The 114,324-nt window shown below is 63.9% G+C and carries 99 protein-coding genes and 1 pseudogene (2 of these 100 cut by a window edge); 37 read left to right on the forward strand and 63 right to left on the reverse strand.

Annotated elements, in window-relative coordinates; genetic code table 11:
- From AC0L3J_RS09280 to AC0L3J_RS09305, 6 genes are all read right to left on the reverse strand, one after another.
- Positions 1–221 carry the start of a spermidine synthase gene (locus tag AC0L3J_RS09280; protein ID WP_473346807.1) on the reverse strand. Its footprint begins 454 nt before the window's first position, so 221 of the gene's 675 nt are visible here — the first part of the coding sequence; its start codon is at positions 219–221; the stop codon falls past the left edge of the window.
- A 30-nt stretch (positions 222–251) separates the two neighbouring features.
- The gene (locus tag AC0L3J_RS09285; protein WP_456765316.1) at positions 252–3,485 is read right to left on the reverse strand and encodes a bifunctional cytochrome P450/NADPH--P450 reductase; all 3,234 of its coding nucleotides are present in this window, start codon (positions 3,483–3,485) and stop codon (positions 252–254) included.
- A gap of 130 nt (positions 3,486–3,615) precedes the next feature.
- Positions 3,616–4,611: an alpha/beta fold hydrolase gene (locus AC0L3J_RS09290; protein ID WP_456765317.1), complete on the reverse strand. Its 996-nt coding sequence runs from the start codon at positions 4,609–4,611 to the stop codon at positions 3,616–3,618.
- 10 nt (positions 4,612–4,621) lie between these two features.
- Positions 4,622–6,172 (reverse strand): WS/DGAT/MGAT family O-acyltransferase, encoded by a 1,551-nt coding sequence (locus tag AC0L3J_RS09295; protein ID WP_456765318.1) that lies wholly within the window; start codon positions 6,170–6,172, stop codon positions 4,622–4,624.
- Between the two features lie 46 nt (positions 6,173–6,218).
- Entirely contained in the window at positions 6,219–7,019 is an 801-nt protein-coding gene (locus AC0L3J_RS09300; protein ID WP_456765319.1) for an esterase/lipase family protein, read from the reverse strand.
- Positions 7,019–7,276 carry a DUF6489 family protein gene (locus AC0L3J_RS09305; protein ID WP_007593837.1) on the reverse strand — a complete coding sequence of 86 codons (258 nt, stop codon included), beginning with the start codon at positions 7,274–7,276 and terminating at the stop codon, positions 7,019–7,021. The genes AC0L3J_RS09300 and AC0L3J_RS09305 overlap by 1 nt, the downstream gene beginning before the upstream one ends.
- A gap of 305 nt (positions 7,277–7,581) precedes the next feature.
- On the opposite strand from AC0L3J_RS09305, the gene AC0L3J_RS09310 reads away from it, so the two are divergent.
- From AC0L3J_RS09310 to AC0L3J_RS09365, 12 genes are all read left to right on the forward strand, one after another.
- Entirely contained in the window at positions 7,582–9,180 is a 1,599-nt protein-coding gene (locus AC0L3J_RS09310; protein WP_456765320.1) for an ABC transporter substrate-binding protein, read from the forward strand.
- Positions 9,181–9,279: 99 nt separating this feature from the next.
- Positions 9,280–10,260, forward strand: coding sequence for an ABC transporter permease (locus AC0L3J_RS09315; protein WP_456765321.1), 981 nt, complete (start codon positions 9,280–9,282; stop codon positions 10,258–10,260).
- Positions 10,261–11,229 (forward strand): ABC transporter permease, encoded by a 969-nt coding sequence (locus tag AC0L3J_RS09320; protein ID WP_456765322.1) that lies wholly within the window; start codon positions 10,261–10,263, stop codon positions 11,227–11,229.
- 13 nt (positions 11,230–11,242) lie between these two features.
- Positions 11,243–12,229 carry an ABC transporter ATP-binding protein gene (locus AC0L3J_RS09325; RefSeq protein ID WP_456765323.1) on the forward strand — a complete coding sequence of 329 codons (987 nt, stop codon included), beginning with the start codon at positions 11,243–11,245 and terminating at the stop codon, positions 12,227–12,229.
- Complete coding sequence (locus tag AC0L3J_RS09330; protein WP_456765324.1) at positions 12,226–13,215, forward strand: ABC transporter ATP-binding protein; 990 nt, start codon at positions 12,226–12,228, stop codon at positions 13,213–13,215. Before AC0L3J_RS09325 ends, AC0L3J_RS09330 begins: the two co-directional genes overlap by 4 nt.
- An 81-nt stretch (positions 13,216–13,296) precedes the next feature.
- Positions 13,297–15,102, forward strand: coding sequence for a gamma-glutamyltransferase family protein (locus tag AC0L3J_RS09335; protein ID WP_456765325.1), 1,806 nt, complete (start codon positions 13,297–13,299; stop codon positions 15,100–15,102).
- 9 nt (positions 15,103–15,111) lie between these two features.
- Positions 15,112–15,822 (forward strand): DUF1028 domain-containing protein, encoded by a 711-nt coding sequence (locus AC0L3J_RS09340; RefSeq protein WP_456765326.1) that lies wholly within the window; start codon positions 15,112–15,114, stop codon positions 15,820–15,822.
- Positions 15,819–16,808 carry an ABC transporter ATP-binding protein gene (locus AC0L3J_RS09345; RefSeq protein WP_456765327.1) on the forward strand — a complete coding sequence of 330 codons (990 nt, stop codon included), beginning with the start codon at positions 15,819–15,821 and terminating at the stop codon, positions 16,806–16,808. Before AC0L3J_RS09340 ends, AC0L3J_RS09345 begins: the two co-directional genes overlap by 4 nt.
- A complete protein-coding gene (locus AC0L3J_RS09350; protein ID WP_473346809.1) occupies positions 16,808–17,908 on the forward strand; it encodes an ABC transporter ATP-binding protein in 1,101 nt (366 codons plus the stop codon). The genes AC0L3J_RS09345 and AC0L3J_RS09350 overlap by 1 nt, the downstream gene beginning before the upstream one ends.
- Before the next feature lie 23 nt (positions 17,909–17,931).
- On the forward strand, positions 17,932–19,455 hold the full coding sequence (locus AC0L3J_RS09355; RefSeq protein WP_456765329.1) for an ABC transporter substrate-binding protein: 1,524 nt from the start codon (positions 17,932–17,934) through the stop codon (positions 19,453–19,455).
- A gap of 31 nt (positions 19,456–19,486) precedes the next feature.
- Positions 19,487–20,428, forward strand: a complete 942-nt coding sequence (locus tag AC0L3J_RS09360; RefSeq protein ID WP_456765330.1) for an ABC transporter permease — start codon at positions 19,487–19,489, stop codon at positions 20,426–20,428.
- Positions 20,429–20,432: 4 nt separating this feature from the next.
- Positions 20,433–21,323: an ABC transporter permease gene (locus AC0L3J_RS09365; protein WP_456765331.1), complete on the forward strand. Its 891-nt coding sequence runs from the start codon at positions 20,433–20,435 to the stop codon at positions 21,321–21,323.
- On the opposite strand, the gene cnbZ is transcribed toward AC0L3J_RS09365, so the two are convergent.
- The 9 genes from cnbZ to AC0L3J_RS09410 form a co-directional block, all read right to left on the reverse strand.
- Positions 21,320–22,066 carry a 2-amino-5-chloromuconate deaminase CnbZ gene (cnbZ, locus tag AC0L3J_RS09370; protein ID WP_456765332.1) on the reverse strand — a complete coding sequence of 249 codons (747 nt, stop codon included), beginning with the start codon at positions 22,064–22,066 and terminating at the stop codon, positions 21,320–21,322. The two genes, AC0L3J_RS09365 and cnbZ, sit on opposite strands and share 4 nt — an antisense overlap.
- A 9-nt stretch (positions 22,067–22,075) precedes the next feature.
- Positions 22,076–23,326: an adenylate/guanylate cyclase domain-containing protein gene (locus AC0L3J_RS09375; protein ID WP_456765333.1), complete on the reverse strand. Its 1,251-nt coding sequence runs from the start codon at positions 23,324–23,326 to the stop codon at positions 22,076–22,078.
- Complete coding sequence (locus tag AC0L3J_RS09380) at positions 23,323–23,712, reverse strand: response regulator (RefSeq protein ID WP_007593876.1); 390 nt, start codon at positions 23,710–23,712, stop codon at positions 23,323–23,325. The genes AC0L3J_RS09375 and AC0L3J_RS09380 overlap by 4 nt, the downstream gene beginning before the upstream one ends.
- Positions 23,709–26,306 (reverse strand): ATP-binding protein, encoded by a 2,598-nt coding sequence (locus AC0L3J_RS09385; RefSeq protein ID WP_456765334.1) that lies wholly within the window; start codon positions 26,304–26,306, stop codon positions 23,709–23,711. The genes AC0L3J_RS09380 and AC0L3J_RS09385 overlap by 4 nt, the downstream gene beginning before the upstream one ends.
- A gap of 134 nt (positions 26,307–26,440) precedes the next feature.
- Positions 26,441–29,536: a MexW/MexI family multidrug efflux RND transporter permease subunit gene (locus AC0L3J_RS09390; RefSeq protein ID WP_456765335.1), complete on the reverse strand. Its 3,096-nt coding sequence runs from the start codon at positions 29,534–29,536 to the stop codon at positions 26,441–26,443.
- Between the two features lie 76 nt (positions 29,537–29,612).
- Positions 29,613–30,806: an efflux RND transporter periplasmic adaptor subunit gene (locus AC0L3J_RS09395; RefSeq protein WP_456765336.1), complete on the reverse strand. Its 1,194-nt coding sequence runs from the start codon at positions 30,804–30,806 to the stop codon at positions 29,613–29,615.
- Position 30,807: 1 nt separating this feature from the next.
- Positions 30,808–31,509, reverse strand: a complete 702-nt coding sequence (locus AC0L3J_RS09400) for a TetR/AcrR family transcriptional regulator (RefSeq protein WP_456765337.1) — start codon at positions 31,507–31,509, stop codon at positions 30,808–30,810.
- A gap of 122 nt (positions 31,510–31,631) precedes the next feature.
- Positions 31,632–32,222, reverse strand: coding sequence for a thiamine pyrophosphate-dependent enzyme (locus AC0L3J_RS09405; protein ID WP_456765338.1), 591 nt, complete (start codon positions 32,220–32,222; stop codon positions 31,632–31,634).
- Positions 32,219–32,761: a phosphonopyruvate decarboxylase gene (locus AC0L3J_RS09410; protein ID WP_473346812.1), complete on the reverse strand. Its 543-nt coding sequence runs from the start codon at positions 32,759–32,761 to the stop codon at positions 32,219–32,221. Before AC0L3J_RS09410 ends, AC0L3J_RS09405 begins: the two co-directional genes overlap by 4 nt.
- A gap of 107 nt (positions 32,762–32,868) precedes the next feature.
- Here AC0L3J_RS09410 and AC0L3J_RS09415 point away from each other — a divergent pair, with 107 nt between their 5' ends.
- Entirely contained in the window at positions 32,869–34,089 is a 1,221-nt protein-coding gene (locus AC0L3J_RS09415; RefSeq protein WP_456765339.1) for a cytochrome P450, read from the forward strand.
- Between the two features lie 137 nt (positions 34,090–34,226).
- On the opposite strand, the gene AC0L3J_RS09420 is transcribed toward AC0L3J_RS09415, so the two are convergent.
- From AC0L3J_RS09420 to AC0L3J_RS09460, 9 genes are all read right to left on the reverse strand, one after another.
- Entirely contained in the window at positions 34,227–35,090 is an 864-nt protein-coding gene (locus tag AC0L3J_RS09420; protein ID WP_456765340.1) for a sugar phosphate isomerase/epimerase family protein, read from the reverse strand.
- Positions 35,090–36,280 carry a dihydrodipicolinate synthase family protein gene (locus AC0L3J_RS09425; RefSeq protein ID WP_456765341.1) on the reverse strand — a complete coding sequence of 397 codons (1,191 nt, stop codon included), beginning with the start codon at positions 36,278–36,280 and terminating at the stop codon, positions 35,090–35,092. The genes AC0L3J_RS09420 and AC0L3J_RS09425 overlap by 1 nt, the downstream gene beginning before the upstream one ends.
- 135 nt (positions 36,281–36,415) lie before the next feature.
- A complete protein-coding gene (locus AC0L3J_RS09430; protein WP_473346813.1) occupies positions 36,416–37,567 on the reverse strand; it encodes a Gfo/Idh/MocA family protein in 1,152 nt (383 codons plus the stop codon).
- Positions 37,564–38,961 carry an enolase-like domain-containing protein gene (locus AC0L3J_RS09435; RefSeq protein ID WP_456765343.1) on the reverse strand — a complete coding sequence of 466 codons (1,398 nt, stop codon included), beginning with the start codon at positions 38,959–38,961 and terminating at the stop codon, positions 37,564–37,566. Before AC0L3J_RS09435 ends, AC0L3J_RS09430 begins: the two co-directional genes overlap by 4 nt.
- A 5-nt stretch (positions 38,962–38,966) precedes the next feature.
- Positions 38,967–39,797 (reverse strand): ABC transporter ATP-binding protein, encoded by an 831-nt coding sequence (locus AC0L3J_RS09440; RefSeq protein ID WP_247360165.1) that lies wholly within the window; start codon positions 39,795–39,797, stop codon positions 38,967–38,969.
- A 14-nt stretch (positions 39,798–39,811) separates the two neighbouring features.
- Entirely contained in the window at positions 39,812–40,804 is a 993-nt protein-coding gene (locus AC0L3J_RS09445; RefSeq protein ID WP_456765344.1) for an ABC transporter substrate-binding protein, read from the reverse strand.
- 62 nt (positions 40,805–40,866) lie between these two features.
- A complete protein-coding gene (locus tag AC0L3J_RS09450; RefSeq protein ID WP_456765345.1) occupies positions 40,867–41,676 on the reverse strand; it encodes an ABC transporter permease in 810 nt (269 codons plus the stop codon).
- Between the two features lie 335 nt (positions 41,677–42,011).
- Complete coding sequence (locus AC0L3J_RS09455) at positions 42,012–42,671, reverse strand: TetR family transcriptional regulator (RefSeq protein WP_456769676.1); 660 nt, start codon at positions 42,669–42,671, stop codon at positions 42,012–42,014.
- 204 nt (positions 42,672–42,875) lie between these two features.
- Positions 42,876–43,724, reverse strand: coding sequence for a VOC family protein (locus AC0L3J_RS09460; RefSeq protein WP_456765346.1), 849 nt, complete (start codon positions 43,722–43,724; stop codon positions 42,876–42,878).
- A 210-nt stretch (positions 43,725–43,934) separates the two neighbouring features.
- Here AC0L3J_RS09460 and AC0L3J_RS09465 point away from each other — a divergent pair, with 210 nt between their 5' ends.
- Together AC0L3J_RS09465 and AC0L3J_RS09470 are read left to right on the forward strand one after the other, a co-directional pair.
- Positions 43,935–44,828, forward strand: a complete 894-nt coding sequence (locus AC0L3J_RS09465; RefSeq protein WP_007593904.1) for a sugar kinase — start codon at positions 43,935–43,937, stop codon at positions 44,826–44,828.
- Positions 44,829–44,860: 32 nt separating this feature from the next.
- Positions 44,861–45,778 (forward strand): ribokinase, encoded by a 918-nt coding sequence (locus tag AC0L3J_RS09470; protein ID WP_456765347.1) that lies wholly within the window; start codon positions 44,861–44,863, stop codon positions 45,776–45,778.
- 148 nt (positions 45,779–45,926) lie between these two features.
- Here AC0L3J_RS09470 and AC0L3J_RS09475 read toward each other — a convergent pair whose 3' ends face one another.
- Positions 45,927–47,147, reverse strand: a complete 1,221-nt coding sequence (locus AC0L3J_RS09475; protein WP_456765348.1) for an NAD(P)/FAD-dependent oxidoreductase — start codon at positions 47,145–47,147, stop codon at positions 45,927–45,929.
- Between the two features lie 223 nt (positions 47,148–47,370).
- Between AC0L3J_RS09475 and AC0L3J_RS09480 the strand changes: the two genes are divergently transcribed.
- Positions 47,371–48,165, forward strand: coding sequence for an enoyl-CoA hydratase/isomerase family protein (locus AC0L3J_RS09480; protein ID WP_456765349.1), 795 nt, complete (start codon positions 47,371–47,373; stop codon positions 48,163–48,165).
- A 3-nt stretch (positions 48,166–48,168) separates the two neighbouring features.
- Here the strand turns inward: AC0L3J_RS09480 and AC0L3J_RS09485 are convergent, their stop codons facing one another.
- From AC0L3J_RS09485 to AC0L3J_RS09500, 4 genes are all read right to left on the reverse strand, one after another.
- Entirely contained in the window at positions 48,169–49,509 is a 1,341-nt protein-coding gene (locus AC0L3J_RS09485) for a TRAP transporter large permease (RefSeq protein ID WP_456765350.1), read from the reverse strand.
- A complete protein-coding gene (locus AC0L3J_RS09490) occupies positions 49,506–50,087 on the reverse strand; it encodes a TRAP transporter small permease (protein ID WP_456765351.1) in 582 nt (193 codons plus the stop codon). Before AC0L3J_RS09490 ends, AC0L3J_RS09485 begins: the two co-directional genes overlap by 4 nt.
- A 172-nt stretch (positions 50,088–50,259) precedes the next feature.
- Positions 50,260–51,255 carry a TRAP transporter substrate-binding protein gene (locus AC0L3J_RS09495; RefSeq protein WP_456765352.1) on the reverse strand — a complete coding sequence of 332 codons (996 nt, stop codon included), beginning with the start codon at positions 51,253–51,255 and terminating at the stop codon, positions 50,260–50,262.
- 62 nt (positions 51,256–51,317) lie between these two features.
- Positions 51,318–53,024, reverse strand: coding sequence for an IlvD/Edd family dehydratase (locus tag AC0L3J_RS09500; RefSeq protein ID WP_456769677.1), 1,707 nt, complete (start codon positions 53,022–53,024; stop codon positions 51,318–51,320).
- A 175-nt stretch (positions 53,025–53,199) separates the two neighbouring features.
- Between AC0L3J_RS09500 and AC0L3J_RS09505 the strand changes: the two genes are divergently transcribed.
- Both AC0L3J_RS09505 and AC0L3J_RS09510 read left to right on the forward strand, forming a co-directional pair.
- Positions 53,200–53,904, forward strand: a complete 705-nt coding sequence (locus AC0L3J_RS09505) for a GntR family transcriptional regulator (protein ID WP_456765353.1) — start codon at positions 53,200–53,202, stop codon at positions 53,902–53,904.
- A 196-nt stretch (positions 53,905–54,100) separates the two neighbouring features.
- The gene (locus AC0L3J_RS09510; protein ID WP_473346816.1) at positions 54,101–56,524 is read left to right on the forward strand and encodes a PAS domain-containing protein; all 2,424 of its coding nucleotides are present in this window, start codon (positions 54,101–54,103) and stop codon (positions 56,522–56,524) included.
- A gap of 132 nt (positions 56,525–56,656) precedes the next feature.
- Here AC0L3J_RS09510 and AC0L3J_RS09515 read toward each other — a convergent pair whose 3' ends face one another.
- Positions 56,657–57,070, reverse strand: coding sequence for a hypothetical protein (locus AC0L3J_RS09515; RefSeq protein WP_456765355.1), 414 nt, complete (start codon positions 57,068–57,070; stop codon positions 56,657–56,659).
- Between the two features lie 298 nt (positions 57,071–57,368).
- On the opposite strand from AC0L3J_RS09515, the gene AC0L3J_RS09520 reads away from it, so the two are divergent.
- Entirely contained in the window at positions 57,369–58,640 is a 1,272-nt protein-coding gene (locus tag AC0L3J_RS09520; protein WP_456765356.1) for an MFS transporter, read from the forward strand.
- A 197-nt stretch (positions 58,641–58,837) separates the two neighbouring features.
- On the opposite strand, the gene AC0L3J_RS09525 is transcribed toward AC0L3J_RS09520, so the two are convergent.
- The gene (locus tag AC0L3J_RS09525) at positions 58,838–59,662 is read right to left on the reverse strand and encodes an NAD-dependent epimerase/dehydratase family protein (protein ID WP_456765357.1); all 825 of its coding nucleotides are present in this window, start codon (positions 59,660–59,662) and stop codon (positions 58,838–58,840) included.
- 89 nt (positions 59,663–59,751) lie between these two features.
- Here AC0L3J_RS09525 and AC0L3J_RS09530 point away from each other — a divergent pair, with 89 nt between their 5' ends.
- Positions 59,752–60,720, forward strand: a complete 969-nt coding sequence (locus tag AC0L3J_RS09530; protein ID WP_456765358.1) for an SMP-30/gluconolactonase/LRE family protein — start codon at positions 59,752–59,754, stop codon at positions 60,718–60,720.
- Between the two features lie 157 nt (positions 60,721–60,877).
- Here the strand turns inward: AC0L3J_RS09530 and AC0L3J_RS09535 are convergent, their stop codons facing one another.
- Positions 60,878–62,308: an aldehyde dehydrogenase family protein gene (locus AC0L3J_RS09535; RefSeq protein WP_456765359.1), complete on the reverse strand. Its 1,431-nt coding sequence runs from the start codon at positions 62,306–62,308 to the stop codon at positions 60,878–60,880.
- Between the two features lie 205 nt (positions 62,309–62,513).
- Positions 62,514–64,877: a transketolase gene (locus tag AC0L3J_RS09540; protein WP_473346819.1), complete on the reverse strand. Its 2,364-nt coding sequence runs from the start codon at positions 64,875–64,877 to the stop codon at positions 62,514–62,516.
- Positions 64,878–65,010: 133 nt separating this feature from the next.
- Here AC0L3J_RS09540 and AC0L3J_RS09545 point away from each other — a divergent pair, with 133 nt between their 5' ends.
- Positions 65,011–65,472, forward strand: coding sequence for an Lrp/AsnC family transcriptional regulator (locus tag AC0L3J_RS09545; protein ID WP_456765360.1), 462 nt, complete (start codon positions 65,011–65,013; stop codon positions 65,470–65,472).
- Positions 65,473–65,476: 4 nt separating this feature from the next.
- On the opposite strand, the gene AC0L3J_RS09550 is transcribed toward AC0L3J_RS09545, so the two are convergent.
- The 11 genes from AC0L3J_RS09550 to AC0L3J_RS09600 all read right to left on the reverse strand — a co-directional run bounded on the left by AC0L3J_RS09550 (position 65,477) and on the right by AC0L3J_RS09600 (position 79,081).
- Entirely contained in the window at positions 65,477–66,556 is a 1,080-nt protein-coding gene (locus AC0L3J_RS09550; protein ID WP_456765361.1) for a zinc-binding dehydrogenase, read from the reverse strand.
- Between the two features lie 59 nt (positions 66,557–66,615).
- A complete protein-coding gene (locus AC0L3J_RS09555) occupies positions 66,616–67,557 on the reverse strand; it encodes a DMT family transporter (protein ID WP_456769678.1) in 942 nt (313 codons plus the stop codon).
- Between the two features lie 185 nt (positions 67,558–67,742).
- Positions 67,743–68,582, reverse strand: coding sequence for an aldo/keto reductase (locus tag AC0L3J_RS09560; RefSeq protein ID WP_473288951.1), 840 nt, complete (start codon positions 68,580–68,582; stop codon positions 67,743–67,745).
- Between the two features lie 45 nt (positions 68,583–68,627).
- Positions 68,628–69,530, reverse strand: coding sequence for an SMP-30/gluconolactonase/LRE family protein (locus tag AC0L3J_RS09565; RefSeq protein WP_456769679.1), 903 nt, complete (start codon positions 69,528–69,530; stop codon positions 68,628–68,630).
- 254 nt (positions 69,531–69,784) lie between these two features.
- Positions 69,785–72,490, reverse strand: coding sequence for a molybdopterin-dependent oxidoreductase (locus AC0L3J_RS09570; protein WP_473346821.1), 2,706 nt, complete (start codon positions 72,488–72,490; stop codon positions 69,785–69,787).
- Positions 72,491–72,505: 15 nt separating this feature from the next.
- Positions 72,506–73,723: an NAD(P)/FAD-dependent oxidoreductase gene (locus AC0L3J_RS09575; protein ID WP_456765363.1), complete on the reverse strand. Its 1,218-nt coding sequence runs from the start codon at positions 73,721–73,723 to the stop codon at positions 72,506–72,508.
- A gap of 10 nt (positions 73,724–73,733) precedes the next feature.
- Positions 73,734–74,162, reverse strand: a complete 429-nt coding sequence (locus AC0L3J_RS09580) for a globin family protein (protein WP_456765364.1) — start codon at positions 74,160–74,162, stop codon at positions 73,734–73,736.
- Between the two features lie 119 nt (positions 74,163–74,281).
- The gene (locus AC0L3J_RS09585; RefSeq protein WP_456765365.1) at positions 74,282–75,661 is read right to left on the reverse strand and encodes an MFS transporter; all 1,380 of its coding nucleotides are present in this window, start codon (positions 75,659–75,661) and stop codon (positions 74,282–74,284) included.
- Positions 75,662–75,998: 337 nt separating this feature from the next.
- Positions 75,999–76,793 (reverse strand): ABC transporter ATP-binding protein, encoded by a 795-nt coding sequence (locus tag AC0L3J_RS09590; protein ID WP_456765366.1) that lies wholly within the window; start codon positions 76,791–76,793, stop codon positions 75,999–76,001.
- 11 nt (positions 76,794–76,804) lie between these two features.
- Positions 76,805–77,701 carry a nitrate ABC transporter permease gene (ntrB, locus tag AC0L3J_RS09595; protein WP_456765367.1) on the reverse strand — a complete coding sequence of 299 codons (897 nt, stop codon included), beginning with the start codon at positions 77,699–77,701 and terminating at the stop codon, positions 76,805–76,807.
- A 60-nt stretch (positions 77,702–77,761) separates the two neighbouring features.
- Positions 77,762–79,081, reverse strand: a complete 1,320-nt coding sequence (locus tag AC0L3J_RS09600; protein ID WP_456765368.1) for a CmpA/NrtA family ABC transporter substrate-binding protein — start codon at positions 79,079–79,081, stop codon at positions 77,762–77,764.
- Between the two features lie 670 nt (positions 79,082–79,751).
- Between AC0L3J_RS09600 and AC0L3J_RS09605 the strand changes: the two genes are divergently transcribed.
- Both AC0L3J_RS09605 and AC0L3J_RS09610 read left to right on the forward strand, forming a co-directional pair.
- The gene (locus AC0L3J_RS09605; protein ID WP_456765369.1) at positions 79,752–80,591 is read left to right on the forward strand and encodes a formate/nitrite transporter family protein; all 840 of its coding nucleotides are present in this window, start codon (positions 79,752–79,754) and stop codon (positions 80,589–80,591) included.
- A 56-nt stretch (positions 80,592–80,647) separates the two neighbouring features.
- Positions 80,648–82,384, forward strand: coding sequence for a bifunctional protein-serine/threonine kinase/phosphatase (locus tag AC0L3J_RS09610; protein ID WP_456769680.1), 1,737 nt, complete (start codon positions 80,648–80,650; stop codon positions 82,382–82,384).
- Positions 82,385–82,407: 23 nt separating this feature from the next.
- Here the strand turns inward: AC0L3J_RS09610 and AC0L3J_RS09615 are convergent, their stop codons facing one another.
- Both AC0L3J_RS09615 and AC0L3J_RS09620 read right to left on the reverse strand, forming a co-directional pair.
- A complete protein-coding gene (locus AC0L3J_RS09615; RefSeq protein ID WP_456765370.1) occupies positions 82,408–83,082 on the reverse strand; it encodes an NAD(P)-dependent oxidoreductase in 675 nt (224 codons plus the stop codon).
- 42 nt (positions 83,083–83,124) lie between these two features.
- A complete protein-coding gene (locus AC0L3J_RS09620) occupies positions 83,125–83,994 on the reverse strand; it encodes an SDR family oxidoreductase (RefSeq protein ID WP_456765371.1) in 870 nt (289 codons plus the stop codon).
- Positions 83,995–84,096: 102 nt separating this feature from the next.
- On the opposite strand from AC0L3J_RS09620, the gene AC0L3J_RS09625 reads away from it, so the two are divergent.
- Positions 84,097–84,990 (forward strand): LysR family transcriptional regulator, encoded by an 894-nt coding sequence (locus tag AC0L3J_RS09625; protein WP_473346860.1) that lies wholly within the window; start codon positions 84,097–84,099, stop codon positions 84,988–84,990.
- Between the two features lie 31 nt (positions 84,991–85,021).
- Here the strand turns inward: AC0L3J_RS09625 and AC0L3J_RS09630 are convergent, their stop codons facing one another.
- Entirely contained in the window at positions 85,022–85,939 is a 918-nt protein-coding gene (locus tag AC0L3J_RS09630; protein ID WP_456765372.1) for an intradiol ring-cleavage dioxygenase, read from the reverse strand.
- Between the two features lie 171 nt (positions 85,940–86,110).
- On the opposite strand from AC0L3J_RS09630, the gene AC0L3J_RS09635 reads away from it, so the two are divergent.
- Positions 86,111–87,385 (forward strand): serine hydrolase domain-containing protein, encoded by a 1,275-nt coding sequence (locus tag AC0L3J_RS09635; protein ID WP_456765373.1) that lies wholly within the window; start codon positions 86,111–86,113, stop codon positions 87,383–87,385.
- 49 nt (positions 87,386–87,434) lie between these two features.
- Here the strand turns inward: AC0L3J_RS09635 and AC0L3J_RS09640 are convergent, their stop codons facing one another.
- From AC0L3J_RS09640 to AC0L3J_RS09655, 4 genes are all read right to left on the reverse strand, one after another.
- Positions 87,435–88,754, reverse strand: coding sequence for a TRAP transporter large permease (locus tag AC0L3J_RS09640; protein WP_473346825.1), 1,320 nt, complete (start codon positions 88,752–88,754; stop codon positions 87,435–87,437).
- Complete coding sequence (locus AC0L3J_RS09645; protein WP_456765374.1) at positions 88,751–89,266, reverse strand: TRAP transporter small permease; 516 nt, start codon at positions 89,264–89,266, stop codon at positions 88,751–88,753. Before AC0L3J_RS09645 ends, AC0L3J_RS09640 begins: the two co-directional genes overlap by 4 nt.
- 84 nt (positions 89,267–89,350) lie before the next feature.
- Complete coding sequence (locus tag AC0L3J_RS09650) at positions 89,351–90,349, reverse strand: TRAP transporter substrate-binding protein (RefSeq protein WP_456765375.1); 999 nt, start codon at positions 90,347–90,349, stop codon at positions 89,351–89,353.
- A 375-nt stretch (positions 90,350–90,724) separates the two neighbouring features.
- Entirely contained in the window at positions 90,725–90,958 is a 234-nt protein-coding gene (locus tag AC0L3J_RS09655) for a hypothetical protein (RefSeq protein WP_247360044.1), read from the reverse strand.
- Between the two features lie 138 nt (positions 90,959–91,096).
- Between AC0L3J_RS09655 and AC0L3J_RS09660 the strand changes: the two genes are divergently transcribed.
- The 3 genes and pseudogenes from AC0L3J_RS09660 (at position 91,097) to AC0L3J_RS09670 (ending at position 94,395) form a co-directional block, all read left to right on the forward strand.
- Positions 91,097–91,441, forward strand: a complete 345-nt coding sequence (locus AC0L3J_RS09660; protein ID WP_456765376.1) for a DUF1236 domain-containing protein — start codon at positions 91,097–91,099, stop codon at positions 91,439–91,441.
- A 347-nt stretch (positions 91,442–91,788) separates the two neighbouring features.
- Positions 91,789–93,246 carry a sensor histidine kinase gene (locus tag AC0L3J_RS09665; RefSeq protein ID WP_456769681.1) on the forward strand — a complete coding sequence of 486 codons (1,458 nt, stop codon included), beginning with the start codon at positions 91,789–91,791 and terminating at the stop codon, positions 93,244–93,246.
- A 13-nt stretch (positions 93,247–93,259) separates the two neighbouring features.
- Positions 93,260–94,395: pseudogene (locus AC0L3J_RS09670) on the forward strand (mandelate racemase/muconate lactonizing enzyme family protein).
- Here AC0L3J_RS09670 and AC0L3J_RS09675 read toward each other — a convergent pair.
- Entirely contained in the window at positions 94,392–95,123 is a 732-nt protein-coding gene (locus AC0L3J_RS09675) for a cytochrome c biogenesis CcdA family protein (RefSeq protein WP_456765378.1), read from the reverse strand. The pseudogene AC0L3J_RS09670 and the gene AC0L3J_RS09675 overlap by 4 nt on opposite strands.
- A 206-nt stretch (positions 95,124–95,329) precedes the next feature.
- Complete coding sequence (locus tag AC0L3J_RS09680; protein ID WP_007593979.1) at positions 95,330–95,596, reverse strand: hypothetical protein; 267 nt, start codon at positions 95,594–95,596, stop codon at positions 95,330–95,332.
- A 520-nt stretch (positions 95,597–96,116) separates the two neighbouring features.
- On the opposite strand from AC0L3J_RS09680, the gene AC0L3J_RS09685 reads away from it, so the two are divergent.
- The 5 genes from AC0L3J_RS09685 to AC0L3J_RS09705 all read left to right on the forward strand — a co-directional run bounded on the left by AC0L3J_RS09685 (position 96,117) and on the right by AC0L3J_RS09705 (position 100,648).
- The gene (locus tag AC0L3J_RS09685; RefSeq protein WP_456765379.1) at positions 96,117–97,163 is read left to right on the forward strand and encodes a LysR family transcriptional regulator; all 1,047 of its coding nucleotides are present in this window, start codon (positions 96,117–96,119) and stop codon (positions 97,161–97,163) included.
- Between the two features lie 29 nt (positions 97,164–97,192).
- A complete protein-coding gene (locus tag AC0L3J_RS09690) occupies positions 97,193–97,564 on the forward strand; it encodes a helix-turn-helix domain-containing protein (RefSeq protein WP_026233304.1) in 372 nt (123 codons plus the stop codon).
- Positions 97,565–97,936: 372 nt separating this feature from the next.
- Complete coding sequence (locus AC0L3J_RS09695; protein ID WP_473346827.1) at positions 97,937–99,286, forward strand: L,D-transpeptidase family protein; 1,350 nt, start codon at positions 97,937–97,939, stop codon at positions 99,284–99,286.
- Between the two features lie 111 nt (positions 99,287–99,397).
- On the forward strand, positions 99,398–100,219 hold the full coding sequence (locus AC0L3J_RS09700) for an enoyl-CoA hydratase (RefSeq protein WP_456765381.1): 822 nt from the start codon (positions 99,398–99,400) through the stop codon (positions 100,217–100,219).
- A 144-nt stretch (positions 100,220–100,363) separates the two neighbouring features.
- On the forward strand, positions 100,364–100,648 hold the full coding sequence (locus tag AC0L3J_RS09705; protein WP_456765382.1) for a hypothetical protein: 285 nt from the start codon (positions 100,364–100,366) through the stop codon (positions 100,646–100,648).
- 33 nt (positions 100,649–100,681) lie between these two features.
- Here AC0L3J_RS09705 and AC0L3J_RS09710 read toward each other — a convergent pair whose 3' ends face one another.
- The 3 genes from AC0L3J_RS09710 to AC0L3J_RS09720 form a co-directional block, all read right to left on the reverse strand.
- Positions 100,682–101,761: an isocitrate/isopropylmalate dehydrogenase family protein gene (locus AC0L3J_RS09710; protein ID WP_456765383.1), complete on the reverse strand. Its 1,080-nt coding sequence runs from the start codon at positions 101,759–101,761 to the stop codon at positions 100,682–100,684.
- A gap of 135 nt (positions 101,762–101,896) precedes the next feature.
- Positions 101,897–102,964, reverse strand: a complete 1,068-nt coding sequence (locus AC0L3J_RS09715; RefSeq protein ID WP_456765384.1) for an alcohol dehydrogenase — start codon at positions 102,962–102,964, stop codon at positions 101,897–101,899.
- Positions 102,965–103,123: 159 nt separating this feature from the next.
- Positions 103,124–104,320 carry a CaiB/BaiF CoA transferase family protein gene (locus AC0L3J_RS09720; RefSeq protein WP_473346829.1) on the reverse strand — a complete coding sequence of 399 codons (1,197 nt, stop codon included), beginning with the start codon at positions 104,318–104,320 and terminating at the stop codon, positions 103,124–103,126.
- Positions 104,321–104,516: 196 nt separating this feature from the next.
- Between AC0L3J_RS09720 and glgA the strand changes: the two genes are divergently transcribed.
- A complete protein-coding gene (glgA, locus tag AC0L3J_RS09725) occupies positions 104,517–105,932 on the forward strand; it encodes a glycogen synthase GlgA (protein ID WP_456765385.1) in 1,416 nt (471 codons plus the stop codon).
- Positions 105,933–106,059: 127 nt separating this feature from the next.
- Here glgA and AC0L3J_RS09730 read toward each other — a convergent pair whose 3' ends face one another.
- From AC0L3J_RS09730 to AC0L3J_RS09740, 3 genes are all read right to left on the reverse strand, one after another.
- A complete protein-coding gene (locus AC0L3J_RS09730; protein ID WP_456765386.1) occupies positions 106,060–107,010 on the reverse strand; it encodes an oxygenase MpaB family protein in 951 nt (316 codons plus the stop codon).
- Between the two features lie 94 nt (positions 107,011–107,104).
- Positions 107,105–108,250 (reverse strand): patatin-like phospholipase family protein, encoded by a 1,146-nt coding sequence (locus AC0L3J_RS09735; protein ID WP_456765387.1) that lies wholly within the window; start codon positions 108,248–108,250, stop codon positions 107,105–107,107.
- A 69-nt stretch (positions 108,251–108,319) separates the two neighbouring features.
- On the reverse strand, positions 108,320–109,135 hold the full coding sequence (locus AC0L3J_RS09740; protein WP_354163356.1) for a 3-hydroxybutyrate dehydrogenase: 816 nt from the start codon (positions 109,133–109,135) through the stop codon (positions 108,320–108,322).
- Positions 109,136–109,314: 179 nt separating this feature from the next.
- Here AC0L3J_RS09740 and AC0L3J_RS09745 point away from each other — a divergent pair, with 179 nt between their 5' ends.
- On the forward strand, positions 109,315–110,202 hold the full coding sequence (locus AC0L3J_RS09745; RefSeq protein WP_456765388.1) for a LysR family transcriptional regulator: 888 nt from the start codon (positions 109,315–109,317) through the stop codon (positions 110,200–110,202).
- A 24-nt stretch (positions 110,203–110,226) separates the two neighbouring features.
- Here the strand turns inward: AC0L3J_RS09745 and AC0L3J_RS09750 are convergent, their stop codons facing one another.
- Together AC0L3J_RS09750 and AC0L3J_RS09755 are read right to left on the reverse strand one after the other, a co-directional pair.
- Positions 110,227–110,943 (reverse strand): peroxiredoxin-like family protein, encoded by a 717-nt coding sequence (locus AC0L3J_RS09750; RefSeq protein ID WP_456765389.1) that lies wholly within the window; start codon positions 110,941–110,943, stop codon positions 110,227–110,229.
- A 78-nt stretch (positions 110,944–111,021) separates the two neighbouring features.
- The gene (locus AC0L3J_RS09755; RefSeq protein WP_456765390.1) at positions 111,022–111,306 is read right to left on the reverse strand and encodes a hypothetical protein; all 285 of its coding nucleotides are present in this window, start codon (positions 111,304–111,306) and stop codon (positions 111,022–111,024) included.
- 244 nt (positions 111,307–111,550) lie between these two features.
- On the opposite strand from AC0L3J_RS09755, the gene AC0L3J_RS09760 reads away from it, so the two are divergent.
- Together AC0L3J_RS09760 and AC0L3J_RS09765 are read left to right on the forward strand one after the other, a co-directional pair.
- Positions 111,551–112,033, forward strand: a complete 483-nt coding sequence (locus AC0L3J_RS09760) for a cupin domain-containing protein (RefSeq protein ID WP_456765391.1) — start codon at positions 111,551–111,553, stop codon at positions 112,031–112,033.
- A gap of 100 nt (positions 112,034–112,133) precedes the next feature.
- Entirely contained in the window at positions 112,134–113,336 is a 1,203-nt protein-coding gene (locus tag AC0L3J_RS09765; RefSeq protein ID WP_456765392.1) for an MFS transporter, read from the forward strand.
- Here AC0L3J_RS09765 and ccoS read toward each other — a convergent pair.
- Both ccoS and AC0L3J_RS09775 read right to left on the reverse strand, forming a co-directional pair.
- Positions 113,333–113,500, reverse strand: coding sequence for a cbb3-type cytochrome oxidase assembly protein CcoS (gene ccoS / locus AC0L3J_RS09770; RefSeq protein ID WP_007607689.1), 168 nt, complete (start codon positions 113,498–113,500; stop codon positions 113,333–113,335). The genes AC0L3J_RS09765 and ccoS overlap by 4 nt on opposite strands.
- Positions 113,500–114,324: the final stretch of a cation-translocating P-type ATPase gene (locus AC0L3J_RS09775; protein WP_456765393.1), read on the reverse strand. 1,368 nt of this gene lie beyond the right edge of the window; only the last 825 of its 2,193 coding nucleotides appear in the window; its start codon lies beyond the right edge, outside the window; the stop codon is at positions 113,500–113,502. The genes ccoS and AC0L3J_RS09775 overlap by 1 nt, the downstream gene beginning before the upstream one ends.

The following is a 114,324-nucleotide window of genomic DNA, read 5'->3' on the forward strand; positions in this document are numbered from 1 at the left end:
AAACCCATGCCAAGGCCGCCGATGAGGACGATAGGTTTTGCGACCGTCTCGATCTGCTTCGCCGCGAGCGTGGCGAGCGCGGCCTCCGAGCCCGACAGGCGGTTGTTCATCAGCTCGTTGGTGCCGAGCTTGATGGAAAACTCCTTGCCTCGCCGCATCAGGCGAAGCTCTTCATCGGAGCCGGGGATTTTGGCGGTATCGATCTTTTCCCAGGGAATCATGCGAGAGCTTTAGCACGATCGGCCGCTGGATTATCCACCTGCCCACACGTCCAGCACATACCGGTTCTTCGTGCCCATCTCCTCGATCCAGCGGGCAGCTGTGGCGGCATCGCTGCCGCTCTTCTCACGATGGATCGCGACCAGCGCCGCCTTCACGTCGGGCTCCATCTTGCTGCCGTCGCCACAGACATAGACGATCGCGCCCTGCTCGATCAGCGGCCAGACCTTGTCCTTCTGCGCGGCGAGGACGTGCTGCACATAGGTCTTCGGGCCCTCCGCGCGCGAGAACGCCGTGAACAGCTCGGTGATGCCGCTCGCCGCCAGCGCCTTCAGCTCGTCCGCGTAAAGAAAATCCTGATCGGGATGCCGGCAGCCGAAAAACAGCATGGCCGGGCCGAGCGCGGCGCCCTTCGCCTTGCGCGCAGCGCGCTCCTGGAGGAAGCCGCGGAACGGCGCCAGTCCCGTGCCCGGGCCGATCATGACGATCGGCACGGAGGGATCGTCCGGGAGCCGGAAGCCGGCCTTGGTCTCACGCACGGTGGCATGGATCACGTCGCCCGCGCGTCGATTGGCGAGATAGTTCGAGCAAATACCCTTGTAGGTGCCGCGGCCCGAGGCGGCCGGCCCTTCAACCACGCCGACCGTGACGCTGCAACGAACCGAGTCCACCGACGGCGAAGACGAGATCGAATAATAACGCGGCGCCAGCAGCGAGAGCATTTCCAGATAGACGTGGAACGGCAGTTCGCAGGCCGGATATTCGAGCAGCAGATCGAACACCGATTTCCGCCTGGCCAGAATTTCGCTGCGATAGCGCTCGAGCGGCTCGGGCTCCTCGCCAACGAAGGCCAGCAGCTTCGGCGTGGTCACCGGGCAGCGCGTGTGCTCGGCCATGATCTTGATCTGGTTCCGCGTCGCCACTTGCTGGAGCTCGACGAACTCGCTGAGCAGACGGCCGACCGACACGGCATCGCCGACCGGCAATTGCGCGCGGCGGCCTTCGGCGACCTGAAGCCTGATCTGGTCGGCCGGCAGGAAGCCGAAGCGACGGGCAACCGAATCCACCAGCGTCGGGTCGTTGCGCGGGACCACACTCAGATGGTCGCCGACGCGGTAATTGATGTTGGACGGCAGCTGCACCTCGATGTGGCGCGTCGAACGCTCCGACGGATTGGATCCGGCCTTATTCTGAAGCTCGTCATTGACCAGCACCTTCATCGCCACCGCGCCGCCCTGGGCGACGATGGTGTTGACGGCGGTCACCGCGACCGGCTCGATCGCGTAGAGCGGATCGTCCTCCGCGGTACGGGTGAAATTCCAGTCGATGCCGAATTCCTTGGTCGCGACCTGGGCGGCCGCCGGGAACCATTTCTGAAACTGGCCGTCGAGATCGCTGCGCGCATCGCCTTCGCCGCGCGGATAGACCGCGCGCGCACCATGCGCCGACAATTGCTCATCGATGAAGCGCGGCACCGACTGGTAGGTCGCGGCCCAGTCGCTATTGCCGCAGCCGAACACCGCGTAACGCACATTGGCAAACGCATCCTTCGGCAGCTCGTCGCCGAGCCATTTGACGAATTGCGTCGCGTTGTCCGGCGGCGCGCCGTTATAGGAGGCGCAGATGATCAGCACGCCACCCTCCCGCGGCAGCTTGCCGACGTAATCGTCGAGCGGCCCCAGATGCACGGCAAAGCCGTTGATCTCGGCAAGATCGGCCATCCGAGTCGCCAGCTCCTCGGCGGTGCCGAGATTGGAGCCGTAGAGCACCAGCATTGGCGTGTTGTGGCCGGGACGCGCGGTGGGCTGACGCGGGGCCTTCGGCGCCGACGACGCCGCCACAGGTCCGCCATAGGCACCGCGCTCGCGATCGGCGCGCGGACGGACCTTGATCTTGAAGCCTTCCGGCTTCATCGTCAGCGTTTCCTTCAGATGCATCTGGTAGCGCTCGTGGTCGATCAGCTTGAAGCGCTGGAGGATCATGCCGAGCGCGAGCGCAGCCTCGTGCATGGCGAAGCCGCGGCCGATGCAGGCGCGCTGGCCGTTGCCGAACGGCTTCCAGGCATTGATCGGCCGCTTGGCTTCCGCCTCCCGGCTGAAATTCTCCGGATCGAACGCGTCCGGGTTCGGACCCCAGACCGAGGGATCGCGATGCAGCGCGGTCACCAGGATGGTGGTGAACGTACCCTTCCTGAGCTTGTACTTGCCGGCGCCGATGGTCTCGTCGTTCAGCGGCGAGATGCCATAAGCCGGCGCCGGCGGCCATAGCCGCAGCGCCTCCTTCAGGATCTGTGTGATGTAGGTGAGCTGCGTGACCTGTTGATAGGTCGGCCGTACATTGACGTCGGGACCGAACACGCGGTCGACCTCGTCATAGGCCTTCTTGAGAATGTCGGGATGCTTGAGCAGCGCATAGAGCGTGCAGGACAACAGGCCGCTGGTGGTCTCGTGGCCTGCGATCAGGAACGTGTTGATCTGATAGCGGATGTTGACGTCGTCGAGCTGCTCGCCGGTCGAACGATCGACGCCCGTCATCATCGCCGCAAGCATATCCTTCTTGTCGTCGGTCGCCTCGCCTCCCTTGCGGCGCTCGGCAATGATCTCGTCGACCATCTTGTTCATGAAGTCGACGTCTTCAGCCATCGTCTTGCGCCGCTTCTGCATCCAGAGCTGCTCGAACGGCAGGCCGCGCGTCATCATGATGGTTTCGAGCGAGCGCACCAGCGACTCGACGAAAGGATGGTAGTCGCGCCGGTAGAACGAATTGAAGCGGTAGTCGAAGCCGCACAGGCCGATCGTATCCAGCGTCAGTGCCGTCATGTCGTGGACGACGTCGATCTCGTCGTCGGCGTTGAGCCGTTCCCATTTACCGACGAGCTGCTCGGCGATGTCGACCATGCTCGGGTGATAGGACTGCATGGCGCGGTTGCCGAAGGGCTGAAGCAGGATGTTGTGCGCCTTGCTCCAGTTCGGCTCCCTGGTGTCGGCCGTGAACAGGCCGTCGCCGCCGACTGCGCGCACCCGCCGCAATGCACCGCGCACCGTCTTGTCGAAACGCTTCTCGTCCGAGAGCTCGTCGACGAGATCGTGGCCGGAGACGACCACGATCGGCGAGCCCATCATGTCGAGCCAGAAGATCGGTCCCAGTTCCTTGGCAAGCCGGGTCAGATGCTGCACCGGCGCAGCCGAATCCAGTGACAGCATATTGCCGACCACCGGCTTGGTCGGCGGCTGCGGGATCGGGTCCAGACGGTTCTTGGATGACATCGAAATGTAGTCCCCCTGCTTCAACGTCGTGATTGCGAGCGAAGCGAAGCAATCCAGAAATATATCCTTGGAGCCACCCTGGATTGCTTCGCCGCTTCGCTCCTCGCAATGACGAGTTCGCAATGATCAGCTAGCCAAACCGCCTTCTACGCCATTCGATCAGCTTGGCGCTGACCTCCTCTGGCTTCTCCTGCTGCGTCCAATGGCCACTGTCCTTCACAAGATGTTTCTCCAGATCAGATATCAGCGTCTCCATGCCGTCGGCCGCAGACGGCGGCAGCACGGCATCGTTCTCGGCCATGATCATCAATGACGGCACGTGCACGTGATGGTCCAGGCCTTTCGCGCGCTCCCAATTGCGGGTGAAGTTGCGATACCAGTTGATGCCACCGGTGAAGCCGGTTTTCGTGAACGTATCAACGAACACCTTCTTCTCGTCGGCCGACAGGATCGGCGTGCGCGGATCGTGCTTTGCATCGTAGGCTGCGATCATCTGCGGGAATGCCAGATTGGTCTTCGACGAGGCGCCGACACCCGCGATCGGCGGCCCCTCCGGTTTCTCCGCCGGCCGCGCCAGCGGCTTGCGCATGAACGCGTCGAACGTCTGCTCGACGCGGCTGCCGAAGATCCTGTCCGGCTCACGCGCGGGATCCTGAAACTGGACGATGTACATCTGATCGCCGAAGCGCTGGCGGAACAGCGCGATCGGATCGATCGGCGCGCGGTCCCAATGCGGCGTGTTGACGCCGACCACACCGGCGACGCGCGAAGGATGCCGCAGCGGCATCTGCCAGACGACGAATCCGCCCCAGTCGTGGCCGACGAAGATCGCCTTGTCGATCCCGAGATGATCGAGCAGCCCGACCAGATCGCCGGTCAAATGCTCCATGTCATAATCCTCGACCGGCTCTGGCCGGTCGGTCGCGCCGTAGCCGCGCTGGTCTGGCGCAATCACCCGGATGCCGGCTTCGCTCAGCGCCTTGATCTGGTGGCGCCAGGAAAATGCGAGTTCGGGCCAGCCATGGCACAGCACCATCGGCGGCTTGTCTGTGACCGGGCCCGCCTCGTAATAGCCCATGCGGATTCCGTTCGTCTGCACGAACTTGAGCGGTGGCATTTCAATCATCGAAACATTCCTACTCAGCGGCGCCCTTGATGTCCGCGGCGGGCAAAGCATAGGCCGCCTCCAGCGCGGCGAATTCTTCCGGCAGCATGTCGCACATCACCTGCACGTGCGGAATGATGTTGGCGCCGACGATGAAGCCGAAATCGAGCTGGTCGCGATAGCTCTGCACGGTGATGTTGAGCGCCTGTCCGTGCGTCGAGATCGACACCGGAAAGATGTGCAACAGCTCCGCGCCCGCGGCGTAGAGCGTCTGCCGCGGCCCCGGCACGTTGGACACCGTGATGTTCGCAGCCGGCGGCAGCACATTCGACAAATCGGAGCGGCTGTAGAGCAACGCCATGATCTGCACGACGATCGGCGCGCCCAGCATCGAGATGTTGGAGATCTGCGGCATCAGTGCCCGCAGCGGATGCGACATCTCCTTGGACTTGGTCGATTGCGCGATAATGGCTTCCAGGCGTGCTTTGGGATCGTCGATGTTGGTCGCGATCGAACAGATCATGCCGAACACCTGGTTGTTGGCCTCGGTGTTGCCCTCCTCGCGAAGCGAGATCGGCACGGCAGCGGTCAGGGACTTCGCCGGCAGCGTTCCGTGTTGCTGGAGGTAGCGCCGGACCACGCCGGAGGCGAGCGCCAGCACGACGTCGTTGAGCTTGCCGCCGGCCTGCTTGGCCAGCGCCTTGGATCGCGACAGCGAGATCGAAACGCCGGCGAAACTGCGCTCGGACGAGATCGACTTGTTGAGCATGGTCGGCGGCGACACCATGCTGGCAAGGCTCTCGCGCGATTTTGGATCGGATATCTTGCCGAGCACGTCCGAGACGCTCTTGACCATGGTCGGGATGTTGCCGGCAAAGCGCACCGCACTCTCGATCTGGTACATCGCATTGTCGAACAGGATCGAACCGATGTCGCTCTTGCCGGTGCGCGGCAGTTGCAGGTTCTTCGCGGCCGCCGATGCATCGAGCGGCTGGGTGAAAAGCTGCTGGTAGGAATCGACCAGGTTCGCTGCGATGTCGCGCGGCTCCTGCCCGGGCTTCGCTCCCGCGGTCGGCGCATCGACCTTCCGCGGGATCGGCGAGATATCGTAGATCATGTTGGTCAGCGCCGCACCGGCGCCGCCGTCGATGGCGGCATGATGCATCTTCGAATAGAGCCCGACCTCATTGTCCTTCATGCCCTCGAACACGTAGAACTCCCAGAGCGGACGGGCGCGATTCAAGAGCTTGGCGTGCATCCAGCCCACGATACGTTCGAGCGTGGCGCGGTCGCGCGGCTGCGGCAGGCTGGCGCGGAAGATGTGACGGTCGATGTCGAACTGGTCGTCCTCGACCCAGGAGGGATGATCGATGTCGAGCGGCGCCTTCTCCAGCCGCGCTTTGAGGATCGGCGCGATGTGCAGGCGCGAGACGATCATCGCCTTGAAATCTTCGAAGAAGTCGCCCTTGTAGTCGTCCGGCAGGCGAAAGATCGCCATGCTCCCGACATGCATCGGCATTTCCGGCGTTTCCAGATAGAGAAACGACGCGTCCAGCGACGACAGTTTCTTACCGTCAGCCATAGTTCCCTCCCGAGTATTTGACGGGCGCCTTAGGCGGCGCTTCTCGTCAGGCCGATACTGCCTGTTCCGGCGGGGCATATGCAATGGCAAACGGCCCTGCCCTGTCAAATGGCCAGAACTCCCCCTCCGGTTGCGCAAGGCGGTCCGCCACGGCCCACAGCGCTGCGGGATTCACCCCAAGCCCGATATGGCTCGCCAGGTGCACCTCGATGTTCTCGGCGCGGTCGGAGGAACGCAGCAGGCAGGTTCGCCAATTCACGATGCCGTCCGCGCGCGAATAGATCGACGTCGCCGGCACCGGAAGATCGCCGGCGATCGCCTCACGCAGCTCGGCGAAATCCTCGACGCGCTCGCCGGACATCATCTCGTAGAGCCGCGTCGCATTGGTCGCTCGTATGTCATTGGCAAAAGGGCTGCCGAGCGTGATGACATTGCGGACCATATCGGGCGTCTGGAGCGCGAGATCGCGTGCATAGACACCGCCGAGGCTCCAGCCGACCAGGCTGATCTTGCGTCCGCTCGCAGCATGGATTTCGGCGAGACGGGCGCGCAATGAATCCCGCATCCGTCCGAACCCGCCGAAATTGCGGCCCATCCGCCAGGCATGTGCCTCATAGCCGAGCTCGCTGAGATAGCGCCGCATCGGCGCCATCGAGAGGTCGCTGGCGAGGAAACCAGGCAGCGCCAGCACCGGATGGCCGTCGCCTTTGGGCGCCCGCATCAGGACCGGCGACAGCAGCAGGCTGGCGTTGAGTTCGAGCAACCCACGGGCTTCGGCGAGCAGCAAAGCAAGGCCGGGCGGACGAAGCCGGCCTGGGGTCTGCGGCCCGTCCGGACTGGGCGGCATTATTTCTTCTTGTCGCCGCTGCGCGTGCCGCCCAGGCCGGCCATGGTGACGAACATGTCCTGAAACCGTTCGGCAAGCTTGGGATCGAAGGTAAACCAGCTCTGGATCAGCGACTCCGGCGAGACCTTGTCGATGTTGCTCAAGACCTGCTGCTGCAGCTTGTCCATCACCGCCGTCTGCATCGGTGCCAAATCGGGCAATCCGATGAACTGGCGGGCCTCGAGGGGGGTGCAGTCGATTTCGATATTAACCTTCATGTCCCCTCCAGATGAGATTCGAGCGCCCGGCCGCAGTATCGCCGCGAGACGGTGTGCAACGCAAGCGACCTGAGGCCAGTGGCGGCGCTCCCGCTTCGGCGATCGGCGCATATGGTCAATCAAAATTGCCCGCGCCCGCGCCCATCCACCCGTCAATGCCGGTCAGCATTGCTGCACAGCGGTGCAACTTGGCGCGTTCCTTGCTGGAATGGCGCTTGCACGGGTCGAGAACTCTGGGCAACATGGTTCGATCAGCCCCGCCGAACAATCAAAAATGACGGTGCGGGCGAGTGGAGAGGTCAAGAATGTCAGTCGGACGAAGTCTGTTTGCGGCGACGCTCGCCAGTATGCTTGCGTTGGCGGTTTCGCCGGCGTCGAGCCAGACGCTGCGCTATGCCAACCAGGGTGAACTCAAGTCGCTCGACCCGTACACGCTGAACGAGTCGACCACCAGTGCGCATCTCGGTCATGTCTATGAGGGCCTGGTTGCCCGCGGCAAGGACCTGAAGATCGTCCCGGCACTCGCCGAAAGCTGGGAGACGCCGGAGCCGACACGCTGGCGCTTTCACCTGCGCAAGGATGTCAAATTCCACAACGGTGACCCCTTCACCGCGGACGACGTGGTGTTCTCGGCCGAACGAGTGCGGGCGAAAGGTTCGAATTTCCAGAGCCGCGTTCCCGCCGATGCCAAGGTGGTCAAGATCGACGATTACACCGTCGATTTCATCCTGACCTCGCCCAATCCCATTCTGACGGCGCTGTGGGCGACCTGGTACATCATGGACAAGAAATGGGCAGAGGCGAACGATGCGGTGGCACCGACGCCCGCAGCCGCGACGACCCCGAGCTACGCCTCGCTCCATGAAAACGGCACCGGACCCTTCACCATCGAGAGCCATCAACCGGGCGTGAAGACCGTCTTCAAGGCCAATCCGAACTGGTGGCGTAAGCCGGAGCATAATCTGAAGGAGATCGTCTTCACGCCGATCGCCAACCCCGCCACGCGTGTTGCGGCGCTGTTGTCCGGCGAAGTCGACGTGATCGAGCCGGTTCCGGTCCAGGACATCGAGCGCGTGAAGGCTAGTCCGAACGCCACCGTGCTGACGGGACCTGAACTCCGCACCATCTTTGTCGGCATGGATCAGGCGCGTGACGAGCTCTTGTACTCCAACGTCAAGGGCAAGAATCCGTTCAAGGACGTCCGCGTCCGCGAAGCCGTCTACCGGGCAATCGACATCGACCTGATCAAGAATCGCGTCATGCGCGGACTGTCCACGCCGTCCGCATTGATGGTCGCACCAGAGATCTTTGCCGCGAAGGATTTCACCCGGCCGAAGCTCGATCCCGACGCCGCCAAGAAGCTTCTGGCTGACGCCGGCTATCCCGAGGGTTTCGAAGTCACGATGGACTGCCCCAACGATCGCTACGTCAATGACGCCGCGATCTGTCAGGCCGTCGTCGGCATGCTCGCCCGCATCGGCCTCAAAGTGGAGCTGCTGGCGCAACCCAAGGCCCAGTATTTCGCCAAGGTTCTGAAGCCCGGCGGCTACAAGACGTCGTTCTTCATGCTGGGCTGGACCCCCGACACGCTGGACTCCCATAACGTCCTGCACGACATCATGGGTTGCCGCGATGATCCCAAGGATCCCAACCGCGGCGAAGCCAATCTCGCTGGTTACTGCAACAAGCAATTCGACGAACTCGCGGACAAGGTTCTCCTGGAACTCGATACGGCCAAGCGCGATCTGCTGATCAAGCAGGCTTGGGAGATCTCGATGAAGGACTGGGCCTACGTGCCGCTGCATCAGCAGGCGCTGGCCTGGGGCGTGTCCAAGAAGGTCAAGCTGACCCAGCGCGCGGACAACCAGGTCCTGCTCTACTGGGCGACCAAGCAGGACGAGTAGGTGTCGACAAGTTGTGAAGTCCCGGAAGCCCTGGCTTCCGGGACTTGCTATTTCGGGCTAACGCAATGATGCGCTACTGAAGAAATGTGAAAGGAACAGATGCTCGCTTTCACACTGCGCCGGGCTATTCAGGCCATTGGTGTCATGATCGCCGTCGGGATCATCTCCTTTTCGATGTTTCGTTTCGCCGGCGATCCTGTGAACCAGATGGTCGGGATGGACACGTCCGGCGCCGAACGCGCCGCGATCCGCAAATCGCTCGGCCTCGACGATCCCGTGATCGTGCAGTTCGGCCGCTATATCGGCAATGCTGCGCAGTTCAAGTTCGGCGTCTCCTACCAGTTCCGTCTGCCTGTCGCCAATCTTCTGATGGAGCGGATGCCCGCGACCCTGGAGCTCGCGATCTGCGCCACCATCTTCGCGATGCTCTGTGGCATCCTGATGGGTGTCTATTCGGCGCTACGCCGCGATAGCTGGCTGACACACGCGTTCCAGGCGATCTCGCTGATCGGCATCTCGCTGCCGACCTTCCTGATCGGCATTCTCATGATCTACCTGTTCTCGGTGACGCTCGGCTGGCTGCCCTCGTTCGGGCGCGGCGACGTCGTGCATATCGGCTGGTGGACGACAGGTTTGCTGACGCTGTCCGGACTGAAGGCGCTGATCATGCCCTCGATCACGCTGGGCTTGTTCCAGATGACGCTGATCATGCGGCTGGTCCGCACCGAGATGCTCGAAGTCATGCGCACCGACTACATTCGCTTCGCCCGTGCCCGCGGCCTCACCACGCGCGCCATCCATTACGGTCATGCGCTGCGCAACACGCTGATCCCCGTCATCACGGTGGCCGGCCTGCAATTTGGCTCGGTAATTGCATTTGCGATCATCACCGAGACCGTGTTCCAGTGGCCCGGCATGGGGTTGCTGTTCGTGCAGGCCGTGCAGAATGTCGATATCCCGATCATGGCTGCCTATCTGATGATGGTGTCCCTGATCTTCGTCACCATCAATCTCGTGGTTGATATCCTCTACACCATCGTCGATCCGCGGCTGCGCTCGACGATCAGCCGGGCACATTGAATGAGCGAAGCCGTCGTCCCGCACAAGGTCGAAGAACGCGGCACGCGCGCCGACGCGCCGGGTTGGTTCAAACGCGCGCTCGACAGCGACCTGTTCTATTCATTTCGCCGCTCCAAGATCACCATGGTCGCAGCGGCGGTGACGCTGCTGTTCTTCCTGGTCGCGATCCTCGCCTCGGTGCTGTCGGTCCAGAATCCCTTCGACCCGGCACAGCTCCAGCTGATGAACTCGCGCATCTCGCCATTATGGACCTCCGACGGCCAGAGCCCGTTCCTGCTCGGCACCGACGAACAAGGTCGGGACGTGTTGTCCGCGATCCTTTACGGCATGCGCATCTCGCTTCTCGTCGGCGTGCTCGGCGTCGTCTTCTCCGGCGCGATCGGCATCCTGCTCGGGCTGACGGCCGGCTATTTCGGCGGTGCCGTCGACGGGCTGATCATGCGCATCGCCGACGTGCAGCTTTCATTCCCGGCGATCCTGATCGCGCTGCTGATCAACGGCATCGCCAAATCGGTCTTCGGCAACAAGCTCGACGAGATGAGCATGCTGGCTGTCCTGGTCTTCGCGATCGGGTTGAGCTTTTGGGTGCAATATGCCCGCACAGTACGCGGCTCCGTCATGGTCGAGAAGAACAAGGACTATGTCGCCGCCGCCCAGCTCATTGGCCTGCCCGCCCCGGTGATCATGTTGCGCCATGTGCTGCCGAACACGATGGGGCCGATTCTCGTCATCGCCACCATCAATCTCGCGCTCGCTATCATCACCGAGGCGACGCTGTCGTTCCTCGGCTCGGGGATGCCCGAGACCATGCCATCGCTGGGCACGCTGATCCGCATCGGCAATAACTATCTGTTCGCGGGCGAATGGTGGATCGTCGCCTTCCCTGGAATCGCACTCGCGGCGCTGATCCTGGCGATCAATCTGCTCGGCGACTGGCTGCGTGACGCGCTTAACCCGAAACTCCGATGAGTATGCAGCGTTCATGACCGAGCCCGTTCTCTCCGTTCGTAATCTTCAGGTCGAGTTCGCCTCCCGCCGGGGCACGTTGCGCGCGATCGATAATGTCTCCTTCGACATCGCCAAAGGCGAGGTGCTCGGTGTTGTCGGCGAGTCCGGCGCAGGCAAATCGGTCACCGGACTCGCGGTCATTGGCCTGATCGATTCCCCGGGCCGCATCTCGGGCGGCGAGATCCGCCTCTCCGGCCTGCGCATCGACAATCTGCCGCAAGAAGAGATGCGCCGCGTGCGGGGAAAACGCATCGGCATGATCTTCCAGGACCCCCTCACCTCGCTCAATCCGCTGTACAAGATCGGCGACCAGCTCATCGAGACGATCAGAACCCATCTGAACCTGTCCGAGACCGCCGCCCGCCGCCGAGCCATCGACCTGCTCGCCGAAGTCGGAATCCCGGCTCCGGAAAAGCGCATCGACGGCTATCCGCACGAATTCTCCGGCGGCATGCGCCAGCGCGTGGTGATTGCGCTCGCGATCTGCGCCGAACCGGAGCTGATCATCGCCGACGAGCCGACCACCGCGCTCGACGTCTCGGTGCAGGCGCAGATCATCTCGCTCATCAAGCGTCTCGGCCGCGACCACGGCACCGCGGTGATGCTGGTGACCCACGACATGGGCGTGATCGCCGAGACCTCCGACCGGGTCGCGGTGATGTATGCCGGCCGCGTCGCGGAGATCGGTCCGGTGCAGGATGTCGTGCAGAACGCGCTGCATCCTTACGCCAAGGGCCTGATGGGCGCGATCCCGACGCTCGCGGGCGACGACAAGCGTCTGGTGCAAATTCCCGGCTCGATGCCGCGATTGTCTGCGATTCCGCGCGGGTGCTCGTTCAATCCACGCTGCGCGTTGGCGTTCGATCGCTGCCGTGTCGAGCGACCGGAGCCACTGCCACGGGGCGCGCAATCGGTCGCCTGCCATCTCTATGACGGAGTGCCGGCGGAGAGCGCGGCATGAGCACTCCCTTCGTTCAGGCCACGAATCTGCGCCGCGTCTTCGACGTCTCGAAACCCTGGCTCAACCGCATGCTCGAAGGCGGGCAGCTCGAATATCTCAAGGCCGTCGACGGCGTCACCTTCGACATCAGGAAGGGCGAGACCTTTGCACTGGTCGGCGAATCCGGCTCGGGCAAGACCACGGTGGCGAGGATGATCGTCGGCTTGCTGCCGCCAAGCTCCGGCAACGTCCTGATCGACGGCATCTCGATGACCGATCCGCGGCAGGCCCAGGCGCGGCGGAAACTGCGCCGCCGCATCCAGATGATCTTTCAGGATCCCTATGCGAGCCTGAACCCACGCTTCCGGGTCGACGCCATCATCTCCGAGCCGATCCGCGCTTTCGACCTGATCGAGGGCGAGCGCGACATCCAGGCCCGCGTCGGAGAGCTTCTCACCCTGGTCGGCCTGCATCCCGACGACAGGTTGAAATTTCCGCACGAATTCTCGGGCGGCCAGCGTCAGCGAATCGCGATCGCTCGCGCGCTCGCCTCCGACGCGGAGTTCATCGTCTGCGACGAGCCAACCTCCGCGCTCGACGTCTCCGTGCAGGCGCAGATCCTGAACCTGATGCGCGACCTCCAGGACAAGTTCGGCCTGACCTACATGTTCATCAGCCACAACCTCGCCGTGGTCCGCCACATGGCGAGCCGCGTCGGCGTGATGTATCTCGGCCGCATCGTCGAGATCGCGGAAGGGCGCGAGCTGTTTGCCCGTCCGCGCATGCCCTACACCAAGATGCTGCTGGGGGCCGTGCCCGATCTTGCCATGAGCGGCCGCCAGCGCATTCCGGTGAAGGGCGAGATCCCGAACCCGATCAATCCGCCGTCCGGGTGCGCCTTTAATCCGCGTTGCCCGCTGGCGTTCGATCTCTGCCGCAGGGAAGCACCTGAATTGATCGACGGCGTCGCCTGCCATGCGGTCAACACCGCGCCGGTACCGGCGTGACGCGCGCGTGCCATGCAGCCTGCGCATTTGGCGGCGGCCTGGCCCTGTGATCAATTGCGCGCGCCGCAAATGAGGTAGTCCATGGCCAGCATCGTCAATCCCGATCCCTTCACGACACGCCCCGAGATCGAAGGCACCTTTGGGGTCGTCGCGACCACGCACTGGATCGCGACTGCTATCGGCATGGCCATCCTGGAAAAGGGCGGCAACGCCTTTGACGCCGGCGTCGCCACGGCTTTCACGCTCCAGGTGGTCGAGCCGCATCTGAACGGCCCCGGCGGCGACGTTCCGATCATCGTGCACGACGTGAAGCGCGGCCGCACCGAGGTGATCTGCGGCCAGGGTCCGGCCCCGGCCCGCGCCACCATCGCGCATTACAAGAGCGAAGGCCTCGACATGGTGCCCGGCACCGGCCTGCTCGCGGCCTGCGTCCCCGGCACCTTCGAATCCTGGATGATGCTGCTGCGTGACTACGGCACGATGCGCGTGCGCGACGTGCTGGAGCCCGCGATCTCCTATGCGCGAGACGGCTATCCGCTGGTCGAGCGCGCCTGCGCCACGATCCAGACCGTCGAGCAATTATTCCGCAAGCATTGGCCGACGTCAGCCGCCGTCTATCTCCCGAACGGCGAAGTGCCAAAGCCCGGCACGCTCTTCACCAACAAGACACTTGCGGCGACCTACGCACGAATCCTGAGCGAAGCCGAAAGTGGCGGCGGCGGCCGCGACGCGGAGATCGAGCGCGCACGCAAGGCGTGGTCGCAGGGTTTCGTCGCGGAAGCCATCGACAAATTCTGCCGGACGCAGGACGTGATGGACGTCAGCGGCTCGCCACATCGCGGTGTGCTGACTGCCGATGACATGGCGCGCTGGCAGCCGACGGTCGAGGCCCCGCTCACCTACGATTATGGCCGCTACACCGTCTGCAAGGCCGGGGTCTGGAGCCAGGGTCCCGTGACGCTGCAGCAGCTCGCGCTGCTGAAGGGTTTTGCGCTCGATGGGCTGGACCCGACCGGGCCGGAATTCATCCATCTCCAGATCGAATGCGCCAAGCTCGCCTTCGCCGACCGCGAGAAATTCTACGGCGATCCTGAGTTCAGCGAGATCCCGATCGGAACGCTGCTGTCGGATGCCTACAACAACGAGCGCCGCAAGCTCGTCACCGACATGGCCTCGCTCGATCTCCGGCCCGGTGCGATCGAGGGCTTTGGCGGCGTGGTCAAGCTGCGCCGCGCCGAGGGCCAGCGTGAGGCTGTCGGCGCGCTCGGCGCCGGTGAACCGACGGTGGGCCGCTTCGGCGAGGTGCGCGGCGACACCGTGCATTTCGACATCATCGACAAGGCCGGCAACATGGTGTCCTCGACGCCATCAGGCGGCTGGCTGCAATCCTCTCCGATCATTCCCGAGCTCGGCTTCTGCCTCGGCAGCCGCGCGCAGATGTTCGATCTGGAGGAGAACCAACCGAGCTCGCTCGCGCCCGGCAAGCGGCCGCGCACCACGCTGTCCCCCACCATGGCATTGTGCGACGGCGAGCCTTATCTCGCCTGGGGCTCGCCCGGCGGCGACCAGCAGGACCAGTGGATCACGCAGTTCTTCCTGCGACACGTCCATTGCAACCTCAATCTCCAGGAAGCGATCGACGCCCCGGCCTGGCACTCCGAGCATTTCCCGATCTCGTTCTGGCCCCGCACCGCGCGCCCCGGCGTGCTCGTGGTCGAGAACCGTGTGCCGAAGGCAACGATCGCGAATCTTCGCGAACGCGGACATATCGTCGAGGTCGGACCGGATTGGTCGGAAGGCCGTCTCACCGCGGCCTCGCGCGTCGGTCCGCGCCGCCGCGCCGCCGCCAATCCACGCGGCATGCAGGGCTACGCCGCAGGGCGCTAAAGGCAGCACATGACCTGGTCGATCATCGCGCGCGATTCTGCTACCGGCCAGTTTGGCATCGCCGTAGCCACGCGCTTCTTTGCCGTCGGCGCGCGTGTGCCCTACATCGCGGCGGGCCTTGGCGCCATCGCGACGCAGGCCTTCGTCAATCCTTATTACGGCATCGATGGCGTCAAGCTGCTGCGTCAGGGTCTCAACGCACACGATGCGGTGGCCGCCCTGCTCGCGACCGACGACGGCCGCGAGAGCCGCCAGATCCACATCATGGACGCCAGCGGCGCGATTGCCGCGCATACCGGACGCGAGTGCGTCGATTGGTGCGGACACATTGCGGGCAGCGGCTTTTCGATCGCCGGCAACATGCTCGCGGGCGCCGATGTGCTCGACGAGACCGCAAAGACCTATATCGCCAATGATAGCCTGCCCTTCCCACGCCGCCTACTCGCCGCGATGCGCGGGGGCGAAGCCGCCGGCGGCGACAAGCGCGGCAAGCAGTCCGCTGCGCTCCTGATCCACGGCGAGGAGGAATGGCCGGCATTGGACCTGCGCGCCGACGATCATCCCGATCCGCTCGGTGAGCTCGAGCGGCTCGAACGGGTCAGCCACGAGCTCTGGGTCCACTTCCGCGCCTCCATGCCGACGCGGCAAAACCCGGCCGGCAACACCGATCGCAGTGTCATCGACGCCAGCATCGCCGCAGCGCGCGCAAGACAATCATGAGCGCAAGCCCTCTCATCGAGATCAAGGATCTGCGTATTCGTTTTCACGGCGACGACGGCCGCGTCACCCATGCGGTCGACAGTGTCGATCTCAGCGTCGCCAATGGCGCGACGCTCGGCCTCGTCGGCGAATCCGGCTGCGGCAAGAGCGTGACGTCGCTGGCGATCATGGGCCTGCTGCCGAAGCAGAGCGCGGAGATCTCCGGCGCGATCCGCTTCGACGGTTTCGACCTGCTCAAGACGTCGGACCAGACCCTGCGCGACCTTCGCGGCAACCGGCTCGCGATGATCTTTCAGGAGCCGATGACCTCGCTCAATCCGAGCTTCACGATCGGCGACCAGATCGTCGAGACGATTTTGCGCCACCGCGGCGGCTCGCGCAGGAGTGCGCGCGAGCGGGCGATCGATCTGCTGCGTCGCGTCCACATCCCATCGCCCGAGCGGCGGATCGACGAATATCCGCACAAGCTCTCCGGCGGCATGCGCCAGCGCGTCATGATCGCGATGGCGCTCGCCTGCGACCCGCGGCTGCTGATCGCGGACGAGCCAACCACCGCGCTCGATGTCACGCTGCAGGCGCAGATCCTCGAGCTGATGCGCGAGTTGAAGGCGGCGAGCGGCGCGGCCATCATTCTAATTACCCACGATCTCGGCGTCGTCGCCGAAGTCTGCGACGAGGTCGCGGTGATGTATGCCGGCGAGATCGTCGAGCGCGCACCGGTCGACGAGCTGTTCTCGACGCCGCAACATCCCTACACTGTCGGCCTGCTCGGCTCGATCCCGCGGCTCGACCATCGCGCCGAACAGCTTGCCACAATCGAGGGCATGGTTCCGAATATGGCGCAGCCGCCGGCGGGATGCCGTTTCGCCGCACGCTGCCCCTTCGTGCTGGAGGCCTGCACCAAGGCGCCACCGCCGCTGGTCGAAATCAGTCCCGGCCACCTCTCGCGCTGCATCCGCGCGCCGCTCGAACGTCTGGTGTCGTGATGGCGCTGCTCGAGGTCGACGGCCTAGTCAAGCATTTCGTCGCCGAGCGCTCGCTGTTCGGCCGGGCGCTGGCGCATGTCAAAGCCGTCGATGGCGTTTCCTTCTCGCTCGATGCCGGCAAGACGTTGGCGCTGGTCGGTGAATCCGGCTGCGGCAAATCCACCGTCAGCCGCCTGGTGCTGCGGCTGATCGAGCCGGATGCAGGCACGATCCGGTTCGAAGGCCGCGATCTCCTATCGCTCGACGCCGGCGCGCTGCGCGCCTTTCGCCGCGAGGCCCAGATCATCTTCCAGGATCCTTACGCCTCGCTCAATCCGCGCATGACCGTCGGCCAGATCCTGACCGAGCCGCTGGCGCTGCACAACCTGGTGCCGCCCGCCCGGCGGCGCGAACGCATCGAGGAGATCTTGCGGCTGGTCGGGCTGGAGCCGCGGCTGGCGCGGCGTTATCCGCACGAGTTTTCCGGCGGCCAGCGCCAGCGCATCGCCATCGCCCGCGCTCTCGCGGTCGAGCCGAAACTGATCATCTGCGATGAGCCGGTCTCGGCGCTCGACGTCTCGATCCGCTCGCAGATCCTCAATCTGCTGCGCGAGCTCCAGGACCGGCTTGGGCTGGCCTACATTTTCGTCTCGCACGACCTCGCGGTGGTCAAGCACATCGCCGACCACGTGGCGGTGATGAATCTCGGCCAGATCGTCGAAACGGCGGCGGCGGACGCACTGTTTGCGGCGCCCCGCCATCCCTATAGCCGGGCCCTGCTGTCCGCGATCCCGGTGCCTAAACCGCGGGCAAAGCGCAGCCGGATTGTGCTGCAGGGAGAGATCCCCAGCGCGCTCAATCCGCCGCCGGGATGCCGCTTCCACACCCGCTGCCCCTACGTGGTCGATCGTTGCCGCAGCGAAATGCCTCAGCTCGTGCCGGATGGCATCGGACATGCAACGGCATGCCACCGAACGTCGGAACTGCCTTCGTCCGAGGCGATCGTCCCGACGGACGGCGGCTTCTCCCCGGTTCTCGAAAAATTGGTCGCCGCCTTCAGCGGCGGCCCGGAAGCAGTCCGCGGTAGCGGGGTTAGTCCATTGGGGACGAACCCGGCATAGCCGTAAAACAGAGGTTGAGAGCGATGAGACCTATGCGTTTGGCACTCCTGGCGTCGGCATTGCTGACGTCGCTCGTGAGCGCGGCCCAAACCCAGGCCCAAGCCCAGACCACGCTTCGCATCGGCATCGGCGAGGACCCTGATATCCTCGACCCCAGTATCGGCCGCACCTATGTCGGCCGCATCGTGTTCTCCGCCTTCTGCGACAAGCTGTTCGACATCGACGAGAAGCTCAACATCGTGCCGCAGCTCGCGCTGTCCCATGAGACGTCGGCCGACGGCAAGGAGATGATCATCAAGCTCCGGCCGAACGTGAAATTCCACGACGGCGAGCCGCTCGACGCGGAAGCGGCAAAGTTCTCGATCGAGCGTCACATGACGCTGCCGGGTTCGTTCCGCAAGTCCGAGCTCGCCAGCGTCGACCATGTCGAGGTCGTCGATCCCCTGGCCATCAAGCTGGTGCTCAAGACGCCTTACTCGCCCCTGATCGCCCAGCTGACCGACCGCTCCGGCATGATGGTGTCGCCGAAGGCCGCCAAGGAAGCCGGCGACAAGTTCGGCCTGCATCCGGTCTGCGCCGGTCCCTACAAGTTCGTCGAGCGCGTGCAGCAGGACCGCATGGTGTTCGAGAGATTCGCCGACTACTGGAACAAGGACAACATCCATATCGACCGCGTAGTGTTCCTGCCGATCGTGGACGCCACGGTGCGCCTTGCCAACCTGAAGTCCGGCGGGCTCGATCTGATCGAGCGCGTGCTCGCCACCGACATCAAGGACGTCCGTGCCGACCCCAAGCTGGTGCTGTCGACCGCGCCTGAGCTGGGCTATCTCGGCCTGACTATCAATATTGGCAACGACAAAGCCAAGGGGCCGCTGAGCCAATCCGCGAAAGTCCGCCAGGCGCTCGATCTGTCGATCGATCGCGAGGCGATCAACCAGGTCGTGTTCAACGGCGAGTTCACCCCCGGCAATCAATGGGTCAGCCCGACGCATCCCTACTACCAGAAGGCATTCCCCCTTCACGGTCGCGACATCGCAAAGGCCAAGGCGCTGTTGAAGGAGGCTGGCGTCAGCCTGCCCGTAACCGTCGACTACATGGTGCCCAAGGGAACCGAGTACGAGGCCGTCGCCCAGGTCGTGCAGTCCATGGCCGCCGAAGCAGGTTTCGACATCAGGGTCCGCGTCGTCGAATTCGCGACCACCTTCAAGCAGGCCCAGGCCGGCGAGTTCCAGATATTCCAGATCAACTGGAGCGGCCGCATCGACCCCGATGGCAACTCCTATATCTTCATGCGCAGCAAGGCACCGCAGAACGATGGCGTCTATTCGAATCCGGAGACCGATAAGCTGCTGGAAGAAGGAAGGCTGACCGCCAATGTCGCGGAGCGCAAAGCAATCTACGAAAAGATGGCCAAGATCCTGCTCGACGATTTGCCGATCATCTACATCTACCACCGCACGCTTCTGATTGCGCACACCACCAAGCTCCAGGGCTACAGGCAGATGCCCGACGGGCTGGTGCGCGTGGTCGGGCTGAAGTTCAAGTGAGCGTGGCATCGCCTGACAACCGGCCGGCGCCATGCTGAACTTTCTCGCCCGACGCATCGCGCAGATCGTGCCGACACTGTTCTTCGTGTCGTTGCTGATCTTCTCGCTCCAGCAATTGTTGCCGGGTGATCCGGCACTGGTGATGGCCGGCGAGGAGCGCGATCCCGCGGCAATCGAACAGATCCGCCATCAATACCGGCTCGATCAGCCGATCCCCGTGCAGTACGTTTATTGGCTCAAGGGCGTTCTATCAGGCAATTTCGGTGAATCGCTGCGCAACAAGATGCCGGTGCGCGAGCTGATCGCACAGAAACTGCCGGTGACGCTCCAGCTCGGCTCGATGGCAATGTTGATCGCGCTCCTGATCGGCATTCCCGCCGGCATCGTCTCCGCCGTGAAAAGGGGCACCGTCTGGGACTATGGCGCCAATTTGTTCGCGCTGTGGGGCATCTCGACGCCGAATTTCTGGCTCGGCATCATGCTGATCTTCCTGTTCTCGATCGAACTCGGCTGGCTGCCGGCGTCCGGCTACGTGCCATTGACCGAGAACTGGCGTGCGAGCCTCGCCGCCACCATCATGCCGGCCTTCGTGCTCGGCAACGCGATTTCCGCGGTCCTGATGCGGCACACCCGGAGCGCCATGCTGCAGGTGCTGGAAAGCGACTATGTCCGCACCGCGCGCGCCAAGGGATTGTCCGAACGCTCGGTCATCCTCAAGCACGCCATGCGCAACGCACTCACGCCGATCATCACGCTCGGTGCGCTCGAGCTCGGCACGCTATTGTCGGGGGCGGTTCTGACCGAGCAGATCTTCTCCATTCCCGGCTTCGGCAAACTGATCGTGGACGCCGTGTTCAACCGCGATTACGCGGTGGTACAGGGCGTCGTGCTGGTGACGGCGACGGTCTACATCACGCTGAACCTGGTTGCCGATGTCGCCTACATCCTCGTCAATCCGCGGCTGCGGGGCTAGACTCATGGCCGATGCCGCCCTGCCCGCCGCTGCTCCTATCGTGCAAGCTGACGAGCTGGACAGCCCGGCGCGGCGCGCCCGGCGCCGCTTGTTCAAACGCAAGGCTGCAGTGTTCGGACTTGTGATGATCACGTTGTTCGTTGGGATCGCGCTGCTCGCGCCACTCGTCGTGCCCTACGATCCCATCGCGACGAGCTGGAGCCTGGTCCGCAAGCCGCCCACTGCGGCGCACTGGTTTGGCACCGACGAGCTCGGTCGCGACATTCTGAGCCGCGTCGTCTACGGCGCCCGCGCGTCGCTGCTCGCGGGCCTCATCTCAGTCGCGATCGCGCTGGGCGTCGGCGTCCCGCTCGGCCTGCTTGCCGGCTATCGCGGCGGCTTCGTCGATGCGCTGATCAGCCGGATGACCGACGCGATGCTGGCCTGCCCGTTCCTGATTCTGGCGATCGCGCTCGCCGCATTCCTCGGCCCGAGCCTCGGCAACGCCATGATCGCGATCGGCATCTCGGCAACCCCGATCTTCATCCGCCTGACCCGTGGCCAGGTGTTGAACGTCAAGGCAGAGGATTATGTCGAGGCGGCGCGCGCGCTCGGCAATCCGCCGTGGCGAATCGCGTTCTCGCACATCCTGCCGAACATCCTGCCGGCGCTGCTGGTGCAGGCGACGCTGTCGATTGCGGCTGCCATCATCGCCGAAGCCGCGCTGTCCTTCCTGGGCCTCGGCCAGCAGCCGCCGGCGCCATCCTGGGGCAGCATGCTCAACGCAGCGCAGCGCTTCCTGACGCAGGCGCCCTGGATGGCGATCTGGCCGGGGCTAGCGATCTTCCTCGTGGTGCTGTCGCTGAACCTGCTCGGGGACGGCCTGCGCGACGCGCTCGATCCGCGCCAGCGCTAGATCACGGTCTCGCGCATCACCCTACGGCAATCCATCTCGTATTCGAGATCGACCACCGGCGGCCGGGCATAGTGCCAGGTCAGGCCGGACCGCAACGCCCCGCGGCGGACGAGCTCGTCGACCAGCGCGTGGTGGAAGTCGTGCACGGAATAGGCCTGCACGCCGGTCGTGTCCTTCCAGCCGAAGCCGAAGGCCGTCATCCTGTTCTCCATCTGGGACGTCGTCGTAAATCGCACCTTCTCGCGAAGGCCTTCCGGACTGAGGTCGCGGTAGCGCACGGTGCGCTCGACATAGGTCCCATTGCCCTCGCGCGCCTCGGCGCCGCCTGATATCACGAAGCTCGGCGTCTTCGAGACTGTCGGCCGCGTGAAGGAGAACGCATAGAACGACGGCTCGGCCGGTGGATCGATCTCGGGACAGACATTGCTGCGCGCCACCGGATTGGTGGTGCCGTCGAAGATGCCCCATTCGGACAGCGTCTTTACATAGTGCAAGTTGAACGCGCGAAAGCCTTCCTCGCTGAAGGCCGCGGGCGAGCGCAGTTCGCAGGCGCAGAACGCCGTCAGCGGCCGCCCCGCCTCCTGAATATACTTCGCGGCAAGCGCAAACCCTTCCGCGAGCGGCACCAGCCGGTCGAAGCGGACGCGCTCGATCTCGTAGCCGTCGTCCGCGGCCGCACCGGCCGAATACTGGAATACGGATGGAATGAAACGGTAATTGCCGGCGGAGAATTCACCAATCATGTCGGACTCCTATTCCAGTTGCATGCGAATGCCCTTGGCGCCGTTGAGCAGGCGCTTCAGGTGAAAGCCGGCCAGGGAATCGTCGGCATGCATGCCGACCAGCGCAGCGAAAGCCGGCATGGCCGCGGCATCACCGGCCTCCATCTTGGCAAAAGCCTCGGAATACAGCGCCGTTTCCGGCGCAGCGAATTGGGTCGGCGTCAGCGGCTCGAACGCGCGCAACGGCTCGCTGCGTCCGCGCAGCATCAGCTCCCCGACGGGACGACCCCGGAAATTCTCGGCCGCCTCGGCAATGCCGGCACTGACGCAAATCCGCGTGCCCAGATGTTTGTTCGCGGCTTCGAGCCGCGCCGCGATGTTGATGGAGTCGCCATACGCGGTGTAGTCGAAAAACCGGTTGCCGCCGAAATTTCCGACCAGCGCCGGCCCGGCGTGAATGCCGATGCGGGTGGTGCCGAAATTCACGCCCTTCGGCTTCCAACGCGCGGAAAAGTCCTCCGCCCAGGCGTCGAGATCGTGTGCGCAGGCGATTGCACGTGTCGCATAGTCCGGCTGATCCCCGGGCGCGTTGAAGAGCACCTGGATCGCATCGCCGATGATCTTGGCGACAGTCCCCTCGTGCGCGAAGACAACCTCGGTCATGCCGCCGACATACTCGTTGAGAAGCGCGCCCAGCGTCTCCGGCGGCGCACTCTCGACCAGCGAGGTGAAGCCGGTAATATCCGTGAAGATGGTCGCGACATCGCGCCACTGCACTTCGATTCCCTCGCTCTCACCACTGGCCGCCAGACGCTTGGCGAGCTCGGGCGAGAAATGACGCGAGAGCGCGGCATGGGCGCGCTCTGCTTCCGCCTGGCGGCCTCGCACCTCACGCAGCATTTCGATGTGGCGAATGGTCTTCTGGATCGTCATCTCCAGGTCGGCGAAATCGATCGGTTTGGTCAGGAAGTCGAACGCACCGCGGTTCATCGCAGTGCGGATATTGCTCATGTCGCCATAGGCCGACACGATGATGGTGGACTTCTTGTCTTCGGCTTCCTGGAGCTTCGCCAGCAGCGACAGCCCGTCCATCCTGGGCATGTTGATGTCGGAGACCACCATGTCGACATGCGGGTTCTGCTCGAGTGACTGCAGCGCTTCGAGGCCGTCGCGCGCGAACATGATGGTTACCGACCCGTCGCGAATCTGCCTGCGGAATTTTTGCAGGACCAACGCCTCGAGATCCGGCTCGTCGTCGACGAAGAGGATAGTCGCGGTCATGCGGCTTGTCCGAGCCTCGTGTCGATTTCCTGCCGCAGCAGCGCGAAATCGATCGGCTTGGTGAGAAGTCCGACTGCGCCGCGCTCGATCGCCTTCCGCCGCGTCTCGGCGTCTCCGTAGGCGGTGATCATGATGACGGGAACGTCCGGATGCGCAAGACGCACCTTCGGCAGCATGTCGAGCCCGCTCATGCCGGGCATGTTGATGTCGGATAAAATTAGGATCAACGAGGGATCGCGAACCTCGGCGGCGAGCTTCAGCGCATCAGGCGCGGACGGCGCGAATTCCATCTGGAAGCGGCCGGCGCGCAAATCGCGCCGGAACTGCTGCCGGAACAGCGCCTCGACGTCGGGTTCGTCATCGACGACCAGGATGTAAACGTTCAACTCTTGCCTCCGGAAGTGTCGCCCGCCGCCATCATGCGCGGCAGGGTGATGATGAATTCGGTGAACACACCGGGCTCGGTGTTCACGTCGATCGTGCCGCCGTGCTGATTCACGACGATGTCATGGCTCATGGAAAGGCCGAGCCCGGTGCCCTCGCCGGCCGGCTTGGTGGTGAAGAAGGGATTGAACATCTTCTCCTTCACCTCGGACGGGATCCCGGTACCGTTGTCGCGAATGCGGATCTCGACCTTGTCGCCGAAAGTTCTGGTTGCCGCGCACAGGGTGGGCTCGAAGGCGTCTGGGGCGCTCTCCTTGCGCTGGGCAGTGGCGTAGAAGCCGTTCGAGATCAGATTGAGGAAGACTCGCGTAATCTCCTGCGGATAGACATCGACCATGCCTGCGGCGGGGTCGAAGCCGCGCTCGATCGTGACATTGAAGCCGGGCCGTTCGGCACGTGCGCCGTGATAGGCGAGATTGAGGCTCTCCTCCAGGATCGCGTTGATATCGCTGGGGCGATGCTCGCCGGAGCCTTCGCGCGAATGCAGCAGCATGTTCCTGACGATGGAATCGGCGCGCTTGCCATGCTGCACCACTTTTTCGAGGTTGCTCTTCAGCATGCCAGTCAGCTCCTCGACCTCCTCTTTTGTCGTGCCGTCGAGCGAGGCCGCTTGCAAGGCCTCGTTGAGCTCGTCGATCAGCTCGGTCGAGACCGCCGAGAAATTGTTGACGAAATTGAGCGGGTTCTTGATCTCGTGCGCGATCCCCGCCGTGAGCTGGCCGAGGGACGCAAGCTTCTCGGTCTGTATCAGACGGTCCTGCGCGGTGCGAAGATCGTCGAGGGATTGCGACAGCTCCGTCGTACGCTTGCGCAACTCGTTCAGCAGCCGCGTATTTTCGATTGCAATGACGGCTTGCTTCGTAAAGTTCTCAACCAACGCGATCTGCTTGTCGGTGAACGGCCGGACCTCTTTGCGATAAACTGCGACGGTTCCGATCAGCTCGCTGTCCCTCATCATGGGCACGATGACGATCGTGCGGGCGCCGGCAACGTCGGAGATTCCACGAATGGTCGGACCTCCGGCCAGATAGGCCGGAGTTTGTTGCACATCGTGAACGTGGACAACCTGACGTGTCCTGACGACCTCAGCAAGCGCGCTCTCCGGATGAGGACGGATCGCCATATCTTTCCGCGAAGCCGCGAACGCGGGCGGCACATTGTAATCCGCAGCAATCGTGAAACTCTCACCATTCCACAAATTCATCACGCCGAAACTTGCGCCACAGACGCGTGTGGCATTCTCGAGCATCTTGTTGAACACCGGCGCGAGTTCGCCCGGAGACGAGCTGATGACCTGCAACACTTCCGACGTAGCCGTTTGTTGCGCGAGCGACTCGGTCAACTCGGCCGTTCTCACCTCGACCTTTTTCTCCAGGTCTGCATACGATTCCTGCAGGCGCTCGCCCATGTGGTTGAACTGGTCTGCGAGACCCTCGAGCTCGTCACCGGTTCTGATCGAGATGCGCTGGGAGAAATCGCCGCTGCCGATGCGCTCGGCGCCGCTCCGCAGCGCCTGGATCGGCCCGACCATGCGGCGCGCGAGGAATATCCCGGCAAGCACCGCGAAGGTCGACGCCGCGAGCAGCACGAATGCAAGCCGTTCCAACGCGGCATAGAGCGCCGCATAGGCCTCCTCGACCGGGAGCTCGACGAACATGGTCCAGTGCAGCGGCGCGATCGGGGCCGACGCGGTCAGCACCTTCCGTCCCTGGAGATTGCGCGCTTCGGAAAGCGCGTCGAGCGTGGCGCTGCCTCCGGCAAGTGCGGCGCGCACCTGGGTGAGACCAGACATGTCGGTGTTGCGCAGGACCAGGCTGATATCGGGGTGCGCGATCAGGCGTCCTTCCGGACCGACCACGTAGGCGTGTCCATGCTCGCCGACCTTGATCTGGGATACAACGTCCCAGATCAGCTTGAGATTGACTTCCGCGATGCTGACGCCGGCATCCTTGCGCGACCCGGCCTGCGCCAGGGTCATGTACGGCTCGGACTCCCTGCGGAAATAGACCGGACCGTAAAAAACCTTGTGCGCGACCGCCTCGGTGAACTTCGGATCGTCCGACAGGTCGATGCCGCTGTCGATCGCATCCATTGCGAGCCGCGAGACCCGCAGCCGCTCCCTGCCGGTCGCATCGACCTGGGCGAGCTCGGTGACCGCGGGGACCTGGCGCAGCAGCCGCAGCGCATCGAAGCGGCGCTGCTCGATTGAACCCACCGACCAGGGCAGCTGCGTGGTCCAGCCGAGCTGGCTCTCGATCTCCTTGACGAACTGACCGATCTTGGCCGCGGCTGCCTCGGCCTGTTCATGCTGGACCCGGATCAGCGCGGCCTTGTGCTCGCGATAATAGAAGAGGACCTCGAACAGCCCGTTGGCCAGCAGCGCGATCGCGACGACAGCCACGAACAGCGCCACATATTTGGTGAAGAGCCGGCTCCTGATCCCTTGCCCTGGCGTCGTACCGGACGCGACGCCATCCGGCGCCGCGCTCGGCAGCGCCCGTGCTTGCGGGGTGTCGGGATGGAGGGAAAGGCTCATCCCGCCGAACCTAGCAAGAAGACCGGACCTTGTCTCTCGCGAGCGCGGGAAAGGCTAGCCGAAGCGCCGGAGGCAATAGAAAAGGGCGGCAGCGGATTGGCCGCTGCCGCCCTCGGGTTCCTTGATTTGCGGCCTCAGGTCGGCCGGAGCGCCTTGGAGCCGAGGTCGAGATCGTTGACCTGCTTGTTGCGCTCGGAATCGGCCGCCGCGCGATGGTCGGTCGCCAGCACCACATAGACCGCCGGCAGCACGAACAGCGTGAACAACGTGCCGATCGACATTCCGGCGACGACCACCAGACCGATCGAGAAGCGGCTGGCCGCGCCTGCGCCGGTCGCGGTCAGAAGCGGGATCAGGCCCGTCACCATCGCGGCCGTGGTCATCAGGATCGGCCGCAGACGAATGCGGGCCGACATTTCGATGGCGGAGCGGCGATCGAGCCGTTCGTTGATCTGGAGCTCGTTGGCGAACTCCACCATCAGGATGCCGTGCTTGGTGATCAGGCCCACCAAGGTCAGCAGGCCGACCTGGGTGTAGATGTTCATGGTCGCCACGCCGAAGAACAGCGGGATCAGCGCACCAACGATCGCCATCGGCACCGAGATCATGATGACCAGCGGATCGCGCAAGCTCTCGAACTGCGCCGCCAGCACCAGGAAGATGATGATCAGCGCGAAGCCGAACGTGATCGCGAGCTGGTTGCCTTCCTGCACATACTGCCTGCTGTCAGCAAGATAATCATGGCTGAAGCCTTGCGGCAGGTTTTTGGCCTCGCTCTCGAGGAAGTCGACCGCCGCACCGACGGTCACGCCGGGCATCGGCACTGCCGAGAAGGTCGCCGAGTTGAGCTGATTATAATGTGTCAGCGAATTCGGCTCGGTCTTGGTCTCGATCGACACCACCGTCGACAGCGGAAGCTGCTGGCCGGTGTTGGTCGTCACATAGTAGCCGGCAAGCGATTCCGGCGAGAGCCGCTGGCCGCGCGGCACCTGCGGGATGACCTGATAGGAACGGCCCTCGAGGTTGAAGCGGTTGATGTAGTTGCCGCCGAGCAGCACCGCGAGCGAGCTGCCGAGGTTCTGCATACTGACGCCGAGATCCTGCGCCTTGGTGCGGTTGATCGTCACCTTCACGTTCGGCTGGTTGTAGGCAAGGTCGCTGTCTGAGACGATGAACATTCCGCTCTTGCGGGCGGCAGCCTTCAGCTTCTCCATCTGTTCGTAGACAGTCTGGAAGCTGGCGGTGGAGTTGATCACCATCTGCACCGGGAGGCCGCCCGGGCCGCCCGGCAGCGGCGGCAGGTTGAACGCGAACGCCTGCACGCCCTCGATTTTAGAAAGCTCGGCTTGCACCAACGACTTCAGCTGGATCGACGAGCGCTTGCGCTCCTCCCAAGGCTTGAGCAGCATGCCGGCGATACCGCCCTGCGGGCCGTTGATGCCGTTCAGCACGAAGCGCAGATCGGTCTCGGGGAACTTCTGGAATTCCTTGTCGAGCTTCTCGCCGTAAAAGTCGACATAGTCGATGTTGGCGTATTTCGGCGCCTTGGTCACCGCGAACACGATGCCCTGGTCTTCCTCAGGCGCCAGCTCCTTCGACGTGTGCATGTAAAGGAAGCCGACCAGCCCGAGGATGGTCACCGCAAACAGGCCGGTGATGGCCTTGTAGTCGAGCGAGCGGTCGAGCCTGCGCCCGTACCACCGCGTCAGCGCGCCAAACACCTTGTTGACGAGCTTGGCGAAGCGCCCCTCTTCGGTGTTCTTCAGCAGCACCGAGCACATCATCGGCGACAGCGTCAGCGCGATCACGCCGGACACGATCACCGAGCCCGCAAGCGTGAAGGCGAATTCGCGGAACAGCGAGCCGGTCAGTCCGCCGAGGAAACCGATCGGCGCGTACACGGCCGCGAGCGTGATGGTCATCGAGACGACGGGACCCACGATTTCGCGCGCGCCTTCCAGCGATGCCTGGACCGGCGTTTTCCCTTCCTCCAGATGGCGATGGATGTTTTCGACCACGACGATGGCGTCGTCGACCACGAGTCCGATCGCGAGCACCATCGCAAGCAGAGTCAACAGGTTGAAGCTGAAGCCCAGCGCCAGCATCAGCGTGCAGACGCCGATCATCGACAGCGGGATGGTGACGACTGGAATGATGACCGAACGGAACGACGCCAGGAACAGGAAGATCACCACGATCACGATGATCACGGCTTCACCCAGCGTCTTCTCGACCTCGTCGATCGAGGATTGGATGAACTTGGTCGAATCGTAGGCGACCTTCATCTTCATCGAGGGCGGCAGATTGCGTTCCAACTCGGGGAACAGCGCCCGCACGCCTTTGACCAGCGTCAGCGGGTTGCCCTGCGGCGTTGCCTGCACACCGATGAAGATGGCGTGCTCGCCGTTGAAGGCGACGCTCGCGTCCGTGCTCTGGGCCGCAAGCTCGACGGTGGCGATGTCCTCCATCCGCACGAAGCCGCCGTCCTTGGCCTTGACGATCATCTTCTTGAACTGGTTGACGTCGGTCAGGCCCGTATTCGTCGAAACGTTCGAGACGATGAGATAGCCCTTGGTCTGCCCCGCCGCGGACTGGAAGTTGTTGGCGGTGATCGCGGTCGCGACATCCGCAGGCGACACGTTGCGGCCGGCCATCTTCAGGGGATCAAGCCACAGCCGCATCGCAAAGGTCTGGCCGCCGAGAATGTCGGCGGAGGCCACCCCGTCGACGGTCGACAGCACCGGTTGCACAACGCGCGTCAGATAGTCTGAGATCGCCGAGCCCGACAGCTCTTCGGACGAGAATCCGAGATACATCACGGCCGTGGTCTGGCCCGTGGTCTTGGTGACGATCGGGTCGTTGGATTCCTTCGGGATCAGATATTTGACCGAGTTCGTCTTGGCCAGAACCTCGGTCAGCGCCTGGTTCGGATCGAAATTCAGCTTGATGTAGACCTGGATCGTCGAGGTGCCGAGCACCGAGGACGAGGTGATGTAGTCGACGCCTTCGGCGGAAGCGACAGCCTGCTCGATCGGCGTGGTGATGAAGCCCTGGATCAGGTCCGCGGACGCACCCGGATAGACGGTCGTGATATTGATGACCGTGTTCGACAGCTTCGGATATTGCCGGATCGGCAGCGTCGTCGCCGCGCGCAGGCCGATCAGCAGGATCAGCAGGCTGACGACGACCGACAGAACCGGGCGTTTGATGAAAATATCAGTAAAGCGCATCGCGGCGATCTCGATTTCTTTGACTTGCAAAGCGCATGACCCGGCCGTGCCGGATCATGCTGCAACGTGTACGATGTCAGTAGCGCGGCGGCTGCGCCGGGATCTGCGGAGCCGGGTCGGTCGAAATCGACACCGCCGCGCCCGATTGCAGCTTGAGTTGGCCGACGGCGACGACCTTGTCGCCCGGCTTCACGCCCTTGACGATTTCGACGCGGCCTTCGACCCGGCTGCCGGTCTGCACGAAAGTGCGCACCGCGCTCAGGCTGGTCTTGCCGTCAGCTTCCTTCTTCTCGGTGATCACGAACACCGAGTCGCCGTACAGCGTGTAGTCGACCGCCGTCTCCGGCACGGTGACCACGGCCGGCTTGTCCGGCAGCACCACCGTAGTGGTGACGAACATGCCGGGCTTCAGGATCTTCTCCGGATTGGAGATGGTCGCCTGCACGCGGATGTTGCGGGTGTCGGCCGAGATCTGCGGCTCGATCGTGGTGATCTTGGCGTCGAAGGTGCGGCCCGGATAGGCGTCGACCTTCAAACGGACTGGCTGACCGACCTTGAGGTTGCCCGAGTCCTTTTCCGTCACCGTGAAGTTGGCCCACAGCTCCGACAGATCCGTCAGCGAAACGATGGCCGTGCCGGCGGTCAGATACTGGCCCACCTCGACCTTGCGGACGCCGAGATCGCCGGAGAACGGCGCGCGGACCAACTTCTGCGAGATCAATGCTTCGGTCTTGGCGATACCCGCCAGCGCCTGATCGTAGGCGGCCTGCGCGGTGTCGACGGTTGCCTGCGGGCCGAACTGGCGCGACGCCAGTTGCTTGGCGCGGTCCAGCGACAGCTGTGCGACGGTGGACTGCGCCTTGTAATTGGCGAGGTCGCCCTGCTCCGGCGCGTCGAACATCTGCACCAGCGGCGTGCCGGCCTCGACATGCGTGCCCGGCTCGAACTTGATCTCGGTGACGCGGCCGTTGACGTCGGCGCTGACGTCGACCTGGTGCACAGCGGACAGCCCGCCGACGGCCGTCAGCAGGTTTGGCACCACCTCGGACTTCGCCTCGGCGGCGCTGACCGCGACCGGCGGCGGCTTGTTGTTGGCGAAGAACTGCTTGATCATCTGGCCGCGGAAAAAATTGAACCAGACGAGGCCACCGACGAGCACGGCCAGAAGCGCGCCGACGATGATGAACCAGAGCACCGGCCGGACCGGACGCTTGGGAGCCTTGTTGTCGATCGGTTCGCCCGAAATCTTGTGTTCGGTGACGATGTTCATGTCATGCACTCTCTGCAATCGCCGTCTTGTCCGCACACGCGGCCTGATCGCGGCCTAAATGCGAAGCAATTGCGGCGTCGTTAAGTCCGATACCCCTCAGGAGAAACTCACAGAGCTGCCGCTCGAGGTCGTTCGCCTTGCCGTAAGCGAGACACGGCGTGGCCGGCAGCCTGGTCAGCGCAGCTGTCATCACGGTGTGATGCGCAAACCAGAACAGGTTGAGCGGTTCGCCGTTGTATGGCCGCGCGTCCCCCGCGGCAACCGCACGCTTGAGCGAGGCAACGAAGGCCGCCCCGATCAGCGTCTCGATCTTGGCATATAGCAAACGCGCGAATTCGCCATCATCCAAATGACTCGTGGTCATCAGTCGCAGGCGCTGGGCCTCTTCCTGGTCGGGCCCGTCGGCGATGTGCATGAAATGTCCGACCATGCCGCGGATCAGCTCGACCAACGTGGCGGTCGACGGCTCCCGTTCGAGCAGCTCCATGAGCGCTGGGTCCGCCTCGCATTCGTCGCTGAGAATTTCGGCGTAAAGCGCGGCCTTGGACGGGAAATGCTTGAACAGCAGCGCCTCGGAAATGGCAGCGGCGGCCGCCACGCTCTTGGTCGTGGTGCCGGTATAGCCGTGTCGGGCAAAGCAACGCTTTGCGGCGCCGAGGATCAATTGACGCCTCAGGTCGCTCGTCATACGCAATGAGCTCATGCTAGTGAGTAAGCACTCACCCACGCAAAAGTCAAGCACTATGCTGCATCGCAACCTGAGTGCGTTGTAATTTCAGTGGAAATTGACCCCGCCCACACGGTCTCCGTGCAGGACGGGAGCGCCTAGATTGGCTGGAAACCGAGGTCGCCGCGGATCCGGTTGAGAATGTAAGTCCCGTCGCGGCTCGGCAAAATCCGCTCCAGATTGGCGCTGTCGATCTTCACATTGGCAAAGCGCGGCCCGGCCGTGACGTCGTGGACGGCTTTGGCGAACGCCTCGACCTCGGCCATGGTGGTCACAGACCGGCTATCCCCGATGCCGCAGGCCCTGGCGACGCCGACGAGGTCGGCGGCCGCGGCCGTGTGGCTGGCCTGACCCCCGGTCTCGCCATAGGCCTCGTTATCGAGCACCGCGATCGAGAGGTTGGACGGCTTCTGGAGGCCGATGGTGGCAAGGCTGCCCATGCCCATCAACATCTCGCCGTCGCCGGTGATGACCAGAACCGGCAATTTTGGCTGCGCCAGAGCGAGGCCCAACCCGATCATCGCCGCCCCACCCATGCCACCCCAGAGGTAGAAATTGCGCGCATGGTCGCCGGCCGCGCACATGTCGTTGGTGGAGGCGCCGAGGCCGCCGATCGCAACCACATCCCTGCGGTTCGCGAGAAGCGTGGACACCACCTGACGGCGGTCGAGGAGATTGGCCTTGCTCATTTGGTGAAAACCTTGGCGCCGATCAGGCGCTGCGACAGCAGGACGGCGGTGGGCGTGAGCGCGTTGTAGGCCTGCGCGGCCGCCGCCTCGAGCACGGCCGGCACCTCGGCTGCGGTCGAAGCCCGCAGCACTTTGACCCCCGAGAGCTCGAACACGCCCTGCGTGGTCGATCCCATCGGCACCTGCCACGGATTGAACTCGCCCCACTCGCCACGCATGGTCACCAGGGTGAGGAAGGGAAAGCGCAGGATCGGGATCAGCGACAGCATGTTGATGCAATTGCCGACCCCGCTCGACTGCATCAGCAGCACGCCGCGCTGCCCGCCGGTCCAGGCGCCCGCCAGAAGCGCCACGCCCTCCTCCTCCGTCGTCAGCGGAATGCCGCGCATCGTGGACGATGCCAGCACGCGCTGGATCAGCCTCGAATGGCCGGCGTCGGGCACGTAAGGCACCTGCCGAACGTCGAAGCGTTGCAGGGCCGCGAAGATATCGTCTGGCCATGAAGGAGCCGTGTCGGCAGCGTCAGCGCGGGCGTGCATTTTCCTGTCCGGTCGGCTTGCAAATCGCAGCTCGACTGTAGACGGTGAACCGAGCCGCTCAAAAGAGCGAATACAGCATATCGGACTCAACCGGCGAGTATGGCGGCATGAACGCAAGTGCGAATGAACTGGCAGCCAGTTTCGATCTGGAGAAGCTGACGCCGGAATTCTACGACGATCCCTACCCGACCTATCGTGCACTGCGGGAGAACGAGCCGGTCAAGCGCCTGCGCAACGGCACCGTATTCCTGACCCGCTATGACGACCTCGTCACGACCTACAAGAACACAAAGTCGTTCAGCTCGGACAAGAAGCGCGAGTTCGGGCCGAAATACGGCGACACCCCGCTCCACGAACACCACACCACGAGCCTCGTCTTCAACGATCCGCCGGCGCATACGCGCGTGCGGCGCCTGATCATGGGCGCGCTGTCGCCGCGCGCGATCGCGGGGATGGAGCCCGATATCATCAAGCTGGTCGACGGACTGCTCGACGCCATCGCCGTCAAAGGTGATTGCGAGCTGATCGAGGATTTCGCCGCCTCGATCCCGATCGAGGTGATCGGCAATCTGCTCGACGTGCCCCATGACGAGCGCGCGCCGCTGCGCGAGTGGTCGCTGGCGATCCTGGGCGCCCTCGAACCGGTCGTGTCGCCTGAAGTCGCTGCCCGCGGCAACAAGGCCGTGACGGATTTTCTCGCCTATCTCGAAACGCTGGTCGCACGCCGGCGCGAAAGGCCCGGCAACCCCGAACGCGACGTGCTGACGTGCCTGATACAGGGTGAAGATAACGGCGAGCGGCTGACCGAGAAGGAGCTGCTGCACAACTGCATCTTCCTGCTCAATGCCGGCCACGAGACCACCACCAATTTGATCGGCAACGGCCTCGTGGCGCTCGACCGCAATCCGGATCAGAAGCGGCGGCTGATCGACAACCCCGACCTCATCAAGACTGCGGTCGAAGAGATCCTGCGGTACGAGAGCTCAAACCAGCTCGGCAACCGCATGACCACGGAGCGGGTCGAGCTCGGCGGCGTCACGCTCGACGCCGGCACGTCGATCACGCTGTGCATCGGCGCGGCCAACCGGGATCCGGCGCAGTTTCCGGACCCCGAGAGCTTCGACGTCGCGCGCACGCCGAACCGGCATCTCGCCTTCGCCACCGGTGCGCATCAATGCGCCGGCATGGCGCTGGCGCGGCTGGAAGGCGCCATCGCGGTCTCACGCTTCTTGGCGCGCTTCCCCAACTATGCCGTGAGCGGACAGCCGGTCAGGGGCGGACGGGTGCGGTTCCGCGGCTTTTTGAGCGTGCCCTGCGCAATCGGTTGAAGCCTCAAAACAAAAAAACGCGAAAACAACCCCATGCACAGTAGAAGGTTACCGCCGCGGGATGCGCCGGTGATTGCGCGCAACCATTTGACATCTCAGGCCATCGGCGCCGTTGCGCGCAACCAATTCCGGAAGGCCTAAACCACCGTCTTGTGCTGCGCGATACAGGTTTGCAGCACCTCGTCCATCGGTTTGCTCCACCAGTCGTTGGAGAAGATTTCGATCTCTGAATAACCGGCAAAGCCCTGTGCTTCGACCGCTGCGCGCACCGATTTGATGTCGATCACGCCGTCGCCCATCATGCCGCGGTCGTTGAGAATGTCCCTGGTCGGCACCAGCCAGTCGCAGACATGGAAGGCGAGCAGGCGATCTTGGCCGGCGCGCGCGATCTGCCCCATCAGCTCCGGATCCCACCAGATGTGATAGACGTCGAGGGCGACGCCGAGCATGCCACTGCGATCAGGATCGAGCCGGTCGCAGATGTCGAGCGCCTGCTTCGTGGTGTTGACGCAGGCGCGGTCTGCCGCATAGGCCGGATGCAGCGGCTCGATCGCCAGCGGCAGCTTGGCCTGTTTGGCGTAATCGAGCATATCAGCGAGCGCCTCCTCGACCTGCGTCCGCGCGCCGGCGATGTCCTTCGACGCCTCGCTGCCCGACCGCGAATATTGCGGCAGGCCGCCGACGACGAGAACGATGCAGGGCGCGCCAAGCGCCTTGGCTTCGTCGACGCAGCGCCGGTTGTCGTCACGCACCTCGCCCCGCCGCGATGCGTCCGACGTGAACATGCCGCCGCGGCAATACCCTGATAGCTCGAGGCCGGCCTCGCGCACCGCACGCGCCGCACGATCGAGGCCGACGGCTGCGACCTGGTCGCGCCAGGGATCGATGGCGCGGATGCCGTGCCTGGCACAGGCCTCGATGATTTCGACGAGGTCACCCTGTTTTCGGATTGTCGCCGTATTGAGCGACAGCCAGCGATGATCGGACGAGAAATCACGCATCAGGATTCGATTCCGCGCGTTGAGAGCACCGCCTTCATCCGCAGCGTCGCCAGCTCCGGATCGGCGAGCAGCCCGGCCTTGTCGGCCAGCCGGAACAGCTCCGCCAGATGCAGCGTCGAGCGCGTGCTCTCCTGCCCGCCGACCATGGTGAAGTGGTCCTGATGGCCGTTGAGATAGGCCATGAACACCACGCCGGTCTTGTAGAACCGCGTCGGCGCCTTGAAGATGTGGCGCGACAGCGGCACCGTCGGCCCCAGCACGTCGTGGAAGCCTGCTTCGTCACCAGCGGCCAACCGCGACAACGCGTAGGACGCTGCCGGCGCGATCGCGTCAAAAATGCCGAGCAGCGCGTGCGAAAAACCCTGTTCGTCACCGGCGATCAGCTCCGCATAATTAAAATCGTCGCCGGTGTACATCTTGATGCGCTTGTCGAGACGACGGCGCATGTCGATCTCGCGCTGCTTGTCGAGCAGCGAAACCTTGACACCGTCCACCTTAGCGGCGTTGGCGTTGATGATGGCCACCGCTGTGTCCATCGCCTTGTCGAGGTCTTTGGTGCCCCAATATCCCGTCAGCGCCGGATCGAACATGTCGCCGAGCCAGTGGATGATCACGGGCTGCGCTACCCCCGACAGCACGCGGTCATAGACCTTTGCGTAATCGTCGGCGTTGCGGCCAAGCTTTGCCAGCGCGCGCGACGCCATCAAAATGATGCGGCCGCCGACCTTCTCGACCGCCGATACCTGCTCTTCATAGGCGCGGATCACGTCGTCGAGATTCCTGGCATCCTCGACCGCAAGATGATCGGTACCGGCGCCGGAGAACACCAGCGCGTTGCGCCGCCTGGCCGCAGCGACCGAGCGCGTGATCAGCTCCAGCGAGGTCGGCCAATCCAGCCCCATGCCGCGCTGCGCGGTATCCATGGCTTCGGCGACGCCGAGACCGAGATCCCAGACGTGCTCGCGAAAGGCGATGGTCTTGTCCCAGTCGACGGCAGCGGAGAGCCACGGGTCGTTGTCAGCGAATGGATCGGTCACGGTATGGACGGCCGAGAACGCGATGCGGTTCAGCGGTCCCTCGAGCTTTGCGGGAAACGTTCGCGACGCCGCGAGCCGGTAGGTCTCGATCGAGCGATCGGCCTTCGGCAGCTTGAGCGACAACGACGACATCGGCAGGACGGGCTTGTTCATGATTTCAGACCTCTCCCCGTCATTGCGAGGAGCGAAGCGACGAAGCAATCCAGACTCTTGCCGCGGAGGCACTCTGGATTGCTTCGCTTCGCTCGCAATGACGGCTCAATAACATCGACACTTGTCCAATAAAGCTCAGACCTTGATCGGAGCGACGTCGATCCAGCGCCGCTCCTTCCAGCTCTTCAGCGCGCATTCGGCGAGCTGCACGCCCTTGACGCCTTCGAGCAGCGTGAACTTGTAGGGCGCATCCTCGTAGACATGGCGGATGAACATCTCCCACTGCTCCTTGAAGCCGTTGTCGTAGCTGACGTTGTCAGGCAGTTTCTGCCAGTCGCCGTAGAAATCGTGCAGCCGCTTCTCGTCGGGATTCCACACCGGCCGGGGCGTCGCCTGCCGCGCCTGGATCATGCAGTCGGAAAGGCCGGCGACGGCCGAGCCGAGTGTGCCGTCAACCTGGAAGGTGACGAGATCGTCGCGATAGACGCGCGTCACCCAGGACATATTGATGTGGGCGATGGCGCCGCCCTTGAGCTGGAACGTGGCATAGGCGGAGTCGTCCGCGGTCGCCTTGTACTTCTTGCCCTGCTCGTCGAAACGCTCCGGGATGTCGGTGTTGCCGATGCAGCTCACGCTCTCGACCTCGCCGAAGAGATTGTCGAGCACGTAGCGCCAGTGGCAAACCATGTCGAGGATGATGCCGCCGCCGTCCTCGTCGCGGTAATTCCATGACGGCCGCTGCGCCTCCTGCCAGCCGCCTTCGAACACCCAATAGCCGAACTCGCCGCGCACCGAGAGGATGCGGCCGAAGAAGCCGGAGTCGCGCAGGAAGGCGATCTTCTTCAGGCCGGGCAGGAACAGCTTGTCCTGCACCGTGCCGTGCTTGACGCCCTTGGAATTGGCGAGCTTGACGACCTCGAGCGCCTCCTCGAAATTCGTCGCGATCGGCTTCTCGCAATAGACGTGCTTGCCGGCATTGATGGCCTGGGTCAGCAGCCCGGGGCGCGCCTGCGTGGTCGCGGCGTCGAAGAACATGGTGTCGTTCTTGTCGGCGAGGGCCGCATCGAGATCCGTGGTCCAGCGCGTGACGTTGTAGCGCTTGGCAAGGGCCTCGACCTTCTCGGCGCTGCGGCCGACCAGGATCGGGTCCGGCATCACGCGGTCGCCGTTCTTCAAGCGGACGCCGCCCTGCTCGCGGATCGCAACGATCGAGCGGATCAGATGCTGGTTGAGTCCCATGCGGCCGGTGACGCCGTTCATGATGAGGCCGAGGCGTTGGGTGGTCATACCGATTGCTCCCAGAGTGATTGTGGTTGTTCGAGCGGGCGCAGCGCCGACCAGTCCGGATGGACCGACGTCGCAAATCCCGTTGCATGAAGCGATCCCGTCAGGAGATCGCCGTTGTGAATGGAGAGGCGGATGCCCTGCCCTGCATCCGCATAGAGATCGGGATGCGCGGCGGCGAAGGCCTGGGCCTCCGCGGCGGGCGTGTCACCGAAGCCGTCCACGTAATGATGGCCGTTGCGTTCGGCATGGGTGATGCCGATGAAGGCACCGAGCGCAAGGTCCTGCTGCACGGCAAGGCCCGCCTGGCAGGTGAGGTCCTCGCCGGTCACGAAGAATCTTTCGCCGGCCGCGCTCCATTTCGCTGCGCGCGTCGCGTTGACGATGGACTTGTAAAGCCCTTTGCAGGATTTCGAGGAGATGCCGTGATAGCCGAGCGCCCGGGCCGCGGGAAACGCGTCGTAGGAATCGTCGGCTTCGTCGATGATAAAGCCGCGCGCTGCGAGCGAGCCGAGGGGCGAGTGCCTCGTGACATCGCGCGGCATCGGCTGCTCGATATAGAGCAGCCTGGATGAAATCGATCGCAGCGCAGTGTCATGGTCGAGCCGGCCGATGAGTTCATGCAAGGCTGCGAGATCGGCATATTGCTCGTTGGCATCGAGCGTCACTTTGTAGTCATGGTCCAGCGCATCAAGCTCCTTGCCAATGCGCGCCAGCCGCGCTGCATCGCCGACGGGGTCCCCCGACAGCTTCAGCTTGAAGTATCTTGCACCGGAGTTCTCGTGGGGATCTGCAACTCCGCCCTCGCCTTCAACGGTGTCGTCGAGACCGACGGTATGCCTGATGGCAACGCGTGCCAGCGGCTTCCGGCCCGATAGGAACGTCGTGAGATCGGTTTCCTTCAGGTCGGGCGAAAGCCGCGCATCGATGCCGGCGATGTTGCCGGCCATGCCGTCGAAGAAATTGGTCTCGGCGGCGCGGAGCAGCGCATCGAGGATCGCCTTGTCGATTTCCGCGGGTCCATAGACTGCGGCCAGCGGCGGAATGTTTTTCTTCGCACAAGTTGCGACTTGGGCACCGATGCACGAGGCATGCAGATCGAATGCCGTCAAAAATCCGGTTCGCGCGAGATAAAGCCCCCGCGCGATCTCCAGCGAACGGCGCAAGCCATCCACCGTCTGCGCCGGCGACAGCTCCGGCCGCTTGTCGAACCATTTCGGCACCAACAGTTCGGCACTGGCGCCGACCGCCGATCCCCTACCCTCGACCTCGATCTCGACCCGCACGAACAGCTGCGGCGTCGCGTTGATGGTAACAGCGCCGAAGCGGAACGGCCGGGCGAAATGCACGGGTCGCTCGAAGAAGGTGATGTCTCGCAGCTTCAGGCGCGGTGCCATGGTCGTCAGTCCAGTGAACCTTGCGAGAAAAAGTGCTTGCGGATGCGCTGCACGAGTTCGGTGAACACAGGATCGGCCATCACGTCGAGCGAACGGGGCCGCGGCAGCGGCACGTCGTAGATCGCGGCGACCGCGCCGGGCCGCTCGGTCATGACCAGCACGCGATCGGCGAGGAACACGGCCTCGGGGATCGAATGCGTGATCAGCAGAACCGTCTTCCTGGTCTCGCGCTGGATCCGCATCAGCTCGACATTCATGCGCTCGCGCGTCAGCGCATCGAGCGCGCCGAACGGCTCGTCCATCAGCATGATCCGGGGATCATGCACCAGGGCGCGACAAATCGAGGCGCGCTGCTGCATACCGCCGGAAAGCTGCCACGGCAGCTTCTTCTCGAAACCTTCGAGCCCAACCAGCTTCAACAGTGCCTTGGCGCGGTCCAGATATGTCTGCCGCGGCAACCGTTTCATGTCGATCGGCAGCATCACGTTGGACAGGATGTTGCGCCATGGCAGCAGCAACGCGTTCTGGAACACGATGCCGACATTGCCGTGCGGCGCCGTCACCTTCTCGCCCTCGACCAGGATCTCGCCCGTGGTCGGCGGCAGCAGTCCCGAGATCAACTTGAGTAGCGTGGACTTGCCGCAGCCGGATGGGCCGACCACGACGAAGAACTCGCCGTCATTGATGTGGAAGTCGAGCGGGCGCAGCGACGGCACATCGCCGTCGCGCGTCCGGTAGGTCTTCGACACGCCTGACAGCTTGATGCCCGACGCATCGCCGGCAGCCCGGTCGCTCACCAGTCTCAGATGTGCGGCCGGCTGCAGGGTTTCACTCATGTTCGTCGCAGGTTTCACGAGCCGCTCTTCGGCAGATAGTCGTTGGTGTAGAACGCCTTCGGGTTCTCCTTGGCCTTGGCATCGAGCCCGCCATATTCGACCATCAGATTGACCGAGTCCGTCATGTTCTGATCAGTGACCTGGAACGGCCGCTTGCTCTTGGTCTCGGGCGTCCGGTAGAGCGGAATGGTCAGCTCAAATCCTTGCGTCAGCGTGTCGATCTTGCCACCCTTGGGGTTGGCATCGAGGATCGATTGCGCCGCGGCCTTCGGCTCCTTCTCGGCAGCCTCGACCGCCTTGGTCGTGGCCGACATGAAGCGGCGGACGAGATCGGCATTGGCCTTCACATAATCAGTGTTGGCGATGATGCCGGAGGAGACCATGTTGATGCCGTAGTCGGCGAACTTGATCGGATAGACGTCCTTGCCGGTGGCGTCCTTGATCTTCATCGACTGGTCCATGACGTAGCCGAGCAAGAGGTCAGCCTGGCCGTTGATGACCGCGTTGAGCTTGGTCTGGCCATCGCCCGCCACCGTCTGGAAGTCGCTTTCCTTGAGGCCGGTCTTCTTCAAGAACAGCGGCCAGATCTGGGTCATGGAATCGGCCGGCGTGATCGCCACCGTCTTGCCCTTGATGTCCTCGGGCTTCCTAATGTTCTTGTCGGCAAAACCCATGGCGGACATCGGGCTGGTCTGGAGCAGCACGCCGGTCGCAACCACTGGCGCACCCTTGATCGCGGCACGCATCATGGTGGGCACGTCGACATAGCCGAAATCGGCGGTCTTGGCGGCCACCGCCTGCGTGGTCGCGGCCGAGCCGCGGCCTTCCTGGATCTCGAGGTCGATGCCTTCGGCGGCATAGATGCCCTTGGCCTTGCCGTAATAGAACGGCGCGTGCTCGCCATAGACGTACCAGTTGAGCATCAGCACGACCTTGTCGGCCGCTTGCGCCGGCATGGCCGCGAACACCATCAGCGCCGCCGAGACAGCTCCTATCCACCGCTTCATCGTCACTCTCCCTTGTCGTTGTTGCGTCGGCCGTTGGCGGCCGTTCGTTGCTTTGGTTGCTGTTAAGAGGCGAAAATCACGTCCTCGCGCTGGCTGACATGCCAGGGAATGACCAGCTTCTCGATCCGGTCCACAATCCAGAACAGGATGACGCCGAGCAGCGCGAGGATCACGAGGGCCGCGAACATCGTCGGCAGGTCGAAGGTGCCGATCGAGCGCTGCATCACATAGCCGATGCCGGAATTGGAGCCGACGAATTCGCCGACGACGGCACCGACCACGGCGAGCGTCACCGATACTTTGAGGCCGGAGAAGATCGCCGGCAGCGCATGCGGCAGGTTCACCGCGCAAAACACCTGGAAGCGGCTGCCCTGCATGGCGCGGGCGAGATCGACCATGTCTGGATCGACCGATTTGAAGCCCTGCACCGCGGAGACCACCACCGGAAAGAAGCCAAGCAGGAACGCCGAGATTACTTTCGGAATGATGCCGAAGCCGAACCACACCACGAACAGCGGCGCGATCGCGATCTTCGGCACGGATTGCGAGAACACCAGCAACGGATAGACGTAGCTCTCCACGGTCTTGGAGCCCGCGATCAGCATCGCGATGGGGATACCAAACAGCGCCGAGAGCGCGAAGCCGCAGACGGTGGCATAAGTCGTCGGCCAGGACTGGCGCAACAGTTCCGGCCAATCGGTGCGCAGCACCGCAATGACATCGCCCGGCGACGGGATCTGGTAGGCGGGAATCCTGAACAGCCGGATCGCGAGATCCCAGGCGACGACGATGAACACCAGGAACAAACACGGCCGGATCCAGGCCGCGTTCAGCATCTTGGACACCGCACTCTGCGGCTTCAGCTCAGCCACGTCTCACTCCCGGTCGTCTTGTTCGTTGGGTGAGAAATTAACCCGTTGGGTAAATACTGTCCAGCGGTTTTCCTGCGACGTTTTGGGCGGGGGTTCCGGAAGGTTTGGGATCATCCTGGGATTGAAGACCGGGCCAAATCCCCGGTGTCGTCCTGGCGAAGGCCAGGACCCATAACCACAGGGTGAAGTTTGGCGAAGGCTGGCGTTCGGGATTGGCACCACGCGCGATCGATGGATCACGCGGTATGGGTCCTGGCCTTCGCCAGGACGACGTTGGGGGAGCAGTCCGACTCCACAATTTCCATTATCGCAAGCAGCGATACGACGAAGTCGCGCTAAGCCGTCTGCGCCACCGCGGCGTGCGACTTCGGCGCCTTCGTCATGGCTAACAGCGCGGCCGACTGTCCCGTCAGCGCCGCCAGCACGAGACCGACCATGTGATCCAGCCGCTCGTCCTTGGCGTCCTTGGCCAGCAAATCGCGACCGAAGATCACGCTGAGCGTCGCCGAGTTCGATAGATAGAAGAAGCACAGTCCCGCGATCGAGATGTAGAGCTGGACAGGATCGACCGCGACCTTGAAGTCGCCGCCGGATACACCGCGCCGCACCACGGTGCCGATCATCTCGACGAAGGGCGAGTGCATCGACTTGACCTTGGTCGATTTCTTGAGATGCTTTGCGCGCGCGAGATTCTCGGTCTGGAGCAGCGACAGGAATTCGGGATTGCGCAGGAAGTAATTCCAGGTGAACTCGATCAGGCGGCGGATGGCCTCGGGCGGATCGAGATGTTCGAGATCGAGCCCGCGCTCCTCGCTGCGGATCTTGTCATAGGCGCCTTCGAGCACCGCGAGATAGAGCTCGTCCTTGTTGCCGACATGATAATACAGCATCCGCTTGTTGGCGCCGGCGTTGGCCGCGATGCGGTCGACGCGCGCACCGGCAAGCCCGTGCGCTGAGAATTCCTGCTTGGCGGCTTCGAGAATGCGCAACCGCATGCCCTCGGGATCGCGCTGCCATTTCAGAGTTCGCTTTGCCGCTGCTTTCGCCAAACCGGTTGCTCGCTGGGTGGTCTTAGGACGGGTGTAACACGCGCTCGCCGTCATTGCGAGGAGCCCTTGCGACGAAGCAATCCAGACTGCCACCGTGGAGGGATTCTGGATTGCTTCGCTGCGCTCGCAATGACGAGAAAAAGGCTTAGCCTACTCCACCGGCTTCGGCGAGCGCTCCAGCAGGACCGTCTGGATGCCGCAGGTGCCGGTCCGCACCGTCATCACCCGCGTGCCCGGCTTGCGGCCGTTGCGCACGTCGCTGACGTCGAGGCCGGCGGCGATCAGGCGGGCGCGCGTGGCATCGATGTCGGTCACCCGCCAGCTCAGGCCCCAAAGGCGGTCATGCAGGGAATCGCCGCCTGCGACGGGGCGGCGCACCAGCTCGACGACGAGATCGCCGCAGCGGAAGAACATCAGCTGGCCCCAATCCTGGTGCGAGCGGTCGAGCGCCAGATCGAGCCCGAGCCGCGCGCCATAGAGCGCGGCGGCACGATCGGAATCCTCCGTGGTGATCACGACGTGGTCGAGTGCATCGATCGGCGCGATATCGGTCGTCTTCGAAAGCGGGCGCTCATCAGCCAGTTCGAGGAAGAACATGCGCACGCCGCGCGTGAGCTCCGTGGCGGCGCGCGTCCGCTTCCAGTGCAGGACCGCGCCGCTCTCCGCGTCGCTGCTTTCGACCTCGGCAACCGGATCCGGCATGAGTGCCACCCGCTCCAGCCGCCGGTGCGTTTTGCTCATGTCCGCGACACGAAAGCACAGGCTGGCGAGCACGCCTTCCTGGTCGCCAAGCAGCGCGCGCATGCGGTCGGCGGTCACGCTGAAGCCGTTCGGCGCCATCAATTCGATCGTCATGTTGGCAAGAGTGAACAGCACACGGTCGGCGCCCTCGCCCGAATTCTGCCAGGCCGGCGCGCGTCCGAGCAGCGTCTGATAGGCCGCTCTGGCCGCACCGATATCCCTGACCAGTGCGACGACGTGATCGAGGCCGGTGATCATGCTTCCCCCTGTTGACCGGCCCGGAACCATGGACCGAGAGACGGCGTTTGTCCGGGCTTGGCATTGCCCGGTGATGGTCGTATTCCGGCCGCATGCCGACCTCAAGCACTCCGAGCGCCGGTTTTGCGAATAATTTCAGCGGTCCCGCGGCGGAACCGGTGTTACAGTAAGCACGCCGGCCGGGACCACAAAGCGCATCACGGACAAGCAATGCAGGCTCTCTTCATCGGACAGACCTATATCGACGTCGTCTTCATCACCGACCACATGCCGACCGGCGACGAGAAGCACGTGGCCTCCGACTACGCGGTTTCCTTCGGCGGCAATGCGGTGACCGCGGCGTTCTGCTGCGCCAAGCTCGGCATCGTGCCCGATCTCATCGCCACCGCGGCCAATGACTGGCTCGGCCGCATGTTCATGGACATGTGCGCGAAATACGCGATCTCGCTGCATGGGCGGAAGGTCAACCAGTCCTCGCTGTCCTTCATCATGCCAAAGGACGGTAAGCGCGCCATCGTCCGCTGCCGCGACGACGACCACATCCATCCGTTCCCGATGCTCAATCTCGGCGGCTGCCGCGCGCTGCATGTCGACGGCCACCAGCCGGATGCCGCGATCCACTACGCAAAGGTCTGCCGCGAGGCCGGCATCCTGACCTCGCTCGACGGTGGCGGCCTTCGCACCAACACGCATGAGCTATTGGAATTCATCGACGTCGCGATCGTCGCCGAGCGCCTGTGCGAGCAGATGGACCTGACGCCCGAAAAGATGCTCGACTACCTCAAGAGCCGCGGCTGCAAGATCGGCGGCATCACCATGGGCGAGAAGGGCCTACTCTGGTACGACGAGACCGGAACGGTGCAGGTGATGCCGGCGATGCCGATCCCACGCGAGCGCGTGATCGACACCAACGGCGCCGGCGACGTCTTCCACGGCGCTTATGTCTATTCCTATCTTGCCCATCCCGGCAAAAGCTGGCGCGAGCATTTTGATTTTGCCCGGGCAGCCTCGACCTTCAAGATCCAGCGTCTTGGCAACGAAGCCGGCCTGCCGACGCTGGTCGACATCGCCAAGGTCAGGCACGAGTTCGAGGTCAGGGTCTAGCGTTCGCCGAGGTCTCTCATCTGAGGTTTCTTATGGGGCGCGTCTTCGTCGCCGGCAGCATCAACATGGATGTGGTGGCGACAGCCGATCGCCATCCGAAGATCGGCGAGACCGTCGCCGGCAAGCAGGTGCTGTATTTTCCGGGTGGCAAGGGCGCCAACCAGGCGGTGGCGGCTTCGCGGCTTGGCACGCGGACCACGTTGATCGGCCGGCTGGGCAAGGATTCGTTCGGCGGTGAGTTGAGGACGTTCCTCGGTGCGCAAGGCATCGATCTCGGCGCGATCCGCGAGACAGCCGAGGCGCACACCGGCACGGCCATCATCACGGTGGCGGAGGCCGACAACACGATCGTCGTCATTCCCGGCAGCAATGCGCTTGTCGGCGTCGACGACGTCGCGACCGTCCTACTGGCAAAAGGCGATGTCGCGGTCAGCCAATTCGAGATCCCGCTGCCGACGATCGCCGCGTTCTTCCGGCGGGCTCGCGAGGCCGGCGCTACGACGCTGCTCAATCCGGCGCCGGCGCAAACCATGTCGGGCGAATTGCTCGCGCTGGTCGACATTCTCGTGCTGAACGAGACCGAGCTCGGCCTCCTCGCCGGCGTCGAGTTGTCCGACAGGGACGAGGCTGCGCGGATTCTCGACGTCGCGCGAAAACTTCAGGCGCGCGAGGACCAGACCATCTGTGTGACCCTCGGCAAGCGCGGCGTGCTGGCGCTCGCGGGACGCGAGGAGATTTCGGTACCAGGCCGCGTGGTGAAGGCGCTCGACACCACGGGCGCAGGCGATTGTTTTGTGGGAGCGCTCGCGGCGCAGCTCGCCGACGGCGTCGATTTGCGCGCGGCACTCGCCTTCGCCAATGCCGCCGCCTCGATCTCCGTGCAGCGCATGGGCGCGGGGCCGTCGATGCCGACGGCCGCGGAAGTCGCCGCCGTCCTAGACGCAGGCTGATGCCTTTCTTACCTCGCCCCGCTTGCGGGGAGAGGTCGGATTGCGAAGCAATCCGGGTGAGGGGGTACAGGTTTCACGCTCATCTCATCTGCGGAGAGAGCCCCTCACCCCAACCCTCTCCCCGTAAGAACGGGGAGAGGGAGAGAGCTCACGCCAACGCGCCCTTCAGGTCAAAGCTTTCATCGGCGGCCTGCTCCGGCGTGATCGAGCGATCCAGGCCGAACAGGCGGCGGCCGAACATGTGGTCGCCAGCACGGTTGATCGATTCGATGCCGAGCAGACTGTCGCCCTTGTAGCAGAACGCCGAGAACGCCTTGTTCGCAGGGCTGCCGCGCAGCACGACGCGGTCGTAGCCGGTGGTGAGGCCCGCGATCTGGAGCTTGTCCTCGCCCTGGTCGCTCCAGAACCAGGGATGACTGTCATAGGCCTTGCGGTCGCCAGTCAGCCGCGCCGCGAGGCAGCGCGCGTGATCAGTGGCATTCTGTACCGATTCCAGCCGCTGCGATCCGCCGAAGCGCGGGCTTTTGAACAGCGCGCAATCGCCGATCGCCGAGATATCGGGATCAGCGGTCGAGAGATATTCGTCGACGATGATACCGGCCGCGACCGGCAGCCCCGCCTCCGCCGCGAGCTCGATATTCGGCAGCACGCCGACACCGACCACGACGAGATCCGCCGGCAGGTGCCTTCCGTCGCTCAAGGAGACGCCGGTGACCTTGCCGCCCTCAGCCTCGATCGCGGTTGCCTGCACACCGAGGTGAATGCGGATCCCGGCATCGCGATGCCGCGCCTGAAAATACTCGGAGACCTCCGCCGTCACCGCGCGCGCCATCACGCGCGGGGCGAGTTCGAGCACGTCGACCTCGAGGCCCTTGATGCGCGCAGTGGACGCGAATTCGAGGCCGATGAAGCCGGCCCCGATCACCACCACCCGCGTCTTCGACGGGATGATGTTTCGCAGCGCCTCGCTCTCGTCGAGGATGCGCAAATATTTCACGTCGGGAAGGTTGGCATTGGGCAGATCGAGCAGCCGGTTGCGCGCGCCGGTCGCCAGCACGAGGTGGCCGTAGGCCAGCGTCCTGCCCGAGGCGAGCAGCACCTTGCGCCCCGCGCGGTCGATCGACACCGTGCGGCCCGCCACGAGCTCGATGGTCTGGTCCTGGTAGAATTTCTCCGGCCGGAACATCAGGCTCTCCGGGCCGGCCGCGCCCTTGATATAGGCCTTGGACAAAGGCGGCCGCTGATAGGGCAGATGCGCCTCGTCATTGACCAGGTAGATGGGCGCGGAAAAGCCTGCCTGACGCAGCGATGCCGCGACCTGGTAGCCGCCATGGCCGGCACCGATAATGACCACCGGACCATCCGTCATTGGACAGCCCATTTCCGCAAGACACGAGCGTCACCCATGTCGTCTCCTCTCTCTGATTTTGGCTTGCTAGCCTAGGAGGAGCCGGCGCTCGTGTCCGTCCCTAAACGAAGGCCTGCCCATTTGAGCCTATCGTTCCGGCTTGCGCAAGAGCAGCAGGCGGGGATTGTCACCCCTCGCCTTCTGCGATTTAGTTCGTGCATCGACCTCATGCCGGGGATTTCCGATGACCGCTCCCGTCTCACGACCCGACGATCCCGCCTTGCTGCGAATCGATGGCCCGATCGCGACCATCACGCTCAACCGGCCCGCCGCGTTCAATTCGATCAATCTGGCGATTGCGCAAAAGCTCGAACAGCTTGCGGCTTACATCGAAGGCGCCGACGATATCAGGGTCGTGGTCCTCGAAGGCGAAGGCCGCGCCTTCTCGGCCGGCGGCGATCTGCAGACGATCGGGGCAGCCGCCGAAGCAGGCACGGTGACGCCGGTCGTCGGCGAGCTATTGAAGCACTATCATGCCTTCATCGAGATCATCCGGCGCATGCCGAAGATCTCGCTGTCCAGCGTGCACGGCTCGGCGGCCGGCGCCGGCATGGGCCTCGCCTTCGTCACTGATCTCTGCATCGCGGCGGAGGATGCCAAATTCACGCCGGCCTACGCCAAGATCGGCGTCTCGCCGGATGGCGGATCCACAGTCGGCATCGTCAACACGGTCGGCCCGCGCCGCGCGCTCCAGATTTTCCTCGCCGAGGACAATTTCACCGCGCAGCAGGCCCATGAATGGGGCCTGGTTGCGAAGCTCGTTCCCGCCGCCGAGCTGAAGGCCGCAACGCGAACCCTCGCCGTGCGGCTGGCGCAGAACCCGATCGCCGCGATTGCCGGCACCAAATCGCTGGTCTACCAGGCCGCCACCACGCCGGTGAAGCAGCAGCTCGACGCCGAGGAGCACAAGATCATCATGGCGATGAACACGGAGGAGTTCCGCGCCGCCGTGAAGAAATTCACGGGCAAGAGCAAGTAGCTCTCACTGCGGACAGATGTACCCCGTCCCCGCCGGCGACTTGAAGCAGCCGACCGACTCGGGGAGCACCTGCCGCGGCAGCCACAGCACCACGCTCGGGAAGTAGATCGCGAACGCGATCGTCCCGAGGAACACCAGATAGATCGGCAACGCGGCGCGTAGTGCCTTTGCGAAACTGACGCCGACGAATTTCGAGGCCATCAGCAGCACCAGGCCGTAAGGCGGCGTGATCAGGCCGAAGGCGAGCGTGGCGATCAGCACCACGCCCATATGCACGGCGTTGATGTCGCCGGCTTCCGTCAGCGTGTTGACCAGCGGCATGAAGATGATGATCGTCGGCACCGGCTCGATGAAATCGCCGACGATCGTGAACAGCAGCACCATCAACAGCATGATCAGATGCGGATCGTTGCCGGCGAGCGACGTGATGACTTCCGCGATGTAGCTTGCACCGCGCAAGTAGGCGAGCATCCAGCCGAACGCATTGGCGGCGCCGATCGTGATCAGCGGCAGCGAGAAGATCAGGCCCGCAAGGCAGAAATCGTACGGAATCTTCCTGATATGCCCGCGGTTGAGCGCGGGGATCACGACCACGACGATCCAGACCACGGCGACGACGCCGGCTTCCGTCGGCGTGAACCAGCCGGTCAGGATGCCCCCCAACAGGATCACGGGGATCATCAGCGGTAGCGCCGCATCGCCGGCCGCGAACACCACCTGCCGCAGCGGCGCGCGCGGCTTGCGCAGCCCGGACGGACCGAAGAAATAGCAGTAGATCATCAAGCCGAAGCCGATCATCAGGCCCGGCACGACGCCTGCCATGAACAGGCCGGCGATCGAGACGTTGCCGACCGCGCCATAGACCACCGCGGTGATGCTCGGCGGTACCAGCGCCGCAATCGTCGATGCGGATGCGATGATCGCGGCGATGAAGGCGGGCTCGTAGCCCTCGCGCTTCATCGGGCCGCCCAGCGCGCGGCTCATCACGGCGACGTCGGCAGTGGTCGAGCCCGACATTTCCGAGAAGAACATGCTGAAGACGACCACGACCTGCGACAGGCCGCCTCTGATATGCCCCACCAGCGACACCGAGAGGTTGGCTATTCGAACCACCACATTGGCCGAGCTCATGAGTTCGCCGACCAGCAGGAAGAACGGGATTGCCAGCAGCGCCTCGGAATCGACGCCGTCAAACACCTTCTGGATGATCGCGGCGAGCGAGACGTCCGACAGCAGCGCGCCGATGAAGACGCCGGCCATCAGCGAGAACGGCACGGGCACGCCGAGATAGCCGAAGGACAGGAAGCAGACCGTCATCAACGCCAGGACGATGGGTGCGCTCACGGCTGCGCCCTCATCTGCGCGTCGGTGATGACAGGCGCCCCGTCATCCTCTTCGGGCGGCTCGGGGTGGTCAAAGCCGTTGCGCACGCCGTTGACGAGCTGCTCGATGGTGAACAGGCCGATCAACACGCCCGACAGCGGAATGATCGCGTAGAGCGAGGCGATCGGCGTGCCCGACGGCAGGCGAAAACTGCCGAAGCCGCGAAGATAGTTCTGATAGCCGTACACGATCAGGCAGAAGGCGACGCCGAGCACCACGATGCGGATGATGATTTCGACGATCAGACGCGGCGTGCCGTGCATCGCCTCGGAGATCGCGGTGAGATAGAGGTGGTCGTTGCGCCGGGTCGCAGCCGCGGTGCCGACGAAGATCGCGTAGATGAACAGCGTCGACGTGACTTCCTGGAGCCATAGCCAGGGATGGCCGATGGTGCGGGTGACGATGTCGGCGGTCACCGACAGCGAGAAGCCGAAGCAGAGCACGCCGCAGAGGATCATCAGCGCGAGCTCGAGCCAGTCGAGCCCGCGCCATTTGAGGTGACGTTGGCGTTGCACCAGCAGTTTGTCGGCGATTGTCATTAATGTCGTCCCTGCCTAGTGCGCTACTGCGCACGGGGGCCGGGACCCATAGCCCCAGCTGCGTGTGGCCAAAGCAAGCTGGTGGCTACCCTGCCCCAAGCTCCGCCGCGGCGTATGGGTCCCGGCCTTCGCCGGGACGACTCGTGGAGGCACGGACATTTCCGCGGGCGGCCTAGTTGATCGAGCGGATCAAATCCTTGATCTTCTCGGCGTGCGGGCCGAGCTCCTTGGCGAGCTTGTCGAGATAGGGATCGGCGACCGCCGTGAAGCTCTTCTTGTCGACGTTATCGACGATCTTCACGCCCATCTTCTTCAGCTTCTCTGCGGCGGTGCGTTCGAGGTCGAAGGCCTTCTGCGGCTCCTTGGAGCTGACCTCGTTCCCTGCTGCCTGCACCCAGCCCTTCTGCTCGGCCGACAGGCTCTGCCAGAGCTTGTCGGAGATGAACACCAGCGCGTTGTTGGCCTCATGCTCAGTGATGTTCAGGACCGGGGCGACCTCGTAGTGCTTGTTGACGAGGTAGACGTTGATGCTGTTCTCGGCGACGTCGACGACGCCGGTCTGCAGGCTCGTGTAGACGCTGCCGAACGGCATGTGCACGGTCTGGGCGCCGTAGGCCGGAAACATGGTGTCCTCGGTCGCGGTCGCCTGCACCCGGATTTTCAGGCCCTTGATGTCGCCGACATTGTGGATCTCCTTCTTGGAGTACATGTGGCGCACGCCCTGCGAGCCGGTCGCGATCACATGCAGGCCCTGCGTGGTCTCGTCGATCATGGTCTTGAGCGCCGCGAACACTTTTGGATCGGCCAGGCCCTTGACCACGTGGTTCTCGTCGCGGAAGAGAAAGTGCAACGACATCACGCCCGCTTGCGGCGAGATCGTCGCGGTGTTCGCCGAGGAGATGATCGCAAATTCGACGTCGCCCGCTTTCACGAGCTGAAGCACCTGCGGCTCCTGCCCGAGCTGCGCGCCCGGATATTGATCGATGATCATGGTGCCTTTGCTCAATTCCTTGAGCTTTTCGGCAAAGAGGTCGCCCGCGATGGAATAGCCGGTGTTGCGCGGCTGATCGTAGGCAAAGCGATAATGCTTCACCTCCTGTGCCGATGCGCCCGTAACGAACAGAACAGCGGCCGTTGCCGCCAGCCCAAGCATGGTTCGTGCAATCATCGTTTCCCCCTTGTTTTATCGCCCGCCGCTTGTGCGGTCTGAGCGCTCGTTCGAGTGGTTGATCAGCCTTTGCCAGTCCTCTGCATAAAATCGAAGTCACAGCCCTCGTCGGCTTGCATAATGGTCTCATTGAACAGCCAGGCGTAGCCGCGCCGCGCCTCCTCCGGCGCAGCCGCCGGTTTCAATGCGGCACGGCGGCGCTCCAGCTCGGCGGCATCGACCAGCAGCTCGATGCTGCGTTTCGCAACATCCAGCCGGATCATGTCGCCGTTCTGCACCAGCGCCAGCGGCCCGCCGACGGCGGATTCCGGCGTGATGTGCAGCACGATGGTGCCGAACGCGGTGCCGCTCATGCGCGCATCGGAAATGCGCACCATGTCCTTGGTACCGCCACGCGCGAGCTTCTTGGGGATCGGCAGATAACCCGCCTCCGGCATGCCGGGCGCGCCTTTGGGGCCGGCGTTGCGCAGCACCAGCACGTCATCGGCGGTGACGTCGAGATCGGGATCATCGACGCGAAGCGTCATGTCCTCGACGGATTCGAACACCACCGCACGGCCCGTATGCTGCAACAGCTTTGGGCTTGCAGCCGACTGCTTGATGACCGCGCCGCGCGGGGCGAGGTTACCGTGCAGGACGGCGAGGCCGCCTTCCTTCTTGATCGGATTGTCGCGCGAGCGGATCGCGTCCTGGCCGGGCACGTCCTCCGCGTTCGCCGCGATCTCGCGCAGCGTCTGCCCTGTGATGGTCGTCGCATCGAGATCGACGAGATCGCCGAGCTGCGCCAGCAGCTTCGGCACACCACCGGCATGATGGAAGTGCTCCATGTAATGCTCGCCGGACGGTTTGAGATCGATCAGCACCGGCACCTCGCGGCCGATCTGGTCGAACACCCCGAGGTCGAGCCGGTGCGGCGAGCGATGGGCCATCGCGGTCAGATGGATCAGGCCGTTGGTCGAGCCGCCGATCGCCTGGAGTACGACCTGTGCGTTTTTGAACGACGCCGGTGTCAGCACCTCGCTCGGCTTCGGGCCCTTGGTCTTGGCCATCTCGGCGGCCACCCTGCCGCTCGCCTCGGCAAGCCGAAAGCGCTCCGCATGTGGCGCGGGAATCGTCGCGCTCATCGGCAGCGACAGACCCATGGCCTCGATCATGCAGGCCATGGTCGAGGCCGTGCCCATCACCATGCAGGTGCCGACCGACGGCGCAAGTCGGCCGTTGACCGCCTCGATCTCGACAGCGTCCATTTCGCCGGCGCGATACTTGCCCCAGAGACGGCGACAATCGGTGCAGGCGCCCAGCACCTCGCCCTTGTGATGACCAACCACCATGGGGCCAACGGGAATGACCACTGTCGGCAGGTCGGCGCTGATCGCCGCCATCACCTGCGCAGGAAGAGTCTTGTCGCAGCCGCCGATGACGATCACCGAATCCATCGGCTGGGCCCGGATCATCTCCTCGGTGTCCATCGCCATCAGATTGCGCAGATACATCGAGGTCGGATGCGCAAAACTTTCAGCGATCGAGATGGTCGGGAACACGAACGGCATCGCGCCCGACAGCATCACGCCGCGCTTGGCGGCCTCGATGATCTGCGGGACGTTGCCGTGGCAGGGATTGTAATCGCTGTAGGTATTGGTGATGCCGACGATCGGACGCTCCAGCGCGTCGTCGGAATAGCCCATGGCCTTGATGAACGCCTTGCGCAGGAACAGCGAGAAGCCGGCATCGCCATAACTCGTCAGCCCTTTGCGCAACCCACTCGTCATCATGCCACTCCCATCACCGGGTCATTGTCGTACAGCCTGCCCCTTGATTGTCAATAAGGCAGACGTCAAGCCTGCCATTTTCGCCATTGGCGCCCTGCTGACGACCAGATTATTGACAATCCGAGCCTTCCCTGCTCCACAGGACGGACCGGCCAGGCGCCGGGGGGCCAAGGGCATGTCCGACACTCACACCGCAGACAGCATGACGGTCCGGCGCGACGATCCGGACGACATCGTCGCGCGGCTCGAGGAGGACATCATCTTCGGCCGCCTCGCGCCAGGCGCGCGCCTCACGGAAGACGCGCTGATGTCGGCTTACGGCACCTCGCGCCACTTCGTGCGCCAGGCGCTGGTGGATGCGGAGCGCCGCGGCATCGTCCGCCGTGAAAAGAATGTCGGCGCCACCGTGCGGTTCTACTCGGCCGAAGAGGTCCGGCAGATCTACGAGGTCCGGGAGATGCTGACCCGGCAGGCGGCGCTGATGATCCCCCTGCCCGCTCCGCAAGGCCTGATCGACGAGCTCTCCGCATTGCAGCGGCAATATTGCGCGAGAGCGGATTTGCAGGACCTGCGCGGCATCCACGAGGCCAACGACGCCTTCCACCTCGCGCTGTTCTCAGCGTGCGGCAATCCCTATCTGGTGCGCTCGCTGCAGGACTACATGAACCTGACCCTGCCGATGCGCGCCAAGAACCTCGCCGACAGCGACGGGCTGGCACAATCGCGCCGCCAGCACGAGTTGATGATCGAGCTGTTGAAGGGCCGTGACAGTTGGGCACTGGCCCAGCTCTGTGTGGATCACATGCAGTTCAGCAAGAAGGATTACCTGGCGCGGATTGCGGGTGGCGAGGTCGAACGTCGGGACGTGCCGAACAAGTGAAAGACGTCCACTTACAGCGCTGAGATTCGTTCGGACAAAGCCGCGATTTCTGCTTGCGCCTCGCGTTCCGAACCCGATCTTGCACCTTTGGCCGAGACGGTTTCAACTGTATGTTGGTAACAAACAGCTGGCGCACTGGTTGAGTTGCTCATGCCCATGATCGACCGTACGGCGGCGCAGAGCTGCGAGAATATTGATGGTTGACCTGCCTAGCGCGCAGCCGCTGGAGAGAGGCCCGCCGGTCCAGGCGCTCTTGCATAGCTGCGATTGGACCAAGTCACCGCTCGGCCCACCGCAGGGGTGGTCACCGACGCTTCGGTCAGTCGTGAGTCTGGCGCTGGACTCGAAGTTTCCGATGTTCGTGGCTTGGGGCCCGGAACTCGGTTTCATTTACAACGACGCCTACGCTGAGATCCTCGCCGACAAGCATCCGGCTGCTTTCGGCGCTCGCTTCCATGACATTTGGGCCGAGATCTGGGACGATATCTGGCCTCTGATCCAAAAAGCCATGGCTGGCGAGGCAACTTGGCAAGAGAACCTGCCGCTCATCATGAACCGGCGCGGCTACGATGAGCAGACCTGGTTTACCTTCTCCTATTCGGCGGTTCGCGAGCCCACGGGCGAAGTGATGGGCATGTTCTGCGCCGTCGCGGAGACCACCGGCCAGGTGCTTGCAGAAGCGGCGCTGCGCGAAAGCGAAGCCAGGGCCGCGGCGATCACGAACTCCATCGACCAGATGATCTGGTCCACGCGACCTGATGGGTTCCACGACTTCTATAATCAGCGTTGGTACGAGTTCACCGGCGTACCGCAAGGTTCCACAGACGGCGAAGCTTGGAACGGAATGTTCCACCCCGAAGATCGAGAGGCCGCATGGTCTGCTTGGCGTCACTCCCTGGAAACCGGCCAACCGTATCAGATCGAGTATCGTCTCCGTCATCGATCCGGGCAGTACCGATGGGTGCTTGGACGTGCGCAGCCAGTGCGCGACGCAGATGGCGTGATCTTGCGATGGTACGGGACCTGTACAGACATTGAGGACATGGTCGCCGCTCGGGAGATCCTGGCCCGATCGCGCGAACAGCTCGAACGCCTTGTTCAGGAGCGCACGGAGGAGCGCAATCAGCTCTGGAGTGGTACCAACCTCTTGGTCGCGGTGGTTGCTTTCGACTCGACCATACGAGAGGTCAATCCGGCCTGGCCAGCGCTGCTCGGCTGGTCTCAAGCTGAGATCGTGGGACGACCCTATACTCAGTTCATCCACCCCGACGACATCGAAGGATCGCGCCTCTGGGCCGACGAACTCGCGGCTAACGATGAATCCGGCGAATTCGAGAACCGTTACCTATGCAAAGACGGAGCGTATCGTTGGATCGCCTGGTCGGTCACCGCTAGCAAGGGAGCTTTTCACTGTATCGGTCGTGACATCCATCGTCAGAAAGAGCAGGCCGAAGCACTGAGAGCCGCCGAAGAGGCCCTCCGCCAAGCGCAAAAAATGGAAGCCGTCGGGCATCTCACGGGCGGCATCGCGCACGACTTCAACAACATGTTGTCGATCGTGCTGGGCTCACTCGACCTTCTGAAGCGCCGAACGGCCGAACTCGACCCGCGCGCCAAGCGCTATCTCGAAGCTGCCATGGACGGAGCGCGCCGCGCTGCCTTGCTTACGCAGCGCCTCCTTGCGTTCTCCCGGCAACAGCCGTTGAAGCCCCAACCCATCGATATCAACAAGCTCGTCTCGGGGATGTCCGGGTTCATACGCGGCTCACTCGGCAGTGATGTAAGGTTAGAGACTGCGCTGGATTCAGACGTCTGGCGCATCTCAGCCGACGCAAACCAACTTGAAAATGTCCTCCTGAACCTTGCAGTGAATGCCCGCGACGCAATGCCGGAGGGCGGCCGGCTCACCATCGAAACTCACAACGCTGATTTGGACGACCGCTATCTGGCAAGCGAACCAGGCGTCCTGGCAGGGCAATATGTATTAATCGCGGTGACGGACACCGGCTCCGGCATGCCTGCGGACGTAATGGCCAAAGCCTTCGACCCCTTCTTCACCACCAAGGCTGTCGGCAAAGGCACCGGCCTTGGTCTCAGCCAGGTATACGGCTTCGTCAAACAGTCGGGCGGCCACGTCAAGATCTACTCGGAACCCGGCGAAGGGACAACATTCAAGGTCTACCTGCCGAGGCTCGTGGATGCGACCGAGCCCGTTTTCACGGAAAAAGCAGCCGCGTTCCTGCCTACCGACGACAATCACGAGCTTATCCTGGTGGTGGAGGACGAGCCCGCAGTGCGCCAGTATAGTGTCGATGCATTGATTGAACTGGGCTACCGCGTGATGGAGGCAGAAAGCGCAGAAGCGGCGCTGCAGCTTTTGGACGAAACCCCGGACGTCAGCCTACTATTCACAGACATCGTCATGCCGGACATCAACGGGGCGAAGCTCTCTGAAGAAGCGCTTCGACGCCGAGCGGATCTGAAGGTTCTTTTCACGACGGGCTATACGCCCAACGCGATGCTCCAAAATCGTGTGGCAAGACCCGGCGTGGCCGTGCTCAGCAAGCCTTTCACCGTCGAGGAACTCGCAGTGAAGGTGCGAGAGGTGCTGGACGGCTAGTCAGCGAGAGCGCACCGGTTCTGCGCAATGGGCTACGTTGCGCCCCGCCGTCGTACCCAGATCAAGTTGTCGCTCCCACCAGCCCACTCTCGCGCCGATTCCCGTGAGGCCGCGGCAGGCCAGAACGCGCGTTCAATACCGCCTCAGCAGGCCGCGCTCCACGCTGGTATCGCCATAACCAGCGCAGGCGCTTTTCGGATCTCTGACCAGGTCCGTCCGGACACGCCTGAACGTTTTGGCGGCGGCGTCGGACACCTCGATGCGGAATTTACCGGGATCGGAGGTTTCGCCATCGCGGGCCTTGATGGCCGCCGCATAGGCGTCGATCATCGCCATCGCGGCATCCGTGCTGCCGAGGAGTCGAGCGCCGAGCTGGACACTGCCGGCACCATTGACCTCGTAGCCGACGCATCGTTGTTCGAGCACCGCGGACGCGGTGACGAGCTGGTCGAGAAACGTCGCCTCGGCGTCGCTGAGCATCGCGGCTCGCGCCGGGCCCGACATGATCAGCGCGAGCAGTACGACGGCTGGCAATTTGATTTTCATTGTCCTGACTCGCGCTGCCGCAATCGAACCTAATCGCGGCACCGGTTGCCGAAATGCGATCGCGCAGATCGAGAACCAAATGCCAAAGGCATGGTTGACCTAGATCAATGGGCAGGGCGGCCAAGCCAAAGCTCGGCCCTTGCATGCGCTCGCTCTCAGTGACCCGAGGCACGGTGTCGAGATTGGCATCAAAACCTTTTGTCAACCCATCGAAATAGTGCGCCGTCGGAAATAGATAGGACCGGCGCCCAGCGGCGAATCACACGTTCTTCCCGTATTCCATCCCGACCGAAATGGCATGACCGAACAAACCCTGACCGAGCCGATCGCCGAGCAGCAAGCGCCATCCCGCGGCTTCTCGCGCTACCAGGCGATCCTCGTCGCGCTGCTGGCGCTGGTCCAATTCACGATCATCATCGATTTCATGATCATGTCGCCGCTCGGCGCCATCATGATGCCGGCGCTCGATATATCGGCCGCCCAGTTCGGGGTGGCGGTCTCGGCCTACGCGTTCAGCGCGGGAATTTCCGGCATCCTGGCGGCCGGCTTCGCCGACCGGTTCGATCGCAAACGGCTGCTGTTGTTCTTCTACGCCGGCTTCACCCTTGGCACGGCGCTGTGCGCGATCGCGCCCAACTATCATCTGTTGCTGCTGGGGCGGATCGTGACCGGCCTGTTCGGCGGCGTGATCGGCTCGGTCGTGCTCGCCATCGTCACCGATCTGTTTACGCTGCAATTGCGCGGCCGCGTCATGGGCTTCGTGCAAACCGCCTTCGCCGCAAGCCAGGTGCTGGGCATCCCGGCCGGTCTTTTCCTGGCCAATCAGTGGAACTGGCACGTCGCGTTCGGCGCGCTGGTCGGCCTGTCGGTCATTGGGATGGCCGCCGTGATGTTCCTGATGAAGCCGGTGAACGGCCATCTCGGGCTGAAGCAGGATCGAAACCCGTTTCGGCATCTGATCGCAACGGTCTCGCAGCCGCGTTATTGGATGGCGTTCTCGGTGACGACCCTGCTGGCGACCGGCGGCTACATGCTGATGCCGTTCGGCAGCGCCTACACCGTGCACAATCTCGGCATCGACATTGTGCATCTGCCGACGATCTATCTCGTCTCCGGCCTGTTCAGCATTGTCATCGGCCCGCTGGTAGGGCGCGCGAGCGATGCCTTCGGCAAATACCCGACCTTCGTCTTCGGCAGCGCCATGTCCATCGTCATGGTGCTGATCTACACGCACCTCGGTCAGGTGAGCCTGACGGTCGCGATCCTGGTCAACGTACTGATGTTCGTCGGCATCTTCTCCCGCATGATCCCGTCGCAGGCGCTGATTTCCGCAATCCCCGAGCCGGCGCAACGCGGCTCCTTCAGCGCGGTCGGCGCGTCGCTGCAGCAGCTCTCCGGCGGGCTCGGCTCAGTGCTCGCCGCCGCGCTCATCGCGCAGGACGCCGACGGCACGCTCCGGCATTTCGACCGGTTGGGATACGTCGTCGTGACGACGGCGGTGATTTCCCTGATCCTGATGTATTTCGTGCAGAGGCCCATCGCGGCCCAGGCCGGCAAGCGCGTTGTTTGAGATGCCGGTTTTCTTTCGCCTCTCCCCGCTTGCGGGGAGAGGCCGGAATTCGCGCTGAAAGCGGGAATTCCGGGTGAGGGGGACTCTCCGCGAATCCGATTGTCACGACCCTTGCCGAGACGGCCCCTCACCCCACCCTCTCCCCGTAAGAACGGGGCGAGGGAGCGCACCTGCAGCGCGGCTATCCAATCGAGCTCCTACCGCTTATTCCAATCGATGATGCGACTTGTGTCGCCGTCGAACTCGTTGCTGCAGAACGCGCCGCCCTGGTAGTGATCGCCGACCGGATCGGGCTTCAGCTTGGCCTGCTCCGCCATCGCGTGCGCCACATGGTCCTCGGAGCGCCCCGTGGGACGGTAGCCGAACTCGTAGGCGCGGTGATTGTCCCACCACGCGCGCTCGTTCAGGGACACGCCGTAGAAGATCTCGAAATGAATGTCGGGATGCTCGAGCCCGATCTGGCAGAGTTGCACCAGATCTTCGGGCTTCAGCCAGATCGAGATCCGGCGAAGGTCCAGCGGCACGTCGCCGAAATTGCCGATGCGAAGGCAAGTCACCTTCAGGCCATGCTTGTCGGCATAGAGCGCGCCAACCGCTTCGCCGAACACCTTGCTGACGCCATAGCGGCCGTCGGGGCGCGGGGTCACGTCGGTGCCGATCTTGTGGTGGCGCGGATAGAATCCGACGGCATGGTTCGAGGAGGCGAACACCACGCGCTTGACGCCCTTGCGGTACGCGGCCTCGAACAGATTGTAGCCGCCGATGATGTTGGCCTGGAGGATGTCGTTCCAGGGACCTTCGACCGAATAGCCGCCGAAATGGATGATGCCGTCGACGCCCTCGCAGATCGCCTCGCACTGGGCAAGGTCGGAGAGGTCCGCCGCCTTGAATTGCTCGTTGGGGCCGAGATCGGCCGGCGGGCGGATGTCGCTGAGCAGAAGATCCGGATAGATCGGCGGCAACAGTTTTCGCAGGCGCGTTCCAATCCCGCCTGAAGCTCCCGTCATCAAGATGCGCGACATGTCTTTCCTCGTCTTTGGCGACCGATTTGCCGTCAGGTGTCTCTAATGATAGCTGGATTGTCCAGAGGGAACGAAACGAGAGAACCGAGATGAATGAGGCATCGTCCCACACTCAAGGCTGGCGGCCGGCGACCTATTATCCCGATCCCGCGATAAAAGCACTCGATCCCCGCTTCGAAAAATACTGGCTGAAGCTCTCGGCGGTGGAGCGGCTGACGACCGGCCTGCGCTGGGCCGAGGGTCCAGTGTGGTTCGGCGACGGGCGCTATCTCCTGTGCAGCGACATTCCAAACCAGCGCATCGTCAAATGGGAGGAGGAGACCGGCGCCGTCAGCGTGTTCCGCAAGCCCTCCAATTTCGCCAACGGCAACACCAGGGATCGCCAGGGTCGGCTCGTCACCTGCGAGCATGGTGGGCGGCGCGTGACCCGCACCGAATATGACGGCAGCATCACCGTGCTGATAGACTCGTTCGGCGGCAAGAAGCTCAACTCGCCGAACGACGTCGTGGTGAAATCCGATGGCGCGATCTGGTTCACCGATCCCACCTTCGGCCTGCTCGGCAATTACGAGGGCTACAAGGCCGAGCCCGAGATCGAGCCGAACGTCTACCGGCTCGATCCCGCGACCGGCAAGGCGACCATCGTTGCCGAAGGCGTGCTCGGCCCCAACGGGCTGTGCTTCTCGCCGGACGAGAAAATCCTCTACGTCGTGGAATCACGGGGCGTGCCGAACCGCAAGATCCTCGCCTATGACGTCTCGCCTGATGGCACCACGATCTCCAACAAGCGCGTCCACATCGACGCGGGTCCAGGCACGCCTGACGGCATGCGCTGCGACATCGACGGCAATCTCTGGTGCGGCTGGGGCATGGGCGATCCCGAACTCGACGGCGTCGTGGTGTTCGCGCCCGACGGCGTCATGATCGGCCGCATCGCGCTGCCCGAGCGCTGCGCCAATCTCTGCTTCGGCGGCGTCAAGCGCAACCGCCTGTTCATGGCGGCAAGCCAGTCGATCTACGCGTTGTATGTGAACACGCAGGGCGCGGTCGGGGGATAAGGCTTCGCCCGATTCCGCGACGGTCCTTAGCCCGGATGGAGCGAAGCGCAATCCGGGACAGTCCCCGCATTCCGCTTCGCTCCATGCGGGCTACGACCAAACAAAAACGCCGGAGCGGTTTCCCGCTCCGGCGTCATGTTAACCCAGGCGATAAAGCCTACGCCGCGTTGAAGCCGGCGACGGCCTTCACCTCGAGGAAGTCCTCGAGGCCGTATTTGCCCCACTCGCGGCCGTTGCCGGACTGCTTGTAGCCGCCGAACGGCGCGGTGCGATCGTTGGGCACGCCCTGCAGATTGACGTTGCCGGCGCGGATCTGACGGCCGACGCGCTTGGCGTCTTCGACGGACGCACCCGTGACGTAGCCCGCAAGCCCATAGGGCGTGTCGTTGGCGATGTGCACGGCTTCGGTTTCGTCCTTGGCGCCGATGATGGTCAGCACAGGTCCGAAGATCTCTTCACGCGCAATCGTCATGTCGGGGGTGACGTCGGCAAAGATGGTGGGACGGACATAGAAGCCCTTGTTGACGCCTTCGGGCAGGCCGGGGCCGCCGGCGACGAGCGTTGCGCCCTCGTCGATGCCCTTCTTGATCAGGCCCTGGATCTTGTCCCACTGGCCGCGGTTGACCACGGGACCGATGGTGGTGCCTTCCGCGCGCGGATCGCCCGCCTTGGTCTTGTCGGCGACAGCCTTCGCGATCGCGGCGACCTCCTTCATCTTCGAGGCCGGCACGATCATGCGCGAGGGCGCGTTACAAGACTGGCCGGAGTTGTTGAACATGTGCATCACGCCGCCGGTCACCGCCTTGGTGAGGTCGGCGCCTTCGAGGATGACGTTCGGCGACTTGCCGCCGAGCTCCTGGCTGACGCGCTTCACGGTCGGTGCCGCACGCTTGGCAACGTCGATGCCGGCGCGGGTCGAGCCGGTGAAGGAGATCATGTCGATGTCGGGATGCTCGCTCATGGCGGCGCCGACCTCCGGGCCGAGACCGTTGACGAGGTTGAACACGCCCTTCGGCACGCCGGCTTCATGGAGGATTTCCGCGAAGATCAGCGCCGAGGTCGGGGTGAATTCCGACGGCTTCAGGATCATGGTGCAGCCGGCGGCGAGCGCGGGCGCGACCTTGCAGGCGATCTGGTTGAGCGGCCAGTTCCAGGGCGTGATCATGCCGACCACGCCGACCGGCTCGCGCAGCACCATGGCGGTGCCGACCGGTTCCTCGAAATGATAGTTCTTGAGCACGTCGAGCGTGGTCATGAGGTGGCCAAGGCCGGCGCCGGCCTGCAGCTTTTCGGCCATCGGCAGCGGCGCGCCCATCTCGTCGGAGACGGCGGCACCGATCTCCTTGAGACGGCCCTTGTAGATCTCGATGACCTTGGTGAGCAGCGCGACGCGCTCGTCACGGCTGGTCTGGGAGAACGTCACGAACGCGCGCTTGGCGGCAGCGACGGCTTTGTCAACGTCGGCCTTGGAGCCCAGCGCAACCTCGTACATCGCCTCTTCCGTCGCCGGGTTGACCACGGCGGTGGACTTCTTGACAGCGGGATCGACCCAGGCGCCGTCGATGTAGAATTGCATGCGATTGACCATAGTGAACCTCTTCTTGGGGGCTTGGGGGCGTTTCGGCAGGCATCCTTGCACGAAAGCGCCGGCAATTGAACCCGCCATGTGCGGGGCCAGCATTGCGGCGGACGGAGGTCATATGAGCCGATGGCGGAGGGGTGGCAAGGTCTCGCCTCACTCACGATGTCATCCCGGCCTAGTGCGCAATTGCGCACTAGGCCGGGGCGACGAATTAAACCGCCATCTTCCGATGCAGCACCGGCGCGCCGGTGGTGAGGCTTTCGGCCGCATCGATGATGGCGTTGGCGTCGATGCCGTGGTGGCGGTAGAGGTCGGCGATGGTGCCGGTCTGACCGAACTGCTCGACGCCGAGCGCCTCGACGCGATGGCCGCGGACGCTGCCGAGCCAGCCGAGCGCCGCCGGATGGCCGTCGATCACGGTCACGATGCCGCAGTCGCGCGGCAGCGGCGCGAGCAGTTTTTCGATATGGCTGAGATGCTGCACGCCGCGCCGATCACGGCGCAATTTCCGTGCGGCGGTCCATCCCGCATGCAGGCGATCCGCGGACGTGATCGCGAGCAGGCCGATGTCGCGCCGGCTCTCGCCGATGAAGCCGGTCGCCTCGATCGCTTCTGGCGCAACGGCGCCGGTATAGGCGATGATGAGTTCGGCATTGGGGCCCGGCTTGCGCAGCCAATAGGCGCCGTCGGTGATGCCCTGTGCGAGCTCCGGTGTCATGATCCGCTGCGCCTGCTCGATGCTGCGCGTCGAAAGCCGCAAATAGACCGAGCCGCCCTCGCCCGGATCGCGCTGCATGTGGTTGAAACCCCAACCCATGATCACGGCGAGTTCGTCGACAAAGGCCGGCTCGAACGAGGCGAGGCCGTCCTGCGCCATGCCGATCAAGGGCGTTGCGATCGACTGATGCGCGCCGCCTTCAGGTGCCAGCGTGATGCCCGACGGCGTTGCCGCCACCATGAAGCGGGCATCCTGGTAGCAGGCATAGTTCAGCGCATCGAGACCGCGCTCGATGAAGGGATCGTAGAGCGTGCCGACCGGCAGCAGCCGTTCGCCGTTGATCTGGTGCGACAGGCCGAGCGCGGAGAGCATGATGAACAGGTTCATCTCGGCGATGCCGAGCTCGAGATGCTGGCCCTTGGGCGAGAAATCCCAGTTGAAGGTGGATGGAATTTTCTCGCTGCGGAATAAGTCCGCCTTCTCGCCGCGCGCGAACAGGCCACGCCGGTTCACCCACGGACCGAGATTGGTCGAGACGGTGACGTCAGGCGATGTCGTGACGATGCGCCTGGCAAGCTCGCTGTCGCCGCGCGCGATCTCGTTCAGCACCAGCCCAAAACCCTGCTGGGTCGACATCTGCGGCGCCGGCTTGAAGGCGAGCTGCGACGGCACTTCGATCACAGGCGCGGTGAGCCGGCGGCCGTCCTGGTTGAACGGCACGCGCGCGAGGAAGGCGTCGAGCTCGGCGGGACTTTGGGCGAGCCCCTCGTATCTGTCCCATTCGTGTCCGGGCCGGATGTTCTGGCTGTCGCGAAATTTCTCCATCTGCGCGACCGTCATCAGGCCGGCGTGATTGTCCTTGTGGCCCTGGAACGGCAGGCCGACGCCCTTGATGGTGTAGGCGATGAAGCAGACTGGGCGATCGTGATCGATGGATTCGAAGGCGTCCAGCATGCTCGCCATGTCATGGCCGCCGAGGTTCGACATCAGCGCCAGCAATTCGTCGTCGCTGCGCTTGTCGATCAGCTTGGTGATGGGGCCCTGATCGCCGATCTCGTCGTGAAGATGTTTGCGGAACGCCGCGCCGCCCTGGAAACACAAGGCGGCGTAGAGCGCGTTCGGGCAATTGTCGATCCAGCGCTTCAGCGCCTCGCCGCCAGCTTCCGCAAAGGCCTCGCGCATCAGCCGGCCGTATTTCACGATCACCACGTCCCAGCCGAAATTGCGGAACACGGTCTCGAACTTTTCCCAGAGACCTTCGCGGACGACGGCATCGAGCGACTGCCTGTTATAGTCGACCACCCACCAGGTGTTGCGCAGCCCGTGCTTCCAGCCTTCCGCCAGCGCCTCGAAGATGTTGCCCTCGTCCATCTCGGCGTCGCCGACCAGCGCGATCATCCGCCCTTCGCGGCGATCCTTCATCCAGCCATGTGCCTTGACGTAGTCCTGCACCAGCGAGGCGAACAGCGTCTGCGCAACGCCGAGGCCGACCGAGCCGGTGGAGAAATCGACGTCGTCGACGTCCTTGGTGCGCGAGGGATAGGACTGCGCGCCCTTGAAGCCACGAAAATTCTCCAACTTCTCGCGGCTCTGCCGGCCGAACAGATACTGGATGGCATGGAACACCGGGCTCGCATGCGGCTTCACCGCGACGCGATCTTCGGGCTTCAGCACGTGGAAATACAGCGCCGACATGATGGTGGCGAGCGAGGCCGACGAGGCCTGATGTCCCCCGACCTTCAGGCCGTCCGCATTCGGGCGGATGTGGTTGGCGTGATGGATGGTCCATGACGACAGCCACAGCGCCTTGCGGGCGAGCGCGGTCAATGTGTCGAGGCGGTCGGTATCAACGGGCATGGCAATGCTCCCGGAAAACAGGTGCCCGATGATACCCCTGCGGGAAGCGCCAAACTTCTCAATTTCTCGCGCCGTACCAGCCAATATTGGGATAGCTTACCAATCGATCGGTAAAAACGACAGGTTCATCCCAATGCCTACCCTCGACGCCATCGACCGAAAAATCCTCGCTCTGCTCCAGAACGACAGCCGGCTGACCATGCAGGAGCTGGCCGACAAGGTCGGGCTGTCGGTGTCGCCCTGCCACCGCCGGGTCAAGCTGCTGGAGGAGCGCGGGGTCATCTCGCGCTACATCGCGACCGTGGACCAGAAGGCGCTGGGGCTGCATGTCAGCGTCTTCATCTCGATCAAGCTGGCGCGGCAGAAGGAGGAGGATCTCAACCGCTTCGCGCGCGCGATCTCGAAATGGGACGAGGTGCTGGAGTGCTATCTGATGACCGGCAACCGCGACTACCTCCTGCGCGTGGTCGCGGCCGACCTCGCTTCCTACGAGACCTTCCTGAAGACCAAGCTGACCCGGCTCGACGGCATCGCCTCGATCGAGTCGAGCTTTGCGCTCAGCCAGGTGAAGTATTCGATCGCGCTGCCGGTGTAAGGCATCACCGCCACGGCTGCACGATGATCTTGGTGTGGACTTCGGGGTTGGCGAGGTCGGCGAAAGCCTTTGCGACGCCATCGATGCCGACTTCCGCCGTTACCATTGCCGCCGCATCCACCTGCCCTTCCGCGATCAGGCGTAGCGAGGCTGCGAATTCGTCCGGCGTGTAGCCGAGCACGTACTGAACGTTGAGCTCCTTCATGATGCCGAGCATGGGCTCGCTCCTGTCGGTCTCCATGCAGACGCCGACCACGACGATCCTGGCATCGCGCGGCGCGCCTTCGAACACCTGCTGCAACAGGCCGGGCACGCCGACGCATTCGAAGATGATCGCGGGCTTCAGCGCGGGCAGCATCGCCTGCAACGGCGGCCGCGCCGCCTTCTCCGCATCCGACATCTGCGCATGCTCGGCCCAGGTCGCATAGGGCTGCGATACCCTTGGATCCACGACGATATCGGCGCCGAGTTTTGCCGCAAGCGCGCGCCGCGCCGGCGAATAGTCAGCGGCGACGATCGGATGCAGGCCCTTGAGCTTCAGCGCCGCAATCACCGCCAGCCCGACCGGTCCGCAGCCGATCACGAGCGGCACCTCGCCGCCACGGATGTTGGCCTTGGCGACGGCGTGAACGCCGACCGCGAGCGGTTCGGTGAGCGCGGCATGCTCCGGCGCGAGACCGTTGGGCACCTCGAGCAGCAGCGCTTCGCTCAGCAGCATCGCCTCGGCATAGCCGCCAATATTATCATTGGAATAGCCAATGCCCTCGATGCCCTGCGGCGTCACGAGGGCCGGCAGCGAGCAGACGCGCGTGCCCGGCTTGAGCTTGCGCACAGTGCCCGGGCCGTAATCGACGATCTCGCAGCAGAACTCATGGCCGAACACGACGTCGCGGGCGAGATCCATCGGCTTGCGTCCGGTCTTTCGCGCCATCTCGACCATGCGGTGGGCGTGCTGGCGCGCGTGCAGATCGGAGCCGCAGATGCCGCAGGCGAGCGTCTTGACCAGCACCTGGCCGGGGCCGGGCTTTGGCTCCGCCATCCGGTCGACGACAATCTCACCGTTCCTGAAAATCGCAGCGCGCATTCGGCTCCTCCCGGCTTGTTGGAGCCATTGATAGCACGAAGCGGACGCGTGAACTTGCGTCAGGGGTTCGGGGAACGCTCTTCCATGATCAGGAGCTGGACGCGGCGGATGCGCTCGCGATGGGCGATGTAGAGGCCGCTGGCGACGATGAAGGCCGCACCGGTGACGGTCCAGACATCAGGCACTTCGCCGAACAGGAAGAAGCCGAGAATGCTCACCCACAGCAACTGCGTATAGGAGAACGGCGCCAGCACCGAGGCATCGCCGTAGCGATAGGCCAGGACGATGATCCACTGGCCGACGGTGGAGGCGACGCCGATCACGATGCCAAGCCCGATCGCGGTCCAGGTTGGCGTGACCCAGACGAACGGTACCATCAGAGAGAGGATCGCAACGCCGGTCAGCGCCGAATAAGCCATCGTGGTGAGGACGGCTTCACGCCCGCTCATCATGCGCGTCAGGATCAGCGCCGCGGCCCAGCAGAATGCCGAGACGATCGGGAAGAACGCGGCGGCGTGAAACGCGCTGGAGCCCGGGCGCAGGATGATCAGCACGCCGGTCAGGCCGATCGCGGTCGCGATCCAGCGGCGCATGCCGACCTTCTCGCTCAGGAAAACGATCGAGAGCGCGGTGACGAACAGCGGCGAGACGAAGCCGGTCGCGGACGCCTCCGCGATCGGCAGGAAGCTCAGGCCGGTGATGAAGAACAGCGAAGAGCCGAGCAATGCCGCGCCGCGCATCAGCTGCAGGCCGAGGCGCTCGGTGCGCATGGCATGAAGCGGCGAGCCCGGCAGCATCACCGGCGTAAACATCAGCGCAAACGTCACGAAGCGGATCCAGGTGATCTCGATCGACGGCAGGCTCGACGACAAATATTTCGCGGTGACATCGGAGCAACCGAGAAAGATCGTCGACAGCAGCACCAGCGCGATGCCCTTGAAGGGATGATCGACGCGCGCGGGCGCGCGGCGCGCCTGCGGCTTCTTTTCCGGCATAGGCATGGGAATACTGTCGAGCCTTGCGGCTGCGGCGGGCGGCGGGGTCACGGCTGGAACCTAGGAATGCGAATCGGGAATGATCGTAAAAAACGATAATTGCGCCGCTTTCACAACTTCCGAAAACAGGATGCCGATATGCGCTCACGTCCGCGCGCGTCAAGACTCCATTAAGAATAGGCGTTTGTGCACTACAGCATAGGCAGGCCGCGCGGCTTCGGACCGCGCGGAAACGCCGCATCGAGCGCCGCGATCTCGTCTTTCGTCAGCACGAGATCGCCGGCCGCGGCATTTTCGCCGGCATGTTCCGCGGACGACGCCTTCGGGATCGCGAACACCGTAGTCGCACGGGTGAGGAAGCTCAGCGCGACTTGGCGTGGCGTCGCGCGACGCGCCTCCGCGATGCGCGCCAGCACCGCGCCGCCCTTGCTGCTGCTTTCAGGGAAATCATCGTGGCCGAATGGCGAATAGGCGACCACGGCGACACCATGCTGTTCGCACCACGGGATCACCGCGTGCTCGATCGCGCGTTCCTTCAGATGATAGAGCACCTGATTGCAGGCGATGCGGTCTTCGCCGGCGGCGTCGAGCATCTCGTCGAGATCATCGGCATCGAAATTGGAAACGCCCCAGGATTTGATCTTGCCGGCCTTCACCAGGTCCTCGAACGCGGCCACGGTGTCCTCCAGCGGATACGAGCCGCGCCAATGCAGCAGATAGCAGTCGAGCCGATCGGTCTTCAGCCGCTGCAGCGAGCGCTCACAGGCGGTGACGGTTCCGCGGCGGGAGGCGTTGCTCGGCAGCACCTTCGACACGAGGAACACCTCGTCGCGTCGGCCCGCGATCGCATCGGCAATGACGAGCTCTGCATCGCCATACATCTCGGCGGTGTCGATGTGGGTCATGCCGAGATCGAGCCCGCGCTGAAGCGCCGCGATCGCGCGCTTGCGATCGCCATGGTCGAGATACCAGGTGCCCTGCCCGATGACGGCGACGCTGGCGCCGGTTTTGCCGAAGGGTTTTGTGTTCATAATCGCTCCGATGCCGCTCGTTCGCTCAGGCAACCGCCATCGCGCTCAAGAGTTCAATACGCCGATGTCGGCGACCAACACGCTACCGGTCGCGGACTCCGTGATATAGAGCCGATCTTTCTTCGTGCCACCGATCGCGACATTGGTGCAATTCGGCCCGGCACACGATTTCACCCGCGCAATCAATTCGCCGTTGGGCGCGAACACGAAGACATGGCCGAGCGAGGCGTGACCCACGAACAGCCGGCCCTTAGCATCCATGGTCAAGCCATCGGGGCCACTGGTACCGAACAGCGAGCAGAAGCGGCCGACCTTCGACACGCTGCCGTCCTTCATGAACGGCAACCGCCACACCGCGTTGTCGCGCGTCATCGCGACGAACAGCACGGTCTCGGTTGGATCGAGCACCAGACCATTCGGACTGATGCCGGTATCGATCAGGCAATTCAGCCGGCCGCCTGGCGTCAGGCGATAGACGCGGCCGCTCGGGTCATGCAGGCCGGTCTGACCCTGGTCGGTGAAATAGATGTCGCCGTTGGAAGCGAGATGCAAATCGTTGCAGCCCCGGAAGGACTCCGAGTTGCGCGAGGTCAGCACCGGCGCCATCCGCCCTGCCTTGGCGTCGAACTCCATGATGCCGTGCCTGTAGTCGGCGACCAGGATGCGGCCGTCCGCCGCGATCTTCAGTCCGTTCGGCCAGCCCTCATATTCAATCGCCAGCGACCATTCGCCGTCGGGCGCGATGCGGAAGATGCGGCCGAAGGGAATGTCGACGATGTAGAGAGTGCCATCTTTGTCGAACGACGGGCCCTCGATGAAGGAGTCTGTCGGCACGGCCGGCCGGTTGGCATCGGCCCAATCCGTCCGCTCGCCTTTGCGGCGGAATTTGTCGGGCATGGCGGAGAAGAGCCTGGTCTCGATCAGGCGCGGCGGCGTTTCCAGGTACATCATTGTTGTTATCTTTGTTGAACTGGCGGAGTGCGCGGCAGCATAGGGCACAAAGCAAAGGCCGTCGATCCGCGCGACAGCTTCACCACGCTCTCGGGGTCGTCCTGGCCTAGTGCGCAATTGCGCACGGGAGCCAGGACCCATTACCACAGGGAGAAGTTGTTACGGGTGATAGTGGCCACAACGGGCTTCGACAAACGCTGACCGGGGTAATGGGTCCTGGCTTTCGCCAGGACGACGATGATGAGAGACCCCTACCTCGCCGCGCCCGCGACTTTCGCCTGCTTCACTGGCGCCACCTCGGTGGTCGCAATCAGGCGCTTCAGCTCGGGGATGCAGGAGCCGCAATTGGTGCCGGCCTTGAGCTTTGCGCCGATCTCGGCGGCCGTGCGCGCGCCTGCGACGATGGTGTCGCAGATGGTGCCGCGGCCGACGCCGAAGCAGGCGCAGACGACCGGACCGGTCGAAGCCGCGCCCTCGCTGGACTTGCCCGACAGCAGCATACGCCGCTGCTCGTCGGTGACGTGGTCGGCGACGAACAGGCTCTTCACCACCTCCCAGTCGCCGGCATCATGCGCGGGGCCGACGAACAGGCAGGTTTCGATGCGGTCGCCGGCAAACGACGCCGCGCGATAAACGCCGCCGCCGAAGTCGCGATAGTCGGCGACGTCCTCGCCGGCAACGCCACCGAGCCAGGCCGGCCAGCGCGACAGGTCCGCATTGTCGGCGAAGAGATAGCCGAAGCCGCCGGTAACAGTGACGCGGGTCCACATCAGGTTTGGCGGCAGCTCCAGCTGCTTGCGCGACAACGCAAAGCCGCGGAAGACGTATTCATAAGGCGAAATCGCCGCCGGTGTCGCCTTGGACTCCGGCTGCCCCGAGAACGGATCGGTGAACGGTGCAACCAGCGCCCCGACGCGACCGTGCGAGGCGTTCATCGCACTCCAGTGGATCGGCGCGAACAGCGTGCCGCGCTGCTGGCGGTCGCTGACGACGGCCTTGAGAGTGCACTGGCCATAGTCGGTCGTGATGCGGGCATAGCCGTCATGGACAATGTTGTATTTGTTGGCATCGTCGGGATGAATCTCGACGAACGGCTCGGGCAGATGCGCGCCGAGCCGCTGGCTGAGGCCCGTGCGCGTCATGGTGTGCCACTGGTCGCGGATGCGCCCGGTATTGAGCCGCAGCGGCCGCGACGGTCCGGTCTCGCCACGCAGCGCCGGCACCTCCGGTGCGACAAACCGGCCCTTGCCGTCGTTGGTGAAGAAGCCGCCGGCCGCGAAAAAGCGCTCGCCGGGCGCCTCGCCTTCGCGCGCGGGCCACTGCACAGGCTTCAAGGCATCGAAGGCTTCATCCGACAGCGTGGTCAGCGCACCGATATCGAAGTCGCGGCTGCCGTCGTTCTCGAACGCCGAGAGCGCTGCGTGCTCGCGGAAGATGTCGGCGGCGGATTTGTAACTGAAACTGTCACCGAAGCCGAGGCGTTTTGCGGTTTCGCTCAGGATCCACCAGTCCGGCCGTGCCTCGCCGGGCGCCGGCAGGAACGAACGCTGGCGCGAGATGCGGCGCTCGGAATTGGTGACGGTGCCTGACTTCTCGCCCCAGGCGAGCGCCGGCAGCAGCACGTGCGGGCCGGCATCGACCGTATCGTTGGAGAGCACGTTCTCGGAGACCACGAACAACTCGAGCTTCTTCAGCGCCTCGCGCACGAAGTCGGCGTCGGGCAGCGACACGGCGGGGTTGGTGCCCATCACCCACAGCGCCTTGACCTCGCCGCGGTTGATGGCTTCGAACAGCTGCACCGCCTTCAACCCTTCATGGGTGGCGATGCGCGGCGCCTTCCAGAACCGCCGCACGCGATCGATGTCCGGCGGCGTGAAGTTCATGTGTGCGGCGAGCTGGTTGGCGAGGCCGCCGACCTCGCGACCGCCCATCGCGTTGGGCTGGCCGGTGAGCGAGAACGGCGAGGCGCCGGGCTTGCCGATGCGGCCCGTGGCAAGATGGCAGTTCAGGATCGCGTTGACCTTGTCGGTGCCCTGCGCCGACTGGTTGACACCTTGCGAGTACAGCGTGACGACGCGGGGCGTGTCGCGGAACATCTTGAAGAAGGTGGCAACGTCCTGCTCGGAAAGGCCGGTCGCCAGTGCGGTCGCGGTGACGCTGCCGGCGATGCTGCGGGCGCGCGCCAGCGCGTCGTCAAAGCCCGACGTGTTTTGCGCGATGTAATCCTGATCGAGCGCACCATTGTCGGCGAGGTGAACCAACAGGCCGGAGAACAGCGCCGTGTCGGTCCCCGGCTTGAGGCCCAGGAACAGATCGACGTCGGTCGCGGTGTCGGTGCGGCGCGGATCGATCACGATCATGCGGGCGCCGCGCTCCCCACGGTTCTTCAACATACGCTGGAACAGCACGGGATGGCACCAGGCGGCATTCGAGCCGACGAACACCAGAAGATCGGCCTGGTCGAGATCCTCGTAGCAGCCGGGCACGGTGTCGGCGCCGAAGGCGCGGCGGTAACCGGCGACCGAGGACGACATGCAGAGCCGCGAATTGGTGTCGACGTTGGCGGTGCCGACAAAGCCCTTCATCAGCTTGTTGGCGACGTAATAGTCCTCGGTCAGGAGCTGGCCGGAGAGATAGAATGCGACCGCGTCGGCGCCGTCGCGCGCGACGATGTGCTGCATGCGGTGGGCGACGTGATCGAGCGCATCGCTCCAGGCGACGCGTTCGAGCACGCCCTTGCAGCGGATCATCGGATAGAGCAGCCGACTTTCCAGCCCGACGGTCTCGCCGAGCGCCGAGCCCTTGGAGCACAGCCGGCCGAAATTGGCAGGATGATCGGAATCGCCCGCGATCGCCGCGCCGCCCTTGCCGTCCGGCGTCGCGAGCACGCCGCAGCCGACGCCGCAATACGGACAGGTCGTCTTGGTGGCACGGAGCGTGGGATCGATCGCCGTCATATCAAGCCGCCTCAATCAAGCCGCTTTGGAAGGACGCGCGAGCGCGCGGCCGAACATCATGTCGGCGCGGATCGCCGCCACCTTTTCGCGGTTGCGGATCAGTTCGAGATACCAGAGCGCATCGACGGTATCGCCGATCAGCAGGGCGCCGGTGAGCCGGCCCTCGGCGATGACGAGCTTCTTGTAGGTGCCACGCCTGCGGTCCGACAGCACGAGGCTCTCGCTGCCCTCCCCGCCCATGAAGTCGCCGGCGGAGAACACGCTGACCCCCGACACCTTCAGATTGGTCGAGACCACGCTGCCCTGATAGGCCGCGGGACGGCCGGCGAGATGTCGCGCCAGCACGCGCGCCTGCTCGTAAGCAGGCTCGACGAGGCCGTAGCAGGTGCCGCGATGCTCGGCGCACTCGCCGAGCGCGTAGATATCGGGTGACGCCGTCTGCATCTCGTCGTTGACGACGATGCCGCGGTTGACGGCGATGCCGGCGTCCTTGGCGAGGGCAATGTTGGGCCTGATGCCGGCGGCGAAGATCACGGCATCGGCCTCGATGCGGCTGCCGTCGGCAAGCTCGACCGCTTCGACATGGCCCTCGCCGTGGATGCGCGCTGTGGATGCATTGAGCAGGATGCGAATGCCCTTGCGCTCGACCAGCGTCTTGAGCAGGTCGGCAGCGGGTGCATCGAGCTGGCGCTCCATCAGCCGGTCCATCAGGTGCAGCAGCGTCACGGGCGCTCCGGCCTTGGCAAGGCCGTAAGCCGCTTCGAGTCCGAGCAGACCGCCGCCGACCACGACGACGCGCTTCCTTGCGGCAGCGAGCGTCAGCAGCAGATCGACGTCGCGGGTGTCGCGGAAGGTGTGCACGCCGACGAGATTGGCGCCCGGCACGTTGAGCCGCAGCGGCGTCGAGCCGACGGCGAGCACGAGCTTGGAATATTCCATGCTTTCTTCGCCTTCGATCTTGAGCTCGCGTCGGCCGGTATCGATCTCGGTGACGCGATAGCCGTAGCGCACCGTGACGCCGCGATGGCGCCACCAGTCGGCGGGCCGCAGTTCGATCTCGTGCGAGCCGGTCTCGCCGGCCAGCACGGAGGAGAGCAGAACGCGGTTGTAAGCGAGCCGCGGCTCTTCGCCGATCACGGCGACCGCGTAGCGGCCGAGCGAGGTCTTGGCGAGCTCGTCGACCAGACGCGCGGCCGCCATACCGTTACCGACGATGACCAGCGGTTCACTCACAACGCATCTCCTATTCGGCGGCCTGCGACTGTGCGCCGTAGGCCTCGGAAATCATGTAGCCGGACAACACGCCGTAGGCGTCGGTCCAGGCGGTAGCGAGTTCGGGCGTCCAGGCTTCGCCGAGGCCCTTCTCCAGGGTCCACAGCAAGGTCGCGCCGACCACGGGGTAGTGCTCGGCCTTGGCGCCGTAGGCGACGTGACGCTTCGCAAGCGCTGACGCCGCGGGAAGAATCGAGTCCAGGTTCGACAGACCGCCGACGACGGCGGCGAGCATGCCCATCAGCTTCTTGCGCTGCTCGCTCATGTCCTCGGGGAACATCGCGCGCACGGACGGCGCCACCTCGAACAGGCGATCGTAGAACAGCACCGCGGCCTGCGCGGAAATCGGCGCGACCTTGGCGAAGCTCTGTTGGACGAGGGTGATCTGTTCTGGCGTCATGATGTTCTCCTGCCTGTTGGGTTTGCCTTGGTGCGCGCCATTGCGAACCAGGTTCATTGTCAAACTGTCGGGCAATGCTTCTCCCCGCGTACGGGGAGAAGCGAGATTCGTACCAAGTGTTAAACTCGCGCGCCGGCGAGGCTTGAGGCGCCTTCGCCCTGCGGGCTGCGACGCAGATAGAACCACCAGGTCAGCGCGAGACAGGAGGCGTAGAAGCCGAGATAGATCGCGAGCGCGAGCTGCGGTCCACCGGTCAGCGCGATCGACTTGCCGAACCCGGTCGGGATCAGATAGCCGCCGACGGCACCGACCGCGCCGATGAAGCCGACCGCAGCACCGCTCTCGATGCTCGCCGTCTTCAAGGCGGCCGCGCGCTCCGTATCGCCCTTGCCGCGCACCCTGAACAGATTCTGCTCGCGGAAGATCGAGGGGATCATGCGATAGGTCGAGCCGTTGCCGATGCCCGTCGTCACGAACAGGACCAGGAACATCGACAGGAAGCCGATGAAATCCTTGTGCCCGACGAAGTAGAGCACGCCGATCGTCGCGCCGGCCATCACGATGAAATTCCAGAACGTGATGACCGAGCCGCCGATCCTGTCGGCAAGCCAGCCGCCGAGCGGCCGCGACAGCGAGCCGACCAGCGGTCCCAGGAACGCGATCGCAATCGTGACTTGCGGGAACTGGGTCTTGATCAGCAGCGGAAATGCCGCCGAGTAGCCGATGAAGGAGCCGAACGTGCCGATATAGAGATACGCCATGATCCAGGTGTGCTTGCGCTTGACCACCGCGAGCTGGTTCTTGATCGACGACTTGGCCGTGGTCAGGTTGTTCATGAAGAACACTGCGCCGAACACCGCGATCGCGATCGGCAGCACCCACATCAGGCCGGCATTCTGAAGAAAAACACCATCGACCGGCGTTGCCTGGAACAGGTTGATGACGGCGAGCGTCATCAGGATCGGGGTCAGGAGCTGCACGCTGGAGACGCCGATATTGCCGCCAGCTGCATTCAGTCCCAGCGCCCACCCCTTCATCCGGTCGGGGAAGAAGAACGAGATGTTGGTCATGCTGGAGGCAAAATTGCCGCCGCCGAGACCGGCGGTCGAGGCAATCAGCAGCATCAGCCAGAACGGCGTGTCGGGCTGGCCGACGAAATAGGCGAGAGAGAGCGTCGGAATGAACAGGATTGCCGCGCTGAAAATGGTCCAGTTGCGACCGCCGAAGGTCGTCACCGCGAAGGTATAGGGAAAGCGCATCAACGCGCCGATCAGCCCGGGCACCGCGACGAGCTGGAACAGCTGGTCGGTGGTGTAGTGGAAGCCCGCCTGCGGCAGCTTGGTGGTGACGATGCTCCAGATCAGCCAGACCGAGAAGCCGATATGTTCGGCCACGATCGACCAGATCAGGTTGCGTCGCGCGATCGTCTTGCCAGTCGCGTTCCAGAACGCCTCATCTTCGGGGCGCCAGTCGGAAATCCAAGTTGGATTCTTCGTCATTGAGTATCCCTTCCAGGCTCACCGCTGCGTCGTTGCAGGCTCAGCCTCCGGCCACGGAGGCGCGCTCCGAGGCTTCACCCCGGTGGCGAGTTACGATGCTGATTGATGATGTTGAGGGACGTCGTCGTTGGCGTCGCAGTTGGTGCTTCAATTTCCGTGCCAACTGCGCGCATTCCGGAAACGCAGGAAATTCAGGCGCTTGTTCGGAGTGCTCCGAATTTTTGCAGGACTATTTCGCACGCAAATTTTGCGATTCGCTCAATCCCTGTGCGGCGCACAAGGATTGAGCTTGATGATTCAAAATTAGGCGTGGCGTCAGCACCTGTTGGTGACGCGTTTACGCGGCCTCGACGAAGCGGTGACGCTCATAGAGGAATTCGAGCACGCGCTGCCGGCACTTGAGATAAGTCGTGTTGGTCGCGAGATCGAGCCGCTTGCGCGGGCGCGCCAGCGGCACCTCCAGCACCTCGCCGATGCGCGCGCTCGGCCCGTTCGTCATCATGACGATACGGTCGGACAGCAGCACCGCCTCGTCCACGTCGTGGGTGATCATCAAAATGGTGTTGCCGAGCTTCTGATGCAGCGCCATCACCGAATCCTGCAAATGCGCACGGGTCAGGGCGTCGAGCGCGCCGAAAGGCTCGTCGAGCAGCAATACTTTCGGCTCCATGGCAAGCGCGCGGGCAATGCCGACACGCTGCTTCATGCCGCCGGAGATTTCCGAGGGCCGCTTGTCCTTGGCATGGGCCATCTGCACGAGGTTGAGATTGTGCATGACCCAGGCATCGCGTTCGGCGCGCTTCTTGGTCTTGGCAAAGACCTTGTCGACGCCGAGCCGGACGTTCTCGTACACGGTCAGCCAGGGCAGCAGGCTGTGGTTCTGGAACACCACCGCACGATCCGGCCCCGGCGAGTTCACCTCGCGGTTCTCCAGCAGCACGCCGCCGGTGGTGGCGTTGGTCAGGCCTGCGATGATGTTGAGCAGGGTCGACTTGCCGCAGCCGGAATGGCCGATGATCGAGACGTATTCGCCCTTCTCGATGGTGAGATTGATATCCTTCAGCACCTCGGTGGAGGCAGCGCCGCGGGTAAAAATCTTGTCGATGTGGTCGAGCTTCAGATAAGCGGTCATGTGCTTCCCCTTCAGTTCAGCGCGGTACCGCGGGTGACGATCTTGCCGGCGCCCGCGATCAGGCGGTCGAGCACGAAGCCGATGATGCCGACATAGAACAGCGCCAGGATGATTTCGCTGATATGCGAGGAGTTCCAGGCGTCCCAGATGAAGAAGCCGATGCCGACGCCGCCGATCAGCATCTCGGCCGCAACGATGGCGAGCCAGGAGAGACCGATGCCGATGCGAAGCCCGGTGAAGATGTAGGGGGCGGCGGCCGGAATCATGATTTTGGCGAAGAATTCGAGCGGGTTGAGCTGCACCACCGCCGCGACGTTGCGATAATCCTGCGGGATGTTGCGGACGCCGACCGCGGTGTTGATGATGATCGGCCAGATCGAGGTGATGAAGATGACGAAGATCGCCGAGGGCTGTCCGTCACGGAACGCGGCGAGCGACAGCGGCAGCCAGGCCAGCGGCGGGATCGTGCGCAAGACCTGGAATAGCGGATCGAGCCCGCGCATCGCCCAGACCGATTGCCCGACCAGCACGCCGAGCGCAATGCCGGCAATCGCCGAGAGCGAATAGCCGAAGGCGACGCGCTGGAGGCTGGCGGAGAGGTGCCAGAACAACCCCTTGTCGATGCCGCCATGATCGAAGAACGGATCGAGGATCAATTCCTTCGTGTCCTTGAACACCTTCGACGGCGGCGGCAGTGCCGAGCCGGCGCGGCGGCAGACCAGCTCCCACACCAGAAGCAAGAGCGCGATCACGACCAGCGGCGGGATGACGCGCACGGCAGTCTCCCGCGCCATCCGCGCGTAAGTCTCCGAACGCGGCGGCCGCTTCGGCGTCATCGCGACGACCGGCGCGGCAGCGCTCGCGAGCTTCGCGGTCTCAACCTCGATCTTGGTAGCGGGCATGTTCATCGCAATATCTCTCCGGCTGCAAAAGACGGTGCGGCCGCCCGCAGGCGGCCGCTGGCTCCATCAGACTTCGACGCGCTTGATCGCGAGCGACTTCAGATAGGCAGCCGGATTTTCCGGATCGAACACCTTGCCGTCGAAGAAGGTCTCCTTGCCGCGCGAGGTGGAGGTCGGGATCTCGGCGCTTGCGATGCCGAGCGTCTTGGCCGCGTCGCGCCACATGTCTTCGCGGTTGACCTTGGCGATCAGCGCCTTGGTGTCGAAATTCGCCTCATACTTGCCCCAGCGAATGTCCTCGGTGAGGAACCAGAGGTCGTGGCTCTGGAACGGATAGGAGGCGAAGTCGCGCCAATACTTCATGATATGCGGCGAATTCTCGACCACCTTGCCCGGAAGGCCGTAGTCGAACTTGCCGGCGGTGCGGTCGAGCACGTCTTCGACGGGGCAGTTCATCCACTGCCGCTTACCCATGATGGCGGCAAGCTCGGCCTTGTTCTCGGCCTTGTCGGACCATTGCTGCGCTTCCATCACCGCCATCAGCAGCGCCTTCGCGGCCTTCGGATATTTGTCGACGAAGGCGGCGCGCATGCCGAAGGATTTTTCCGGGTGCTTGTTCCAGAGCTCGCCGGTCGTGATCGCGGTGTAGCCGATGTTCTGGTGGATCAGCTGCAGGTTCCAGGGCTCGCCGACGCAGAAGCAGTCCATCGTGCCGACCTTCATGTTGGCCACCATCTGCGCAGGCGGCACCACGATGGTCTCGATGTCCTTGTCCGGATCGATGCCGCCGGCGGCAAGCCAATAGCGGAGCCAGAGGTCGTGCGTGCCGCCGGGGAAGGTCATCGCGGCCTTCACGGCCTTGCCCGAGGCCTTCTTCTTCTCCAGCGCCGCCTTGAAGGGCGTGGCGTCGACGCCGAGCTTCAAGTCGGCATATTCACTGGCAACGGAGATGCACTGGCTGTCGAGATTGAGCCGCGCCAGGATGTACATCGGCGTCGGTTGGTTGTTCTGCGTCACCTTGCCGGCCGAGATCAGATACGGCATCGGGGTCAAGATATGCGCCCCGTCGATGCCGTTGCCTTCCGAGCCGAGCACGAGATTGTCCCGCGTGGTGCCCCAGGAGGCCTGCTTCTGCACGTCGGTGTCGGGCATGCCGTATTTGGCGAACAGGCCCTTGTCCTTGGCGACGAACAAGGGGCCGGCATCGCTCAGCGCGATGAAGCCAAGCTTTGCGCCCTTGACCTCCGGTCCGGCGTCCTGCGCGAAGGCGCCGGCTGGGAAATTCAGCTTCACGGCGGCCAGGAGTGCGGCGGTCGAACCGGCGGCCTTCAACAATTGACGGCGGCTGAGGCCAGTGTCCGACGGCCGGCGGGTGCGCTTGGTCATAGGCGGTGTCGTCCTTTGCGTCGTTGCAGAATGATTGTGTCAGTGCACACGAGCAGCCCGTCCGTCCGGCGACGCCTGAAGCAGCGCATGCGAACGCGCGACGGGGAGACCCCCGTCTGGTGGCGTCGGCAATTCGGATGAGAAGTCTCGCGGGACGGCTTCAATGGCGTCGGCTTGGAACTATTCAAGCTTCATGCCAAGCGTGACGCAGCTGAAAACAAAACGATATCAATAGCTTATGTATGCCGCGCCAGTCTGTCGCAGGTCTGCTCCGCTCGTGAAATTTGCGACCTGCTCAACATTTGTGCGGCGCACAAGAGTTGTGCAGCCGCTTAAGCAACAGGCCACTCGGCCCGCAAAAGCCGAGTCATGAAAAGCTATATGTTATTGATATCGCTCAGTTCTTATGAGCCCAACGCGCGGCACGCAATTTGCATTAAATTTCGCGTCAACGAAGACTGCGGCTCGACCGCAATGCTGCAGCCTCAGGCGGCTGCAGCACGGAAGCTCATCTGCTTCGCGGCCCTCCCGGCTTCATCCTCGTGACGCGATTCCCAGAGCTTCCAAATCTCTCCGGCTTACGCGCGGCAACCAGCCCGCACGGCCAATGATGTTCAGTCGCGCTCACGCAGAGTGTGTCGATCTCACAAGGAAGCAAAAGGAACCATTGATGTCGTATCTCGCGCCTTCGGAATTCGTCACCAAGATGGTGGATGCGGGCGAGTCCAAAGTCTTCATGTCCACCCGCGATACCATCATCCGCGCCTATATGGCCGGCGCCATCCTCGCGCTCGCCGCCTGGTTTGCCGTCACCATCAACGTGAACACGGGGCAGCCGCTGATCGGCGCGCTGCTGTTCCCGGTCGGATTCTCGATGCTCTATTTGTTGGGCTTCGACCTTTTGACCGGCGTGTTCGTGCTGGCGCCGCTGGCGCTGATCGACAAGCGCCCGGGCGTCACCTTCGGCGGCGTGCTGCGGAACTGGGGCCTCGTCTTCGTCGGCAATTTCGCAGGCGCCCTGACGGTGGCCTTCATGATGGCCTTCGTCACGACTTTCGGCTTCACGCAGGATCCGGACAAGGTCGGCACGGCGATCGGCAATATCGGCGAAGGCCGCACGCTCGGCTACGCCGCGCACGGCGCGGCCGGCATGGCGACGCTGTTCATCCGCGGAATGCTCTGCAACTGGATGGTCTCGACCGGCGTCGTCGGCGCCATGATCTCCACCTCGGTCCCCGGCAAGGTCATCGCGATGTGGATGCCGATCCTGGTGTTCTTCTACATGGTGTTCGAACATTCCGTCGTGAACATGTTCCTGTTCCCCTCCGGCCTGATGCTGCACGCGAAGTTTTCGATCATGGACTATCTGATCTGGAACGAGATCCCGACGGTGCTCGGCAATCTCGTCGGCGGCCTCGCCTTCACCGGCATGACCCTCTACGCCACGCACGTCTTGACCCAGCCGAAGCGCCAGGCGGGCAAGGCCACCTCGCCCCGCGTCGCGGCCTGATACGTCTCGACAGGAGAGCCTCGCCCGATCAGGGTGAGGCTCTCCTTTTGCCGGTGATGACGATGACCCGCGGACTTCAGATCTCGGTCGGCCAGCATTCCGACAAGGGTCGCAAGCCCATCAACCAGGATTTTCACGGCGTCCTCGTTCCGGACGAACCGATGCTGAGCCTGAAAGGCATTGCGGCCGTCCTCGCCGACGGCATCTCGAGCAGCACGGTGAGCCAGATCGCCAGCGAGTCGGCGGTCAAGAGCTTCCTGATGGACTATTACTGCACGTCGGAATCCTGGACGGTGAAGACCTCCGCCCGTCGGGTGCTGGACGCGACCAATTCCTGGCTGCACGCGCAGACGCGCAAGAGCCAATATGCCTATGACCGCGACAAGGGTTATGTCTGCACCCTGAGCGCCATGGTCATCAAGGCGACCACCGCGCACATCTTTCACGTCGGCGACTGTCGCGTCTACCGCGTGGCGGGCAAGGCGCTCGAGCAGCTGACCGATGATCACCGGATCATCGTGTCCTCGGAGCAGACCTATCTCGGCCGTGCGCTCGGCATCAATCCGCAGCTCGAGATCGACTATCAGAGTTTCGAGATCGAGACTGGCGACACGTTCCTGCTGGCGACCGACGGCGCCTATGAATTCGTCGACGCGCGTTTCATCACGAGCGCGCTCAGCGAGCATGCAGCCGAGCTCGACGGAGCGGCGAAGGCAATCGTCGAGGAAGCCTACCGGCGCGGCAGCGACGACAACATCACGGTCCAGATCCTCCGCGTCGATGCGGTGCCGCAGCGCGAGCCGGCCGGCATCTTCAACCAGACCACCCAGCTGCCGCTTCCCCCGCTGCCGGAGCCGCGGGCCATCTTCGACGGCTATAGGATCGTCCGCGAAATCCACGCCAGCAGCCGCAGCCACATCTACCTTGCCGTCGACGCGGTGACCGAGGAGCCGGTCGCGCTGAAGCTTCCCTCGATCGATTTGCGCGACAATGCCGCATACCTCAAACGCTTCCTGATGGAGGAGTGGATCGCGCGCCGGATCGACAGCCCGCATGTGCTGAAGCCGTTGTCGCAGTCGAAACGGCGTGGCTATCTCTATGTCGCGACCGAATTCGTCGAAGGTCAGACCTTGCGGCAATGGATGACGGACAATCCACGCCCCGATCTCGAAACCGTCCGCGGACTGGTCGAGCAGATCGCCGCGGGCCTGCGCGCCTTCCATCGCATGGAAATGCTGCATCAGGACCTCAGGCCCGACAACATCCTGATCGACAAGACCGGCACCGCGAAGATCATCGACTTCGGATCGGTCAAGGTGGCAGGCGTCGCGGAGGCGGCCCCGCAGGACGAGACCGACGAAATTCTGGGAACGGTCCAGTACACGGCGCCGGAATATTTTCTTGGGCAAGGCGGCTCGCCGCGCTCCGACATGTTTTCGCTGGCCGTGATCTGCTACCAGATGCTGACGGGAAAGCTGCCCTATGGCACGCAAATCGCGAGGATCCGGCGCAAGGCGGACGTGCGGAGGCTCAAATATCGCCCGGCCGACGACGACAGCAACGTGCCTGCCTGGGTCGACGGCGCGCTCAGACGTGCGCTGCATCCGGATCCCTACAAGCGGCACGAGGATTTGTCTGAATTCGTGTTCGAGCTTCGGACGCCCAATCCGGCCTATCTCGACACGCGGATCACGCCGCTTTTGGAGCGCAGCCCGCTGATGTTCTGGAAATTGACCACGGCGGCGCTCGCCTGCGTCGTCGTGGTCCTGCTTGCGATGTTGCATGCGCGCTGATCAGGAGTGTCGCCACGCAAGCGTCACCACGTGATGAGCGGAGAGCGATGCAGCCAAGTATCGTTGCGCACCTGATCGAGCACGAATGTCGCAACGTCTTCGCGCGCAATGCTGCCGCCATGGAAGCCCGAAAGATCCGTCAGGGCCCGGATCGGCCCGCGCCCGGGCTTGTTGTTCAGGATCGAGGGGCGAACCAGGACCCAGTCCAGCCCGCTCTCCCTGACGATGGCTTCCTGCCGGTCCTTGTCGGCGTACACCTTCTTCAGGAGAAGCGGAAAGAACACGTTGTCGGCGATAAAGCCGCCATGCCCGGCACTGTCGCCGGCGCCCATCCCCGTGATGCAAACCAGCCGCGAGACCTGCTCGGCCTTCATCGCGCTCACGAGCGCGCGCGTCGCGGTCGAGAGAAGCGTCACCTCGCGGAACGGGCTTACCGATGTACCCAGCGCACTGACCACGGCATCACGGCCTTTGAGGGCTTCGCGCAGGGCTGTTTCATCGCGGGCGTCTCCGATGATGAGCTTCGCCCCCGTGATGTCACGTGCCTTCTCAGCGGAACGCACCAGCACGGTGACATCGTAGCCTCGCGCCACCGCCTGGTTGACGATCAGGCGACCGGTGGCACCGGTCGCTCCAAGCACCAATATCTTCGTTGCGCCTTCCGGATTCACCGGAACAGTGGCGGTTGAAGAGATCATGATAGCATTCCTCGTTGTCGTGATGGGGACGTGCCCCTGCCGTCAGGCAGTGGCCGTGATCTCGGAGACGAAGTCGCGATAGGAGCGCAGCGGACGGCCCAACAGCGCGGTCAGCCGCTCGACGTCGCCGGCCTCCGGGACCATTCCCTCAGTGAGGAAACGTTCGCTCATCAGCCGCATGTCATAAGCCATCCAGCTCGGCATGAACTGCCTGAGGCTCTTCTCGAAGCCGGCGGTATCGTCACCGGGATAGGCAATCGTGCGGCCCAGCACCTCCGACCAGACGGCGGCGGCTTTCGCGCCGGTCAGCGTATCAGGGCCGACGAGATTGATGCGCGTGAGCGGAAGCGGCGTTGCGGCGCGCTCACGACGGATGAGCTCGAGGGCCGCGATCTCGCCGATGTCGCGCGCATCGATCATGGCGAGCCCCTTGCTGCCGATCGGCATCGGATAGATTCCGTATCCGCTCACCACGTCCTTGATCGTGACATCGTTGTTCATGAAATAGGCGGGGCGCAGGATGGTGGCGTTGAAGCCCATCTGCTCGATCATCCGCTCGACGCCGAACTTGCCGGCAAAGTGCGGGACGTTGACGTAGCGATCGCTGTGGATCACCGAGAGGTACACGACCCGCTCGACGCCGGCGTCGCGGGCCACGTTGAGCGCGATCAGCGCCTGCGTGAATTCATCCGGCACCACCGCGTTGAGCAGGAACAGGGTCGAGACGCCCTCGAACGCGCTGCGGAGCGCGTCGACGTCGAGCAGGTCGCCCTGCACGACGGTAACGCCTGCCGGGAGGTTTGCCTTGGCAGGCTCGCGGGCGAGAGCACGGACATCGGCGCCGCGCTTGACGAGCTGTTCGACGACGTGGCGGCCGATGGTGCCGGTTGCACCGGTAACGAGGATGGTCATGGGGATCACTCCGGGTTGGGTCAGAAGACATCCGGGAAATTAGTGATCCACAAAAGAACCGATAGCCGCTATATTTGGACAGACTGTCTCACTGGTGGAACAATGGACCTGCTCGCACTCGCCGATTTCAATCTCGTTGCCCGGCACGGCGGGTTCGGACGGGCCGCACGGGCCGCCGGCCGCCCGAAAGCCACCCTGTCCCGGCGGGTCGCCGAGCTGGAGGCCGCCCTCGACCTCCGCCTGTTCGAGCGCGGCGCGCGCACCCTGAAACTCACGCAAGAAGGGCGCGCCCTTTACGAGCGGACGGGAGCCTTGCTCACCGAGCTCGACGAGACGGCGACAGCAATCGCGTCGGGTGGGGACAGGCCGCGGGGGCGCTTGCGGATCAGCGCGCCTATGCTGTTCTCGCAGACTGCGATGGGAAACCTCGCGGCCGGATTCGCGCTCAGATATCCGGAGATCCGTCTTGAGGTCACGACGGAAGATCGCTCCGTCGACATGGTGGAGGAAGGCTATGACCTCGTCATTCGGGTCAATCCCGATCCGGATGACAGCCTTGTCGGACGAATCTTTCTGCGCGATCGGCTGGTGGTGGTGGCGAGCCCGAACCTGAAACGGCCGAGGGAGGGTATCGCTGTGCCGGCTGTCATGCGCGGAGCGGGCGACCGGAAAACAAGCTGGGACGTGACGGTGCCAAGTGGACAATCGCGCATCGCGATTGATCCGGTCCTTCGCCTGTCATCGCTCGTCATGGTCCGCGATGCGGTCCGGGCCGGCGTCGGCGCCGCACGCCTTCCGGTATCACTGGTCAGTCACGACCTGGCTGCCGGCACGCTGGTGCATTGGGGCGACATCGACGGACCGGAGATCGCATTGTGGACGCTCTATCCATCGCGCCGGCTGTTGAGCGCGCGCGTCTCCGCCTTCCTCGACTTCATGAAAGAAGCCTTTCCGATGGGGACGCCTGACGAGCTGGCGGCCTTTATCGGGAGATGAGAGGGCGGCGCGCGCTGCTCGCACCTGACGGTCAGGCGTGCTCCTCCGCCTTTGTCCCCAGCGGCTTCGGCGCCCTGCCGCCGCCGGGCTTGAGGTGAAATTCGTAGCTCATCAGATGCCACTGCCCGTTCGCCTTGCTGCCGTCGGGCATCGCCGCATCCTTGCGCGGCTCGACCTTGGCGACGAGGTCGTCCTTCACGCCGAACACCACGTCGGAATCCAGATATTTGTCGCCGTCCATGAAGACGTGGGTGATCAGCGGCTCGTAGCCCTTGGCATTGACCAGGAAGTGCACATGCGCCGGGCGCATCGGGTGGCGGTTGGTCTGCACGATCATCTCGCCGACCGGGCCGTCGGTCGGGATCGGATAGCTGCACGGCAGGATGGTGCGGAAGAAGAAGCGGCCATCGCTGTCGGTGATGAAGCGCGCCCGCGCCGAGGCGCCGACCTCGTCATAGTTCGGCTTCTGCGAGTCGTAGAAGCCGTCATCGTCAGCGTGCCAGACGTCGACAGGGACATTCGCGAGCGGCTTGCCCTTGAGATCGGTGACACGGCTCTGCACGAACATCCGTTCGCCGGTTTGATTGTTCGGAGAGATGTCGGTGCCGTGCGCCGTCACCTTGTGCTCGCCGACATAGAACGGCCCGAGCACGGTGGTCTGGGTGGCGCCCTCGCGCTCGCGATGGTTGACTGCGTCGACCAGCATAGAGACGCCGAGCACGTCGGACAGGAGGATGAATTCCTGCCGGGTGTCCGTGCATTTCTGGCCGGTGCGGGTCAGGAAATCGATGGCGTATTCCCATTCCGCGAAGGTGACGCCGGTCTTGCTCACGTAATCGTGCAGCGATTTCACCAATTCCTGGAGCAGGAATTTCGCGCGCGGGTCAGGTGTCTGGTCAAAGCTCCGGACGACGGCTTCGGTGAGTTCGGTTTCGTTGAACTGGGTCATGGTGCGTTTGCCTGCGTTTTCTCATTGGCCCGTTGGGGATCTTTTGGGCTGCTTGGAGGCGTTCCAAGGCGAAGCCTACACCAAACAGCCGGCCGGCGTTAAGCGCGACCGGCTTGGAATGAGACCGCCTTTTCGGCTATCAACGGCGGACAAAACTGCTCGGAGGAACTGATGCTCGCCCCCACCCCCGCCTCGCCCGAATCCGTCGGCATGTCCAAGGCGGCGCTCGACCGCGTCGATGCGCATCTGAAGAGCCGGTACATCGATGCCGGCCGCTTCCCGGGCACGCATCTCCTGGTCTATCGCCGTGGCAAGATCGCCCACAGTACGGTGCAGGGTTTTGCCGACGTCGAGCGCAAGCTGCCCGTCAAGGACGACACGATCTATCGCATCTATTCCATGACCAAGCCGCTCACCAGCGTCGCCTTCATGATGCTGGTCGAGCAAGGCCTCGTTGCGATCGATGAGCCCGTCGCCAAGTACATTCCGGAATGGAAGGATCTCGGCGTGTTCGTTGCCGGCACCGCGCCTTCCTTCCTGACCCGGCCGCCGTCGCGGCCGATGCTGATCGTCGACCTCCTGCGCCACACCTCCGGCCTCACCTACGGTTTCCAGCAGCGCTCGAACGTCGATGCCGCCTATCGCGCTGAAAAGATCGGCGAGGTCGAGAAATCCGGCACGCTCCAGACCATGATCGAGAGCCTTGCCAAAATCCCGCTGGAGTTCTCGCCGGGCGAGGCCTGGAACTACTCGGTTTCGACCGACGTGCTCGGCTACCTCGTCGGCAAGATCTCCGGCGTACCCTTCGAGCAGTTCCTGAAACAACGCATTCTCGATCCACTCGGCATGACCGACACCGATTTCCACGTGCCGGCTTCCAAGGCCCACCGGTTCGCCGCCTGTTACTCGGCCGACCCGGGTGGCGGCATGACCTTCCATGCCGGCCAGCGTCGCGAGGGCCTGACCTTGCAGGATGATCCGACCAAGAGCTCGTTCCTGTCACCGCCGTCCCTGATCTCGGGCGGCGGCGGGCTGTGCTCGACGACGGCCGACTATCTCACCTTCTGCCGCGCGCTGCTCAACGGCGGCGAGCTCGGCGGCGTCAGGCTGATCGGGCCGAAGACACTGGCACTGATGACGGCCAACCACATTCCGGGTGGACGCGCGCTGCCGGAAGTGTCGCGCTCGTTGTTTGCGGAAGCTGCCTATAACGGCATCGGCTTCGGCCTCGGCTTCGCCGTGACCATGCGCCCGGCCGAGACATTGGTCGCCGGCAGCCCCGGTGAATACAATTGGGGCGGCGCGGCCACGACGTCGTTCTGGATCGACCCGGCCGAAGAACTGATCACCATCTTCATGACGCAGGTGCTGCCGTCGAGCGCCTACCCGCTCCGGCGCGAGCTGCGCAGCATGGTCTACGCCGCGATCACCGAGAGCAATCTCTAGACAAAATGCACCGATCCCGCGGCATCAGAGCCGCGGGATCAAGCCCCGCTCATTTCAACATCTCCGGCACGATCAGGCGCGGCAGGAACAGGGAAACGCTGGGCCAAATGATGAGTGCCGCCAGCACGAGCAGCATGGGGATCAGCATGATCACCGTGTCCTTCAGCGCATAGCGCAGCCGCACCCCGGCGATCGAGCAGGCGATCATCAAGCACAGGCCATAAGGGGGCGTCACCAACCCGAAGGCCAGCGAGACGATCGAGATGATCGCAAACTGCACCGGATGAAGGTCAACCGATTTCGCCAGCGGTTCGAGAACGGTACCGACGATGATGATCGCCGGAATGGCGTCGAGGAAGCAGCCCACCACCAGAAAGCAGAGCGCAATGAAGAAGCCGGCCCCGATCGCGCCCATGCCCCAGGTCGAGACGTTGGCCAGCAGCTCCTGCGGGATCCTGTAGTAGGCCAGCAGCCAGCCGAACGCGCTCGCGGTGCCCACGCAGAACAGCGCGACACCCGCGAGACGGCCGGTGTCGAGCAAAGCCTTGTAGAGTTCGCGCGCGCCGGTTTCACGGTAAAAGAATGTCGATAGCGCCACGGAATAAAGCACCGCGACGCAGGCGGACTCCGTTGCGGTGAACCACCCCAGCAGGATGCCGCCGACGATGATGAACGGCGTCAGCAGCGCCGGTATCGAGCGCCAGATGGCGCAGCACATCTCCCTCCAGGTGTCCTTCGGATAGGTCGGGTAACCTCGTCGCACGGCATAGATATGCACTGTCGCCATCTGCGCTCCCGCGATCAGCAATCCCGGCACGATGCCCGCGAGATACATCGCGGCGATCGAGGTCGAGATCAGCCCGCCCCACACGATCATCAGGATCGAGGGCGGGATGATGACGGCGAGCACGGCCGAGACCGCGGTGATGGCGATGGAGAACGAGAGGTCGTAACCCTCCTTGGTCTGGGCATCGATGAAGATCTTGGACTGGCTCGCCGCGTCCGCGGTGGAGGAGCCGGAGATGCCGGCAAAGAACACCGACAGCACGACGTTGATCTGCGCCAGCGACCCCGGCCAGTGCCCCACCATCGAGCGGGACAGCGCGACCAGCCGGTCGGTGATGCCGCCGATGCTCATCAAATTGGCGGTGAGCAGGAAGAACGGTACCGCCAACAGGATGAACGAATTGTAGGCGTTGAAGGTTTCCTGCGCGAGCGTCATCAGCGACAGATGCGGCTCGATCAGCAGGATCGGCACGCAGGCAAGGCCAAGCGCGAAGGCGACCGGCACGCGTATGATGAGCAGGCCAACGAAAGTCCCGAACAGGACCATCGCGGCCTGTCCGGCAGAAAGAACATTACCGCTCATTGATTGGCCCCAACCAGAATCCGCATCTCGTCGACAATCTGTTCACCGGCGAACACGATCCAGGTCACGCCGGCAACCGGCCAGGCGACGTGGATCAGCCAAAGCGGCAGGTCGGCCAGCTCCGAAGTCCTGTTCCAGGCAAAGCGGGTGAACTCGATGCCGGCGGATACGAACACCAGCGCCAACGCCAGCACGCCGAGCCGCGCAAGAATCCGCACCATGGCTTCGCTTCGGCGTGACAGGTCAGGCCAGACGTCGACTTCAAAATGCTGCGACTCTCTGATGCCGACCATGGCGCCGATCATGATCGTCCAGATGAACATGAACCGTGCCATTTCCTCGGTCCAGATGTAGGACGGAATCAAAGGCGTGTAGCGCGAGATGATCTGCAACGTGACCGGAATGACCAGAAGGCCGACAGAGGCGGCGAGCAGGATTTCCAGCAGTTTTGCATAGGCCGCCGTTGCTCGGCGCCATGGCGACGGGTTCGGTGGCATCGATATTTCGGTCATTACGACTCCGGGGGATCACAATCACGCAATGGGGCAAGCCGTCCGGCTTGCCCCGACGTCCTGTCGCGTGGGCGGCGAGAGTTCTCAGACCACGTTGATCTTCTCGAAAATGCCTTCCGCGCCGATTTCCTTGGCGTAGGTGGCCATCACGGGGTCGGCGAGCTTCTTCATGGCGTCCCGCTCCTCGAAGGGAACGCGCTTGAGCTTGCCGGCCTTCTCCAGCGTGTCGAGCTTGACGACCTCTTCGCTCGACTCCAGTTGACGACCATAGTCGCCGGCCTCCTTGCCGGCCTTCATGATCGCGTCCTGCAAGTCCTTGGGCAAGGTCTTCAGCGTCTTCACCGAGAAGCAGATCGGCCGTATCGACACAGCGTGCTGGGTCAGGTTGAGATGCGGAGCCACTTCGTAGAACTTCATCGCCTCGACGCCGGCCGCCTCGTTCTCGCCGGCCGCTATCACGCCGTTCTGGATCGCGTTGTAGATTTCGTTATAGGCGATCACCGTCGGGCTCATGCCCACGGCCGCAAAGGTCTTGGACCAGATCGGCGCGCCCTGTACGCGCACCTTGAGTCCCCTAAGGTCGGCAAGAGTCTTGAGCGGCTTGTTGGCGAAGATGTTGCGGATGCCACCGCCGGAATAGCCGATCAGAACGACCTCGGCCTTGGCCGCGACTTCGTCGGCGATCGGCGCCAGGATATTGGCTTCGACGACCTTGTTCATGTGCTCGATGCCCTTGAACACGAAGGGCGCGTCGATGAACGGGGCCGCCTTGGCGAAGGTCGACATGTGAGCCGGCGAGACGATGCCGTAATCGACGGCCTTGCCCTGCGACATGTACTCGAAATACTGCTTTTCGAGGCCGAGCGAGGAGTTCCTGTGCAGCGTGAAGTTGACAGGCTTGCCGTAGTACTTCTTGACCAGCTCTTCGAACCGGAGCAGGGCCCTGTTGAAAGCGTGGTCGTCGTTGAACTGGACCGCGCCGTTCAGCGTGATCGGCGACTGCGCCCGGACGATCGACGGCATGCCAATCGCGGCCGCCGCAGTGGTCGCGCTGATCCCAGCGAGAAATGATCTTCGCTTCATCGTCTCCCCTCCCTTTTTGATGCTCCGGCCCTGTCGCCGGGCCGTGAGCGCAGCCGGTATGCGGCTTGCGAGAGGGAAGCGTATGGAAAACGTCGCCGGGACGGAAGTCATTTCGCGTGCGTGGGAGGTCCTCTTCGTCGCAGGGCCACCCTTTTTTCTTTTCGCGAACTGCTGCACTGCAACTTGCTGCGCGGCAACTGGGGGCCTTCGACCCTCGCAGGCGACAGACGGCTTGCGGGCCTGTGCGCTGCACACACAGACCCGCTCGCCTTCCACTGCCGCTCAGTGCATGTGGCCGATCAGGTAAATGCCGCCGCCGATCACCAGCACGGCCGGCACGGCCCAGAGAATCAGAACTGGCATTTGTCATCCTCCTCAGTTCGACGTGCAGACCTTGACGGTCTTCATGCCGGTTTCAGCCTCGGTGCGCGACTTGTAGATCGTGCCTGACGGGCTGACGACGGTCATGGACGTGTCGGTCGGCTTCTTGTCGACGATCGTGCACTTCTTGGTCTTGACGTCCTGCACGACGTAGAACTCGTCGGCGGCGAACGCCGGCAGGGATATTGCGGCAAGCATCAGTGCTGCAGTTACTATCTTCAACTTCATTTGTCGTCCTCCTCCAGAGCCCGAGCCGTTCAGCCCGGTCAACTACAAACGGGAAAAAGCGGCAATTTGTTCCCTGAGCCGGGAACGCAGTCAGTGATGAGGGGTTGTTGCGGCGCATATTCAAACGAGGAGAACGAGATGAAGAAGTTGTTCCTGCTTTCCGCCGCCGCGGTCCTGATGTCGACCAGTGCTTTCGCGCAATCGACCGTCGTGACGACGACCGGGACCGGCCACGCGGCGGCCGTTCAGATCGAGCCGCAATACCGAACCAAGATCAAATCCTACGTCACCGAGCACCGCATTCGCCCGGTGACGACGAAGGAAAAGATCGTTGTTGGCGCGGCCGTGCCGGGCGATGTCGAGCTCGAGGCCGTTCCCGCAGACTGGGGTCCGTCGCTGACCAAGTATCGCTACGTCTACTCCGGCGATCGCGTGATGCTCGTGGATCCCGGCTCGCGCACGGTCGTTCAGGAAATTGATTGATCCAGGTGTAAGGGGGGCCGCCTCGAAGGCGGCCTCCCTCTCTGGGAGTTGACGTTATGAAATCATATCGAGAGGCCCGGATCGCCGGGCTCAGCCTGGCGGCCGTGTACGCCATGTGCCTGCTGCTGACCGCAATCAGCATGAGCTGAGGCGCAGCCGCCGACTGCGCTGCAAATCTTGTCCCTGGGCGGGCTCGTCCGGACGCGAAAATTATGGCGCGGCGCAAATCCCGCCCTTATGGTCTCCCAAAATCATAAATCCGGCGCTCCCTTGCGCTGGAACCGGGACGCCTGCGTTTGTCAAAGCTCACTTTGCCGGTCCGGCTCGCTCTTCTGGTCACGGGAACGATGTTGCCGCTGATCGTCTTCGCGGTCGGTATTGCCGTTTACAATTACAAGCAGGACCGCAACGACGCGACCCGCCGCGTGCTGGAGAACGTGCGCAGCATGCGCCTCGTGCTGGATTCCGAGGTGCAGCGGATGACCGGCGGCCTGCAAGTGCTTGCGCTGACGAATTCGCTGCGCAACGACGACTTCCAGAACTTCCGCCGCATCGCCCTCGGCTTCGTGGACCAGTACGGCAAGGGCGGCCTGGTGCTGATCTCCGATCGCAAGGGCCGACTGTTGTTCTCCTCCGCGACGGACGACACCGCCAGCCTGCAGCCACGCGGCCACCTGGAGATCATCGAAAAGGTGTTTGCGACCAAGTCGCCGCAGTATTCCGACCTGTTCACCGGCGCGATCAACAGCCGGCAGGTGCTCACGGTCGAGGTTCCGGTGCTCCGCGACGGCGAAGTGATCTACGACCTCTGCTTCAGCCCGCCGGTCAGCATCTTTCAGGATCTGGTCGAGAAGCAACGGCCCGACCGGGAGTGGACGGTTTCCCTGCTCGACACCAGGGCCATCGTGTTCGCGCGCACGCCGAACCCTACGGAGACGTTCGGCAAACGGGCTACCGGCACACTGTATGAGAGTATGTTGCGCACGCCGGAGGCCGCGCTCTCGACGGTTTCGCTCGACGGTATTGCGTTGTCCACCGTCTATACGAGGTCGCGGCTCACCGGCTGGACCATCGTGGCCGGCGTCGCCGAGAGCTCGCTGATCGCGCCGCTCTGGCGCAACATCGCGATCACCAGTTTTATCGGCGGCATCCTGCTGCTGACCGGCCTGACCTTCGCGGTCAGGATGGCGACCACGATCGCGCGCGGCGAAATGCTGCACGATCTCCTGATCGACGAACTCAACCATCGCGTCAAGAACACGCTCGCCTTGATGCAGGCGATCGCGGTGCAGACCTTCCGCAGCGCCAGCCGGGACGAGCGGACGAAGTTCGAGGGTCGGCTCGGCGCGCTGGCCGAGGCGCATAATTTGCTCAGCCAGGAGAAATGGGCAGGCTCCGAGCTACGGGACGTGATCACCCGCGCGCTCCAGCCGTTCCTGCTGAACAATCCAGAGCGCATCCGCATGGCCGGACCCGCGGTGCCGCTGTCGCCGCGGCTCGCCGTGGTGCTGTCTATGATCGTGCACGAGATCGCCACCAACGCTGCAAAATACGGTGCGCTGTCCAACGAGACCGGCCGGGTGACGCTGGAGTGGGAGGTCCTTGCCGAGGCGCCGAAGCCGCGGCTGCGCCTGATCTGGACCGAGATCGGCGGACCGCCGGTGACGGCGCCGGTGCAACGCGGCTTCGGCTCGCGCCTGATCGAGCGCAGCGCGCGCGACCAGCTCGGCGGCGAGGCCACGGTCGACTTCCTGCCCCGCGGCGTGGTCTGCACGGTGATTTGCGCGCTGGACGAGGCGCGATGAACGGAGGCCGGCCATGAAGATCACAAGGGTTCGCACGCACATTCTCGAAGCAAAGCTGTCGCAGCCCTTTGCCTATTCGCGCGCCTGGTACGACACGCGCACCGCGATGCTGGTCGAGATCGAGACCGACAATGGTCTTGTCGGATGGGGTGAATGCTACGGCCCGGCGCGCATCACGGCGGCGGTGGTGCAGAGTATCGCTCCGTGGCTGATCGGCGAGGATCCATTGAGCACCGACGTGCTGTGGCAGATGGTCTACGCGCGCCTGCGGGATCACGGCCAGAAGGGCGTCGTGATCCAGGGGCTGAGCGGCATCGACATCGCGTTATGGGACATCAAGGGCAAGCATTTTGGCGTGCCCGTGCACCAGCTTCTCGGCGGCGCCGCGCGCAAGGAGGTTGCGGCCTATGCGACCGGTCTCTACCGGCGCGAGTCAGGCGATCCGCTGACCTATCTGCCGGAGGAAGCTGCGGGTTATGCCGTCGAAGGATTCCGCGCCGTGAAGCTGAAGGTCGGTTTCGGCATCGCCGAGGATGCCGCGGTCACCCGCGCGGTGCGCGAGGCGATCGGCCCGATGTCGCGCTGATGGTCGATGCGAACCACGCCTATGACGCTGTCGCGGCGATCCGGCTCGGCCGCCTGATCGAGCGCCATGACATCGGATGGTTCGAGGAGCCGGTGCCGCCGGAGGACGTCGCGGGCTATCGCGCGGTGAAATCCGCGCTCACGATTCCGGTCGCCGGCGGCGAGTGCGAATTCACGCGCTTCGGCTTCCGCGATTTGTTCGCCGCGCATGCGCTCGACATCGCCCAGCCCGACACCTGCGCGGCGGGTGGTCTTTCCGAATGCAAGAAGATCGCCGACATGAGCGAGGCGTTCGGCATCCGCTACAATCCGCACGTCTGGGGCACTGGGATTGCGATCGCGGCCTCGCTTCAGCTCCTCGCGGTGCTGCCGTCGCACACGCCGACCTCGCTGGCCCCGCTCGAACCGATGCTTGAGTTCGACCGCACCGAACATCCGATCCGGCAGGCGATCCTCAAACAACCGATCGAGCACAAGAACGGCATCGTGCAGGTGCCAGATAGTCCAGGTCTCGGGATCGAGATCGATCGCGAGGCGCTGGCGCGGTTTGCGGCGGAGGCCTAACCGATCGTCTGCAACGCCGGAAACGTCTCCAGCAGCCAGATGCTCACATTCGAGACCGCGCCGGTGAGGAAGCCGATGCCGGTGATCACCATCAGGACGCCCATGGCGCGCTCGACATTGACGAGATGGCCCTTCATGCGCGCGAACAGGGTCGAAAATTGCTCGATCATGAGAGCGGCGATCAGGAAGGGGATGCCGAGGCCGGCCGAATAGACCGCGAGCAGGCCGGCGCCTTTCGTCACCGTCGCTTCGGCGGCGGCGACCGAGAGGATCGCGGCGAGGATCGGGCCGATGCAGGGCGTCCAGCCAAAGGCAAAGGCGAGCCCCATCACATAAGCACCCCAGAGGCCGACGGGCTTGGGCGCGGTCAAGCGTCCCTCGCGCATCAAGATGCCGATACGCGTCAGGCCGAGGAAATGCAGGCCCATGACGATGATGACGATGCCGGCGAGGATCGAGAGTTCGGCCGACCAGGCGCGGATCAGCCCGCCGATCAGCGAGGCGCTGGCGCCGAGCGCCACGAACACCGTGGAGAAGCCGAGCACGAACAGGAGCGCCGACATCATGATCGCGCGTTTCGAGACTGATGCGGGCTCGTTGCTTTCGACATGCTCGATCGTCGCGCCCGTCAGATAGATCAGGTAGGGCGGGACCAGCGGCAGGACGCAAGGGGAGAGGAAGCTGACGAGGCCGGCAATCAGCGCCGCCGGGATCGAAACATTTTGCATGATGCAGTCGGAGCCATCTCAGGCGCCGGCGCGGCGCGCGGGGAGTGCGCGCGGCCCGGAGCCGAACCGGCTCTGGTGTAGCCGATGCCAGCGAATGCGCAACAGAGGCGCACAAAACCAGGGCTCCTCCCGATGCCGTCTGTGATCACAGATGCGGCATCGGGACACGCACAAATCTCGCCAAAAAGCGAGACTTGGCGGCGCGGCTACTTCACCACGCGGAGCAGCGGACGCCGGGGCTGGTCCTGCGTCTGCTTGGAGGGGGGCTGCGGTTCGTTGGTCGCGGTCCGCAGCATTTCGTCGCACAGTGCCTTGAGGTCGGCACTGTCAATTCCTTTGAGTTTCATCCGCACGTCCAGGATGACAATGGACAGCAGCTCGGCCGACTCGCGGCTGTTGCTCTCGTTGAGCACCCTGCGGCACTCTTCGAGCGTTTCCAGCACCGACTGCAACTGTTCGTCTGAATGCGACACCGGCGTTCTTCCCGCTAATTCGGCCTGTGAGACGTGGTTGTGACGACCTCTTTGGCCCCCATGGAGCGTCGAGGATAACACGAGGCCGCTGCGCCCCCGAATATGATTTCAGTGTGTTGATGCCTAGAAACCGGGGTTCCGGCGAGCATTGCTTCGCGTCGCGGGCCAGCGTCGACTCGCTCAGTCGCAAAACGCTCAATCTTAAAACGCTCAATCTTAAAACGCCTAGCGTGCAGCAATTGATCCATCGCAGAAGGCGGCACCGGCTCTTGCGCAAGGACGTTCATTGCGGACAGCGCCGACGATCCCGCAGCCATGTCACGGCCCACAACGGAACTCACGCCACACCCCTCATACGGGCGATGGTTTGCCCGATTCCCAGCCCTTGTTCCCGCCCTGGCAGCACCCGAATACCACCTGCGGCGTAGTAAGGATGACGTTCAAAACTCGTCATTCCCCAACCCGCCGTGGTTGTGGTTTGCCCCAGATTCTGCCAGTTTAGCGACCCGAAGGGACTTGTATGCACTCCTTGGCGGAAAGGGGCGTTCCTCTGGAGGAACGCCCAAAGACAAACATCAGCGGCCTGTCGGACTGGGATGCGGCGCGCATTTTCCTGGAAGTCGTCCGATGCGGAAGTTTCCGCTCGGCGGCCGAGCGCCTGTCGCTGTCGATCAACGCCGTCCGCCGCCGGATCGATGATTTCGAACGCCAGACCGGCACCACCCTGTTCACCCGCGACGTCCACGGCACCCGCCTGACCGACGAAGGCGCGCTGGTGGTCTCCGCCGTCGAGCAAATGGAGGCGGCCGCGTTCGACGTGCTGCGCACCAGCGATTCGACGACGAACGCCCTGGCCGGCGAGGTCCGCGTCGCCATCACCGAGGGACTTGGCACATTCTGGCTCGCCCCGCGACTGGTCGAATTCCAGCAGGCGTATCCGAAGATCCTGGTCGATTTGCATTGCGCGATGCGTTCGGCCGACGTCTCTCGCCACGAGGCCGACGTCGCCATTCACCTGTCGCGGCCTGCGGCGCTCGACGTCAAGCTGGTGCGGCTCGGCCGCATGCATCTGATGTTCTGGGCCTCCGAGAAATACATTTCGAAATATGGCGCGCCGCGTTCGGCGATGGAGTTGATCAAGCATCGCCTGGTGCTGCAGTTCGCCGACCAGCTCGATGCCAAGCAAACTTTCGAGAGCTTCTTCCCCGGCGTTCCGGAGCGTGACCTGCTGGTCATGAAGACCAACGTCTCGAGCGCCAATTACTGGGCGGTCGCGAATGGTGCCGGAATCGGCGTATTCCCGAGCTACGCCGTTGCGCTTGGCGGGAGGTTGATTCCACTGGAAGTCGAGCTGAACAGATCGCTGGATATCTGGTTGTCCTACCATCCTGGTAGCGGCCGGATTCCGCGCGTGCGGCACATGATTGACTGGCTGATCGAAGCCTTCAATCCGGCGCGTTTCCCGTGGTTTAAGGAAGAGTTCGTGCACCCGCATGAATTCAAGGACGAGTATATGGGCGAACCCCTGACCCAGCTCTTCGGGGGGTTTTCAACCGAAGACCGATGAGAAAAAAGATGAAGACAGCGGCGAAGAGAATGAAGCAGCGCAGTGCCGGCAAGCCGGACATTGAGCTGGGCAAGCGAATCCGTCTGCGGCGCGTCGAGATGAAGGTCTCGCAGGCCGAGCTCGGCGAGAAGCTCGGCGTCAGTTTCCAGCAGGTCCAGAAGTACGAGAAGGGCGTCAATCGCGTCGGCGCGGCCCGGCTTCAGCAGATCGCCACCGCCCTCGATGTGCCCGTGACCTTCTTCTATGACGGCGACAACAAGGCACGCGAAGTCGAGAGCCTGCTCTTCCTGGACTCGGCCTTCAGCCTCCGCCTGCTGCGCGCCTACAGCAAGATCAAGGACCAGACGGTGCAGCGTCAGCTCGTCTCGCTGATGGAATCGATCGCAGCGAACGAAGCCTGAGCCGATCGGCTTTCGCGCCTTTCCGCCCGATGTTCAATCCGCCGCGTCACGGGGCGCGGCTGGATTGGACGAGCCCGGACGAGATATATCCGGCCCGCGCTTGCGCGGACTTCTCGGGGCGGCATGACCGCCCCTTTTTGTTGACCATTTTTCCCGCCGTCGCCCGCGGTTTTCGCGAACCCATTCCGGCCCTGTCGCGACCCAATCCAGAGACCGCCGTCCGACGTGCCGGGCTCGCGGATCAGCCGTGCTTAAGGGAGCCGCAACCGGGAGGCGCTAGCCTCCCGCCGATTCTCGAATCAGCACGACGAACCGGGAATTTCCGATGCGAAGCGCCCGCCCGGGCCTCGCTCTCAGGGGAAGATGGGACACATGTCGAAACGCCATGCGATGATCATTGCCGTCGGCATGCTTGCGAGCGCCTCTGCGCTTGCTCAGACCGAGACCATTGGACAGGCCGGGCCCAAGCCGGCGACTGCGGCCGGCACGGTGCCGGCCGCCGCCAATCCGGCCCACGCAGCCGCACCGAAAACTGCCGCGCCAGCGTCCGCTTCGACGGCAGAGAGCCGCTCGGCCGCGGCGCTCGCGCTGACGCACGAGCCGACCTATGACGAGGGCTCCGCCCAGCGCATCAAGGATGCGGCGCTGAGCTATTCCGATTTGGCCGTGCGCGGCGGCTGGCCGGCGATCCCGGCCGACGCGAAATTCGCGCCCGGCGCCGAGGGCGCCAACGACGATCTCCTGCGCAAGCGGCTGATCGTCTCCGGCGATCTTTCCGCCGACAAGGCGAGCGGCGCCTTCGACCAGGATCTCGCCGACGCCGTGAAACGCTTCCAGGCCCGCCACGGCCTCGCGCCGACCGGAACGATGACGCCGCGCACGATTGCGGCGATGAACGTGCCGGTGCAGAAGCGCATCCGGCAGCTGGAGGCTTCGCTCCAGCGGCTTGAGAACATGAATTTCGGCTTCGGCCAGCGCTACGTCGTGGTCAACATCCCCGCCGCCTTCGCCGAAGCGGTCGAGAACGACGTCGTGGTGCGGCGCTATCGCGTGATCGTCGGCAAGACCGAAAAGCCCTCCCCGACGCTAACGACCCAGATCAGCAGCGTCGTCCTCAATCCGACCTGGACGGTGCCCTCCTCGATCGCCAAGACCGAGATCTCCGCGCATATGCGCAAGGATCCCACCTATCTGTCGCGCATGCACATGGAGGTGCTCGACGCCCACGACAATCCGATCGACCCGAATTCGGTCGACTGGTCGGGCACGCACACGCCGAATTTCACCGTGCGCCAGCACAACGGCACGTTCAACGCGCTTGGCGCGGTCAAGATCGACATGCCGAATTCCTATTCGGTCTACATGCACGACACCAACCAGCGCAATCTGTTCAGCGATGATTACCGCTTCGATTCCCATGGCTGCTCGCGCGTCGACAATGTGCGCGATCTCGCCGCCTGGCTCTTGAAGGACCAGCCGAAATGGAGGCGCGCCGCGATCGATGCGGAAATCGCCAGCGGCCAGCATCTCGAGGTCGCCATGGCGAAGAAGGTGCCGGTGGCCTGGATCTACCTCACGGCGTGGATGACCAAAGACCAGACCGTCCAGTTCCGCAACGACGTCTATAACCAGGACGAGCAGCTGCTGGAGGCGACCGCCGAAGAGGCGGCCTTCTTCAGCAATGCCGGCAGTCATCCGCTGACCGCGCATATGACGAGATAGATGGCGCCATGCAATCGCGGCACAGGTGACTGCAAAGCCACGTCCGTTGCCGCGGTTGACCCTGGCCTCGCCCCGGCCGAACATTGCGCCTCGCCAACGAGAATGAGCGCGATGTCCGATATGTCCAGCACGACCGAAATTCCCTACGCCGACGGCAAGATCCTCAAGCACACAGCCGGTGGCGTCGGCGTGATCACCTTCAGCAATCCCGACAAGCGCAACGCGATGTCGCTGGAGATGTGGGAGGGATTTGGCGAGGCGCTGACAGCCTTACGCGACGACGCGGCCGTGCGCGTCGTGATCCTGCGCGGCGCCGGCGGCAAGGCCTTCGTGTCGGGCGCCGACATCAGCCAGTTCGAGAAGACGCGCCACAACGCCGCCGCTTCCGAGGAATATGGCAAACGCAGCGCCGCCCAGCGCGCGCTGCTCGCCGACTATCCCAAGCCGACGATCGCCTGCATCCAGGGCTTTTGTCTTGGCGGCGGCATGCAGGTGGCAATGCTGGCCGACATCCGCATCGCCTCCCATGGCAGCCAGTTCGGCATTCCCGCGGCGAAGCTCGGCATCGCCTATGGCTACGACGGCTTGAAGCACCTGGTGTCGCTGGTCGGACCGTCCTGGGCCCGACTCCTGATGTATACGGGCATGCGCATCGATGCGTCGGAAGCGCTGCGCATCGGGTTGGTCGAGCGCGTGGTTCCGGAGGATCAGCTCTGGGGCGAGACCATGGCCATCGCCGAAACGATCTCGCAAAATGCGCCACTCGCGATCAAGGCCGCCAAGCTCACCATTGCGCAGGTGCTGAAGGACGAAAGCGCGCGCGACATGGAGGCAATCAGCGCCGTCGGCACGGCCTGCATGGACAGCGCCGACTTTCGCGAGGGCCGTCAGGCCTTCATGGAGAAGCGCAAGCCGCAGTTCCAGGGACGGTGATTCCGTTATTGCCACGAAGCGCAGCAACGACGGCAGCCAACGTGAACATGCATTCAGGAAGATTAAATTCCCACGCCCCTGCAACACCATAGCAACCAGCTGATTTGCTGGAAGTTCTCTCGCCATCAAACGAGGGAGATTGCGATGAAACTCAAATTAGCTGTTGTTGGTCTGGCTGCCCTGGGCGGCGCAGCGCTCATATCGGGACAGGCACTCGCAGCGATGCCGAACGGCATTCCGCAGGCCGACCGTATCGCGAGCGGCCCGGCAGCCAACGTCGATCAGGTGCGCTGGGTCTGCAACCCCTGGGGGCGCTGCTTCTGGCGTCCGAATTATTACGGTGCCTACGGCTTTTACGGCGGCCCGCGACGCTTCTACGGCGGGCGTCCGTGGGGCTGGGGCGGCCACCGCCACTGGCGTCGCTGGTGAAGTGCGAGGGGCCGCGAGGCCCCTCTTCCTTGACTACAGCGCCGCGAGCACCGCCTTCGTAATATCGGCGGTGCCGTTGCTGCCGCCGAACTCCATCGGCTTGAGGCCGCCGGCGTAGACCTTGTCCACGGCGCGCTCGATTTGCTCGCCGGCCTCGGCCGCGCCCTCGACACCGTGCTTGTCGGCGAGCCAATCCAGCATCATTGCAGCCGACAAGATCATCCCCGTGGGATTGGCCTTGCCCTGCCCCATGATGTCGGGCGCGGTGCCGTGGCACGGCTGGAACACGGCGTATTTGTCACCGATGTCGGCCGACGGCGCCATGCCGAGGCCGCCGATCAGGCTCGCGGTGATGTCGGAGACGATGTCGCCGAACATGTTCTCCATCACCATCACGTCGAAATCCCAGGGACGCTTCACCAGCATCGCCGAGCAGGCATCGACATAGAGCCGGTCGGTCTTCACCTCGGGATGACGCTTGGCGATCTCGTCGAAGATGCCGCGGAAGAACGCAAAGGCCTTGAACACGTTCGCCTTGTCGACGCAGGCCAGCATCCCCGGCTTGCCGCGCGCCTTGCGCCGCTCGGCGAGGCGAAACGAGAACTCGAACAGGCGCTCGGACGTCTTGCGCGTGATCACCATGGTCTCGCGCGCCTCCTCGTGGGTGACGACGCCCTTGCCCATCGAGGCGAACAGGCCTTCGGTGGACTCCCTGATCACGACGAGATCGATGCCGCGCTGGTCGGCGCCGACGATCGGGCTCGGCACGCCCGGAATGAGCCGCGCCGGGCGCACACCGGCATAGAGATCGAAGATGAAGCGCAGCTCGATCTGCGGCGCGATCTCGGTATTGTCGGGATAGCGCACCGACGGCAGGCCGCAGGCGCCGAGCAGGATCGCGTCCGCATCCTCGCACAGCTTGATGGTGGTATCGGGCATCGACTTGCCGGCGGCGAGATAGTGATTGGCGCCCGCCGGCGCCTCGGTGAAGCGGAAGCTCAAGCCGGATTTCGTCTCGATCTTGCGCAGGACTTCGATGGCCGGCGCCATGACTTCGGGACCGATGCCGTCACCGGCGAGCACGGCAATGTGGAAGGCGTTATTTGCGGACATGGGAGTTCCTAGATGACGAAAGGTGTGGCCTCGTCATTGCGAGGAGCTCTTGCGACGAAGCAATCCAGACTGTGTCCGCGGAGGGATTTCTGGATTGCTTCGCTACGCTCGCAATGACGGAGGATGGAGCGGAAGTTACGGCGTCAGCACCGTGCGGCCGACCACCGCGCCCTGCTGCAACTGCACCAGCGCGTCGTTGGCTTTGGAAAGCGGCTGCCGCGTCACCGGGATCGGCGCTATGTTCTTCGCGCGCACGAGATCGAGCAGCTCCTGCGTCTCGCGCAAATTGCCGACATAGCTGCCCTGGATCGTCACCGCCTTGATCGGAATCAGCGGCAGCGCCCAGGTCGCCCCGCCGCCGAACAGGCCGACGATCACGAGCTTGCCGCCTTTCGTCAGGCAGTCGAAGCCAAGCTGCGTGGTGGCGGCGTTGCCGACCAGATCGAGCACGGCGCGGATGGGACCACCGGCTTTCTTGGCAAGCTGCTCCATCGCGTCGGGCGCCTTGGGATCGACGGTCGCGAGCGCGCCGGCTTGCTCCGCGGCTTCGCGTTTCTTCGCATCGATGTCGACCATGATCGCGCCCTTGCCGCCCATGGCCTTCAGCAGCGACAGCGCCATCAGGCCAAGTCCGCCGGCACCGAACATCACGATCGGCGTGTCGAAGTGCTGCTCGAGCTTCTTCAGCGCGCTGTAGGTCGTGACGCCCGAGCAGGCGTAGGGTGCGGCCGATGCGGGATCGAGGCCTCTCAGATTGAGCAAATAGCGCGGATGCGGCACCAGCATGTGGTCGGAATAGCCACCATCGCAATAGACGCCGAGCGAGCGCGGCGTCAGGCACATGTTCTCATCGCCGGCGAGACAGGTCGCGCATTTGCCGCAACCGATCCAGGGATAGACGAGGCCGACATCGCCGATCTTCACGTCGCCCTGGTCCGACGACTTCACGTCCGGACCGAAGGCGAGGACCTCGCCGACGGTCTCGTGCCCCATGGTCAGCGGCAAATTGATGCCGCGATCCTTCAGCGAAAGCGGCTTGCGGCCGTGGCCGAGATCGTAGCCGCCTTCCCAGATGTGGAGGTCGCTATGGCAGACGCCGGCGGCCTTCACCTTGATCAACACCTGCGTGCCGGACGGCTGCGGCGTGGCCTCGTCGAACTCCTGCAGCGGCGCCTTGAAATCGGCGACCTTGAAACTTTTCATTGGCGTCCTCCCGGATACTTTTTTGTCGCCGCCACCATGCCACGGGCGGCAAGACGAGACAAACTCGACCCTGTCTAGTTGAGGCTGACGGATGATGGCAAGCCGGCCACGCGCAAAGCCGCATTGCTCGCTGCACGAAGCTGTCCGTCAACCTTGCCGTCAGCTTTGCGCTGCTGTTTTGGCCAACGGAATTGGTCCACCGTCGGTGAGCCCGATTTCCGCGCGCAGCCGGTCGGTATGCTCGCCAAGCACGGCCATCGTCTTGCCCGGTGTCGTATCGGCACCGGTCATCCGGAACGGCAGATTGAGGACCTGGAATGAACCGCCTTCATCCTCGACAGACGAGAGCGCCTGACGATGCGCGAGCTGCGGATCGGCCAGAGCTTCGGACACAGTGCGGTAGGCCGAGGCCGGCACGCCGGCCGCACCTAGCGCGACAAGACAGGCATCGGTCGAGAGCTGCCGCGACCAGGCCTCGACACCGTCCATCAAGTCGGCCCAATGGTCGCGACGCGCGGCGTAGGTGGAGAAGCGCGGATCGGAGATCCATTCGGGGCGGCCGATCACGCCCATCAGGCCCTGAAACGTCTTCTCGCTGGCAACCGTGATCATGACATAACCGCTCGCCGTCTCGGTCGGCCCGAACATCGGGCGCGGCGGCGGCTTCACGGTGAACTGCGAGTTCTGCAACTCGATCAATGTCAGCGTCAGCATCGATTCCAGCATGGAGACGTCGATGTGCTGGCCGAGCCCAGTCACCGTGCGCTGGTAGAGCGCCGACGCGATCGCGCCGAACCCGTAGGTGCCGGTGACGACGTCGGCATGGTAGATGCCGCAATAATCCGGGCGGCTGCGGCCGGGCTGGTAGGCGAGATGCGCCATGTCGTAGCCGGATGCCGCATGGATCACCGGCGCGTAGGCCGGCAGCTCGGCCGACGGGCCGCTCTGGCCGTAGCCGGAGATCGAGCAGTAGATCAGCTTCGGGTTGACGGCGCGCATTCTGTCATAGTCGAGCCGCAGCCGGTGCATCACGCCGGGGCGGAAGTTCTCGACCAGGATGTCGGCGGTCGCGGCCAGCCGGCGGACCGCCTCCTTGCCGTCCTCGGACTTGAGGTCGAGCACGACGCTCTTCTTCCCGACATTGAGCTGGCCGAACACGGTGCTGCAGCCCTTGCGCAGCGGTGGCCGGGTTCGCATCGTCTCGCCGCCGTCGGTCTCGATCTTGATGACCTCGGCGCCCATGTCCGCTAGCATCCGCGCACAATGGGGACCGGCAATGGTGGTCGAAAAATCCAGGACCCTGAGGCCGGCGAAGGCCTTTGTCGTCGTCCCCTCATGCTTATCTGATAGCTGCATGCCTGCTTGCGTCCTTGAGTCACTTAGGAACTTATCGAAGTTCTCTGTTGTTCGTGCGCCGACCCTAGAGGGCGGCGGCTGAGTAGGAAAGTCTTTACCGAACAGACGCGTCTGGCGGGCGGCCTTGGGAATTCCAGGGGCAACTGGACCCGTTCTTGCATAGCAGCAATCGGGCTCCGGCAGAGGGCAGCAGTTCTTGAGGGTCTTGTTCGTTACGACAGAGATGGACGACTTTGTCCGCGTCGGCGGACTTGGAGCCGTTTCCGCTGCACTCCCCCGAGCGCTTCGTCCTTTCGCCGACATCCGGGTCATGCTGCCCGGCTATCGCGACATCATCGAACAACTCACGCATATTCAGATCGTTGGCCGCTGTCCGGCGTTCGCGGAGATGCCGGCCTGCTCGCTCGGCCGCGCCGCGACCAAGGACGGCCTGCCGGTCTATGTCCTGTTGTGCTCGCAACTCTACGACCGGCCCGGCAACCCCTATGGCGACGAGTCCGGGCGCGACTGGCCCGACAACGACATCCGTTTCGCGCGCTTTGCCTCGGCCGCCGCTGAGCTCGCGATGGGCACGCTGGACAAGGATTGGGCAGCAGACCTGATCCATGCCAATGACTGGCAGGCTTCGCTCGTGCCGGCCTACCTCGCCTGGCGCGGCTCCAAGCTGCCGTCGATCCTGACCATTCACAACCTCGCCTACCAGGGCCTCTTCCCGAAGGACTCGCTGCGGCGGATCGGCGCACCGGAGAGCTCCTTCCACATCGACGGCGTCGAGTTCTACGACCAGCTCTCCTTCCTCAAGGCCGGGCTGGTCTACGCATCGCATCTCACCACGGTCAGTGGCACCTACGCGCGGGAGATCACCACGGATGAATTCGGCTGCGGTCTCGAAGGCCTGCTTCGAGTCCGCTCCGACGCGGCCGAGCTCACCGGCATCCTCAACGGCATCGACGAGAGCTGGGACCCCCGTTCCTGCGCTCAGCTTGCCCAGCAATTCGGCGCCGGCGACTGGGTCGGCAAGAAGGCCAATGCGGACTATGTGCGCAAGCAGTTCGGGCTTGCGGTATCGCGCGGTCCGATGTTCGGCATCGTCGCCCGGCTGGTGCACCAGAAGGGCATCGACCTCGTGCTGGCGGCGGCCGACGAGATCGTCGATGCCGGCGGGCAGATCGTGGTCACCGGCTCCGGCGAGCCGGCGCTCGAGCAGGCGCTGATCGACGCGCATCGCCGGCGCCCTGACGCGATCGGGGTCGTCATCGGCTTCAACGAGGCCCAGGCGCGCCGCATCTTCGCCGGTAGCGACTTCACATTGATGCCGTCACGCTTCGAGCCCTGCGGGCTTAGCCAGATGTACGCCCAGCGCTTCGGCTCGCTGCCGATCGGCCACCAGACCGGCGGCCTCGCCGAGACCATTACCGACGGCGAAACCGGCTTCCTGTTCTCAAAACCCTCGCACGAATCCTTCCTCGGCGGCGTCCGCCGCGCCTTCTCCGCCTTCGTGGCGCAAGACCAGCTCGACACCATGCGTCGCAGTGCGATGGGACGCTCGTTCTCCTGGAGCATCCCGGCCGGCAGCTACAACGCGCTGTACCGGAAGCTGGCGGCGGTGTGAGGCCTGCGTTTCCTCGTCATTGCGAGCGCAGCGAAACAATCCAGACTGTTTCCGTGGCAGCAGCCTGGATTGCTTCGTCGCAAGAGCTCCTCGCAATGACGGTGGTTTGTGGCAACGGCGGAGGACTTCACCCCTTCCCGCGCTGATCCATCTGCGACCGTCCGATCCAGGCACGGTTGAGGCATCGCGTCATCCAGTCCGGCTGCGGCTCGCCGCGCAGCCTCGCCTGCGCTTCCTGGTAGGGACCGACATAGCGCAGCCGGTCTGGCAATCTTGGATAGACCCGCCGTATCCATCGCAGCGCGTTCTCGACGGATCTGGTGTCACGCTCATCAAGCTCGAACCCGAATCCCACACGCAGGCGTTCCGGCAGCAGGCTTGCCGTGAGCGCGCGATACCAGCGCGGCGGACGCAACCACGGGCGCGCTCCACCAAAGATCTGCGCGGCGATCTCGCGCGCCGCCGGACTGACAGTCAGCGTATCCGATTGCGTCATTGCAGCGGTGTAGGCCGCAAAGCCGGACCAGTCCGTCGGCAGATCGTGCGCCGTCAATCCGAACAGAGCACCGAACAAACGACTCTCGGTCCAGTAGCGTTCGCGTTCCTCCGCCGAGAGCGGTGGCAAAACCAGATCATGCGCCATCAGCGCGGTCTCGACCAGCGTCGCATGAACCCAGCGCAGCGACGGGATGTCGTTGGCACAGTAGCGTGAGCCTGCCGCGAACGGACCGACAGTCTCCGGCATCTCGCCGACGATCATGCTGTGGCGCCGGTGCAATTGCCGCGACGACAACAGCGCGCGGTCAAGCGAGCCGAACACCATGGCAAAGACAATGTCGAAGGTGCGGTGAAATCGTCCGATCGGATCAGTGAAGGTTTTCGAATGCTCGGCGATGGCGGCGGCGACCCAGGGATGCGCCAGCTGCAGCAACAGCGCACGACCGGCACCGAGAAAGATCACGGCCTCCCGGTCGATCTGCCAGGTCACCGTGTCAGGGCCGAACACGCCGGCAACCGGTCCTGCCATATCAGCACGAACCTGATCGAGGGCAGATTCCAGATCTCTCTCAGCGACCAATTGCAAGGCCTCGCGACGAAGACAGCGGGCGACAATAACCCGGACCGCCTTCCCCTGAAATCGTCACTGCGAGAAACAATGACGGACGAAGCCCTCACTCCGCCGCAATCGGCATGATGTCCATATGTTCGTGCAGCACCACGCCCGCGAGGGGATCGAACTCGCCAACCCACGGCCTTCGCTCCAGCACTGACTTGGTGTGCGAATAGCCGGCATCCCAGCGCCGCATGATGCCGGACGGACTGAAGTCGATATCCTTGGTGTGGTTCTCGCGGTCGAGCTGCGGCGCAAGCAGGCGCACGACATGCATCCTGGTCGGGCAGCCATAGCCAGTCAATTCCCTCACCGCCGGATCGCTGCGCTCGCTCTCGGGCAGTCGCGCGGCGAGCTGGCTGATGACGTGGCGCAGGCGATGGGTTTGCTGCTGGCGCGTGATCTGGCTCGCGATCCGGCTGGAATATTGCACATCCTTGTGCCGGTTCAGCACCTCCGCCATCGTGGTCGGCTCGGCGCCGACGGGATTCCACAAATGCACAGCGAAGATCAGCGAATTCTTGCGCGGATTGTCGTCGAAGACCGCCTCGGTCGGCGTGTTCGACAGAATGCCGCCGTCCCAATAGAGCTCGCCGTCGATGCGCACGGCCGGAAACGCCGGCGGCAGCGCGCCCGAAGCCATGACATGCTTCACCGTCAGCTCGCCGTCGCGGCTGTCGAAATAGCGCATCTGGCTGCTGCGGACGTGGGCGGCACCGACCGTCAACCGTGGCGCGCAGCGATTGATCCGGCCGAAATCGACGAGCTCGAGCAGCGTCCGCTCCAGCGGCGCCGTCGAATAGAAGCCGGCGTGATCGGCTCCGAGTGGATAGGAATCGCCCGCATGCGCCAATGGATTGGGACGGAAGAAGCCGGGAATGCCGTGGGTCACGGTCGACCAATAGGCGAGCTTGTCGTTGAAGCCAGGAAACGCGGTGCGCAGATTCCAGACCGGATTCTGCTCCATCCGTTTCCAGAACTCCTTCAAACGCTGCAGCCGCTGGTCGGGCGCGTTACCCGCAATGAGGCAGGCGTTGATGGCGCCGATCGAGGTGCCGATGATCCAGTCCGGCTCGATGCCGGCCTCGTGCAGCGCCTGGTACACCCCGGCCTGATAGGACCCGAGCGCACCGCCACCCTGAAGCACCAGCACCACCTGGCCGGGCAGATCCTTCGACACGCTGGTATCGCGCTTCACACCGTTCATATCCTGCTCCCTGAGAGCCCGTATCCTTGCCATGTTCGTTCCTCGCGATCGTTTGTTACGCACTCGCCTTCAATGCGCGGTCCAGCCTCCGTCGACGGGCAGCGCAATCCCGGTGATCGTGGCCGCCGCATCGGTGGACAGAAATACACTGAGCGCACCGAGCTCCTCGACGGTCGAGAAGCGCTTGTTCGGCTGTTGCGCCAGCAGCACGTCACGGATCACCTGGTCGCGCGAGATTCCGTGCGCCTTGGCCTGCCCATCGATCTGCGCCTCGACCAACGGCGTATAGACATAGCCTGGACAGATCGCGTTGCAGGTAATGCCCTCTTCTGCCGTCTCCAGCGCGGTCACCTTGGTGAGCCCGACGATGCCGTGCTTGGCGGCGACATAGGCCGCCTTGAACGGCGAGCCGACGAGACCATGCGCGGAGGCGATGTTGATGATCCGGCCGAACCCGTTCTGTCGCATTGCGGGCAGCGCGAGCCGAGTGGTGTGGAAGGCCGACGACAGATTGATCGCAAGGATCTGGTCCCATTTCTCGACCGGAAACTGCTCCAGCGGCGCAACGTGCTGGATGCCGGCATTGTTGATCAGGATATCCAGCCGGCCGGCCTGCGCGACCGTCGCCGCGATCATCTCGGCGATCGAATTCGGCCTGGTCATGTCGGCCGGCGAAAAGCTTGCCTTGACGCCAAACTCTGCCGCGATCTGCTCGCGCGTCCGGTCGAGCTCGGCCGCCACACCCAGGCCGTTCAGCACGATGTCGGCGCCGGCCGCGGCAAGCGCCCGCGCGATACCGAGGCCGATGCCACTGGTTGAGCCCGTGACCAGGGCAACCTTGCCTGCGAGCGCCCGGGCGGCGGACGTCTGCGGCTTGACGGACATATTCACTGGCAAAATCCTCCAACATGACGACTGGTGTTGAGCCGACTCTGAGGGATCGCCCGGTCTCATGGAAATGCCCGTTGGCTTCCGAAACCATGCCCGGGCGCTATTGCGGCCGGGATGTCATTCTCCGCCCCGATCGGCTAGCCTCCGCCTGGTCTTGCTGGAGAGCCGATCCAATGGAAATGCACCAGGTCCGCTATTTCCTCGCGGTGGCGCAACTCTTGAACTTCACGCGTGCCGCCGAGGACTGCAACGTGACGCAGCCTTCGCTGACGCGCGCGATCAAGCAGCTCGAGGCCGAGCTCGGCGGCGATCTGTTTCGCCGCGAACGGCCCGCGGCGCAATTGACCGAGCTTGGCCAGCGCATGCATCCCCTGCTGAAGCAGTGTTTTGATGCGGCCACCGGCGCACGCTCGCTGGCCTCCTCTTTCCGCAGCGGCGAGATCGGCGCGCTTCGCGTCGCGCTGACGCATTCGATCGATCTGTCGCTGCTCATTCCTCATCTCAATCAAATCAAACGGCAGTTCAACCGGCTCGAATTCCGCTTCCTGCGCGGCTCGAGTCGTGAAGTTGCCGACTTGCTGAAGAAGGGCGAGGCCGAGCTCGGGATTGCCGCTGACATCGACGAGGCCTGGGAGCGGCTCGATGTCTGGCCGCTGTTCACCGAGAGCTTCGAGCTCGTGGTCAGCGACGGACACCGGCTCGCAGGCCGCAGCAGCATCGCACTGGACGATTTGCGCGCGGAGCAGCTGCTGAGCCGGACGTTTTGCGAGCATTCCGCCCGTATCTCGGCGAGCCTGCGCGAGCACGGCATCGCGGTCGAACAGGGTCACGAAATCTCGAACGAGCGCGACCTGATCGAGCTGGTCGAGGCCGACATGGGCGTCGCCATGCTGCCGCACACCTCGCCCGTTCCGGAGACGCTGACGCGCGCTGCGGTCGCCGGGCTGGACGCCCGCCGCACCGTCAGCCTCTACGGGGTGGCCGGCCGGCAGCGTACGGCGGTGGCCAATGCCGTCATGCGCATGCTGCGCGGTGCGGATTGGCGGGAGATTGCGGGTTAGCAGCGACGCTCGCTGCTGACCCTTTTAGGCTTCCCTGCTCGCGCCTTCCAACGCCTCAAGCAGATCATCGATCTCCATGCGCTTGCGGAAGTCCGGATCGACGAAGCGGGCTTTCACCAGACCGTCGCGGCCGACGACGAACACGGCCGGGATCGGCAGCATCCAGCCATCATTGCCGTGGAATTTCGCCATATCCTGGTAGGACAACAGGCTCTGGATCTCGGCACCGAGCCAGATCGCGAGATTGAGCGACAGCGCATAGCCGTTGTCGAGGTCGGTCAGGATCGGAAATGGCGCACCAGCTTCCGCCTTGAGCTGCTGGGTGTATTCCTGCGTCTCCGGCATGACCGCGACGATGCGCGCACCCATGGACTCGATGCGATCCAGCGCCTGGACCACCGCGCGGACATTGAGCCGGCAATAGGGGCACCAATGGCCGCGGAAAAACATCACGGCGACCGGGCCGCCCTCCAGCAGTGAGGACAGCGCGACGAGACGCCCGCTCTCGTCCGGCAACATGAACGACGGCATTGCCTCGCCCGGACGCGGCGCGGTCTCGCCGCCGCCGCCTCCATTCAATCTGGTCACCAGACGATCGACTGCCTCGCCATAGGCCGGGAAGACGTCGCGGCTGGCGTTGGCATAGGCGTGGAGTTGCTCGTTCAGCGTGCCATCCATGTCACGGCAGCGCTGGAAGGCGAGTTTAAGCCGCTCGGCATCGGCCGGCGAGAGAGAGGTCATCTTGCGCTCCAGCGTTCAGGGGACGAATATTAGGTGCCCGATCCGGCCGCCCGCAAGGGGCGGCCGTCATGCGCGCGATCAGTTGACGTAGAAATTGCCGGTCGGGTCCAACCGCCCCGAGGTGGAATACAGCGATCCGTTGTTCATGAAGAAGACGGTGTTGTCGGGGACCTTCTTGGCGCTCTTCATCATGGCCTCGTGGTTCTTCTCCGCCGGGGCCATGGCCATCGCCGACATCTTGCCGGGTCCGCCATACATGTAGGCCATGCCGGCCTTGAAATCCCATGTGGCCTCCGAGAAGGCCGATGTGGCGATCACCGCGAACGCAGCCGTGGCAATCAAGGTCTTGGATAATTTCGTCATGAGATGCTCCTCCGGATTGACGTGAACGCCCGCCAATCGGGCGCGCCCTGCCATCGAACGCCAATCGCTCGGGAAGCGGAAATGCCGATCCCCAATCGGTTCGATAGCGAGCGCGTATCGGGCCCGATAGCGCCGGTCTATCGCAGCGAGAGCGAAAGAGCATTTCAGAACGAGCGTCCTCTCGACGAAAGTCCCGACATAGCCGGCGACCATCGCGGTTGCGGCCAACACAGGAGACATCCCGATGTTCAAGCATCACACATTGTCGCGCGCGGTCTGGCCCGGCCTGGCCATCCTCGGCGTACTGACACTCTCGGCGCAGCCAGTCTTCGCCGGCGAATGCCCGGTCGACAAGATCAAGCCGAACGCGCAGCAGATGGTCGACTACAAGCCGGTCGGCGTCACCGACGTCACGCTCGGCGCCATCGACCTCGGCAAGCAGCCGGCACACATTGAAGGTCGCGAGCTGCGCTTCCGCAAGCTGACCATCGAGCCCGGCGGCATCGTGCCCTGGCACAGCCATGACGACCGCCCCGCCCTGATCTTCGTGCAGCAGGGCGAGATCGTCGAACACGCTTCAAATTGCGTCGACCCGATCGTGCACAAGGCCGGCGACATCCGCCCCGAGGTGTCCGGCATCTCGCACTGGTGGAAGAACCTCGGCAAGGAAACGGTCATCCTCTACGTCGGCGATGTCCGCAAGGACCCGCATGACCACAACATGTAACGGGTGCGCGACCCCAGCGCACGCGTGACGGAATGTGGCGCCCGCGATCTCCATGCTGCCCCGCATGCGGGCGCCACATTCATCACAAGGGAGGCCCGCCATGACCGATCTTTCCGCGCCGATCAAACCGACCGCGATGACGATGGACGCGCATTCACCAGGTCTCGCGCTTCGCTCCCTCATCATCGGCCTCACCGCCTTCCTCACCGTCGTCGATCTGTTCGCGACGCAGGCGATCCTCCCTTCGCTGACACGTCACTACGGCGTCACGCCGGCGGCGATGAGCTTGGCCGTCAATGCCAGCACCTTCGGCATGGCCGTCGCGGGCCTCGTCGTCGGCTTTCTCAGCCCGCACATCGACAGGCGGACCGGCATCCTGCTCAGCCTGACCTTGCTCGCGATTCCGACGAGCCTGCTGGCGATTGCGCCCAACCTTGCCGTCTTCACCGGCCTGCGGGTGGCACAGGGCCTCTGCATGGCATCCGCCTTCGCATTGACATTGGCTCATCTCGGCGAGCAATGCAGCGCAATGGATTCCGGCGGCGCCTTTGCCGCCTACATCACGGGAAACGTCGCCAGCAATCTCGTCGGCCGGCTAGTCTCGGCCGCAATCGCCGATAGCCTTGGCCTGGCATGGAATTTCTACTTCTTCGCAGCCCTCAATCTGGCCGGCGCCGTACTGGTCTATTTCACCATTGCGCGCGTACAGCCGACGCGCGCAACGGCGCCGACGGCATCGGCGTTTGCCGCGACGATCGCGCAGTGGCGGGATTCACGGCTACGAGCCGCCTACGGCATCGGCTTCTGCATCCTGTTCGCATTCATCGGCACCTTCACATTCGTCAATTTCGTTCTGGTCCGGCCACCGCTGTCGCTGGGCATGATGGACCTCGGCTTCGTTTACTTCGTCTTCCTGCCGTCGGTGGTCACGACGTTGCTGGCCGGCAAAGTGGCGTCGCGCCTTGGAACTCGTCCGACGATCTGGGGCTCGCTCGCGATCGCCGGAATCGGTCTGCCGCTGATGCTGGCCCCCCACCTGGGCGCGGTCCTCGCCGGGATGGTTCTGGTCGGAATCGGCACCTTTTGCGCGCAAGCGGCTGCGACAGGATTCGTAGGACAGGCTGCGGCTGAAAACCGCGGCATCGCCAGCGGCACCTATCTCGCCTGCTATTTCTGCGGCGGGCTCATCGGCACCGCCGTCCTCGGCCGGCTGTTCGACGCGTATGGCTGGCATGCCTGCGTGGCCGGGGTGGGCCTGGCGCTCGCTGTCGCGGCCCTGCTGACGCTCGCCTTGAAGCGCTAGCGCTTGGCCGGCGCCTCCTGCGGCGGCTCGTCGTCGGCGATGGCGCGCCAGGCGGCGCCGTCGAGATCGTCATACTGGCCGCTCCGGAGCGACCAGAGGAAGGCGACGAGACCGGCGAGGCCGAGCATCAGCGCCAGCGGCACCAGGATGACCAGGATCTCCATCACACGATCTCCCGCGAGGCGCTGCGCGCGCGCAACGAATTCAGCATCACCAGGATCGACGATCCGCTCATGGCGGCAGCCGCGATCAGGGGCGTCACGACGCCGCTGATCGCGACCGGCACCGCCAGGACATTGTAGCCGATCGCAAGCCAGAGATTCTGCCGCATCAAATGCAGCGCCTTGCGCGACGCGTCGATGGCCGCGACGACCGGGGCCAGTGGTCGGCCGAGAAAGATGAGATCGGCGGTCGCCTGGCTCAAATGCGCGGCCGAGATCGGCGACATCGAGACGTGCGCTGCCGCCAGCGACGGCGCATCGTTCATTCCGTCGCCGACCATCAGGACCTTCATCCCCCGCTGCTTCAAGACCTCGATCCGCGCGATCTTGTCGGCCGGGGTCACCCCGGCGCGCCATTCGGAGATGCCCAGCGCGTGGGCCGCGGCGATCACCGCCGGTTCACGGTCGCCGGAGAGAATCTCGATGCCGATATTGCGCGCCTTGAGCGCCGCGATCACAGCCTGCGCATCGGGGCGGAGGCCCTGGCGCACAGAAAGGATGAATTTTTCGCCGCCCTTGCTGAAAGCCACGACGGAGGCTTCGGGATCGAGATGTGTCACGTCGGAGACCAGCGTCTCGGCGCCGCAGAAAGACGGACGGCCGAGGCGAATCTCAATGCCATCGACCACAGCGCGCACGCCCTGGCCGGCCTCCTCGACCGCGCCGATGATCGGCGATCTGGCGTCGGAGGCCTGCGCGACCGCGGCCGCGACCGGATGATGGCTCGACAGCGCGAGCCGTCCGGCAAGCTCGAAGATATCAGCGGG

This window comes from Bradyrhizobium sp. Kon37 (genome assembly GCF_055807535.1).

What these genes read in the sequence shown, in the direction of transcription:
- AC0L3J_RS09310 (WP_456765320.1), top strand. Translation starts at nt 7,582, where the DNA reads ATGTCAGTCGGACGAAGTCTGTTTGCGGCGACGCTCGCCAGTATGCTT.
- AC0L3J_RS09565 (WP_456769679.1), bottom strand. Translation starts at nt 69,530, where the DNA reads ATGTACCTGGAAACGCCGCCGCGCCTGATCGAGACCAGGCTCTTCTCC.
- AC0L3J_RS09340 (WP_456765326.1), top strand. Translation starts at nt 15,112, where the DNA reads ATGACCTGGTCGATCATCGCGCGCGATTCTGCTACCGGCCAGTTTGGC.
- AC0L3J_RS09355 (WP_456765329.1), top strand. Translation starts at nt 17,932, where the DNA reads ATGAGACCTATGCGTTTGGCACTCCTGGCGTCGGCATTGCTGACGTCG.
- AC0L3J_RS09335 (WP_456765325.1), top strand. Translation starts at nt 13,297, where the DNA reads ATGGCCAGCATCGTCAATCCCGATCCCTTCACGACACGCCCCGAGATC.
- AC0L3J_RS09580 (WP_456765364.1), bottom strand. Translation starts at nt 74,162, where the DNA reads ATGACGCCAGAACAGATCACCCTCGTCCAACAGAGCTTCGCCAAGGTC.
- AC0L3J_RS09490 (WP_456765351.1), bottom strand. Translation starts at nt 50,087, where the DNA reads ATGACAATCGCCGACAAACTGCTGGTGCAACGCCAACGTCACCTCAAA.
- AC0L3J_RS09710 (WP_456765383.1), bottom strand. Translation starts at nt 101,761, where the DNA reads ATGTCCGCAAATAACGCCTTCCACATTGCCGTGCTCGCCGGTGACGGC.
- AC0L3J_RS09290 (WP_456765317.1), bottom strand. Translation starts at nt 4,611, where the DNA reads ATGATTGAAATGCCACCGCTCAAGTTCGTGCAGACGAACGGAATCCGC.
- AC0L3J_RS09390 (WP_456765335.1), bottom strand. Translation starts at nt 29,536, where the DNA reads ATGCGCTTTACTGATATTTTCATCAAACGCCCGGTTCTGTCGGTCGTC.
- AC0L3J_RS09345 (WP_456765327.1), top strand. Translation starts at nt 15,819, where the DNA reads ATGAGCGCAAGCCCTCTCATCGAGATCAAGGATCTGCGTATTCGTTTT.
- AC0L3J_RS09615 (WP_456765370.1), bottom strand. Translation starts at nt 83,082, where the DNA reads ATGATCTCTTCAACCGCCACTGTTCCGGTGAATCCGGAAGGCGCAACG.
- AC0L3J_RS09385 (WP_456765334.1), bottom strand. Translation starts at nt 26,306, where the DNA reads ATGAGCCTTTCCCTCCATCCCGACACCCCGCAAGCACGGGCGCTGCCG.
- AC0L3J_RS09585 (WP_456765365.1), bottom strand. Translation starts at nt 75,661, where the DNA reads ATGACGAAGAATCCAACTTGGATTTCCGACTGGCGCCCCGAAGATGAG.
- AC0L3J_RS09700 (WP_456765381.1), top strand. Translation starts at nt 99,398, where the DNA reads ATGTCCGATATGTCCAGCACGACCGAAATTCCCTACGCCGACGGCAAG.
- AC0L3J_RS09330 (WP_456765324.1), top strand. Translation starts at nt 12,226, where the DNA reads ATGAGCACTCCCTTCGTTCAGGCCACGAATCTGCGCCGCGTCTTCGAC.
- AC0L3J_RS09285 (WP_456765316.1), bottom strand. Translation starts at nt 3,485, where the DNA reads ATGTCATCCAAGAACCGTCTGGACCCGATCCCGCAGCCGCCGACCAAG.
- AC0L3J_RS09315 (WP_456765321.1), top strand. Translation starts at nt 9,280, where the DNA reads ATGCTCGCTTTCACACTGCGCCGGGCTATTCAGGCCATTGGTGTCATG.
- AC0L3J_RS09745 (WP_456765388.1), top strand. Translation starts at nt 109,315, where the DNA reads ATGGAAATGCACCAGGTCCGCTATTTCCTCGCGGTGGCGCAACTCTTG.
- AC0L3J_RS09655 (WP_247360044.1), bottom strand. Translation starts at nt 90,958, where the DNA reads ATGAAGTTGAAGATAGTAACTGCAGCACTGATGCTTGCCGCAATATCC.
- AC0L3J_RS09560 (WP_473288951.1), bottom strand. Translation starts at nt 68,582, where the DNA reads ATGAACACAAAACCCTTCGGCAAAACCGGCGCCAGCGTCGCCGTCATC.
- AC0L3J_RS09465 (WP_007593904.1), top strand. Translation starts at nt 43,935, where the DNA reads ATGCAGGCTCTCTTCATCGGACAGACCTATATCGACGTCGTCTTCATC.
- AC0L3J_RS09660 (WP_456765376.1), top strand. Translation starts at nt 91,097, where the DNA reads ATGAAGAAGTTGTTCCTGCTTTCCGCCGCCGCGGTCCTGATGTCGACC.
- AC0L3J_RS09545 (WP_456765360.1), top strand. Translation starts at nt 65,011, where the DNA reads ATGCCTACCCTCGACGCCATCGACCGAAAAATCCTCGCTCTGCTCCAG.
- AC0L3J_RS09735 (WP_456765387.1), bottom strand. Translation starts at nt 108,250, where the DNA reads ATGAACGGTGTGAAGCGCGATACCAGCGTGTCGAAGGATCTGCCCGGC.
- AC0L3J_RS09455 (WP_456769676.1), bottom strand. Translation starts at nt 42,671, where the DNA reads ATGCGGTTGCGCATTCTCGAAGCCGCCAAGCAGGAATTCTCAGCGCAC.
- AC0L3J_RS09755 (WP_456765390.1), bottom strand. Translation starts at nt 111,306, where the DNA reads ATGACGAAATTATCCAAGACCTTGATTGCCACGGCTGCGTTCGCGGTG.
- AC0L3J_RS09640 (WP_473346825.1), bottom strand. Translation starts at nt 88,754, where the DNA reads ATGAGCGGTAATGTTCTTTCTGCCGGACAGGCCGCGATGGTCCTGTTC.
- cnbZ (WP_456765332.1), bottom strand. Translation starts at nt 22,066, where the DNA reads ATGATTGGTGAATTCTCCGCCGGCAATTACCGTTTCATTCCATCCGTA.
- AC0L3J_RS09715 (WP_456765384.1), bottom strand. Translation starts at nt 102,964, where the DNA reads ATGAAAAGTTTCAAGGTCGCCGATTTCAAGGCGCCGCTGCAGGAGTTC.
- AC0L3J_RS09540 (WP_473346819.1), bottom strand. Translation starts at nt 64,877, where the DNA reads ATGCCCGTTGATACCGACCGCCTCGACACATTGACCGCGCTCGCCCGC.
- AC0L3J_RS09650 (WP_456765375.1), bottom strand. Translation starts at nt 90,349, where the DNA reads ATGAAGCGAAGATCATTTCTCGCTGGGATCAGCGCGACCACTGCGGCG.
- AC0L3J_RS09360 (WP_456765330.1), top strand. Translation starts at nt 19,487, where the DNA reads ATGCTGAACTTTCTCGCCCGACGCATCGCGCAGATCGTGCCGACACTG.
- AC0L3J_RS09685 (WP_456765379.1), top strand. Translation starts at nt 96,117, where the DNA reads ATGCACTCCTTGGCGGAAAGGGGCGTTCCTCTGGAGGAACGCCCAAAG.
- AC0L3J_RS09495 (WP_456765352.1), bottom strand. Translation starts at nt 51,255, where the DNA reads ATGATTGCACGAACCATGCTTGGGCTGGCGGCAACGGCCGCTGTTCTG.
- AC0L3J_RS09300 (WP_456765319.1), bottom strand. Translation starts at nt 7,019, where the DNA reads ATGCCGCCCAGTCCGGACGGGCCGCAGACCCCAGGCCGGCTTCGTCCG.
- AC0L3J_RS09590 (WP_456765366.1), bottom strand. Translation starts at nt 76,793, where the DNA reads ATGACCGCTTATCTGAAGCTCGACCACATCGACAAGATTTTTACCCGC.
- AC0L3J_RS09460 (WP_456765346.1), bottom strand. Translation starts at nt 43,724, where the DNA reads ATGATCACCGGCCTCGATCACGTCGTCGCACTGGTCAGGGATATCGGT.
- AC0L3J_RS09750 (WP_456765389.1), bottom strand. Translation starts at nt 110,943, where the DNA reads ATGACCTCTCTCTCGCCGGCCGATGCCGAGCGGCTTAAACTCGCCTTC.
- AC0L3J_RS09430 (WP_473346813.1), bottom strand. Translation starts at nt 37,567, where the DNA reads ATGACCACCCAACGCCTCGGCCTCATCATGAACGGCGTCACCGGCCGC.
- AC0L3J_RS09740 (WP_354163356.1), bottom strand. Translation starts at nt 109,135, where the DNA reads ATGTCCGTCAAGCCGCAGACGTCCGCCGCCCGGGCGCTCGCAGGCAAG.
- AC0L3J_RS09505 (WP_456765353.1), top strand. Translation starts at nt 53,200, where the DNA reads ATGTCCGACACTCACACCGCAGACAGCATGACGGTCCGGCGCGACGAT.
- AC0L3J_RS09620 (WP_456765371.1), bottom strand. Translation starts at nt 83,994, where the DNA reads ATGACCATCCTCGTTACCGGTGCAACCGGCACCATCGGCCGCCACGTC.
- ntrB (WP_456765367.1), bottom strand. Translation starts at nt 77,701, where the DNA reads ATGAACATGCCCGCTACCAAGATCGAGGTTGAGACCGCGAAGCTCGCG.
- AC0L3J_RS09475 (WP_456765348.1), bottom strand. Translation starts at nt 47,147, where the DNA reads ATGACGGATGGTCCGGTGGTCATTATCGGTGCCGGCCATGGCGGCTAC.
- AC0L3J_RS09510 (WP_473346816.1), top strand. Translation starts at nt 54,101, where the DNA reads ATGGTTGACCTGCCTAGCGCGCAGCCGCTGGAGAGAGGCCCGCCGGTC.
- AC0L3J_RS09350 (WP_473346809.1), top strand. Translation starts at nt 16,808, where the DNA reads ATGGCGCTGCTCGAGGTCGACGGCCTAGTCAAGCATTTCGTCGCCGAG.
- AC0L3J_RS09295 (WP_456765318.1), bottom strand. Translation starts at nt 6,172, where the DNA reads ATGGCTGACGGTAAGAAACTGTCGTCGCTGGACGCGTCGTTTCTCTAT.
- AC0L3J_RS09705 (WP_456765382.1), top strand. Translation starts at nt 100,364, where the DNA reads ATGAAACTCAAATTAGCTGTTGTTGGTCTGGCTGCCCTGGGCGGCGCA.
- AC0L3J_RS09440 (WP_247360165.1), bottom strand. Translation starts at nt 39,797, where the DNA reads ATGAGTGAAACCCTGCAGCCGGCCGCACATCTGAGACTGGTGAGCGAC.
- AC0L3J_RS09555 (WP_456769678.1), bottom strand. Translation starts at nt 67,557, where the DNA reads ATGCCTATGCCGGAAAAGAAGCCGCAGGCGCGCCGCGCGCCCGCGCGC.
- AC0L3J_RS09605 (WP_456765369.1), top strand. Translation starts at nt 79,752, where the DNA reads ATGTCGTATCTCGCGCCTTCGGAATTCGTCACCAAGATGGTGGATGCG.
- AC0L3J_RS09760 (WP_456765391.1), top strand. Translation starts at nt 111,551, where the DNA reads ATGTTCAAGCATCACACATTGTCGCGCGCGGTCTGGCCCGGCCTGGCC.
- AC0L3J_RS09610 (WP_456769680.1), top strand. Translation starts at nt 80,648, where the DNA reads ATGACGATGACCCGCGGACTTCAGATCTCGGTCGGCCAGCATTCCGAC.
- AC0L3J_RS09600 (WP_456765368.1), bottom strand. Translation starts at nt 79,081, where the DNA reads ATGACCAAGCGCACCCGCCGGCCGTCGGACACTGGCCTCAGCCGCCGT.
- AC0L3J_RS09625 (WP_473346860.1), top strand. Translation starts at nt 84,097, where the DNA reads ATGGACCTGCTCGCACTCGCCGATTTCAATCTCGTTGCCCGGCACGGC.
- AC0L3J_RS09645 (WP_456765374.1), bottom strand. Translation starts at nt 89,266, where the DNA reads ATGACCGAAATATCGATGCCACCGAACCCGTCGCCATGGCGCCGAGCA.
- AC0L3J_RS09665 (WP_456769681.1), top strand. Translation starts at nt 91,789, where the DNA reads ATGTTGCCGCTGATCGTCTTCGCGGTCGGTATTGCCGTTTACAATTAC.
- AC0L3J_RS09635 (WP_456765373.1), top strand. Translation starts at nt 86,111, where the DNA reads ATGCTCGCCCCCACCCCCGCCTCGCCCGAATCCGTCGGCATGTCCAAG.
- AC0L3J_RS09570 (WP_473346821.1), bottom strand. Translation starts at nt 72,490, where the DNA reads ATGACGGCGATCGATCCCACGCTCCGTGCCACCAAGACGACCTGTCCG.
- AC0L3J_RS09470 (WP_456765347.1), top strand. Translation starts at nt 44,861, where the DNA reads ATGGGGCGCGTCTTCGTCGCCGGCAGCATCAACATGGATGTGGTGGCG.
- AC0L3J_RS09405 (WP_456765338.1), bottom strand. Translation starts at nt 32,222, where the DNA reads ATGAGCAAGGCCAATCTCCTCGACCGCCGTCAGGTGGTGTCCACGCTT.
- AC0L3J_RS09530 (WP_456765358.1), top strand. Translation starts at nt 59,752, where the DNA reads ATGAATGAGGCATCGTCCCACACTCAAGGCTGGCGGCCGGCGACCTAT.
- AC0L3J_RS09695 (WP_473346827.1), top strand. Translation starts at nt 97,937, where the DNA reads ATGTCGAAACGCCATGCGATGATCATTGCCGTCGGCATGCTTGCGAGC.
- AC0L3J_RS09500 (WP_456769677.1), bottom strand. Translation starts at nt 53,024, where the DNA reads ATGACGAGTGGGTTGCGCAAAGGGCTGACGAGTTATGGCGATGCCGGC.
- ccoS (WP_007607689.1), bottom strand. Translation starts at nt 113,500, where the DNA reads ATGGAGATCCTGGTCATCCTGGTGCCGCTGGCGCTGATGCTCGGCCTC.
- AC0L3J_RS09515 (WP_456765355.1), bottom strand. Translation starts at nt 57,070, where the DNA reads ATGAAAATCAAATTGCCAGCCGTCGTACTGCTCGCGCTGATCATGTCG.
- AC0L3J_RS09420 (WP_456765340.1), bottom strand. Translation starts at nt 35,090, where the DNA reads ATGCGTGATTTCTCGTCCGATCATCGCTGGCTGTCGCTCAATACGGCG.
- AC0L3J_RS09395 (WP_456765336.1), bottom strand. Translation starts at nt 30,806, where the DNA reads ATGAACATCGTCACCGAACACAAGATTTCGGGCGAACCGATCGACAAC.
- AC0L3J_RS09520 (WP_456765356.1), top strand. Translation starts at nt 57,369, where the DNA reads ATGACCGAACAAACCCTGACCGAGCCGATCGCCGAGCAGCAAGCGCCA.
- AC0L3J_RS09550 (WP_456765361.1), bottom strand. Translation starts at nt 66,556, where the DNA reads ATGCGCGCTGCGATTTTCAGGAACGGTGAGATTGTCGTCGACCGGATG.
- AC0L3J_RS09375 (WP_456765333.1), bottom strand. Translation starts at nt 23,326, where the DNA reads ATGACCGCGACTATCCTCTTCGTCGACGACGAGCCGGATCTCGAGGCG.
- AC0L3J_RS09415 (WP_456765339.1), top strand. Translation starts at nt 32,869, where the DNA reads ATGAACGCAAGTGCGAATGAACTGGCAGCCAGTTTCGATCTGGAGAAG.
- AC0L3J_RS09320 (WP_456765322.1), top strand. Translation starts at nt 10,261, where the DNA reads ATGAGCGAAGCCGTCGTCCCGCACAAGGTCGAAGAACGCGGCACGCGC.
- AC0L3J_RS09525 (WP_456765357.1), bottom strand. Translation starts at nt 59,662, where the DNA reads ATGTCGCGCATCTTGATGACGGGAGCTTCAGGCGGGATTGGAACGCGC.
- AC0L3J_RS09675 (WP_456765378.1), bottom strand. Translation starts at nt 95,123, where the DNA reads ATGCAAAATGTTTCGATCCCGGCGGCGCTGATTGCCGGCCTCGTCAGC.
- AC0L3J_RS09535 (WP_456765359.1), bottom strand. Translation starts at nt 62,308, where the DNA reads ATGGTCAATCGCATGCAATTCTACATCGACGGCGCCTGGGTCGATCCC.
- AC0L3J_RS09305 (WP_007593837.1), bottom strand. Translation starts at nt 7,276, where the DNA reads ATGAAGGTTAATATCGAAATCGACTGCACCCCCCTCGAGGCCCGCCAG.
- AC0L3J_RS09435 (WP_456765343.1), bottom strand. Translation starts at nt 38,961, where the DNA reads ATGGCACCGCGCCTGAAGCTGCGAGACATCACCTTCTTCGAGCGACCC.
- AC0L3J_RS09425 (WP_456765341.1), bottom strand. Translation starts at nt 36,280, where the DNA reads ATGAACAAGCCCGTCCTGCCGATGTCGTCGTTGTCGCTCAAGCTGCCG.
- AC0L3J_RS09325 (WP_456765323.1), top strand. Translation starts at nt 11,243, where the DNA reads ATGACCGAGCCCGTTCTCTCCGTTCGTAATCTTCAGGTCGAGTTCGCC.
- AC0L3J_RS09630 (WP_456765372.1), bottom strand. Translation starts at nt 85,939, where the DNA reads ATGACCCAGTTCAACGAAACCGAACTCACCGAAGCCGTCGTCCGGAGC.
- AC0L3J_RS09400 (WP_456765337.1), bottom strand. Translation starts at nt 31,509, where the DNA reads ATGAGCTCATTGCGTATGACGAGCGACCTGAGGCGTCAATTGATCCTC.
- AC0L3J_RS09480 (WP_456765349.1), top strand. Translation starts at nt 47,371, where the DNA reads ATGACCGCTCCCGTCTCACGACCCGACGATCCCGCCTTGCTGCGAATC.
- AC0L3J_RS09410 (WP_473346812.1), bottom strand. Translation starts at nt 32,761, where the DNA reads ATGCACGCCCGCGCTGACGCTGCCGACACGGCTCCTTCATGGCCAGAC.
- AC0L3J_RS09720 (WP_473346829.1), bottom strand. Translation starts at nt 104,320, where the DNA reads ATGCAGCTATCAGATAAGCATGAGGGGACGACGACAAAGGCCTTCGCC.
- AC0L3J_RS09365 (WP_456765331.1), top strand. Translation starts at nt 20,433, where the DNA reads ATGGCCGATGCCGCCCTGCCCGCCGCTGCTCCTATCGTGCAAGCTGAC.
- AC0L3J_RS09765 (WP_456765392.1), top strand. Translation starts at nt 112,134, where the DNA reads ATGACCGATCTTTCCGCGCCGATCAAACCGACCGCGATGACGATGGAC.
- AC0L3J_RS09445 (WP_456765344.1), bottom strand. Translation starts at nt 40,804, where the DNA reads ATGAAGCGGTGGATAGGAGCTGTCTCGGCGGCGCTGATGGTGTTCGCG.
- AC0L3J_RS09690 (WP_026233304.1), top strand. Translation starts at nt 97,193, where the DNA reads ATGAAGCAGCGCAGTGCCGGCAAGCCGGACATTGAGCTGGGCAAGCGA.